This is a genomic window from Salmonella sp. NW884, assembly GCF_051700745.1.
Classification (GTDB): Bacteria; Pseudomonadota; Gammaproteobacteria; order Enterobacterales; family Enterobacteriaceae; genus Salmonella; species Salmonella enterica.
Genome location: NZ_JAMMDE010000007.1, coordinates 1 through 115,343, shown reverse-complemented (window position 1 = coordinate 115,343; position 115,343 = coordinate 1). Strand labels below are relative to the sequence as shown.

109 protein-coding genes and 3 pseudogenes (1 of these 112 running past the window's edge) are annotated in these 115,343 nt (G+C 53.1%); 76 read left to right on the top strand and 36 right to left on the bottom strand.

What is annotated here, in order from left to right; translation table 11 throughout:
• From NA197_RS16095 to NA197_RS16035, 13 genes are all read left to right on the top strand, one after another.
• Nucleotides 1-73, top strand: partial view of a hypothetical protein gene (locus NA197_RS16095; protein WP_052938602.1) — the final stretch only. It extends 224 nt beyond the left edge of the window; the window shows 73 of its 297 coding nt (coding positions 225-297); its start codon lies off the left edge, out of view; the stop codon is at nucleotides 71-73.
• Nucleotides 74-75: 2 nt separating this feature from the next.
• A complete protein-coding gene (locus tag NA197_RS16090; protein WP_052938603.1) occupies nucleotides 76-798 on the top strand; it encodes a peptidase in 723 nt (240 codons plus the stop codon).
• Between the two features lie 14 nt (nucleotides 799-812).
• Nucleotides 813-1,799: a major capsid protein gene (locus NA197_RS16085; RefSeq protein ID WP_052938604.1), complete on the top strand. Its 987-nt coding sequence runs from the start codon at nucleotides 813-815 to the stop codon at nucleotides 1,797-1,799.
• Nucleotides 1,800-1,850: 51 nt separating this feature from the next.
• Complete coding sequence (locus NA197_RS16080) at nucleotides 1,851-2,291, top strand: Bbp16 family capsid cement protein (RefSeq protein WP_052938605.1); 441 nt, start codon at nucleotides 1,851-1,853, stop codon at nucleotides 2,289-2,291.
• Nucleotides 2,292-2,301: 10 nt separating this feature from the next.
• A complete protein-coding gene (locus tag NA197_RS16075) occupies nucleotides 2,302-2,664 on the top strand; it encodes a hypothetical protein (RefSeq protein ID WP_052938606.1) in 363 nt (120 codons plus the stop codon).
• A 50-nt stretch (nucleotides 2,665-2,714) separates the two neighbouring features.
• A complete protein-coding gene (gene gp10 / locus NA197_RS16070; RefSeq protein ID WP_052938607.1) occupies nucleotides 2,715-3,038 on the top strand; it encodes a capsid staple protein in 324 nt (107 codons plus the stop codon).
• Nucleotides 3,038-3,643 (top strand): hypothetical protein, encoded by a 606-nt coding sequence (locus tag NA197_RS16065; RefSeq protein ID WP_052938608.1) that lies wholly within the window; start codon nucleotides 3,038-3,040, stop codon nucleotides 3,641-3,643. Before gp10 ends, NA197_RS16065 begins: the two co-directional genes overlap by 1 nt.
• The gene (locus NA197_RS16060; RefSeq protein WP_052938609.1) at nucleotides 3,643-6,120 is read left to right on the top strand and encodes a hypothetical protein; all 2,478 of its coding nucleotides are present in this window, start codon (nucleotides 3,643-3,645) and stop codon (nucleotides 6,118-6,120) included. The genes NA197_RS16065 and NA197_RS16060 overlap by 1 nt, the downstream gene beginning before the upstream one ends.
• On the top strand, nucleotides 6,120-6,584 hold the full coding sequence (locus NA197_RS16055) for a hypothetical protein (RefSeq protein WP_052904506.1): 465 nt from the start codon (nucleotides 6,120-6,122) through the stop codon (nucleotides 6,582-6,584). Before NA197_RS16060 ends, NA197_RS16055 begins: the two co-directional genes overlap by 1 nt.
• The gene (locus tag NA197_RS16050) at nucleotides 6,584-7,126 is read left to right on the top strand and encodes a virion core protein, T7 gp14 family (protein WP_052904504.1); all 543 of its coding nucleotides are present in this window, start codon (nucleotides 6,584-6,586) and stop codon (nucleotides 7,124-7,126) included. The genes NA197_RS16055 and NA197_RS16050 overlap by 1 nt, the downstream gene beginning before the upstream one ends.
• Nucleotides 7,127-7,225: 99 nt before the next feature.
• Entirely contained in the window at nucleotides 7,226-9,952 is a 2,727-nt protein-coding gene (locus NA197_RS16045; protein ID WP_413469771.1) for a hypothetical protein, read from the top strand.
• On the top strand, nucleotides 9,949-11,751 hold the full coding sequence (locus NA197_RS16040) for a hypothetical protein (RefSeq protein ID WP_052938611.1): 1,803 nt from the start codon (nucleotides 9,949-9,951) through the stop codon (nucleotides 11,749-11,751). Before NA197_RS16045 ends, NA197_RS16040 begins: the two co-directional genes overlap by 4 nt.
• A gap of 4 nt (nucleotides 11,752-11,755) precedes the next feature.
• On the top strand, nucleotides 11,756-14,230 hold the full coding sequence (locus tag NA197_RS16035; RefSeq protein WP_052938612.1) for a hypothetical protein: 2,475 nt from the start codon (nucleotides 11,756-11,758) through the stop codon (nucleotides 14,228-14,230).
• 200 nt (nucleotides 14,231-14,430) lie between these two features.
• Here the strand turns inward: NA197_RS16035 and NA197_RS16030 are convergent, their stop codons facing one another.
• Nucleotides 14,431-14,691 carry a hypothetical protein gene (locus tag NA197_RS16030; RefSeq protein WP_052938613.1) on the bottom strand — a complete coding sequence of 87 codons (261 nt, stop codon included), beginning with the start codon at nucleotides 14,689-14,691 and terminating at the stop codon, nucleotides 14,431-14,433.
• 197 nt (nucleotides 14,692-14,888) lie between these two features.
• Here NA197_RS16030 and NA197_RS16025 point away from each other — a divergent pair.
• Nucleotides 14,889-15,590: pseudogene (locus tag NA197_RS16025) on the top strand (right-handed parallel beta-helix repeat-containing protein); the annotation flags it as partial.
• A 2,552-nt stretch (nucleotides 15,591-18,142) separates the two neighbouring features.
• Here NA197_RS16025 and NA197_RS16020 read toward each other — a convergent pair.
• Both NA197_RS16020 and NA197_RS16015 read right to left on the bottom strand, forming a co-directional pair.
• Nucleotides 18,143-19,321, bottom strand: coding sequence for an O-antigen ligase family protein (locus NA197_RS16020; RefSeq protein WP_023231203.1), 1,179 nt, complete (start codon nucleotides 19,319-19,321; stop codon nucleotides 18,143-18,145).
• Between the two features lie 12 nt (nucleotides 19,322-19,333).
• Nucleotides 19,334-19,534 carry a hypothetical protein gene (locus tag NA197_RS16015; RefSeq protein ID WP_015971056.1) on the bottom strand — a complete coding sequence of 67 codons (201 nt, stop codon included), beginning with the start codon at nucleotides 19,532-19,534 and terminating at the stop codon, nucleotides 19,334-19,336.
• A 161-nt stretch (nucleotides 19,535-19,695) separates the two neighbouring features.
• Here NA197_RS16015 and NA197_RS16010 point away from each other — a divergent pair, with 161 nt between their 5' ends.
• The 4 genes from NA197_RS16010 to NA197_RS15995 are packed head-to-tail and all read left to right on the top strand — an operon-like array spanning nucleotide 19,696 to nucleotide 21,493.
• The gene (locus tag NA197_RS16010) at nucleotides 19,696-20,100 is read left to right on the top strand and encodes a putative holin (protein ID WP_001275998.1); all 405 of its coding nucleotides are present in this window, start codon (nucleotides 19,696-19,698) and stop codon (nucleotides 20,098-20,100) included.
• Complete coding sequence (locus tag NA197_RS16005; protein WP_015971058.1) at nucleotides 20,087-20,395, top strand: phage holin family protein; 309 nt, start codon at nucleotides 20,087-20,089, stop codon at nucleotides 20,393-20,395. The genes NA197_RS16010 and NA197_RS16005 overlap by 14 nt, the downstream gene beginning before the upstream one ends.
• On the top strand, nucleotides 20,385-21,014 hold the full coding sequence (locus NA197_RS16000) for a glycoside hydrolase family 19 protein (protein ID WP_015971059.1): 630 nt from the start codon (nucleotides 20,385-20,387) through the stop codon (nucleotides 21,012-21,014). The genes NA197_RS16005 and NA197_RS16000 overlap by 11 nt, the downstream gene beginning before the upstream one ends.
• Entirely contained in the window at nucleotides 21,011-21,493 is a 483-nt protein-coding gene (locus NA197_RS15995) for a DUF2514 domain-containing protein (RefSeq protein ID WP_015971060.1), read from the top strand. The genes NA197_RS16000 and NA197_RS15995 overlap by 4 nt, the downstream gene beginning before the upstream one ends.
• Nucleotides 21,494-21,966: 473 nt before the next feature.
• Here NA197_RS15995 and leuE read toward each other — a convergent pair whose 3' ends face one another.
• The gene (gene leuE, locus NA197_RS15990; protein WP_000457102.1) at nucleotides 21,967-22,611 is read right to left on the bottom strand and encodes a leucine efflux protein LeuE; all 645 of its coding nucleotides are present in this window, start codon (nucleotides 22,609-22,611) and stop codon (nucleotides 21,967-21,969) included.
• A gap of 417 nt (nucleotides 22,612-23,028) precedes the next feature.
• On the opposite strand from leuE, the pseudogene NA197_RS15985 reads away from it, so the two are divergent.
• Nucleotides 23,029-23,172 (top strand): annotated as a pseudogene (locus tag NA197_RS15985) (hypothetical protein); the annotation flags it as partial.
• Nucleotides 23,173-23,250: 78 nt separating this feature from the next.
• On the opposite strand, the gene NA197_RS15980 reads toward NA197_RS15985, so the two are convergent.
• The gene (locus NA197_RS15980) at nucleotides 23,251-23,442 is read right to left on the bottom strand and encodes a YfgG family protein (protein WP_000075924.1); all 192 of its coding nucleotides are present in this window, start codon (nucleotides 23,440-23,442) and stop codon (nucleotides 23,251-23,253) included.
• 178 nt (nucleotides 23,443-23,620) lie between these two features.
• On the opposite strand from NA197_RS15980, the gene NA197_RS15975 reads away from it, so the two are divergent.
• Together NA197_RS15975 and NA197_RS15970 are read left to right on the top strand one after the other, a co-directional pair.
• Nucleotides 23,621-23,758 (top strand): hypothetical protein, encoded by a 138-nt coding sequence (locus NA197_RS15975; protein ID WP_001581698.1) that lies wholly within the window; start codon nucleotides 23,621-23,623, stop codon nucleotides 23,756-23,758.
• Between the two features lie 96 nt (nucleotides 23,759-23,854).
• Nucleotides 23,855-26,068: a bifunctional diguanylate cyclase/phosphodiesterase gene (locus NA197_RS15970; protein ID WP_023233510.1), complete on the top strand. Its 2,214-nt coding sequence runs from the start codon at nucleotides 23,855-23,857 to the stop codon at nucleotides 26,066-26,068.
• Nucleotides 26,069-26,103: 35 nt separating this feature from the next.
• On the opposite strand, the gene ppx is transcribed toward NA197_RS15970, so the two are convergent.
• From ppx to purM, 4 genes are all read right to left on the bottom strand, one after another.
• Nucleotides 26,104-27,645, bottom strand: a complete 1,542-nt coding sequence (gene ppx / locus NA197_RS15965; RefSeq protein ID WP_001123330.1) for an exopolyphosphatase — start codon at nucleotides 27,643-27,645, stop codon at nucleotides 26,104-26,106.
• Nucleotides 27,646-27,649: 4 nt separating this feature from the next.
• Nucleotides 27,650-29,716 (bottom strand): polyphosphate kinase 1, encoded by a 2,067-nt coding sequence (gene ppk1, locus NA197_RS15960; protein ID WP_000529555.1) that lies wholly within the window; start codon nucleotides 29,714-29,716, stop codon nucleotides 27,650-27,652.
• Nucleotides 29,717-29,904: 188 nt separating this feature from the next.
• On the bottom strand, nucleotides 29,905-30,543 hold the full coding sequence (gene purN / locus NA197_RS15955) for a phosphoribosylglycinamide formyltransferase (RefSeq protein WP_001028589.1): 639 nt from the start codon (nucleotides 30,541-30,543) through the stop codon (nucleotides 29,905-29,907).
• Nucleotides 30,543-31,580 carry a phosphoribosylformylglycinamidine cyclo-ligase gene (gene purM, locus NA197_RS15950; protein ID WP_000130475.1) on the bottom strand — a complete coding sequence of 346 codons (1,038 nt, stop codon included), beginning with the start codon at nucleotides 31,578-31,580 and terminating at the stop codon, nucleotides 30,543-30,545. Before purM ends, purN begins: the two co-directional genes overlap by 1 nt.
• A gap of 413 nt (nucleotides 31,581-31,993) precedes the next feature.
• Between purM and upp the strand changes: the two genes are divergently transcribed.
• The 3 genes from upp to NA197_RS15935 all read left to right on the top strand — a co-directional run bounded on the left by upp (nucleotide 31,994) and on the right by NA197_RS15935 (nucleotide 34,793).
• Complete coding sequence (gene upp / locus NA197_RS15945) at nucleotides 31,994-32,620, top strand: uracil phosphoribosyltransferase (RefSeq protein WP_000706208.1); 627 nt, start codon at nucleotides 31,994-31,996, stop codon at nucleotides 32,618-32,620.
• An 87-nt stretch (nucleotides 32,621-32,707) separates the two neighbouring features.
• Nucleotides 32,708-33,997 carry a uracil permease gene (uraA, locus tag NA197_RS15940; RefSeq protein WP_000198339.1) on the top strand — a complete coding sequence of 430 codons (1,290 nt, stop codon included), beginning with the start codon at nucleotides 32,708-32,710 and terminating at the stop codon, nucleotides 33,995-33,997.
• Between the two features lie 94 nt (nucleotides 33,998-34,091).
• Nucleotides 34,092-34,793: a DnaA inactivator Hda gene (locus NA197_RS15935; RefSeq protein ID WP_061835882.1), complete on the top strand. Its 702-nt coding sequence runs from the start codon at nucleotides 34,092-34,094 to the stop codon at nucleotides 34,791-34,793.
• Nucleotides 34,794-34,819: 26 nt separating this feature from the next.
• Here NA197_RS15935 and arsC read toward each other — a convergent pair whose 3' ends face one another.
• Nucleotides 34,820-35,179 (bottom strand): arsenate reductase (glutaredoxin), encoded by a 360-nt coding sequence (gene arsC / locus NA197_RS15930; protein WP_000132650.1) that lies wholly within the window; start codon nucleotides 35,177-35,179, stop codon nucleotides 34,820-34,822.
• A gap of 39 nt (nucleotides 35,180-35,218) precedes the next feature.
• Nucleotides 35,219-36,682 (bottom strand): beta-barrel assembly-enhancing protease, encoded by a 1,464-nt coding sequence (bepA, locus tag NA197_RS15925; protein WP_000489630.1) that lies wholly within the window; start codon nucleotides 36,680-36,682, stop codon nucleotides 35,219-35,221.
• 207 nt (nucleotides 36,683-36,889) lie between these two features.
• On the opposite strand from bepA, the gene NA197_RS15920 reads away from it, so the two are divergent.
• The 4 genes from NA197_RS15920 to NA197_RS15905 all read left to right on the top strand — a co-directional run bounded on the left by NA197_RS15920 (nucleotide 36,890) and on the right by NA197_RS15905 (nucleotide 41,902).
• A complete protein-coding gene (locus NA197_RS15920; RefSeq protein ID WP_000892056.1) occupies nucleotides 36,890-37,957 on the top strand; it encodes an AI-2E family transporter in 1,068 nt (355 codons plus the stop codon).
• 276 nt (nucleotides 37,958-38,233) lie between these two features.
• Nucleotides 38,234-39,421 carry a sugar diacid recognition domain-containing protein gene (locus tag NA197_RS15915; RefSeq protein ID WP_001533732.1) on the top strand — a complete coding sequence of 396 codons (1,188 nt, stop codon included), beginning with the start codon at nucleotides 38,234-38,236 and terminating at the stop codon, nucleotides 39,419-39,421.
• 67 nt (nucleotides 39,422-39,488) lie between these two features.
• Nucleotides 39,489-40,757 carry a GntP family permease gene (locus NA197_RS15910; RefSeq protein WP_000200859.1) on the top strand — a complete coding sequence of 423 codons (1,269 nt, stop codon included), beginning with the start codon at nucleotides 39,489-39,491 and terminating at the stop codon, nucleotides 40,755-40,757.
• A 5-nt stretch (nucleotides 40,758-40,762) separates the two neighbouring features.
• On the top strand, nucleotides 40,763-41,902 hold the full coding sequence (locus NA197_RS15905) for a glycerate kinase (protein ID WP_000706377.1): 1,140 nt from the start codon (nucleotides 40,763-40,765) through the stop codon (nucleotides 41,900-41,902).
• Between the two features lie 46 nt (nucleotides 41,903-41,948).
• Here NA197_RS15905 and bcp read toward each other — a convergent pair whose 3' ends face one another.
• Nucleotides 41,949-42,419, bottom strand: a complete 471-nt coding sequence (gene bcp, locus NA197_RS15900) for a thioredoxin-dependent thiol peroxidase (protein ID WP_001068686.1) — start codon at nucleotides 42,417-42,419, stop codon at nucleotides 41,949-41,951.
• Nucleotides 42,419-42,991: a glycine cleavage system transcriptional repressor gene (locus NA197_RS15895; RefSeq protein WP_000189061.1), complete on the bottom strand. Its 573-nt coding sequence runs from the start codon at nucleotides 42,989-42,991 to the stop codon at nucleotides 42,419-42,421. Before NA197_RS15895 ends, bcp begins: the two co-directional genes overlap by 1 nt.
• Nucleotides 42,992-43,136: 145 nt before the next feature.
• Here NA197_RS15895 and dapA point away from each other — a divergent pair, with 145 nt between their 5' ends.
• The 5 genes from dapA to tmcA all read left to right on the top strand — a co-directional run bounded on the left by dapA (nucleotide 43,137) and on the right by tmcA (nucleotide 48,982).
• Nucleotides 43,137-44,015 (top strand): 4-hydroxy-tetrahydrodipicolinate synthase, encoded by an 879-nt coding sequence (gene dapA, locus NA197_RS15890; RefSeq protein ID WP_000494020.1) that lies wholly within the window; start codon nucleotides 43,137-43,139, stop codon nucleotides 44,013-44,015.
• A gap of 16 nt (nucleotides 44,016-44,031) precedes the next feature.
• Entirely contained in the window at nucleotides 44,032-45,066 is a 1,035-nt protein-coding gene (gene bamC, locus NA197_RS15885) for an outer membrane protein assembly factor BamC (protein ID WP_064042922.1), read from the top strand.
• A gap of 174 nt (nucleotides 45,067-45,240) precedes the next feature.
• Nucleotides 45,241-45,954, top strand: a complete 714-nt coding sequence (purC, locus tag NA197_RS15880) for a phosphoribosylaminoimidazolesuccinocarboxamide synthase (protein WP_001171630.1) — start codon at nucleotides 45,241-45,243, stop codon at nucleotides 45,952-45,954.
• A 130-nt stretch (nucleotides 45,955-46,084) separates the two neighbouring features.
• Nucleotides 46,085-46,948, top strand: coding sequence for a KPN_02809 family neutral zinc metallopeptidase (gene ypfJ, locus NA197_RS15875; protein WP_001267523.1), 864 nt, complete (start codon nucleotides 46,085-46,087; stop codon nucleotides 46,946-46,948).
• A gap of 15 nt (nucleotides 46,949-46,963) precedes the next feature.
• Nucleotides 46,964-48,982, top strand: coding sequence for a tRNA cytosine(34) acetyltransferase TmcA (gene tmcA / locus NA197_RS15870; RefSeq protein ID WP_064042923.1), 2,019 nt, complete (start codon nucleotides 46,964-46,966; stop codon nucleotides 48,980-48,982).
• A gap of 26 nt (nucleotides 48,983-49,008) precedes the next feature.
• Here the strand turns inward: tmcA and NA197_RS15865 are convergent, their stop codons facing one another.
• The 3 genes from NA197_RS15865 to NA197_RS15855 are packed head-to-tail and all read right to left on the bottom strand — an operon-like array spanning nucleotide 49,009 to nucleotide 50,724.
• Entirely contained in the window at nucleotides 49,009-49,209 is a 201-nt protein-coding gene (locus tag NA197_RS15865) for a YpfN family protein (protein ID WP_000383839.1), read from the bottom strand.
• A 27-nt stretch (nucleotides 49,210-49,236) separates the two neighbouring features.
• Nucleotides 49,237-50,364, bottom strand: coding sequence for a succinyl-diaminopimelate desuccinylase (gene dapE, locus NA197_RS15860; protein WP_001277825.1), 1,128 nt, complete (start codon nucleotides 50,362-50,364; stop codon nucleotides 49,237-49,239).
• A gap of 3 nt (nucleotides 50,365-50,367) precedes the next feature.
• A complete protein-coding gene (locus NA197_RS15855; protein ID WP_000631925.1) occupies nucleotides 50,368-50,724 on the bottom strand; it encodes an ArsC family reductase in 357 nt (118 codons plus the stop codon).
• Between the two features lie 412 nt (nucleotides 50,725-51,136).
• Here NA197_RS15855 and ypfM point away from each other — a divergent pair, with 412 nt between their 5' ends.
• On the top strand, nucleotides 51,137-51,196 hold the full coding sequence (gene ypfM, locus NA197_RS15850) for a protein YpfM (RefSeq protein ID WP_001386977.1): 60 nt from the start codon (nucleotides 51,137-51,139) through the stop codon (nucleotides 51,194-51,196).
• Nucleotides 51,197-51,297: 101 nt separating this feature from the next.
• On the opposite strand, the gene acrD is transcribed toward ypfM, so the two are convergent.
• Nucleotides 51,298-54,411, bottom strand: coding sequence for a multidrug efflux RND transporter permease AcrD (acrD, locus tag NA197_RS15845; protein WP_023194223.1), 3,114 nt, complete (start codon nucleotides 54,409-54,411; stop codon nucleotides 51,298-51,300).
• A gap of 184 nt (nucleotides 54,412-54,595) precedes the next feature.
• Nucleotides 54,596-56,296: a nitrate/nitrite two-component system sensor histidine kinase NarQ gene (gene narQ / locus NA197_RS15840; protein ID WP_064042924.1), complete on the bottom strand. Its 1,701-nt coding sequence runs from the start codon at nucleotides 56,294-56,296 to the stop codon at nucleotides 54,596-54,598.
• A 185-nt stretch (nucleotides 56,297-56,481) separates the two neighbouring features.
• On the opposite strand from narQ, the gene aegA reads away from it, so the two are divergent.
• Nucleotides 56,482-58,443, top strand: coding sequence for a formate-dependent uric acid utilization protein AegA (aegA, locus tag NA197_RS15835; RefSeq protein ID WP_064042925.1), 1,962 nt, complete (start codon nucleotides 56,482-56,484; stop codon nucleotides 58,441-58,443).
• A 448-nt stretch (nucleotides 58,444-58,891) separates the two neighbouring features.
• On the opposite strand, the gene pbp4b is transcribed toward aegA, so the two are convergent.
• Nucleotides 58,892-60,190, bottom strand: coding sequence for a penicillin binding protein PBP4B (pbp4b, locus tag NA197_RS15830; protein ID WP_001581635.1), 1,299 nt, complete (start codon nucleotides 60,188-60,190; stop codon nucleotides 58,892-58,894).
• A 203-nt stretch (nucleotides 60,191-60,393) separates the two neighbouring features.
• On the opposite strand from pbp4b, the gene nudK reads away from it, so the two are divergent.
• The 3 genes from nudK (at nucleotide 60,394) to NA197_RS15815 (ending at nucleotide 62,495) form a co-directional block, all read left to right on the top strand.
• Entirely contained in the window at nucleotides 60,394-60,969 is a 576-nt protein-coding gene (gene nudK / locus NA197_RS15825; RefSeq protein ID WP_000084037.1) for a GDP-mannose pyrophosphatase NudK, read from the top strand.
• Between the two features lie 124 nt (nucleotides 60,970-61,093).
• Nucleotides 61,094-62,137: a DUF1176 domain-containing protein gene (locus NA197_RS15820; RefSeq protein ID WP_001581632.1), complete on the top strand. Its 1,044-nt coding sequence runs from the start codon at nucleotides 61,094-61,096 to the stop codon at nucleotides 62,135-62,137.
• 127 nt (nucleotides 62,138-62,264) lie between these two features.
• A complete protein-coding gene (locus tag NA197_RS15815) occupies nucleotides 62,265-62,495 on the top strand; it encodes a hypothetical protein (protein ID WP_000700635.1) in 231 nt (76 codons plus the stop codon).
• Nucleotides 62,496-62,557: 62 nt separating this feature from the next.
• On the opposite strand, the gene tkt is transcribed toward NA197_RS15815, so the two are convergent.
• Both tkt and tal read right to left on the bottom strand, forming a co-directional pair.
• Nucleotides 62,558-64,558, bottom strand: a complete 2,001-nt coding sequence (gene tkt, locus NA197_RS15810; protein ID WP_023218196.1) for a transketolase — start codon at nucleotides 64,556-64,558, stop codon at nucleotides 62,558-62,560.
• Between the two features lie 19 nt (nucleotides 64,559-64,577).
• Nucleotides 64,578-65,528, bottom strand: coding sequence for a transaldolase (gene tal, locus NA197_RS15805; protein WP_001072449.1), 951 nt, complete (start codon nucleotides 65,526-65,528; stop codon nucleotides 64,578-64,580).
• A 271-nt stretch (nucleotides 65,529-65,799) separates the two neighbouring features.
• Here tal and maeB point away from each other — a divergent pair, with 271 nt between their 5' ends.
• From maeB to eutR, 18 genes are all read left to right on the top strand, one after another.
• On the top strand, nucleotides 65,800-68,079 hold the full coding sequence (maeB, locus tag NA197_RS15800) for an NADP-dependent oxaloacetate-decarboxylating malate dehydrogenase (RefSeq protein ID WP_000344299.1): 2,280 nt from the start codon (nucleotides 65,800-65,802) through the stop codon (nucleotides 68,077-68,079).
• A 416-nt stretch (nucleotides 68,080-68,495) separates the two neighbouring features.
• A complete protein-coding gene (gene eutS, locus NA197_RS15795) occupies nucleotides 68,496-68,831 on the top strand; it encodes an ethanolamine utilization microcompartment protein EutS (RefSeq protein ID WP_001031445.1) in 336 nt (111 codons plus the stop codon).
• Nucleotides 68,832-68,843: 12 nt separating this feature from the next.
• Nucleotides 68,844-69,323 carry an ethanolamine utilization acetate kinase EutP gene (gene eutP, locus NA197_RS15790; RefSeq protein ID WP_000820754.1) on the top strand — a complete coding sequence of 160 codons (480 nt, stop codon included), beginning with the start codon at nucleotides 68,844-68,846 and terminating at the stop codon, nucleotides 69,321-69,323.
• A complete protein-coding gene (gene eutQ, locus NA197_RS15785; RefSeq protein ID WP_000733861.1) occupies nucleotides 69,301-69,990 on the top strand; it encodes an ethanolamine utilization acetate kinase EutQ in 690 nt (229 codons plus the stop codon). The genes eutP and eutQ overlap by 23 nt, the downstream gene beginning before the upstream one ends.
• Nucleotides 69,987-70,790 (top strand): ethanolamine utilization cob(I)yrinic acid a,c-diamide adenosyltransferase EutT, encoded by an 804-nt coding sequence (gene eutT / locus NA197_RS15780; RefSeq protein ID WP_001581618.1) that lies wholly within the window; start codon nucleotides 69,987-69,989, stop codon nucleotides 70,788-70,790. The genes eutQ and eutT overlap by 4 nt, the downstream gene beginning before the upstream one ends.
• Nucleotides 70,787-71,803 (top strand): phosphate acetyltransferase, encoded by a 1,017-nt coding sequence (pta, locus tag NA197_RS15775; RefSeq protein WP_000582914.1) that lies wholly within the window; start codon nucleotides 70,787-70,789, stop codon nucleotides 71,801-71,803. Before eutT ends, pta begins: the two co-directional genes overlap by 4 nt.
• Before the next feature lie 40 nt (nucleotides 71,804-71,843).
• On the top strand, nucleotides 71,844-72,134 hold the full coding sequence (gene eutM / locus NA197_RS15770) for an ethanolamine utilization microcompartment protein EutM (RefSeq protein WP_000387716.1): 291 nt from the start codon (nucleotides 71,844-71,846) through the stop codon (nucleotides 72,132-72,134).
• Between the two features lie 112 nt (nucleotides 72,135-72,246).
• Nucleotides 72,247-72,534, top strand: coding sequence for an ethanolamine utilization microcompartment protein EutN (eutN, locus tag NA197_RS15765; protein ID WP_001522340.1), 288 nt, complete (start codon nucleotides 72,247-72,249; stop codon nucleotides 72,532-72,534).
• An 11-nt stretch (nucleotides 72,535-72,545) separates the two neighbouring features.
• Nucleotides 72,546-73,949: an aldehyde dehydrogenase family protein gene (locus NA197_RS15760; protein ID WP_064043389.1), complete on the top strand. Its 1,404-nt coding sequence runs from the start codon at nucleotides 72,546-72,548 to the stop codon at nucleotides 73,947-73,949.
• Nucleotides 73,950-73,959: 10 nt separating this feature from the next.
• A complete protein-coding gene (gene eutJ / locus NA197_RS15755; protein WP_064043388.1) occupies nucleotides 73,960-74,799 on the top strand; it encodes an ethanolamine utilization protein EutJ in 840 nt (279 codons plus the stop codon).
• Nucleotides 74,789-75,976, top strand: coding sequence for an ethanolamine utilization ethanol dehydrogenase EutG (gene eutG / locus NA197_RS15750; RefSeq protein ID WP_001147504.1), 1,188 nt, complete (start codon nucleotides 74,789-74,791; stop codon nucleotides 75,974-75,976). The genes eutJ and eutG overlap by 11 nt, the downstream gene beginning before the upstream one ends.
• Nucleotides 75,977-76,095: 119 nt before the next feature.
• Nucleotides 76,096-77,322: an ethanolamine utilization protein EutH gene (gene eutH, locus NA197_RS15745; RefSeq protein WP_000512359.1), complete on the top strand. Its 1,227-nt coding sequence runs from the start codon at nucleotides 76,096-76,098 to the stop codon at nucleotides 77,320-77,322.
• Nucleotides 77,319-78,722: an ethanolamine ammonia-lyase reactivating factor EutA gene (eutA, locus tag NA197_RS15740; protein ID WP_064043387.1), complete on the top strand. Its 1,404-nt coding sequence runs from the start codon at nucleotides 77,319-77,321 to the stop codon at nucleotides 78,720-78,722. The genes eutH and eutA overlap by 4 nt, the downstream gene beginning before the upstream one ends.
• 11 nt (nucleotides 78,723-78,733) lie before the next feature.
• On the top strand, nucleotides 78,734-80,095 hold the full coding sequence (gene eutB, locus NA197_RS15735; RefSeq protein WP_000769990.1) for an ethanolamine ammonia-lyase subunit alpha: 1,362 nt from the start codon (nucleotides 78,734-78,736) through the stop codon (nucleotides 80,093-80,095).
• Between the two features lie 18 nt (nucleotides 80,096-80,113).
• Nucleotides 80,114-81,010, top strand: a complete 897-nt coding sequence (gene eutC / locus NA197_RS15730) for an ethanolamine ammonia-lyase subunit EutC (protein ID WP_000372339.1) — start codon at nucleotides 80,114-80,116, stop codon at nucleotides 81,008-81,010.
• A 9-nt stretch (nucleotides 81,011-81,019) separates the two neighbouring features.
• Nucleotides 81,020-81,679 carry an ethanolamine utilization microcompartment protein EutL gene (gene eutL, locus NA197_RS15725; protein ID WP_001111056.1) on the top strand — a complete coding sequence of 220 codons (660 nt, stop codon included), beginning with the start codon at nucleotides 81,020-81,022 and terminating at the stop codon, nucleotides 81,677-81,679.
• A gap of 12 nt (nucleotides 81,680-81,691) precedes the next feature.
• Nucleotides 81,692-82,186 (top strand): ethanolamine utilization microcompartment protein EutK, encoded by a 495-nt coding sequence (gene eutK, locus NA197_RS15720; RefSeq protein ID WP_000606266.1) that lies wholly within the window; start codon nucleotides 81,692-81,694, stop codon nucleotides 82,184-82,186.
• Between the two features lie 47 nt (nucleotides 82,187-82,233).
• On the top strand, nucleotides 82,234-83,286 hold the full coding sequence (eutR, locus tag NA197_RS15715) for an HTH-type transcriptional regulator EutR (RefSeq protein WP_000753666.1): 1,053 nt from the start codon (nucleotides 82,234-82,236) through the stop codon (nucleotides 83,284-83,286).
• A 199-nt stretch (nucleotides 83,287-83,485) separates the two neighbouring features.
• Here eutR and NA197_RS15710 read toward each other — a convergent pair whose 3' ends face one another.
• From NA197_RS15710 to amiA, 4 genes are all read right to left on the bottom strand, one after another.
• A complete protein-coding gene (locus tag NA197_RS15710) occupies nucleotides 83,486-84,763 on the bottom strand; it encodes a DUF1963 domain-containing protein (RefSeq protein ID WP_064043386.1) in 1,278 nt (425 codons plus the stop codon).
• Between the two features lie 128 nt (nucleotides 84,764-84,891).
• Nucleotides 84,892-85,221, bottom strand: a complete 330-nt coding sequence (locus NA197_RS15705) for a hypothetical protein (RefSeq protein WP_064043385.1) — start codon at nucleotides 85,219-85,221, stop codon at nucleotides 84,892-84,894.
• A 20-nt stretch (nucleotides 85,222-85,241) separates the two neighbouring features.
• Nucleotides 85,242-86,141 carry an oxygen-dependent coproporphyrinogen oxidase gene (gene hemF, locus NA197_RS15700; protein WP_000801339.1) on the bottom strand — a complete coding sequence of 300 codons (900 nt, stop codon included), beginning with the start codon at nucleotides 86,139-86,141 and terminating at the stop codon, nucleotides 85,242-85,244.
• A gap of 2 nt (nucleotides 86,142-86,143) precedes the next feature.
• The gene (gene amiA, locus NA197_RS15695; protein WP_000102880.1) at nucleotides 86,144-87,013 is read right to left on the bottom strand and encodes an N-acetylmuramoyl-L-alanine amidase AmiA; all 870 of its coding nucleotides are present in this window, start codon (nucleotides 87,011-87,013) and stop codon (nucleotides 86,144-86,146) included.
• A 212-nt stretch (nucleotides 87,014-87,225) separates the two neighbouring features.
• Between amiA and NA197_RS15690 the strand changes: the two genes are divergently transcribed.
• From NA197_RS15690 to cysM, 10 genes and pseudogenes are all read left to right on the top strand, one after another.
• Nucleotides 87,226-87,651: a GNAT family acetyltransferase gene (locus tag NA197_RS15690; RefSeq protein WP_000406008.1), complete on the top strand. Its 426-nt coding sequence runs from the start codon at nucleotides 87,226-87,228 to the stop codon at nucleotides 87,649-87,651.
• Nucleotides 87,638-88,087 (top strand): annotated as a pseudogene (locus NA197_RS15685) (DUF2919 domain-containing protein). The gene NA197_RS15690 and the pseudogene NA197_RS15685 overlap by 14 nt, the downstream one beginning before the upstream one ends.
• A gap of 61 nt (nucleotides 88,088-88,148) precedes the next feature.
• On the top strand, nucleotides 88,149-88,724 hold the full coding sequence (locus NA197_RS15680) for an RpoE-regulated lipoprotein (protein WP_000838971.1): 576 nt from the start codon (nucleotides 88,149-88,151) through the stop codon (nucleotides 88,722-88,724).
• Between the two features lie 94 nt (nucleotides 88,725-88,818).
• Nucleotides 88,819-89,718, top strand: coding sequence for a porphyrinogen peroxidase (gene yfeX, locus NA197_RS15675; RefSeq protein ID WP_000084583.1), 900 nt, complete (start codon nucleotides 88,819-88,821; stop codon nucleotides 89,716-89,718).
• Between the two features lie 237 nt (nucleotides 89,719-89,955).
• Complete coding sequence (gene ucpA, locus NA197_RS15670; protein ID WP_000517460.1) at nucleotides 89,956-90,747, top strand: SDR family oxidoreductase UcpA; 792 nt, start codon at nucleotides 89,956-89,958, stop codon at nucleotides 90,745-90,747.
• A 157-nt stretch (nucleotides 90,748-90,904) separates the two neighbouring features.
• Nucleotides 90,905-91,921, top strand: coding sequence for a thiosulfate/sulfate ABC transporter substrate-binding protein CysP (cysP, locus tag NA197_RS15665; RefSeq protein WP_001581567.1), 1,017 nt, complete (start codon nucleotides 90,905-90,907; stop codon nucleotides 91,919-91,921).
• Entirely contained in the window at nucleotides 91,921-92,754 is an 834-nt protein-coding gene (gene cysT / locus NA197_RS15660) for a sulfate/thiosulfate ABC transporter permease CysT (protein WP_000881745.1), read from the top strand. The genes cysP and cysT overlap by 1 nt, the downstream gene beginning before the upstream one ends.
• Entirely contained in the window at nucleotides 92,754-93,629 is an 876-nt protein-coding gene (gene cysW, locus NA197_RS15655) for a sulfate/thiosulfate ABC transporter permease CysW (RefSeq protein WP_000852705.1), read from the top strand. Before cysT ends, cysW begins: the two co-directional genes overlap by 1 nt.
• Entirely contained in the window at nucleotides 93,619-94,713 is a 1,095-nt protein-coding gene (gene cysA, locus NA197_RS15650; RefSeq protein WP_000021072.1) for a sulfate/thiosulfate ABC transporter ATP-binding protein CysA, read from the top strand. Before cysW ends, cysA begins: the two co-directional genes overlap by 11 nt.
• 120 nt (nucleotides 94,714-94,833) lie before the next feature.
• Nucleotides 94,834-95,745, top strand: a complete 912-nt coding sequence (gene cysM / locus NA197_RS15645) for a cysteine synthase CysM (RefSeq protein ID WP_064043384.1) — start codon at nucleotides 94,834-94,836, stop codon at nucleotides 95,743-95,745.
• A gap of 130 nt (nucleotides 95,746-95,875) precedes the next feature.
• Here the strand turns inward: cysM and NA197_RS15640 are convergent, their stop codons facing one another.
• The 4 genes from NA197_RS15640 to ptsJ are packed head-to-tail and all read right to left on the bottom strand — an operon-like array spanning nucleotide 95,876 to nucleotide 98,893.
• On the bottom strand, nucleotides 95,876-96,415 hold the full coding sequence (locus NA197_RS15640; protein WP_064043383.1) for a transglycosylase domain-containing protein: 540 nt from the start codon (nucleotides 96,413-96,415) through the stop codon (nucleotides 95,876-95,878).
• A gap of 12 nt (nucleotides 96,416-96,427) precedes the next feature.
• The gene (locus tag NA197_RS15635) at nucleotides 96,428-96,808 is read right to left on the bottom strand and encodes a YfeK family protein (protein WP_072102717.1); all 381 of its coding nucleotides are present in this window, start codon (nucleotides 96,806-96,808) and stop codon (nucleotides 96,428-96,430) included.
• Nucleotides 96,809-96,866: 58 nt separating this feature from the next.
• Nucleotides 96,867-97,586: a type 1 glutamine amidotransferase gene (locus tag NA197_RS15630; RefSeq protein ID WP_001263752.1), complete on the bottom strand. Its 720-nt coding sequence runs from the start codon at nucleotides 97,584-97,586 to the stop codon at nucleotides 96,867-96,869.
• A 14-nt stretch (nucleotides 97,587-97,600) separates the two neighbouring features.
• Nucleotides 97,601-98,893, bottom strand: a complete 1,293-nt coding sequence (gene ptsJ / locus NA197_RS15625) for a transcriptional regulator PtsJ (RefSeq protein WP_017441401.1) — start codon at nucleotides 98,891-98,893, stop codon at nucleotides 97,601-97,603.
• 82 nt (nucleotides 98,894-98,975) lie between these two features.
• Here ptsJ and pdxK point away from each other — a divergent pair, with 82 nt between their 5' ends.
• Complete coding sequence (gene pdxK / locus NA197_RS15620; protein ID WP_064043382.1) at nucleotides 98,976-99,842, top strand: pyridoxine/pyridoxal/pyridoxamine kinase; 867 nt, start codon at nucleotides 98,976-98,978, stop codon at nucleotides 99,840-99,842.
• Nucleotides 99,839-100,078 (top strand): hypothetical protein, encoded by a 240-nt coding sequence (locus NA197_RS15615; RefSeq protein WP_000844541.1) that lies wholly within the window; start codon nucleotides 99,839-99,841, stop codon nucleotides 100,076-100,078. The genes pdxK and NA197_RS15615 overlap by 4 nt, the downstream gene beginning before the upstream one ends.
• A gap of 149 nt (nucleotides 100,079-100,227) precedes the next feature.
• On the opposite strand, the gene crr is transcribed toward NA197_RS15615, so the two are convergent.
• The 5 genes from crr to cysZ form a co-directional block, all read right to left on the bottom strand.
• Nucleotides 100,228-100,737 (bottom strand): PTS glucose transporter subunit IIA, encoded by a 510-nt coding sequence (gene crr / locus NA197_RS15610; RefSeq protein WP_000522253.1) that lies wholly within the window; start codon nucleotides 100,735-100,737, stop codon nucleotides 100,228-100,230.
• Between the two features lie 40 nt (nucleotides 100,738-100,777).
• The gene (gene ptsI, locus NA197_RS15605) at nucleotides 100,778-102,505 is read right to left on the bottom strand and encodes a phosphoenolpyruvate-protein phosphotransferase PtsI (RefSeq protein ID WP_064043381.1); all 1,728 of its coding nucleotides are present in this window, start codon (nucleotides 102,503-102,505) and stop codon (nucleotides 100,778-100,780) included.
• Nucleotides 102,506-102,553: 48 nt separating this feature from the next.
• Nucleotides 102,554-102,811 (bottom strand): phosphocarrier protein Hpr, encoded by a 258-nt coding sequence (ptsH, locus tag NA197_RS15600; RefSeq protein WP_000487600.1) that lies wholly within the window; start codon nucleotides 102,809-102,811, stop codon nucleotides 102,554-102,556.
• 383 nt (nucleotides 102,812-103,194) lie between these two features.
• Nucleotides 103,195-104,166 (bottom strand): cysteine synthase A, encoded by a 972-nt coding sequence (gene cysK / locus NA197_RS15595; RefSeq protein WP_000036904.1) that lies wholly within the window; start codon nucleotides 104,164-104,166, stop codon nucleotides 103,195-103,197.
• A 163-nt stretch (nucleotides 104,167-104,329) separates the two neighbouring features.
• A complete protein-coding gene (cysZ, locus tag NA197_RS15590) occupies nucleotides 104,330-105,091 on the bottom strand; it encodes a sulfate transporter CysZ (RefSeq protein WP_000255006.1) in 762 nt (253 codons plus the stop codon).
• A 231-nt stretch (nucleotides 105,092-105,322) separates the two neighbouring features.
• On the opposite strand from cysZ, the gene zipA reads away from it, so the two are divergent.
• The 3 genes from zipA to NA197_RS15575 all read left to right on the top strand — a co-directional run bounded on the left by zipA (nucleotide 105,323) and on the right by NA197_RS15575 (nucleotide 108,616).
• Nucleotides 105,323-106,309: a cell division protein ZipA gene (gene zipA, locus NA197_RS15585; protein ID WP_000983126.1), complete on the top strand. Its 987-nt coding sequence runs from the start codon at nucleotides 105,323-105,325 to the stop codon at nucleotides 106,307-106,309.
• A 71-nt stretch (nucleotides 106,310-106,380) separates the two neighbouring features.
• Nucleotides 106,381-108,396 carry an NAD-dependent DNA ligase LigA gene (gene ligA, locus NA197_RS15580; RefSeq protein WP_023233525.1) on the top strand — a complete coding sequence of 672 codons (2,016 nt, stop codon included), beginning with the start codon at nucleotides 106,381-106,383 and terminating at the stop codon, nucleotides 108,394-108,396.
• 1 nt (nucleotide 108,397) lies between these two features.
• A complete protein-coding gene (locus tag NA197_RS15575) occupies nucleotides 108,398-108,616 on the top strand; it encodes a DUF3820 family protein (protein WP_001519708.1) in 219 nt (72 codons plus the stop codon).
• Here NA197_RS15575 and NA197_RS15570 read toward each other — a convergent pair.
• Nucleotides 108,613-109,611, bottom strand: a complete 999-nt coding sequence (locus NA197_RS15570) for a bile acid:sodium symporter family protein (protein WP_064043380.1) — start codon at nucleotides 109,609-109,611, stop codon at nucleotides 108,613-108,615. The genes NA197_RS15575 and NA197_RS15570 overlap by 4 nt on opposite strands.
• 89 nt (nucleotides 109,612-109,700) lie before the next feature.
• Between NA197_RS15570 and NA197_RS15565 the strand changes: the two genes are divergently transcribed.
• Nucleotides 109,701-110,627, top strand: a complete 927-nt coding sequence (locus NA197_RS15565) for a LysR family transcriptional regulator (RefSeq protein WP_001109831.1) — start codon at nucleotides 109,701-109,703, stop codon at nucleotides 110,625-110,627.
• 61 nt (nucleotides 110,628-110,688) lie between these two features.
• Here NA197_RS15565 and NA197_RS15560 read toward each other — a convergent pair whose 3' ends face one another.
• Nucleotides 110,689-111,450, bottom strand: a complete 762-nt coding sequence (locus NA197_RS15560) for an outer membrane protein (protein WP_000722926.1) — start codon at nucleotides 111,448-111,450, stop codon at nucleotides 110,689-110,691.
• Between the two features lie 255 nt (nucleotides 111,451-111,705).
• On the opposite strand from NA197_RS15560, the gene xapA reads away from it, so the two are divergent.
• From xapA to NA197_RS15540, 4 genes are read left to right on the top strand one after another with little or no spacing between them, the layout of a single operon-like run.
• A complete protein-coding gene (xapA, locus tag NA197_RS15555; protein WP_064043379.1) occupies nucleotides 111,706-112,539 on the top strand; it encodes a xanthosine phosphorylase in 834 nt (277 codons plus the stop codon).
• 54 nt (nucleotides 112,540-112,593) lie between these two features.
• On the top strand, nucleotides 112,594-113,850 hold the full coding sequence (locus NA197_RS15550) for a nucleoside permease (RefSeq protein ID WP_001625528.1): 1,257 nt from the start codon (nucleotides 112,594-112,596) through the stop codon (nucleotides 113,848-113,850).
• Nucleotides 113,851-113,908: 58 nt separating this feature from the next.
• Nucleotides 113,909-114,067 carry a XapX domain-containing protein gene (locus tag NA197_RS15545; RefSeq protein ID WP_000658727.1) on the top strand — a complete coding sequence of 53 codons (159 nt, stop codon included), beginning with the start codon at nucleotides 113,909-113,911 and terminating at the stop codon, nucleotides 114,065-114,067.
• Between the two features lie 51 nt (nucleotides 114,068-114,118).
• Nucleotides 114,119-115,003 (top strand): LysR family transcriptional regulator, encoded by an 885-nt coding sequence (locus NA197_RS15540; RefSeq protein ID WP_000438882.1) that lies wholly within the window; start codon nucleotides 114,119-114,121, stop codon nucleotides 115,001-115,003.
• Nucleotides 115,004-115,343: the final 340 nt, after the last annotated feature.

Sequence of the window (115,343 nt, the reverse complement as noted above, 5' to 3'; positions counted from 1 at the left end):
GTTTCAGCGCGTCATGGCGCACTGCCCCGATCAGTATCTGAAGATGGCCGCAGAGGCCAGTGAACAGGAGTAACCATGAATTTATTTGAACGTTTGCTGCATCGCCGTCTTTGCAACGAGCAAACCACTGAAGGTGGTCAGGCAGATACAGCATCAACTGGTGCCACTGAAACAACTCAAGGCGCTGGCGAAACGCAGCAACAAACTCAGGAGCAAACCCAGACGCAGGATAACGCAACGGGTACTGATTCTAACAAAGGTTCAGAAACTCAGAAAACTGATGAAGAACTTGCTGCTGATAAAGACAAGGCCGAAAAAGCTGAAAAAGAGCAGAAGCAGGAAGGCGCGCCGGAGAAATACGAGTTCAAACCAGCCGAAGGACAGGAGCTTGATGCTGCTGCTCTTGAGCAGTTCGAGCCAATCGCCCGTGAACTGAACCTGACCAATGAGCAGGCACAGAAGATGGTAGACCTGTACGGCACCAAGATCATGCCAATGGTCCAGCAGCAGCAGGTTGAAGCATGGCAGAAAACCACTGAGCAGTGGGCTGCTGACGTTAAAGCAGACAAGGAGATCGGTGGCGATAAGCTCACCGGTAACCTGAGCGCTGCACAGCGAGCTCTTGCTCAGTTCGGTACGCCTGAACTGAAAGAATATCTGGAAGGCACTGGCCTGGGTAATCACCCTGAACTGGTCAAGGCGTTCGTGAAAATCGGTAAAGCCATGTCGGAAGACGGCATGGTAACCGGGAAAGAAAGCGGTCAGCGTAGTGCTGCCGAAGTGCTCTATGGCAAATAAGAGAGGAAATAACCATGGCTGTTAAAGGCTTAACTGCGCTGACGCTGGCAGACTGGGGTAAGCGCGTAGATCCTGATGGGAAAATCGATAAAATTACCGAGCTTCTCAGTCAAACGAATCCGATTCTGGAAGACATGCTGATTGTTGAAGGCAACCTTCCAACCGGACACCGCACCACCATTCGCACCGGCTTACCGGATGCCACCTGGCGACTGCTGAACTACGGCGTGCCAAACAGCAAGAGCACCACTGCACAGGTAACAGATTCCATTGGTATGCTGGAAACTTATGCCGAGATTGATAAATCGCTGGCAGACCTGAACGGGAATACTTCTGAATTCCGTCTTTCCGAAGACCGTGCGTTCCTTGAAGCCATGAACCAGAAAATGGCTCAGACGGTGTTCTATGGTGATACCAGTGTTAACCCTCAGCAGTTCATGGGTCTGGCTTCTCGTTATTCCAGCAAATCTGCCGGTAATGGGCAGAACATTATTGATGCTGGCGGTACCGGTACCGACAACACTTCTATCTGGCTGGTTGTGTGGGGAGAAAACACGGTTCACGGCATCTTCCCTAAAGGTCAGAAGGCAGGCCTGCATATGGAAGACAAAGGTCAGCAAACTCTGAAAGACGCCGCTGGTGGTCAGTATGAAGGCTATCGCACCCACTATAAGTGGGATAACGGCCTGACCCTTCGTGACTGGCGCTATGTTGTTCGCATCGCCAACATCGATGTGAGCGATCTGTCTGTTCCAGCTTCTGCTGCAAACATCGTAACTCAGATGGTTAAAGCTCTGCACCGAGTTCCTAACCTGAAGATGGGGCGCGCTGTTTTCTACATGAACCGCACCGTTGCTCAGGCTCTCGACCTGCAATCTCTGGATAAAGCTTCTCTGGCTCTGTCCGTCAAAGAGACTGAAGGCGAATGGTGGACTACTTTCCGTGGCATCCCAATCCGTGAAACTGACGCAATTCTGGAAACAGAAGCGCGCGTTGTTTAACGCCTGTCATTAACTAATGGGCCTTAACTGGCCCATGAATGGAGAAAGAAAATGATCCTCGACAAACTGTTGATGTTCTCCGAGAAGCAGGCGGTTACAGCTTCTGCTGCTTCTACGGATGTGATTGACCTTGGCCCTATCGACGGCACCCGCCGCGATATCGGCGTGGGTTATCCGCTGGAGTTCTGGGCAACCGTTGACACCACAGCAACCGCTGCCGGTGCCGCGACTCTGAACGTTCAGCTACAGACCAGCCCGGACAACTCCACATGGACAACTATCTACGACAGCGGTGCTTTGGCACTGGCTGCGCTGACTGCTGGCAAGCGCCTGTTCTCTGCGAAAGTTCCGGCAGGTGTTCAGCGTTATCTGCGCGTGAACTATTCAGTTGGTACCGGTCCGCTGACGGCTGGCGCGTTTACCTCGGGTATTAACCTGGATGTTGATAACAACAGCCCGTACTACCCGACTCGTTCAAAAGTGACTGGCTAAGGGGATAGCGATGTCAGGTGAAAAAGCAAAATACCGCGTCCTGCGTTTATCCCACATTCATAACAACCTATGGCCTGAAGGCTCTGAAGTTGAGTATGACGGTGAGCCAGGAACAGCGCTGGAGCCATTGAATAAGGCGGCAGAGATAGCCAAAGCTGCGGCGATGAAAAAGCGTGGTCTGGAGTTTGTTAAGCCAGAGTCAGATGCAGTGGAAGCTGATAACGGTAACGATAATTCGGACAGCGCTGATGATGGTCTGGATAAACTCCGCGAAGAGTATGAGTTCCTCTTCAACGAGAAACCGCATCACAACGCCAAAGCCGAAACGCTCCGCGAGAAGATCGCAGATAAGCGTGCCGAACTGGGCGTCTGAGCCTCGCTAATCAAACAGGGGCTTCGGCCCCTTTCTTGCAGGAGTCCGTTATGGATCTGGTAAACCTCAAAACCGGCACCGACACATATCAGGATGAGGATGGTAAAACCCAGACTCGTGATGATTATCCGTGGGGCCTTTGCATTGAGTTGAACAACGAGACGCTCGCCAAGCTCAAGGCAACTTCTCAATCCGCTGGCACTGAAGTAATGATCACCGCAAAGGCAACTATTCGCTCAACGTCTACCCGCGAAACGGAAGATGGAATGCAGCATAACGCCAGTCTGCAGATCACTGATATGGCACTCAGCCCAGTATCCGGTGAGCAACCGAAGTCAGCAGCGCAAACTCTCTACGGTGGGGAGGATGATTAATGGCATCCGTTATCGAGATTTGCAACCGCGCGCTGAGCAATATCGGCAACAGCCGCAGCATTAACAGTCTGAATGAAGCCAGTAAAGAGGCCGGACAGTGCTCACTGCATTTTGATGCTTGCCGCGATGCAGCACTGGCTGATTTCGACTGGAACTTTGCTACCAAGCGCGTGGCGCTGGCCGATACCAATAATCCGCCTCCTGACTGGCAATACGCTTACCAGTACCCATCTGATTGTGTTCGCATAACCGAGATCATGCCGACAGGCATACGCAATCCTACTGCTGCGCTGCGCATTGAATATGTTGTCGGTTCCAATGAGGATCTGACAGGTAAGCTCATTTACACCGATCAGCCGAAAGCGTGGTTGAAGTACGTGGCTCGGGTTACTGACGTAAATATGTATGACGCCATTTTCATGGAGGCGCTTTCATGGCGTCTGGCTGCTGCTATCAATATGGCGCTGACCGGTAGCGCAGATCTCGGTAACAACGCACTGACGATGTACAACCGCGTGATCCTGAGCGCTGGCTCACATAGCCAGAACGAATCGCAGGAGCCACAACCACCGGTAGATGAGTTCACAGCAGCGAGGTTGTCATAATGGCTTTTAGCTGGATTCAACCGAGCTTTGCCGGTGGTGAAATTGGTCCGTCACTGTACGGCCGCATTGATATGTCAAAGTATCAGGTGGCGCTTCGCAAGTGCGACAACTTCATTGTTCGTCAGTATGGCGGCGTAGAGAACCGACCTGGTACGCGCTTCGTTGGTCCGGCTAAATATCCTGATCGCAAGTGCCGGTTAATCCCGTTTCAGTTCTCGACTGTGCAGACCTATGCGCTGGAGTTCGGTGACGGCTACATGCGCGTTATCAAAGACGGTGCGTATGTGCTGAACAGCAGCAATGTGATCTACGAACTGGCGATGCCGTATGCTGAGGCTGACCTGTTCCGCATCAAATTCACGCAGAGCGCCGACGTGCTTACGCTTGTTCACCCAGCATACCCGCCAAAAGAGCTACGACGCTATGCACACGATAACTGGCAGATCGTCGATATAACCACAAAAAACGGACCGTTCGAAGATATCAACGTTGACGAGACAGTGAAGGTCTACGCAAGCGCCAGCACCGGAACCATTACTTTGACGGCAAGTACTGCCATCTTCGGTGCTGAGCAGGTCGGAAAACTGTTCTATCTCGAGCAGCCTGCTATTGATTCCGTACCGGTATGGGAAACCAGCAAGACCACAGCAATCAATGATGTTCGTCGTGCAGACAGCAACTACTATCGCGCCAATACTGCTGGTAAGACCGGAACACTTCGCCCTTCGCATACCGAGGGAATGTCGTGGGATGGATGGGGCGGTACCGGTTCAGATGATACCGGGATCCAGTGGGAGTACCTGCACAGCGGTTTCGGCATTGCCAGAATTTCAGCGGTGGCTGGCGACGGCCTGACCGCAACTGCCGATGTGGTTTCATTCATTCCGTCTCAGGTTGTTGGATCCTCTAACTCCAGCTATAAGTGGGCGAAATACGCGTGGAACAGCGTTAACGGATACCCAAGTACCGTTGTTTACTATCAGCAGCGCCTCTATTTCGCCGCGTCTACCGCGTACCCGCAAACCATCTGGGCGAGCCGGACCGGTGACTATAAAGACTTTGGCAAGAACAACCCTATTCAGGACGACGATCGGATTATCTACACTTACGCCGGGCGGCAGGTGAATGAGATCCGTCACCTGATTGACGTTGGTAATCTGGTTGCGCTGACTTCTGGCGGGGAATATACGATATCCGGGGACCAGAATAAGGTTCTCACGCCGTCAGCGTTCTCGTTCAGCTCTCAGGGAAATAACGGATCCAGTAACGTACCACCTATCGCAGTGGCTAACATTGCGTTGTTCATCCAGGAGAAAGGCAGCGTTGTGCGAGATCTGGCGTATTCCTTCGATGTTGACGGGTACCAGGGTACGGACCTGACGATACTGGCAAACCACCTTTTCCAGAAACACAGCATTGTTGACTGGTCCTTCTGCATCGTGCCGTACAGCAGCGCGTTCTGCATTCGTGATGACGGTAAATTGCTGGTGTTGACCTATCTGCGCGACCAGCAGGTTTTTGCATGGGCGCCACAATCAAGCGCCGGTAAGTACGAAAGCACCTGCTCTATCAGTGAAGGCAGCGAGGATGCTGTTTATTTCGTGGTTAACCGTACCATCAACGGGCAGACAAAACGTTACATCGAACGCCTTTCCAGTCGCCTGTTCACCAACGATGAAGATGCGTTCTTTGTCGACTGCGGCCTGAGCTACGACGGACGCAATACATCATCCCGCACAATGACCATCAGCGGTGGCACGGGTGACTGGAGCTATCAGGTCGATTATCCAGTTACGGTTACTGGTGGTGCATACTTCGTTAACACTGACGTCGGTGCTCAGATTCAGTTCCCTTATACCGAAACGGATCCAGACACCAATGAACCGGTGGCTAAAGAGCTGCGCGGCGATATCATCTCGGTAACAAGCAATACCGCAGTTACCGTCCGATTCAATCGCAACGTTCCGGCGATACTTCGCAACGTGCCAACAACTAACTGGCAGATGGCCAGACAGACGTTCGGCGGCCTGTCACACATTGAAGGCCAGACGGTTAACATCCTGTCAGATGCCAGTGTTGAACCTCAAAAGGTTGTCACTGGTGGCTCTGTCACACTGGAATCACCAGGTGCAGTAGTGCATATCGGACTGCCTATTTATGCAGAGTTCGAGACGCTGGACATCAATATCAACGGACAGGAAACGCTGCTCGATAAAAAGCAGGTTGTCCCTACCGTCACAATGATCGTAAACGCCAGTCGCGGAATCTGGGCAACCACGCCGGGTGGAACCTGGTATGAATATCCACAGCGTGAGGATGAGTTTTATGATGATCCGGTTAGTGATGCCACTGGAAAAATTGAAGTTAATTTAGATAGTAACTGGAATAAAAACGGTCGAGTTAAAGTTCGACAGACTGACCCACTTCCGCTTTCCGTTCTTGCCGTACTGCCTCGTCTTACCGTAGGGGGATTCTGATGATTAACGCTAAGATCGTACCCGCTACCGCAGAGCACATCGAAGCAATTCTGCCTAATGTCCGCCAGGCTGATATCGATGAGTTTATGGCAACTAATGGATGGAGTCCGCGCCGCGTGCTGGAAACTGGTCTGCGCACGTCAACATTCTGCTGTGCCGGATTGATTAACGGTGAAGTGGTGACTGTCTTTGGCGTAGCACCAGCATCGATGATCGGCGGCAGCGGTATTCCGTGGCTGGTGGGTACTGACGCGCTGGAGAAATACCAGCGCACCTTCCTTCGCCGCTGCGGAAAAGTGGTCAATGCAATGCTGACTGTTTACCCGTATCTTGAAAATTATGTTGATGCGCGTAACCACACTGCGCGCATCTGGCTTCACTGGCTGGGATTCACCATCGACGAACCTCAGCCATACGGCATTAACAACCTACCGTTTCACCGTTTCCACATGGAGAGAAAATAATGTGCAGCCCGGCTATCGCTCTCGCTGGCGCCAGTGTCGCTTTAAGTGGCGTTTCAGCATACAACCAGTACCAGCAAGGTAAGTATTCATCTGCTGTTGCCGAGCAAAATGCAGAAGTGGCTACGGCGCAGGCACAGGATTCTATCAACCGTGGCAACGCTCAGGCTGATGAGGTTCGCCGTCGCAATCGACAGGCCGCCGGCACCCAGGCGGCAACTATGGGTGCTACAGGTGCAGATCTTTCCACTGGTGGCGTGCTGGATATCTTCGGAGATACAGCACAGTTTGGCGCGCTTGATGCACTGACGACAGTCAACAACGCTCAGCGTGAAGCGTATGGCTATGAAGTCCAGGCTGCAAACTATAAGGCCCAGGCCAGCGCTTCGCGTAAGCAGGGGAATATGGGGGCATTTACTACACTGCTGACTGCTCCACTTCAGGCATACGGCGCTTACCAGATGGGCGGCGGAACGTGGTCACCATTCACTCAAAGCAAAGCGGCCCCTATATCTGCCGCAATAGGCACACCAACCGGTCGATAAGGAGATACCGAAATGCCAACAGTACCAACAGTCACTGGTCGTCAGGTTGAAAGTCGCGGGTTTCAGTCTCCAGGTCTACAAACATTTAATACTCCACAGATGGGCGATGTTTTAGGTGGGGTTGCGGATAAATATGTCGATGTTTTTGCACAGGCAAAGCAGCGCGCAGATGTTGCTCAGGCTCAGGATGCCTCATTGCAACTCAGCCAGATTTCCAGTGATCTGCTGACTAACCCGGATACCGGGCTGCTGAATCTCCAGGGTAAAAATGCGCTCGGCAAAGGTCAGGAGTACACCCAACAGTTCGATGCTCAGGCAGAGCAGATCGCGATGACACTGCCGGAAGGTGCCCGGGCTGGTTTTATGCAGCAGGCGCAGCAGCAGCGCATTCAGTTCACTACCCAGGCTGGACGACATGAGATAAGCCAACTTAATGCCTATGAAGAAGGGCAGTTCCAGGCGATTCTGGCGAACAACGGGAAACTGGCTGCTGCCGCCTACAGTGATAATGCTAACTATGTGCTCTACAACCAGCAGACTTTCCAGCAGATTGAAGATTACGGCGCTGCTCATGGCTGGAGCACTGAGCAGATTCAGGCCAAGAAGATCGAGTTCAAGGAGAAGGTCGCCGACGCGTCACTGTCACAGTGGTCGGCTAACAACTCTATCGAGTTTATCCAGAGCAATGGCGAGCTGAGCGATACAGTTGCTGGTTCAAAGCTGGCAACAGTTAATCCTTATGGTGGAGATCCAAAATCTACAAAAGGAATGGTGACACAGGGCAATATCAATCTGTTTAATCGACCATCTGTAAAAAACGAAGATGGAACGATTAGCACCGTAAGAACCATTTCCATAGGAACTGATGCCGGTGAAGTTCTAATTCCTACCGTCAGCGACGACGGTAAATTGCTTTCTGATGATGAAGCCATTGCGCTATATGAAAAAACTGGTAAACACCTTGGTATATTCGACAACCCTGAGGATGCGACATCCTATGCTGAGAAACTGCACGAACAGCAGGATCAGTATTATGCAAAAGGTGAGAAAGGCGACGCCCGTGGCATTCGCAACAACAACCCCGGCAACCTCGAGTACAGCAAAACCAATCCGTGGGTAGGCCAGACCGGCGATGATGGTCGCTTTGCCAAGTTCGAAACGCCAGAGCACGGCATTCGTGCGCTTGGTCGCAACCTGCTTTCATACCAGCGTCAGGGTATTGATACTGTCAACGACATCATTAACCGCTGGGCGCCGCCGTCTGACAATAACAACACCGACGCATACATTCAGGCAGTATGTGCGCAACTCGGCGTGACACCTGACCAGCCGCTTGATGCATCAAACCCTGAAACACTAAAGGCTTTGTGTGCATCCATTATCCAGCATGAGAACGGCAGCCAGCCGTACAGCGATCAGCAGCTTGCCACTGGTGTTAGCGCGGCTATAGGTCTTTCTCAGTTACCTACCAGCACCAAACGCTACACGGGGAATGCTGCTTTCGATGCTGCATCTCCGGAGGCCCAGGCGACATTCCTTCGCCAGGCTGACCAGATCCGTAAACAGCAGCAGGCTGAATACCGCACCAATATCGACAGCCGTGTACGCGATGCCAGCGCGGCATACATGCGCGGCGTGGATTTCCCTGATGCTCCTACGCAGACCGATTTTCTCGCAGCCTACGGAGTGCGTGAAGGAAACCTGCGTTACACCGAGTTCAGGAATACGCAGATCGCCGGGCAATACATTGGTTCATTCCGTAATATGCCGACCAATAGCATTCAGGCGGCAGTAGAAAACCTGAAGCCAGACACCGGTGAAACTGGTGAAGGATATGCAGCGCGCGCCCAAACCTATGATGCCGTTGTCTCTGCTGCCAGTACTGTTCTTGCGCAACGTAAAGCAGACCCAATTCAGTTTTCACTTTCTTCCGGGCAAACAAAGCCTATCGATATGACCAACCAGAACAACTTCAGCCAGACGATAGCCCTTCGGGCTTCTCAGGCTGTAGAACTGGCTAAATCATACGGCACACCGCTGACATTCTTTTCCAAAGATGAAGCTAATCAGATCGGGGCTTTCTTCCGCGATGCGCCAGTTTCTCAGCAATCTGCATATCTCGACACCATTAGGCAGAGCACCGGGGGCGGTCAGGTATATATGTCGGCGCTTCAGCAGATCAGCACCAATGCCCCATCGGCAGCTGTCGCCGGGATCCTTATGGATAAGCCTGGCGGTGTTGTGGCTGAGAAAAACTGGTTTAACCCTGATGTTTCTGTATCACCTGAATCGGCAGCACAAACCATCCTTTCTGGTGCTGCAGCTCGCAAAGGTACAGATGATGTGAAAGGCATACCAATGCCGAAAGATAACGATCTTCGTCTTGAGTTCTCTGACATGGTGAAGGATGCGTTTGCCGGTGACGCGCATGGCGCATCAATGGCCTACGAAATAGCGAAGGACTATTACGCTGGCGTGATGGCGAAGAAGGGCGTTGTATCAGGTGAGATTGACAGTGACACATGGAAGCAGGCTGTTAACGTAGCTACTGGCGGCGTACATGACTATAACGGCATGGGAAGCGTGCTGTTACCGTGGGGTATGTCTGCCGAGCAATTTGATAAACAAGTTGATCAGGCCTGGAAAACACAGGTGACTGATGCAGGAATAAAAGCCCCACCAGGGCAGTATGGGCTGCAAAGCTATGGAGATAGCCAGTATCTGGTGAAGCTCGGCACCGGGTATTTGCTGAAAGATGATGGAACTCCTGTCGTTATCGATCTCACACAACAGCGCCAGAGGTTCTCTGGGGGGATCCCGCAATGAGTTACTTTGGTCTTAACGCTGTTAACCAGAATCAGCAACTGGATGAAGCAGCGTCTAACCCAGCAGGATTTAATACCGATGTCGGCTTCTTCGATAACTCAGGTACCGCTGCGGTATCAGGTCTGTATTCTGGACTGGTTGCCAAACCTGACCAGCTTCTATGGGCTGGAATGGATAAGATCGTCTCGCCCATCGCGAAGTTCGTTAACGAAAATACTTCCATTAACGACACTTCTGCCGAGTACATTGCGGAACAGCGTAAGCTCGCAGAGCAACAGGTTAAACGCCTGACGCCTGACGCAGCAACAACAGGCACCGCTGGTCAGGTTCTTCATGGTCTGTTCGACATGGGCGGGCAGGCGGTCGTTGGTACACTGCTTTCTGGTCCTGCAGGCGGGGCTGCCGCCGTCACTGCGTTGCAGGGTTTCTCTGAGTTTGAACGCTTGACTGCTCAGGGAGTAGATTTTAGGACTGCTCAGGAAGCTGGTCTGGTGCAGGGTGTCACAGCTGGCGCTGGCACATTGATCCCTATGAGCCTCGGTCTACGCGCTGGTGGTGCGCTGGCAGAAAGTGTTGGCGCACAACTGGCGAGAACAGGTGAAAGTGCTGTGCGTAATGTTGCAGCTACTGCTGTTCGCGCAGCTCCAGACATCGCATACGCAGCCGGAACTAATATTGCCTTTGGGATGGCCCAGCGCGGTCTAACAGCAAAGACACTGCGTGATGGCGGTTATAACGAAATGGCGAATCAATATGATGTATTTGATCGCCAGTCTATCGCCATTGATGCTGTTCTTGGTGTGGCGTTTGGTGGTGTAGGTCGATTCATGAACTCCCGCGGTGAGAGCGCTGCAGCTCCTGAATTTTCCCCGGCTGAGGTGGATGCTGCGCTGGCGGCTAATGCCTCACATCACGCTGAGATTGATGTAGCCCCTGGCGTTCCTGTTAATGTCCTGTCACGTGATGCGCATATACAGGCGCTACAGAAGGCGATGAATGACGTAAGCCAGGGGCGTGCAGTTGATGTGGCCAGCATTGCCGAACCAGCATCATTTAGTGATGTACCCGGGCGCCGCAGTCTGATAGCGCAGTCTATTGATGAGGTTCTTTTCAATGCTGATGAGGGAGCGGCGGCGCGTGCAGTTGAGACCAGGGTGCTTGAAGAGCAGGCGGCACAAGTTTTACCGCGCGGTGATCGTCAGGTGTACCAGTCTGAAATCGCCAACAGTCAGCGCATTATTGATAACCTGACGGATCAACGTAACCAAATCCTTTCTGAAGAACCAAAGGGAAGCGGAAAGGAACTGGCACAGTCACGCGCTGAAAAGCAATCCAGATTGCGCGATATTGATCAGCGCATCATAGAGGCACAAGGCCGCCTCGAATTCTCGCGTAACGCGCTGTCACCTCATGAGCCTGGTGGGGAGTTCTTCGAGGCCAGGGCAGAGCTTTCACGACGTCAGCAGGCAGAAAGCGATCTGAACGCACAGGCCATGTCATTCTATAAAACTGCAGAAGTGCGGACTCCTGATGAGGCTGCACCTTTTGAACCTGGTGCTGTATTGCGACAGGCAGAGCAAAGGCCAACGGCGGAACAGGCAGGGGACATGGATCTTCGCATCGCTGAAGATTCACTGGTTGAGTCTCCGGACATGATGATCACCGTCCTGGATGACGAAGGAAACCCGCAGTCGCGAAGCGCTCGTGAAGTGCTGGATGAAGCAAGCAGAGAGAACGAACAGGCAATACAGGATTCCAGCCTCTTTGATGTGGCTGTCTCGTGTTTCTTGAGAGGGTAATTTGATGAGACAGGAATGTATTCAGGCAGTACAGCAGGCAGCTAAGCGAACACTGACAGCACGTGAGATACAGGATATTGAAGATCGCATCTACCGAAACATGCGTTCACTTGCCAGAGATGACCCAGCGTCGTGGCGTCAGCTTACTGATGCTGAGAGATTACGCCGCGCCGGGCAACTGGCATCCGATGAACTTCAGCGAGAGGCTGCTCTCAAAAAACGCCGTGTCGCTTTGACCATTTCCGCCAGACAGCGCTTGGACAACTTCATTAACAACTATCAAGGCGCAGATGGAAAATTGGGTGCGCTCAATCGAACTATCGCTTTCAGTGCTGATGGTAAATCGAATTTTTTGTCTGTTGAGTCGCGTACGAAAGCTACCCGTGATTACGCATTAAGCCAGTTACAGGAGGCTTTCGAAGCTGTTGACCCTCGTTTCTTTGGCCTGTTTGAAGATGAAGCAGGCGTGCGCGATCTGGTGTTCGAGATGCGTGGGCAGAATACCGGCAATGCGAAGGCCAGAAAAGGGGCGAAAGCGTGGGGAGAAGTTACTGAACTGCTGCGACGTCGGTTCAATGATGCTGGTGGTGATATCGGGTACCTGGAAAACTGGGGTATTCCACAACATCACTCGATGGAAAAGGTTGGCGCAGTAACAAAGGGCAAGTGGGTTAGCGATGTGATCGGTAAGCTTGACCGAAAATATTACACTCGTGCCGACGGTCAGTTGATGAGTGATTCTGAGCTTACAGTCTTCCTGGGCGAAGCGTATAACACCATCGCCACTGGTGGTCTGAACAAACTTACTGATACCGGTATGCGTATTTCTGGTGCCCGCGGCAACCGTGGCAACGCATCTCGCCAGATACACTTCAAAGACGCTGATTCCTATTTGCAATACCAGCAACTCTACGGCGACCGATCGCTCTGGGAAATAATGGTCGGACATCTGGAAGGGATAAGTAAAGATATTGCGCTGGTGGAGACATACGGGCCAAACCCGGATCACGTGTTCCGATCACTGCTGGATCAGACGAAGTCAGAGACAGCAATGGCTAACCCGCAGGATACCGGTCGCATAGAGCGCCAGGCAAACAATACTGAGAACCTGTATAACTTCATCTCGGGCAAAACTCAGCCTGTTGCCAACCAGCACATTGCACGCTGGTCGGATAACATCCGCAACTGGATGGTTGCCAGCCGTCTTGGCTCTGCGTTGCTGGCGTCTTTCTCCGATCTTGGCACCATGTACCTTTCGGCAAAGGTTACCAATCTCCCAATGAATCAGCTTTTCCGTAACCAACTTGAGGCTATGGACCCAACTAACCGTACTGAATTGGCCCGGGCGCGCAGGGCTGGTCTGGCTATGGAATCCCTGCTCGGTAGCGTGAACCGTTGGGCGATGGATAATATGGGCCCGTCTGTCTCCCGGTGGGCTGCAACGGCGGTGATGCGAGCCAGTGGATTAACAGCATGGTCCGACGCCCATAAGCGCGCCTATGGCGTGACAATGATGGGTAGTCTTGGTGACGTTGTTACCAGAACGCCAGATCTGAAAAGCCTTTCAAATGACGATTTTCGCATCCTGAAAAGTAAGGGTATCACCGACACTGACTGGAACGTGTGGAAACTGGCTCAGCAGGAGGACTGGGGTAAAGGCAATAATACGATGCTGACTCCGGAAAGTATCATGCGCATTCCTGATTCTGCTGTGCAGCACCTTGGTGCACCAGAGCGTGTAAAATTCGAGGCTATGCGTAAACTTCTCGGCGCTGTCACTGAAGAAGTTGATATGGCAGTTATTACTCCTGGTGCACGCGAACAGATGATTACCGGATCAGGCATCCAGCGCGGGACGTGGAAAGGGGAATTAACCCGCAGCGTATTCTTGTTCAAGTCATTCCCGATCTCTGTTGTGATGCGTCATTGGTCGCGCGCTATGGGTATGCCGTCTGCCGGTGGCCGTGCGGCATACATCGCGACGTTTATCGCCAGCACGACAATTCTTGGTGCACTTTCTCAGCAACTAAACGACATGGCATCAGGCCGGAATCCGCGAGATATGGCTGGTGAAGATGCTGCTAAATTCTGGCTTGGTGCGCTGCTGAAAGGTGGTGGTCTTGGGCTGTACGGTGATTTCCTGCTGTCGGACCACACCCGGTACGGTAGCGGTGCACTGGCTTCAATGCTCGGCCCGGTAGCTGGTCTGGTCGACGACGTTATCAAAATCGGGCAGGGAATCCCGCTGAATGCGGTTGAAGGAAAGAGCGAGCAGACTGGCGGTGATCTGGTTAAGCTTGGCAAAGGCCTGACACCTGGTGCTAATATCTGGTATCTGAAGGCAGCGCTTGACCATATGATTTTTAACCAGATGCAGGAGTATTTTTCCCCTGGCTATCTGCGTAAGATGGAACAGCGCTCGAAGAAAGAATTTAACCAGACATACTGGTGGCGACCTCAGGATGTTACTCCGCAATAAGGATGTGAAAATGATTTCTTTTATTCTTGTTGTGTTGGCACTCGTCGCACTTGGAATAATGAACCGTAAAGGCATCATTGAAGATGGGGAATTTGCCGTCGCAGTTGTTTTAATATTATCTGGTATAGCAGGGTACATAGGTTTGCCATACCATGACTGTGACATGTCACGAGGCCGCAACAGCGGCCTTTTATTTTTCATTAAGTGGTTTGCTTGCGTAACTGTTCGGCACAGTAATCGAGATGTGTTTGCAGATCCTGCATATTCATTTGAGAACTTGTGACGTAATTCACAAGCGCAACTAGTTCAGCTAACGGCCCATCAACGTTGAAGCCGTCTTTATCGAGTTCCCGCAGCAACTTCATAAGATGCGAGTCCTCCACCAGGGATCTAACGCCTATCGGCGTGTGTATTCTCTCTTCAAATCCTTCTTCCATCGGATGGTGATACTGCCGTTGCATCTCTTCTTCTCCATGCAATTACTGTATAAACATACAGTAGCAGAACATCTATGTTCTATCCAGCATGAAATGCAAATTACCTGTAAGGTAATAAAGCAACTGATTAATACCTAAACGATTCATATAAGGTTTATTGGGTAATAGAATGATCCAGAGTGCATGCGCGCCGGGCGCAAAAGCAATCTGGAGAAAATGACATGACGGTTTCAACCGAAGTTGACCACAACGATTACACAGGGAACGGGGTAACGACGTCTTTCCCTTATACCTTCCGAATTTTTCAGAAGTCTGATCTGGTTGTGCAGGTTGTTGACCTGGACGAGAACATCACAGAGCTGATTCTTGATACAGATTATACCGTTACAGGTGCGGGAGGGTATACAGGCGGAAACGTAATACTGTCAACACCACTGACAAGTGGATACCAAATATCAATATCACGCGTACTGCCAGTGACGCAGGAAACCGACCTACGTAATCAGGGAAAATTTTTCGCAGAAGTGCATGAGGACGCTTTCGATAAACTAACGATGTTGATTCAGCAGGCTATTAGTTGGCTGCGTCTCTCCCTGCGTAAGCCATCATTTGTAGCCAACTACTATGATGCGCTTGGCAACTACATCCGCAATCTTCGTGACCCGTCACGGCCTCAGGATGCAGCAACGAAAAATTATGTTGATAACCTTAGTGAAGGTAATAATTCCTATGCGGATAATCTTTTTAGTAGAACGCTTAGAGTTCCTGAGAAAATAAACACTCTACCATCATCGCTGGATCGGGCTAACAAAATCCCTGCTTTTGATAGTAATGGAAATGCAATTGTTATCATCCCGCAATCTGGCTCAGCATCAGATGTATTGATCGAACTTGCTAAACCATCTGGGTCTGGTTTAGTCGGATTCTCACACAGCAATAATTACAACCCAGGGATGGTTGGTGAAAAGCTTCAAAACGTTGTTTATCCAACTGACGCCCCATTTTATGCACCAACCGATGGGACTAGCGATGCAACGACTGCGCTTCAAAGCGCCATTACCCACTGCGAGGGAAAAAATGCAGTTTTATGCATCAATAAAAGTTTTTCGGTCTCTGACAGTCTTTCAATTTCATCACCGCTATGTGTATTTGCCATGAATGAGCAGTGCGGGATTGTATCATCCGCTCCAGCCGGGCATGCTGCTGTTATTTTTAATGGAGATAATATTTGCTGGAATGGTGGTTTTATTCGTGGTTTAAATCAACCAAGTAGTTCCACTATAAGACAAGATGGCGTCCTGCTTAATGGGAATGATTGTGTTTTAGATAATGTCTCTATCAATGGTTTCTTCGCTAAAGGGTTACATACCTCTAATGCAGATGGGAGCGGTGTTGGCATCCGGGACTATGGTACGCGAAATACCATCAGTAAGTGCCGGGTAGAGTATAATAAATTCGGCATATCTCTCGAAGGGAAAGACGGTTGGGTACTCGGAAACTATGTGAGTAACCATTACCGGATGTCTTCTGAAGCCAAGCCGTGGGACGATACCAGTAACTACTGGGATGGTATTGTTGGCGGCGGTGAATGGCTTGGCGTTGCAACCGGATATCTGATTGATGGTAATGAGTTTGAGGATAATGGTCAGAGCGGTATCTATGCTGGTGGCAACGGGGGTATTTTCGCCAAGAACAGGATTACTAATAACCACATACATGGAAACTGGAATCGCGGTATAGATTTTGGGGTTGTACAGCGTCTTGCTAATAGTGATGTTTATGAAAATATAATCACCGACAACATAGTGCATAACAACCGAGCAGCTAACATATGGTTAGCTGGCGTTCGGGATAGCATAATAAATAACAATAACTCCTGGTTTACTGATGATTATCGGTCTATGTTCGCTGGGAATTTTGATGCCTGCGTGTGCCTGACGTTAGCAGACGGCGGTGAAAAAGCAGCGCCAACCGGTAATCAGGTAAACGGTAACCGGTGTAAGACCTTGGAATCTGATGATCAGATCAGCGGTTTTACGTTAAATATTACAGACACCGCCAGAGGAAACCAGGTACGGGATAATGTGTTGTCCCCTATAGGGGAGGCATATATTCCAAATCCAGAACTATATGCTGTTAATAATATCGATATCCCTACTGAGTTCGCATTCACACCGCAACTCATAGGCGGGTCAGGTGTGACACTGGGTAACAGTTCTGGCAAGTTAACCGCTAACGGAAATGTGTTTAGCCTAAGTTTGTCTATCTCTGCCCAGTCTGTCTCATCCCCAAGCGGCAGCCTGACAATCGGGTATATACCGGGGCTTAGTGGTACTAGTGTTCGCCATCACAACGTACGAACGGAATTCTATAACAACCTGAATACTACAATGCAACGGGCGCAGCCGTACGTAAATATCGGTGATAGCGCGGACCAATTGCGTGTATACAGACTGGCTGATGGATTATCTAAAGATGATTTACTAGAGTATTTTATGTCTAATTCAGATCTACGTATGGTTGGCGATATTGAAATAGAGCCATATAACTTTAGCCGTTCAGTTACCGTGGTTGGGCATAGCTTCTGTACCAGTGATGTTATGAGCACAGAGTTGAACCGGCTGCTTGGTACCGATATATACAACTTCGCCAGGGGCGGGGCTAGTGATGTTGAAGTTGCCATGTCGCAAGAGGCAATAACACGACAATATGCGCCTGTAGGCGGGTCAATACCTGCGTCTGGTTCAGTAGCTCTTACGCCTACGGAAGTAGGTATATTCTGGAACGGCGCTACGGGGAAATGTATCTTTGGAGGTATCGACGGTACATTTTCAACAACGCTGGTAAACGCGGGAACTGGTGAGACTCAGCTTGTATTCACGCGTGATTCTGCTGGTAGTGCGGTAAGTGTGTCAACAACTGCAACATTTGCTATGCGGCCGTATACAAGATTTAATACAAATACTATCCCAGCAGGGCGAAAGCACTCTCTGCATAGGGATGATATCTATATCGTTTGGGGCGGTCGTAACTCAACTGACTATACTAGATATGTGTCAGAGTTGCATACCATGGTTGCTAATATGCATACTCAGCGCTTTGTTATTTGCCCTGAGTTTCCTTATGATACGGAGACAACGGGAACTACTGGAGCTACAAATTTAGCAGCTCTCAATAACAACCTGAAAGCCGATTTTCCAGATAACTATTGCCAAATTAGCGGCGTTGATTTATTGCAGAACTTTAAAAGCAAATATAACCCAGCCTATGCAGGAGATGTAACTGATATTGCAAACGGTATAACCCCTCGCTCTCTGCGAGAAGATAACCTGCACCCATCTGAAACACTACAGCCAAATGGCTTGTATATAGGTGCAAAAGTAAACGCTGATTTTATTGCTCAGTTTATTAAGTCGAAGGGGTGGGGTGGGTAATTCACATTGTATCTGGTGGGCTATTACACCCACCAGATTTTTTATCTTGACGTTCTGATTAATCTCGAGATCACAACAGATAAAGAAAGGAAACACCACATTTCTATGTCATACGCGGTATATAATGTGCAAGACATCACAAATGATGATGCAATAAATACAAAAGCTAGTTGTGGATTAAGGTTTTTAAGATATATGAAAAGAGAAATTATCATTGCTATATAAAATGCAGCGCCAATCGCACCTAAATCCAAATAAGTATTTAAATATAGATTATGGACATTTGGTTCACCATTATAATATGCGCTGTATTTTGGAAGAAAATCTCTCGCTGATAATAATCCATTACCAAACAGTCCTATAACATCAGTGTTTGAAATCACAGCGATCCAGTATAATATCCTTATTGACATACCATCAGAAAGTTGGCCTTGATTTATAGAAGACAATCTTAGGTAGTCAAATATATAAGGTGAAGCGATAGCCAAAGCAGTTATTACAAAAAACGCAGCAACCATTTTCATAGCAACGCCACGGCTTGATGTTATTTTATAAAGTGCAAGTATAGCTATAAGGAATGCCACCGGTGTCCGTGACATACTTAAGAAGCCAGTAATTAATACTATTAGCATCCATATCACTGCTCCTTTTTTATAAATTGTTTTATGTAGTATGTATTGCAATATACCGAATAAAGCGACTTTTGCGCCGAACATGTTTTTATCATTTCCGCCAAAAAGTGCGTAGTCGCTGTCAAATATAAAGCTAGCTGTATATGAGTTACTGGCAGTTAACCCATACCCTCCGGACTGTATGTGTAAAAAAACAACTTGTATAAAACAAAATAAAATAATAGCACTAATATATCTGTGTATTATTTTCAGCATGTCAATACTATTTGTTTTTTCATAGCTAAATATACTTGATATAATTAAGAATGAGATTCCTAATATTGATTTTATGATTGCCGTGACTGTGTCATCATCCTGAATTGTATACGTAGAGGTGAAAATAATTAACAATAGTATCAATGATGCAAAAAAAGAAAAAACATAAAATTTCAGTGATATCCTATACAACATCATAAGCAAAGAAATTGCGAATACCACTGGGTATATTTTTATTGGCAAAAAAATAGAAACCATAGAAAGACCGATTAAATGAGAAATTATCCTCGATCTTGATGTGATAAATTGGCTTTTAAAATTAATCTCTTGCATTTTTATTCCGAATTATTCGCAACGTTTCTGTAATTTTGCATTACTTTGCTTTTCTTCATGCTCTGATTTTATTTTTGAATATATAAATGCCATTATTGAAACTATCTCAATGGCAGCTATTAAATTTGATGTAACGTCATCTTTCCCTGCAACAAAATACACAATAACATGAGAAGAAATAAATAAAAATAAAATATTAATTACTATCTTCATTACGTAGTCCTGTGATGGTGTGCATTTTCATTTCTACAATTTTACCATATGGGTAATTTTCTCGCCATGTTTATAGATTGCATCATTCCATATGTGGTTTATTGTGTATGATGAACTCACCAACTAAGGGGGTTCGTTATGCACAGTAAACGGTGGTCACTATGTCAGCTCAGCTAACCAGTGAGTCTTTAAATCAGTGGCTTAGTATGGGTTCTCTGGCTGCGGTTATCGCAGGAGTCCCTCCAGAGGTGGCTCTTGGAGCTTTATCAGGCGCGGTAATATTTATTACCTCAGCCGTTGAGTATCCAATACGCCGCCGGGTTCTCCTGTCGATGCTCAGCTTTCTCTGTGGGCTTCTCTTCTACAAACCAACAGCATCAATCCTTATCGGCGTAGCCAGCCTGATCCCAACTATCACGCAGGATTCATTCGAGAAAGGGATCGTCTTCTCTGCTGGCGCGTTCGTGTCGGCAATCGTCGCAGTACGTATTGGTATCTGGCTCTATCACCGTTCCGACAATCCACGCGATTTAATCCCGGGGAGAAAAGACGATGACAACTCATGAGCTGCTTTTACTCATTGCCAATGCGGTTATCTGTTCTGCGATAGCAATCCGTGTTGGAACCTTCCGGCGTAATGGATCGCAACACCGCAGGTGGGGTGGGTGGATAGCCTACTTCCTTATCGTGGCATCAGCCAGCATCCCAGTACGTGCCGCATATGCAATCTGGTATCACACGCCAATGGCCGCTGATTTATCAGAGGTCATCATCAACGCTGTCATGCTTGCCGCTGTTCTGAAGACGCGCGGTAACGTCGTGCAGATGTTCAAAATATCGAGGTCTCAACATGGACATTAACCAGTTCCGGCGCGCAGCCGGTATCACTGAGCAACTGGCAGCACGCTGGTATCCACATATCACTGCAGCCATGAATGAATTTGGCATTACCAAGCCAGATGACCAGGCGATGTTTATCGCACAGGTCGGGCATGAGTCAGGAGGATTTACCCGGCTACAGGAAAACTTCAACTACAGCGTTAACGGGCTGTCCGGGTTTATCCGTGCCGGGCGAATCACTCCAGACCAGGCCAACGCACTCGGCAGGAAAACATATGAGAAGTCTCTTCCTCTGGAGCGTCAGCGTGCAATTGCCAATCTGGTGTACAGCAAGCGCATGGGAAATAACGGACCGGGCGACGGATGGAATTATCGCGGTCGTGGACTTATTCAGATCACCGGCCTGAATAACTACCGCGACTGTGGCAACGGCCTGAAGGTGGATCTGGTTCAGAATCCTGAACTGCTGGCGCAGGACGAATACGCGGCCCGCAGCGCGGCGTGGTTCTTCGCAACCAAAGGCTGCATGAAGTACACCGGCGACCTGGTGCGCGTCACGCAGATCATAAATGGCGGGCAGAACGGTATCGACGACCGGCGCGCGCGGTACATAACTGCCAGTAAGGTGCTGGCGGTATGATCTGGGCATTCGTCAAAGCGTACTGGAAACAGTTGCTTATCGTGTTGATGCTTGCTGCTCTGGTCATCGTCGGGGTGGTTGCCTGGAATGTTCACGGCGATCGACAGTATGACGCCGGATATGCGCAGGCAAAAGCAGACCGTAAAGCCGAAGATGATAAAGCTCGTCAGCACGACGAAAAGGAGAAAGCTACCAATGAACGTGAAGCGCAGCGTGCACTCGACCGGGCGCGCAATGATGCTCTTGATGCTGCCGCTCGTGCTGGCAGGTTGCAGCAACAGCTCGTTGCCATCCGTGAGCAGCTCAGGCAGTATAACGCCATTGTCGGCGCTGGGTCGTCAGCCGCAGACACCGGAGTTTTGCTTGCCGACGTGCTCAGCAAATCTCTCGAGCGAAACCGACAACTGGCAGAGTACGCTGATCGGGCAGCCGAAGCCGGAAGAGTCTGTGAAAAGCAGTACGATTCGTTGACCCGGTGACATGGCATTTTTCATGGTACTGATTTCCGGTGACGGTATATAAAACGGTATGGTGAAAATCTGTTTTCATAAAGTTGTTACAATTCAATAAGTTATGTGTATTGTAAATAATTGAGTGGGAATAAGTCGATAACCCTTCCTGTGTTTTCATGAACAGGTAAAAGTGAATTTAACCCTCTGTTTTTGCAGAGGGTTTTTATTTATGTGCATAGATGCATTTTCTGTGTAGCGCACAGCTCCTGACGGCAAATTTGACGTAATCCTCGGAAAAGTAAACAGTACGAGATCGATGGAGTAAGCAGCAGGAGTTCGAGCGAATGCGGCAACGTTTTGTGCTGTCTCAGCTCACTCATAGTTTTCCTCGAATTGCATGCAGGAAAGCCAGACTACAATGTCCGTTGTGAGCGAGGAGAGGTCGTCCCATCCAGCGTAAGAACGTAAAAAAACCGCCGTGAGGCGGTTTAGTTGTTCAGTTAGGAAGTGACGCTTGCGAGTCGTGCTGCAAATCCAATGAAGAACATACCTACCAGCGTGTTTCCAATGGTTGATAATCTACGGTTGCCTTTCAGACGGCTTAGCAGATAAGAGCCGCAGAAAACGAGGAAGCCGAAATAAACGAGAGTAATCGCGAACATTACCGCAGCAAGAATGATAAACGCCATCCAGGAGTGTTCAGCCTGAACATTGATGAACTGGGCGAAAAAAGAGATATAGAACAGTAGCGTCTTTGGATTCAGTAGAGTAACCAGCATTCCGCGTCCGATGATCCCCTTAGCATTAGCTGAAGATTTCTTTTCCTCACTCGTTTCGATAGCTGGCTTAAAGATAGTGCGTATCGTCTGGACACCGAGATAGAAAAGATAGGCAGCACCTGCGTATTTGATGGCGTTAAACAAGGCAGGGGTTGAGCTTATGACCGCAGCCAGCCCACACCATGCCAGCAGAACCAGAAGTACGTCACTCATGAGAATGGAAAATATTGCAGCAAAGCCTCGTTTGATGCCGCTTGTAATGCTTGTTTTAATCACGAACATGGTCTCAGGGCCAGGAGCAAGGACTATCAGTGTCGCACCAAGCAGATACGTCCAGAAATTCACGATACCAAAATCAGCAAACATTTTTACCCCAGCTCTATCGTTTTCAACGAGGTTATTCTAACGTAACAGGCCATAATGAAAACACATCATGGCTACTTTCAATTCAGCCAATGTTCGCTTCTGGCACCAGGCCGACTACGCCTAAAAAGTTTCAGAGCTTACTGGGCTCTTTACAAAACAAATCCTGACGTATGGGACTGGTCACCTTATTCTCCTCCCACGACGGTTATCTTCCTGATTTCGCATTGACACTGGCGGATAGGGCGGAACCGCAGGTGACCTTTGAGTATACGTTTATGGTAAAGCACTGCATCGACACAATAGCGGGTTCCTGAAACGCGTTGAGGTTGAGCGGCATCCGGCTATCGCAGAGATACTTACACAGTTTGAGAGTACCGTACGCCAGTGCCCGCTGGGATGCCAGATTTGCCCTGAACTTGTGCCAGCTACCGGGAGTTTAACCACGCTGAAGGCTATCGGGTTTTGTATTCGGTCAAGGGAATCTTAGTAACCGCGTATATGATCTTATCACCCAGGCAGGATATTCCGCAGTCGCTCTTTAAGCGTCTGATTATGGTCTGAACCCATTGAGTGGGATTGACTTTCTGTGTTAACGCGAAAGCTTCTTTTTCTTGCGCGGGCTTTTTAACGGATAACAGCTTAACGTTGTCCCGGCGTGGTGACAGAAAGCGATGACTGTTGCGCTTCTTTTTTATCCTGATGGTGCTGCCAGGCGCCGATAGAAGAGTAGACGAAACGTCCAAAGAAGAAGAGAAAACTGATAAGCAGTACGATACGGGTCATGCGAGTGTTAAATCGATGTCGTTTTCGCATACTGTTGGCCTGACTCACAAAGGGTTCCTTAACGTTGGCCCAGCGGTATGGGCGGGATCAGGCTGAGTTCTTCAAGGGTATTATCAGGGCGAAGAACGTAACAAGCCTGCGTTCACTCTACATTAAGGCATACTGCGAACCGATGGTCAATTCCTCTTAATGTAAAATTGCGTCAGTTGATTTATCTTATATTGTTATGGAAGATAATTTTAGTATTTACATTAATAATAAATTAATGATAACAAAGAATAAAAAGACGAATAAAGGCTGCAGGAGAAAGGTAATAATTGACTTAAATCAAATGTTACTTTTGTTTAATAATTACAATCGATGACTATCGTGTGATGTATATCGCATCATCAATTTAAAGTCAGGTGGGATGCCTGTCTGTTAACGCCCCTTTGGGATTGGGGGGTTCTGCTGAGCATCTATGAAGCTGAATAAAACTTATATAAATATCAGAGATAAATGGTGGGGACTACCGCTCATCCTTCCTTCGATTTTACTACCTGTTTTAAGTAGCGCAAATACTTATGCGCTTACCAGCACTGGAAATGTGGTTCTTTTTTACCTGCCGTTAGCTTTTATGCTTAGTCTGATGCTCTTTTTCGGCTGGGCAGCACTGCCGGGCATTGTGCTTGCTATCTTCTGGCGCAGATACCCGCAGACAGGGCTGTATGAAACCCTTTCTGTGACGATGCACTTTATCATTACTATCGTGCTAAGCTGGGGCGGCTATCGTGTCTTTTCCCCCCGGCGAAACAATGTTTCCCACGGCGACGCCCACCTGTTGTTTCAACGAATGTTCTGGCAGGTATTTTGTTCAGCGACATTATTTCTGGTCATTTACCAGTTTGCCGCTTTTGTTGGCATGTACGAAAGTAAAGCCAGCCTGATGGGGGTAATGCCCTTTAATATCAACACGCTGATTAATTACCAGGCGTTACTGGTCGGTAACCTTGTCGGCGTGCCATTGTGCTATTTTATTATTCGTACTCTCCGCAATCCGCTGCACCTGCGGGGGTATTATCAGCAATTAAAGCTACAGATTGATAGCAAGGCCACTAAAAAAGAGATCGTTATTTGGCTGGCTGTATTGACTATACTAATGTTTATACTGTGTATGCCATTGACGGATAATAGCTCAATATTTAGTACCAACTATACGCTTTCGTTATTATTGCCGGTCATGCTGTGGGGCGCGATGCGCTATGGCTATAAGTTTATTTCAATTATCTGGGCCGTCGTGCTAATTACGTCGATTCATTATTATCAGCGTTATATGCCCTGGTATTCAGGTTATGATACGCAATTAGCGATTACCTCTTCGAGCTATCTGGTTTTTTCTTTTATTGTTAATTATATGTCTGTACTGGCCACGCGTCAGCGCGTAGTGAGTGGTCGCGCACGGCGCCTGGCCTATCTTGACCCGGTTGTACATCTTCCCAATTTACGTGCGTTAAATCGCGCGCTTAAAAATGCACCCTGGTCTACGATCTGTTTTTTACACGTGCCGGGTCTGGAGCTATTGGGTAAAAATTATGGCGTCATGTTACGTATCCAGTATAAGCAAAAGCTCTCTCACTGGATTACGCCGATGTTGGCCTCAAATGAGTGCGTCTACCAGATGTCAGGGCACGACCTGGTGCTGCGTCTTAATACAGAGGCGCATCAGCAGCGTATTGAAGCGCTGGATAAACATATTAAGCAGTTTCGTTTTATCTGGGACGGACTGCCGCTACAGCCGCCTGTCGGCGTGAGCTACTGCTGCGTACGTTCTCCGGTTAGCCACCTTTATCTTCTGCTAGGCGAATTAAGCACCAGTTCCGATCTTTCGTTGACGACTAACGCGCCGGAGGATTTACAGCGGCGCGGCGCAATGCACCTGCAGCGCGATTTGAAGGGCAGAATTGCGATGATGAATCGCCTGCAACAGGCGTTGGAGCACGATCATTTTTTCCTGATGGCGCAGCCTATTTTTGGTGTTCGTGGGGACGTTTACCATGAAATCTTACTGCGACTCAGGGATGACAACGGCGACGTTATCAACCCGGACAATTTTTTACCCGTGGCGCATGAGTTTGGTTTGTCTTCCGCTATCGATCTCTGGGTGATTGAAAACACGCTGCGGTTTATGGCGGCCAGCCGGGAATATATGCCCGCGCATCGTTTTGCCATTAATCTGTCGCCAACATCGGTATGCCGCGCCCGTTTTCCTGCAGAAGTTAAGCAGCTGCTTACGCAATATCAGGTTGAACCCTGGCAACTGGTTTTTGAGGTAACGGAAAGCAACTCTCTCACCAATGCTGAGCAGGCGCAGTTGACGCTGGGACAGCTACAGCAGTTTGGCTGTCAGATAGCGATTGATGATTTCGGTACTGGCTACGCCAGCTATGCGCGGCTGAAAAACGTTGACGCCGATATTCTTAAAATTGACGGCAGTTTTATTCGCAATATAGTGTCAAACAGTCTCGATTATCAGATTGTGGCTTCTATTTGTCATTTAGCGCGAATGAAAAATATGCAGGTCGTCGCGGAGTATGTCGAGAGCGAAGAAATACGAAGCGTAGTGCTGTCGTTGGGGATCGACTATCTTCAGGGATATTTAATTGGCGAGCCGCAGCTATTATCTGAGATTCAGTAAAGGCAGACGCCGCAGCGCGGCGTCTGATCCACAATTTACGCGGCGATCTCCGGCGAGCTTTCTTCCTCAATATTGAGACGCCAGCCAGTTACCGCTTCCCAGTACTGCTGTTCTTTTTCCAGATCAAGCAGTACCAGCGCATTCTGGCTGAACCAGTCATGCGGAAAACATAACGTCCAGTGGCTGTCATCGGTCGTTAGCCGCAGCGTCGGCGGTGTGGTGGTCGCCTGCCGCTGGTTGTTCAGTAATACGCCCAGCCGAAGTAGCTGAATTAACGGCAGATACTGTTTTTTCTTAAACAGCGTAAAGCGGGGCATATCATCCAGTTTTATGGCTTTACGATGATAACGCACCAGCGTCGCCATCATCATTTGCTGCTCCTGATTAAAGCCGGGCAAATCGCTGTGTTGCAGAATATAAGCCGAATGGCGATGTAAACCGCTGTGATTAATATTCAGTCCAACCTCATGCAGCATTGCCGCCCAGCGGAGCAACGCTTCAAGCTGCGGATGCGCCAGTTTTGGCTGCTGGGCCTGCCACTGCTCGTACATCTGCATGGTGGTTTCCAGCACACGTCTGGCCTGTTCTCTGTCAATGTTGTATTGATTGGCCAGACTTTTTGCGGTACGGCTGCGAACATCCTGATGGCGGAAGCGGCCTTCCATTTCATACAGTACGCCTTCGCGCAACGCGCCGTCGGAAAGGCGAAGCTCGCGGATAGCCAGAGCATCAAAAACGCCGCACAGAATCGCCAGGCCCGGCACAAAGACCGCTTTTCGTTCTTCAGACAGACCCGGCAGGCTGAGCGCATTAAAGGAGCGGTGCTTCAACACTTCTGACTTCAGTTTATCGAGGCGCTCCGGCGTAATGAAGCCATCTTTCTCACCCAGCGCCAGGAGAACTTCATGAGCGGCCTTAATCGTACCGGAAGCGCCCATCGCCACGTTCCAACCCTGAATACGATACTGCCAGGTTAAGGTTTCCAGTTTTTGCGCCGCCGCCATTCGGGCGCGCTGGAAGTTTTCTTTATTGATAACGCCGCCGGGAAAGTAGAGCTGCGCGAAGCTCACACAGCCCATACGACGGCTTTCAACCAGCCTGGGTTCGAAGTTTTCGCCAATGACCAGCTCTGTTGACCCGCCGCCGATATCGATCACCAGCTTGCGGCCTTTTTCCGGCTGCGTATGTTCTACGCCCATAAAAATCAGGCGCGCTTCTTCGTTACCGGAAATAATCTCTATCGGGTAGGGAATAACCTTTTCCGCGCGTTTGAGAAAATCAGCGGCATTTTGCGCCTGACGTAACGTATGGGTGCCTACGATACAAACGCTGGAAGGGGAGAAACCTTGTAAGCGTTCAGCAAACAGCGACAGACAGCTAAGCCCCCGTTCCATGGCTTCTTCGCTGAGTTTGTTATCTGCGCCCAGCCCGTCCGCCAGATGGACGCGCTGTTTTAAACGGCCGATAATCTGCATTGCGCCGTCAACCACGCGGGCAATGACCATATGAAAGCTGTTTGAGCCGAGATCGACCGCAGCGAACTCCTGCGGGCGAGGGGATTTATCGTAAATTGGCATAGCGTTAGTCTGGTTGCTCGAGTGATTTGATGTAGTCATAAATTGCCAGCTGCGCCTGAACTTTACGGCGATTGCCGCGCGGTACGTAGCGGTTGCTGAGTTCTTTATCGATAAAACGCGCTTTTACCGTGTCGCTAAACAGAATGTCAATGATATCCAGGACGCGTTGTTTAAGCCGCGGGTCGAGGATAGGCGTAGCGACTTCGATACGGTAGTCAATATTACGCGTCATCCAGTCAGCTGAAGAGAGCCAAACTTGCTTATCACCGCCGTTTTCGAAAATATAAACCCGATCGTGTTCAAGATAGCGATCCACGATGCTAATCGCGCGAATATTATCGCTAATTCCTTCCAGTTGCGGAATAAGAGAGCACATACCGCGCACCAGCAGATTGACCTGGACGCCTGAACCCGACGCGGCGTATAGCCTGTCGACCAACCCTTTATCGACCAGGTTGTTAAGCTTTAAGGTAATCCCTGACGGTAAGCCTTGCTGGGCATTGGCGATTTCACGATCGATCATCTCATACAGCAGACGCCGTGAGTTTTGTGGAGAAACCATCAAATAATCGAAAGTGACCGGGCGATAGGGGTTTTCAATAAAATTAAAGACCCGGCGCACTTCATTGGTAATGCGCGCATCGGCGGTCAGCAGCGAATAATCGGTATACAGCCGCGCCGTTTTCTCGTTGAAGTTACCGGTGCCGATATGCGCATAACGCACCACGTCATCGCCCTCTTTTCGTGAGATGAGAAAGAGTTTGGCGTGAATTTTCAGCCCGGGCGCAGAGAAAATAACGTGGACGCCCGCTTCGGTTAACCGCTTGGCCCAGTGAATATTCGCCTCTTCATCGAAGCGCGCCTGCAACTCCACCACCACGGTGACTTTTTTGCCGTTATGGGCGGCATGGATCATCGAGTCAATAATGCGCGAGTCTTTCGCTACGCGATAAATATTGATTTTGATCGCCAGCACGCTTGGGTCAAACGACGCCTGGCGTAGCAGTTCCAGCACATGTTCAAAGGTGTGATAAGGATAATAGAGCAGCACATCACGTTCACGAATCGCGTCGAAACCGTTACGAAACTTCTCTTTATCAAACCAAAGATGGCGTAACCGCGGTAACGGCTTATTGACCAGGTTGGCTTTACCGACATTCGGAAAATTAATAAAGTCTTTAAAATTGTGGTAGCGCCCGCCGGGTACGATTGAGTCATACCGGGAGATCGTCAGTTTTTCCCGCAGCACGTCGACCAGCGCGGCGGGCATATCGCGTTGATAGACAAAGCGCACAGGTTCAGCGGTCAGGCGCTGCTTCAGGCTGGAGGACATCAGCTCCATCAGACTGGATTCCATCTCATGCACCAGATCATATTCGGCATCGCGGGTCATTTTCATCGAATAGGCATTAAGCGCGTCATAGTCGAAGAACCCTTTAAAAATGTCATCCAGGCAGTAGCGCAGAATATTATCCAGCAGGATCATCGGCTTGCGTCTGCGCGGTGTCTCCGGCGGCAGATTAACGAAGCGTGGGACTTTGTCGGACGGTATCTCCAGCAGCGCATAGTTGATGGTGTCGCCGCGGATAATCTCCACCGCCAGATAGGTGTAATCATCTTTTAAAAACTGAACAAGATCCGTCTCCCGGTTAATGAGAATCGGGGTAATATGCTGGCGCAAATAGTGCTTAAAATAGTGGCGCAACCAGCTTTGTTGGTTCACCGAGAGCTGACGCTCGTTGATCAGAAAGATTTGATTACGCGCCATTTCCAGCAGTAATTCGTTGTACAGGCCGTCGAACTCCTGGTCTGCTTTCAACACGCGGGACTGAATTTTGCCTAACAAATGGCGTGAATGAGAATTTGAACCCTGTTCTTCGCTGATAATAATGCGTCGTTTCAGTTCAGCGAAACGCACTTTGTAGAACTCGTCGAGGTTATTAGAATAGATTCCCAGGAACCGCATCCGCTCAATCAACGGGTTGGATTTGTCCGCCGCTTCCTGTAACACGCGTTCGTTAAATGCTAACCAGCTCAGTTCTTTCTCGATATATAGCTTTTCCTGACCCATTACTACCTATACTCCGTTTTATTCACGGGACACTGCCTGATGATTATGGCGAGCATTACGCGTTAATGTCCAACTGCGCCAGAAAAATATGACAATAAACTGATAGCATAAAGGAAGGGAAAAGAGTAGGCCGGATAGGCATTTATGCCGCCATCCGGCAAGCAGACGCAGTCCTGTTCGATGACGTATTATTCGTCAGACGCATAACCTTGCGGCGGCAGACGACGCCCGTCCAGCCAGGCGGCGTTATCGCGCATCTTTAGACGCCCCTGCGCAAACCAGCTAATCACCAGCGGATAAATCGCATGTTCCTGAGTTTGTACGCGTGCGGTGATATCATCTTCGCTGTCGTCGGCAAAAACCGGCACCTTCGCCTGGAGAATGACCGGGCCGCCGTCGAGTTCGTCTGTCACGAAATGTACCGAGGTACCGTGCTCCTCATCGCCGTTTTCCAGCGCCTGGCGATGGGTATGCAACCCCGGATATTTTGGCAGCAGGGAAGGGTGAATGTTCAGCAGACGCCCGTAGTAATGCGCGACAAACATCGGACTCAGAATACGCATAAAACCGGCCAGCACGACCACATCGGGCGCATACGCGTCTATCTTGCGAATCAACTCGCGATCGAAGGCGTCGCGGCTGTCAAACCGATCGGCAGTCAGCGCTTGCGCCGGAATGCCGGCTTCTCTGGCGCGTTCAAGGCCGAACGCGTCGGCCTTATTGCTGAATACTGCCCTGAGGGTACCTTTAATTTTCTTCGCTTCGCAGGCATCGATAATCGCCTGTAAATTGCTTCCATTGCCGGAAATCAGCACCACAATATTCATTATTCAATAACCACACGCTGTTCGGAATCAGAGGCTTTGATGATACCGATTTTCCATGCGTTTTCACCTTTCTCGTTTAGCAGAGCAAGCGCTTTGTCCGCTTCCGGAGCGGAGAGCGCAATCACCATGCCGACGCCGCAGTTAAAGGTACGGTACATTTCATGTCGGCTGACATTACCGGCGGTTTGCAGCCAGGTAAAGATGGCGGGCCACTGCCATGACGACTCATTAATTACCGCCTGGGTATTCTCCGGCAGAACGCGCGGAATATTTTCCCAAAAGCCGCCGCCGGTGAGATGGGCGATAGCGTGTACATCGATGTTTTCAATCAGTTCCAGAACCGATTTTACGTAGATACGGGTCGGTTCAAGCAGATGATCGGCCAGCGGCTTCCCTTCCAGCAAAGTGGTTTGTGGGTCGCAGCCGCTAACGTCAATAATTTTCCGCACCAGCGAATATCCATTCGAGTGCGGGCCGCTGGAGCCGAGCGCAATCAGCACGTCGCCTTCGGCAACCCGGGAGCCGTCGATGATTTCTGATTTTTCGACTACGCCGACGCAGAAACCCGCCACATCGTAATCTTCGCCGTGATACATGCCCGGCATTTCCGCCGTCTCGCCGCCGACCAGCGCGCAGCCGGATTGCAGGCAGCCTTCGGCAATACCGTTGATCACGCTGGCGGCGGTATCGACATCCAGTTTACCCGTGGCATAGTAATCGAGGAAAAACAGCGGTTCCGCGCCCTGAACGACCAGATCGTTTACGCACATCGCCACCAGATCAATACCGATAGCGTCGTGACGCTTTAAGTCCATCGCCAGGCGAAGTTTGGTGCCTACGCCGTCAGTGCCGGAAACCAGTACCGGTTCACGATATTTTTGCGGCAACGCGCACAGCGCACCGAAACCGCCCAGACCGCCCATAACCTCCGGGCGGCGAGTTTTCTTCACTACGCCTTTGATTCGATCAACCAGAGCGTTACCCGCATCAATATCGACGCCGGCATCTTTATAGCTAAGAGAGGTCTTATCGGTCACTGCCTGGTTCCCCACGTTTTTTCTTGCGGTAAAAGTTAAATTCGGCGCAATTCTAACAGGGAAAGCAAACGTTTGCGAGCGTGGTCTGCGCCCTGGATATCCGGACGATTTTTTTGGCATGGTTTCGGTCGCTGCTTGAAAATTTCCCTGTTGGTAAAAAAGAAAAGGATATCCAGCACTTGGTTTACGACAGGCGGTCGGGACAGGCCATTCATCCTTAAAATTGCTAAGATTCAAACGGTTGTTAGCCTTTATCGCCTGTTTCAACGTGAGTGATTTATACTCACTTTTCCACTATCAGCGCTTTTGGTTGATCCAGGTCAAGCATACATTGTGTTGCGTCAGAGAGGAAAAGCGGTATAATCCGGCGATTTTTTTTGTGGTTGCCAGTCATCTGAGGATAGGAGAAGAGTATGAAGATCGTGGAAGTCAAACACCCACTCGTCAAACACAAGCTGGGTCTGATGCGTGAAAACGACATTAGCACTAAACGCTTTCGTGAACTCGCCTCAGAAGTAGGCAGCCTGCTGACGTATGAAGCGACAGCCGACCTGGAAACGGAAAAAGTCACCATCGAAGGCTGGAATGGCCCGGTGGAAATCGACCAGATCAAAGGTAAAAAAATTACCGTTGTGCCGATTCTGCGCGCGGGTCTGGGCATGATGGAAGGCGTTCTGGAAAATGTACCGAGCGCGCGTATCAGCGTAGTCGGGATGTACCGTAACGAAGAGACGCTTGAGCCAGTACCTTATTTCCAGAAACTGGTATCGAACATTGATGAGCGCATGGCGCTGATCGTCGACCCGATGCTGGCGACCGGCGGTTCTGTCATCGCGACCATCGACCTGCTGAAAAAAGCCGGCTGTAGCAGCATTAAGGTGCTGGTGCTGGTCGCCGCGCCGGAAGGCATTGCGGCGCTGGAAAAAGCGCACCCGGACGTTGAACTGTACACCGCCTCTATCGATCAGGGGCTTAACGAGCACGGATACATTATTCCGGGGCTTGGCGATGCCGGCGATAAGATTTTTGGTACCAAATAAGTGAATAAATAATTAAAAGCCGACTTTAAGAGTCGGCTTTTTTTTGAATAAAACAACTCATAACAAACACACTTAGAGGAAAACACTATGACGCGCCGTGCTATCGGGGTGAGTGAAAGACCGCCGCTTTTACAGACAATCCCGCTTAGTTTACAGCACCTTTTCGCCATGTTTGGCGCGACTGTGCTGGTGCCAGTTCTGTTTCATATCAATCCCGCGACGGTGCTGCTGTTTAACGGTATCGGAACGTTGCTGTATCTCTTTATCTGCAAAGGTAAAATTCCTGCCTACCTCGGATCGAGCTTTGCCTTTATTTCCCCGGTATTACTGTTGTTGCCGCTGGGTTATGAAGTGGCGCTGGGCGGTTTTATTATGTGCGGCGTGTTGTTCTGTCTGGTCTCTTTCATCGTTAAAAAAGCGGGCACCGGCTGGCTGGATGTGATGTTCCCGCCTGCGGCAATGGGCGCAATCGTTGCCGTCATCGGTCTGGAGCTGGCTGGCGTCGCGGCGGGGATGGCCGGATTACTGCCTGCGCAAGGGCAGTCGCCGGACACGAAAACAATTATTATCTCCATGGTCACGCTGGCGGTGACGGTGTTCGGCTCCGTACTGTTTCGCGGTTTCCTGGCGATCATTCCGATTTTGATCGGCGTGCTGGCGGGCTATGCGCTGTCATTCGCGCTGGGGGTGGTCGATACCACGCCGATTGCCCAGGCACACTGGTTTGCGCTGCCGACCTTCTATACGCCGCGTTTTGAATGGTTCGCGATCCTGACGATTCTGCCCGCGGCGTTGGTCGTGATTGCCGAGCATGTCGGTCATCTGGTGGTGACGGCGAATATCGTCAAAAAAGATTTAGTGCGCGATCCCGGTTTGCACCGCTCGATGTTCGCTAACGGACTGTCGACGATCATTTCCGGTTTCTTCGGCTCCACGCCGAATACCACTTATGGGGAAAATATTGGCGTCATGGCGATCACCCGCGTTTACAGTACCTGGGTTATCGGCGGCGCGGCGATTTTCGCCATTCTGCTTTCCTGCGTCGGCAAACTGGCGGCGGCGATTCAGATTATCCCGTTACCCGTGATGGGCGGCGTCTCGCTGCTGTTGTACGGCGTCATCGGCGCGTCGGGGATTCGCGTCTTGATCGAATCGAAAGTCGATTACAACAAAGCGCAAAACCTGATCCTCACCTCGGTGATTTTGATCATCGGCGTGAGCGGCGCGAAAGTGCATATCGGCGCGGCAGAATTGAAAGGGATGGCGCTGGCGACCATCGTCGGGATTGGCCTGAGCCTGATTTTTAAACTGATTAGCCTGTTGCGTCCGGAAGAAGTGGTTCTGGAGGCAAATGATGCGGAGCCTCCGCATCAGTAACGGGTTGCCGGGCAGCGATGCTGCCCGGTTCTATCTCACGGGAATTATGTGGTAAACTCAGCGCGATTTTATGTCATCCTGGGTTGAGGTATCTCTGAACACACCGGCACAGCTCTCTTTGCCACTTTATCTTCCTGACGACGAAACTTTCGCAAGTTTCTGGCCGGGGGATAACGCCTCTCTACTGGCCGCGTTACAAAACGTGTTGCGCCAGGAACATAGTGGATATATCTACCTTTGGGCGCGTGAAGGCGCGGGCCGCAGCCATTTACTGCACGCCGCCTGCGCTGAACTGTCGCAGCGTGGAGATGCGGTAGGCTACGTCCCGCTCGATAAACGTACCTGGTTCGTGCCGGAAGTGCTCGACGGTATGGAACACCTCTCGCTGGTGTGTATTGATAACATTGAGTGCGTCGCTGGCGATGAACTGTGGGAGATGGCGATCTTTGATCTCTATAACCGCATTCTGGAGTCCGGTAAGACGCGGTTATTGATCACCGGCGATCGTCCGCCAAGACAGTTAAATCTGGGCTTGCCCGATCTCGCTTCCCGTCTGGACTGGGGGCAAATCTATAAACTCCAGCCTCTTTCCGATGAAGACAAACTTCAGGCGCTACAGTTGCGCGCCCGGTTACGGGGGTTTGAACTGCCGGAAGATGTCGGGCGGTTTTTACTCAAACGTCTTGATCGCGAAATGCGCACGCTGTTTATGACGCTGGATCAGCTCGATCATGCGTCGATCACTGCCCAGCGAAAACTGACGATCCCGTTTGTCAAAGAGATCCTGAAACTGTAATACGCCGCGACGGCGGCGTTCAACGGTTAACCGAGGATGTCCAGCACCTGCTCAGGCGGTCGGCCAATGCGCGCCTGACCATTTGCCACCACAATGGGGCGCTCCATCAGTTTAGGGTGTTCAACCAGCGCCTGGATTAACGCCTCTTCACTTAGCTGGCTATCCGCCAGGTGAAGCGTTTTATAGAGATCTTCTTTCTGGCGCATCAGTTCGCGCGCGCTGGACATGCCCAACATACGCAGCAGTTCCCGCACGGTGGCGGCGTCGGCGGGCGTATCCAGATAAAGCACCACTTCCGGTTCCACGCCGTTAGATTTCAGCAGGTTCAGCGTGTCGCGGCTCTTCGAGCAGCGCGGGTTATGGTAGATTTTAATCGTGTCGGTCATGAGTTCTCCTTGTGACGCCATCCGGCTAATAAACGGCGATTACATTTTCGTGTATGGCTTGAAGCGTTCCTGTAACTGGCGCAACTGGTCGATACGCGCATCGTAACGCGCCTGTTGCTGACTACCCAGTTTTGCCTGGGCGCTGGCGCTACTGAGCAGTGAAATTGCCTGATCCAGTCGTCCCGCCAGCGCATAACTTTCAGCGCGCGCCGCCAGCTCCTGATCGCGGTTGTTCAGCGCGGCTTCGGCCTGAGCAAGCAGATCCCAGCCGTTACCGTCATCTTTATGGCTAAAGGTGTAGCGATTCAGAATGGTTTCCGCCGCTTTTGGCTGGCCTCCCTGGAGGTACGCATTGGCGAGGTTTAACTGCAGCACAGGATTAACGCGCAGATCGCGGGCATTTTTCAGGCGATTAATCGCGTCGTTGGCTCTTTTCTGCCCCAGGTCAATATCGGTGGCGAGGTCAAGATACCAGGCATTATTCGGTTCCGCGCTTAATAGCGGCTGCAACGTTTTGCGCGCTTCATCGTACTTGCTCGCTTCCATCGCCTGCAACGCCCGGCCATATTGCGCCGCATGTTGCTGACGCACGTTGCCTTTAGACCATTGATCCAGCAGGTCGCTGGTGAGCTGGTTACGTCCGGAATTGTACATTCCCAGGGCGCGCGCTTTGGCGAAATAAAAGTCGGCGGAAGATTGCACCACGACCGGGCGCATCTGGTTGGCACGGTTGCGGGCATCCGCAAGGCGGCTTTCCGGTAAGGGGTGAGTGAGCAAAATTTCAGGCGGGCGCGTGGAGTAACGCGCCTGGTCGAGCAGTTTTTCGAGGAAAGAGGGCATCGCCTGTGGGTCAAATCCGGCGCGTTGCAGTACCTGAATACCAATACGGTCGGCTTCTTGCTCATTTTGCTGGGTGAAACTTATCATTCCCTGGCGCGTTCCCGCCAGAGTACCGGTTAGCGCCGCCATACCGGCCTGTGGGCTGGCCATGGCCAGCAAAATGGAACCCAGCGCGCCCACCCAGGTAAGCGGCGCGCTGCGCTTTTGATCTTCCATCGCGCGCGCCAGATGGCGCTGCGTAACGTGGGAAATTTCATGCGCCATGACTGAAGCTAGCTGGCTTTCGTTATCCGCGTAGCGAAAAAGCGCCGAGTGCAGCACCACATTGCCGCCAAAGAACGCGAACGCGTTGATTTCGTCATTATTGATCAAGAAAAAATGGAAGGGCGTTTTGACGGAGTCGGCGTGCGAGACCAGACGCATCCCCAGCGCGTTAATGTATTGCACCAGCAGCGGATCGTTGATTAACGGCGCGCTGCCGCGTAGCTGGCGCACATAAAAGTCGCCCATTTGCATCTCTTGTCCAATAGAAAGCGTGCTTCCTGCCGAGGTTCCCATATCGGGCAGCGTGTCGGCAGGGTCGGCAAATGCGGGCGCGACCTGACCGAGAGCCAATGCTGCAATGAGGGTTGCCACCAGGTTTTTTTTCAACTGCCTGAACATAACCTCTATCCTGTTGTTTTGAGATAGCCCTTTGACCAACGTCGTGAAATATCGTTCCACGCTCCGACACTTCATAAGTGTAACTGTGATGAGCACAGACTCACTATTTTAGTTTCCTGAATCAACGATAAAAAGCGAAGTCTTTTTTGTGACATTTCGATACAATTCGGCATCACAATCCCGCAGTTGAGTTCTGGGAAGGGTTTTATGCTCGAAATGTTAATGCAATGGTATCGCCGTCGCTTCAGCGACCCGGAGGCGATTGCCTTGCTGGTCATTCTGGTGGCTGGTTTTAGCATCCTCTTTTTCTTTAGCGGCCTGTTAGCGCCGCTGCTGGTCGCAATCGTACTGGCCTACCTGCTGGAGTGGCCGACGGCGCGCCTGCAGGCGATTGGCTGTTCTCGGCGCTGGGCAGCCTCCATTGTCCTTATCCTCTTTGTCGGCATTCTGTTATTAATGGCGTTTGTGGTGATGCCGATTGCCTGGCAGCAGGGTATTTACCTGATTCGTGATATGCCCGGTATGCTGAATAAACTGTCCGATTTCGCCGCGACCTTGCCGCGACGCTATCCGGCGCTGATGGATGCGGGCATTATTGATGCGATGGCGGAAAACATGCGTACCCGGATGCTTAACATGGGCGATTCGGTGGTGAAGTATTCGCTGGCTTCGTTAGTCGGGCTACTGACGCTGGCGGTATATCTGGTGCTGGTGCCGCTGATGGTCTTTTTCCTGGTAAAAGATAAAGAGCAGATGCTGAATGCCGTGCGCCGCGTGCTGCCGCGTAATCGCGGGCTGGCGGGGCAGGTGTGGAATGAGATGAATCAGCAGATCACCAACTATATCCGCGGAAAAGTGCTGGAGATGGTGGTGGTGGGCGTAGCGACCTGGCTGGGCTTTTTGCTGTTTGGCCTCAACTATTCGCTACTGTTGGCGGTACTGGTGGGCTTTTCGGTCCTGATCCCCTATATCGGCGCCTTTGTGGTGACAATTCCGGTGGTGGGCGTCGCGCTGTTTCAGTTTGGCCTGGGGACGGAATTCTGGAGCTGTTTTGCCGTTTATCTGATTATTCAGGCGTTGGATGGCAATCTGCTGGTACCGGTACTTTTCTCCGAAGCGGTGAATTTGCATCCGCTGGTGATTATTCTCTCAGTGGTGATTTTCGGCGGTCTGTGGGGTTTCTGGGGAGTGTTTTTCGCCATTCCATTGGCGACGCTGATTAAAGCCGTTGTCCATGCCTGGCCGGATGGTCAGGTGACGGATGCCTCATCCTGAGCGGTCTGTACAAAAGTTGTAAAGCGTGAACGACATCATAGTGCCCTGCCGCCATTTTGCGCACGCCTGATGAGGGACAAGCGCTTAGAAAGCCGCTCTTTTTTTTAATGCCGCACCGTGTTGCGGCATTTTTATTGTTGGAACCTACAAAATTCTCGCTGTAAAGCCGCCAAAATTTGGTGACTTAGCCTAAGCATTCTTCTGAGAAATTCGTTAATAAGTGACATCATTGATGCGAGATTGTTTTTTTAATGTGAAGCGATAACGAAACAGGGAATGAGTGTGTTGAGAAAACATTACTTGAAAGGGTATACCGCGCGGCAAATTGTACAGCGAGCCATGAAAATTATTCCTTACTCGGTAAACGTCATGGATGAGCATGGCGTCATTATCGCGTCTGGCGAACCTTCGCGGCTTCGCCAGCGTCACGAAGGGGCCATTCTGGCGCTGAAGGAAAACCGTATTGTAGAAATTGATTCCGCTACTGCCAATCAGCTAAAAGGCGTGCGATCCGGCATTAATCTTCCCATCTCTTTTCATGAACAGCTTATCGGCGTGGTCGGCATTACCGGCGAACCGGAGGAGGTTCGCGCGTATGCCGAGCTGGTTAAAATGGCGGCGGAGCTGGTGATCGAGCATATGGTGCTGATCGAACAGCGACAGTGGGATAAACGCTATCGCGAAGAGCTGATCAACCAATTGATTTTGCGAGAAAATTCAACAGAGTCGTTGCGCTCCATGGCGGCCTATCTGGGTATTGATCTGGCGGTTCCCAGAGTGGTGCTGATTATTGAACTTTCCCAGCCGGATCGCGAAGCGTTGCGCAATGTAATGGATTATTTCGAGAATCACGCGCGCAACCATTTGGTGACGTTTACCGAATTTAATGAATTAATCATTATTAAGCCTATCACGTTAAAAGAGGGAAAGTGGAATACCCGCCAGGAAATGGGCGAATTGCAGATTTTTAAATCATGGGCTGCATCATCGGGCTTTAGCCGTATTTTGGTTGGGGGTTATTTTGCCGGCGAGACGGGATTGCACCGATCTTTGCTCACTGCGAGAGCCACGCAGGCGATGGCGAAAAGACAAAAGCTGCGCAGCCAGTACATTTTTTATCATGACCACGCGCTTCCCGCGCTGCTAAGCGGGCTGTCTGAAAGTTGGCAAGTGCAGGAGTTATCGCGTCTGTGGCTGCAACTGGCGCAACATGACGCGAAAGGCGTATTGCAACAGACGCTGCGGACCTGGTTTGAACATAATTGTGACCTGACGCAAACAGCCAAAGCATTGCATATTCATGTGAATACATTGCGCTATCGCTTACAGCGCTGTGAGGATATTACGCACATAAAAATCAACGAGTTAAAAAGTACGCTTTGGCTTTATATCGGTATGGAGCTCCAGGCCGAATCTGTACCGTCCGACAAGTTACCGCTGCCAGGTCGAATCGAAATTTGTTGAAAGCTCCAGCGGATTTTTAGGCGGGTTTTTCCATACTGCGCGCTCCATGTTAAAGGAGGCGCAGTATATGACGTCGATATCCACCCTGGGAGCCATTGCCGCATTGGTTGTGGCCATCGTATTAATTTTAAGAAAAGTGTCGCCAGCCTACGGCATGATGGCGGGCGCGCTGGTCGGCGGTTTGATTGGCGGCGCCGATCTTCTGCAAACCGTGTCGCTGATGGTGTCAGGCGCGCAGGGCATCGTTAATGCTGTATTGCGTATTCTGGCCGCAGGCGTACTGGCGGGCGTATTAATTGAGTCCGGGGCGGCGAATACGATTGCTGAGACGATTGTCCGCAAAGTGGGGGAAACCCGGGCGTTATTGGCATTAGCCATTGCCACACTATGTCTGACCGCCGTCGGCGTATTTATTGATGTGGCGGTGATTACCGTCGCGCCGATTGCGCTGTCGATTGCGCGTAATGCAGGCCTGTCAAAAAGCGCTATTCTGCTGGCGATGGTCGGCGGCGGCAAAGCGGGTAACGTGATGTCACCCAACCCGAACGCTATTGCCGCCTCCGATGCGTTTCATGTTCCTCTTACCTCTATTATGCTGGCGGGCGTGGTTCCGGGCATCGTTGGGCTTATTATCGCCTATCTGTTAGCGAAACGGCTGAATAATAAAGGCGCGGGCGTCGCCGATCATGAAGTGACTCACCATGATGACTCCGTCGCCAGACCCGGTTTTCTGGTGGCGATTAGCGCGCCGCTGGTCGCTATTTTCCTGCTTTCTCTCCGTCCGTTTGCCGGCATTTCCATTGACCCGTTAATTGCCCTGCCCGTAGGGGGATTGGTCGGTCTGCTGTTGATGGGACGCGCGCGCCACTGTAACCAGTACATGGTCGCCGGTCTGATGCGTATGGCGCCTGTCGCTATTATGTTGCTGGGAACCGGTACACTGGCCGGCATTATCGCTAATTCCGAACTTAAAGATGTCCTGATTCATGGCCTCACCGCTTCGGGATTGCCGTCCTGGCTGCTGGCGCCCGTGTCTGGCGCCATGATGTCAATGGCGACGGCCTCAACCACGGCGGGAACGGCGGTGGCGTCCGGCGTTTTCTCTCCCACGTTACTTGAACTTGGCGTTTCCGCCCTGGCGGGAGCCGCTATGATCCATGCGGGCGCCACGGTGCTGGACCATCTGCCGCACGGCAGCTTTTTCCACGCGACGGGCGGCAGCGTCAATATGCAAATTCATGAACGTTTAAAGCTAATGCCGTATGAAACGCTGGTGGGGTTAGCCATTACCTTTATTTCTACTCTGATGTTCGGTTTCTTTGGTTTTGCAGGATAATCCCTATGAAAATTGTTATTGCTCCTGATTCATTTAAAGAAAGTTTGTCCGCAATGGCGGTCGCTGAGGCGATAGAAAAGGGGTTCCGCGAAATTTATCCTGACGCCGACTACGTTAAAGTGCCCATGGCGGATGGCGGGGAAGGAACCGTACAATCAATGGTGGAGGCCAGCGGCGGGCGTTATGTTGACCAGTGGGTACAAGGCCCGCTTGGGCAACCGGTGGCCGCGCGCTGGGGAATGCTGGGCGATAGCGATACCGCCGTGATTGAAATGGCGGCGGCATCCGGACTGCATCACGTTTCGCCTGAATTGCGCAACCCGCTTAATACCACCAGCTACGGCACCGGCGAGTTAATCGTCGCGGCGCTGGAGCGTGGCGTAAAGCGTATTATTCTGGGAATTGGCGGCAGTGCGACGAATGACGGCGGTGCGGGGATGATGCAGGCGCTTGGCGTTATATTGCGCGATAAACAGGGGCGCTCGCTTTCTCCGGGCGGCGAGGCGCTGGCGGCGCTGGCGTCTATCGATTTGTCCGGTTGTCACCCATTGCTGCGTAAGGTATCGATAACCGTGGCGTGTGATGTCAACAATCCGTTGTGTGGTCCCCAGGGCGCATCGGCCATCTTTGGCCCACAAAAAGGGGCGACAGCGGAAATGGTGAACACCCTGGACGCGGCGCTGGAAAACTGGGGCCGACATATTTATCAGGCTACGGGGCGTGAGGTGATTAATGCTCCCGGCGCGGGCGCGGCAGGTGGAATGGGCGCCGCGCTTTTAGGATTGCTCAATGCGGAATTACGCGCCGGCGTAGAGATTGTCGTGGAAACGCTACAGCTTGAGCAGGCGGTTAAAGATGCCGATCTGGTGATTACCGGAGAAGGGCGGCTGGACAGCCAAAGTATTTGCGGCAAGACGCCGATTGGCGTCGCCAGAGTGGCGAAGCGGTATCATAAACCGGTTATCGCGCTCGCCGGTGGGCTGCAGCACGATCATCACGTTGTGTATCAGCAGGGTATCGATGCGGCGCTGTCGATTTTGTCGCATATCGTTACGCTGCCGGAAGCCTTACACGAGGCGGAATATAACCTGAGCCTGTCGGCGCGCAATGTGGCGGCGATATGGCGTCTGGCGCGGCAAGCCTGACGGCGCATTCCCTTTCCAGGCCGCACATCAGCGCGGCCTGAGGCTTTTACGCGTTTTCTTTCAGCCAGTTCAGCACCACATCATGGTGATTGCTGGTTTTAAAATCATTAAAGACGTGTTCAATCTTACCATCAGCGTCAATCAAAAAGCTGATGCGGTGAATGCCGTCATACGTTTTGCCCATAAACGACTTTTCGCCCCAGACGCCGAACTGTTCACACACCTGATGGTTTTCATCGGACAAAAGGGTAAAGTTCAGCAGCTCTTTTTCAGCGAAACGGGAGAGTTTTTCAGGTTTATCGGTGCTGATGCCCAGCACGTCCACGCCTGCTTTTTTGAGCTCGTCCATGTTATCGCGTAAGCCGCAGGCCTGCACGGTACAGCCGGGTGTCATGGCTTTTGGGTAGAAATAAACCAGAACGCGCTGTCCCTGGAAGTCGGTCAAATTTACTTGTTCCCCGTCTTGATCCGGCAAGCTAAATTTCGGTGCGATATCACCGGCTTTCAGTGGATTCATTACTTAACTCCATCCTGTTCATCATGTTGTGAGTAATTGACGACGTTTATACTGCCTTGCGCATTGAGTTCTGTACATAGTGCTTTAAAGGCTTGCTCAATATTTGCGGAATTTTGCGACGCCGGGCTATGTGCGGTGATTTGAATAAATAATTGCGCAGCTTTATCACCTTCAGCCGGCTGCGTGCGGGAGACCAGCTCCGCAATATTCATTTCATGACTATTAAACAGCGCGGTGAATCGCTCAATTAAATGCGGGGAGTCGGCGACCTCAACCTGAACCCATACCGTCGCGGGCATTGCCGGGCGGGGGCGGTCGGACGTCCGTTTCATCACAATCAGCAGATCCAGCTCCGCGCCTTTTAACGGCAATGTCGATTCAATCAAGGTAATCGCGTTCCACGTGCCGGACAACAGCATAATAAACGTGAATTCATCGCCCAGCATCGCCAGTCGGCTGTCTTCGATATTACAGCCGCAACTGCTGACATGGCGAGTAATGGTATTCACAATACCGGGCCTGTCGGCGCCCAGCGCAGTGATAACCAAATAGTGTTGTGATGACGGTGTCAAACCAGTTATTCCTTTGAGCGGTGAGGTAATCTTAAGGAAACCATAAAAAAAACCTGCATACAACAATCAGAACGGCTTTGGTCGCTTGCTTTTATTGCCATACCAAACGTACCATTGAGGGACTTGTTTGCACAGAGGATGGCCCATGTTCACGGGAAGTATTGTCGCGCTTGTTACGCCGATGGATGAGAAAGGTAACGTCAGTAGGTCTTGCCTGAAAAAACTCATTGATTATCATGTCGCCAACGGTACCTCGGCGATTGTTTCGGTTGGCACCACCGGCGAGTCTGCCACGCTAAGCCATGATGAACATGGCGATGTCGTGATGATGACGCTGGAACTGGCTGACGGACGTATTCCGGTTATCGCTGGCACGGGCGCAAACGCGACCGCGGAAGCGATTAGCCTGACGCAGCGTTTTAACGATAGCGGCATTGTTGGCTGCCTGACGGTAACGCCGTACTACAATCGCCCCACGCAGGAAGGTTTGTTCCAGCATTTCAAAGCCATCGCGGAACACACTGACTTGCCGCAAATTCTGTATAATGTGCCGTCCCGTACCGGTTGCGACATGTTGCCGGAAACCGTGGGTCGTCTGGCGGAAATAAAAAATATTATCGCTATCAAAGAGGCGACAGGGAACTTAACCCGCGTTCACCAGATCAAAGAGCTGGTTTCAGACGATTTTATTCTGCTTAGCGGCGATGACGCGTCCGCGCTGGACTTTATGCAACTGGGTGGTCATGGCGTGATTTCCGTTACGGCTAACGTAGCGGCGCGCGAGATGGCTGACATGTGCAAACTGGCGGCGGAAGGGCAATTTGCCGAGGCGCGCGCTATCAACCAGCGTCTGATGCCGTTACACAACAAACTATTTGTCGAACCCAATCCTATCCCGGTGAAATGGGCATGTAAGGCATTGGGTCTTGTGGCGACCGACACGCTGCGCCTGCCAATGACGCCTATCACGGACCATGGTCGTGACATCGTCAAAGCAGCGCTTCAGCATGCTGGCCTGCTGTAAAGTTTAGGGAGATTTGATGGCTTACTCAGTACAAAAGTCGCGCCTGGCGAAGGTTGCGGGTGTTTCGCTTGTTTTGCTGCTCGCTGCCTGTAGTTCCGATTCGCGCTACAAGCGCCAGGTAAGCGGCGATGAATCCTATCTGGATGCCGCGCCGCTTGCTGAACTTCACGCCCCGGCAGGAATGATCCTGCCGATAACGACCGGCGACTACGTTATTCCGGTCACGAAGGGGAGCGGCGCGGTTGGTAAGGCGTTGGATATCCGTCCGCCGGCGCAGCCGTTAGCGTTAGTGAGCGGCGCGCGTACCCAGTTCTCTGGCGATACCGCTACGCTATTGGTGGAAAATGGCCGTAGCAGCACGCTGTGGCCGCAAGTCGTCAGCGTGATTCAGGCGAAAAATTATCCGATTGAAAAACGTGACGATGCCAGCCAGACCCTGACGACCGATTGGGTGAACTGGAACCGCCTGGATGAAGACGAACAGTATCGTGGACGTTATCAAATCTCGGTGAAGCCGCAGGGCTATCAGCAGGCGGTAACGGTAAAACTGGTTAATCTGGAACAGGCTGGCAAGCCGGTCGCTGACGCGGCGTCGCTGCAGCGCTATAGCACGGAAATGATGAACGTCATTTCCGCCGGTCTGGATAAGACCGCTACGGATGCGGCAAATGCCGCGCAGAACCGTTCCGCCGCAACGATGGATGTGCAGAGCGCCGCTGATGATACCGGTTTACCTATGCTGGTCGTTCGCGGTCCGTTCAACCTCGTGTGGCAACGCCTCCCGGCCGCGCTGGAAAAAGTGGGCATGAAAGTCACCGACAGCACTCGCTCTCAGGGCAGCATAGCGGTAACGTACAAACCGTTGTCTGACAGCGACTGGCGGGATCTGGGCGCTAGCGACCCGGGCCTGGCATCCGGAGACTATAAATTGCAGGTCGGCGATTTAGATAACCGCAGCAGCTTGCAGTTTATCGATCCTAAGGGGCATACTCTGACGCAAAGCCAGAACGACGCGCTGGTTGCCGTCTTCCAGGCAGCGTTCAACAAGTAATTTAACAGGGCTGGAGTAATCCGGCCCTTTTTTCTGATAAGATACGCAAACGTGTGCGTCGGTACAAAAACGCGATTTAACCGCTATTTCGCACCACAATTACAGGCCGACGTCTCCGGCAGGCGTAGCAGGAAATGAATACTTATCGTTAATTCACACCCAGGAGTGTTAAAGATGCAAAAGCAAGCTGAGTTGTATCGTGGTAAAGCGAAAACCGTATACAGCACGGAAAACCCGGACCTGTTGGTGCTCGAATTCCGCAATGATACGTCAGCAGGGGATGGCGCGCGCATTGAACAGTTTGATCGCAAGGGCATGGTAAATAACAAATTCAACCATTTCATTATGACCAAACTGGCCGAGGCGGGCATCCCGACCCAGATGGAACGTTTGCTGTCTGATACCGAGTGTCTGGTGAAGAAGCTGGAGATGGTGCCGGTTGAATGTGTGGTGCGCAACCGTGCGGCTGGGTCGTTGGTCAAGCGTCTGGGCGTGGAAGAAGGCATGGAGCTTAACCCGCCGATATTCGATCTGTTCCTGAAAAACGACGCGCTGCACGACCCGATGGTGAATAGTTCCTACTGTGAAACGTTCGGTTGGGTAAGTCAGGAAAATCTGGCGCGTATGAAAGAGCTAACCTACAAAGCCAACGACGTACTGAAAAAACTGTTTGATGACGCGGGTCTTATCCTGGTGGATTTCAAGCTGGAGTTTGGCCTGTATAAAGGCGAAGTGGTGCTGGGCGATGAGTTTTCGCCGGACGGTAGCCGCCTGTGGGATAAAGAGACGCTGGACAAAATGGACAAAGACCGCTTCCGCCAGAGCCTGGGCGGTCTGATTGAAGCCTATGAAGCCGTCGCGCATCGACTGGGCGTGAAATTAGATTAATTCCGCTTCTGACCGGAGGGCAACCGCTCTCCGGTATCATCCTTTCCTCATTCTGATAGCGTTTACCTGTGGTAATCCTGCGCCTGACCGCCTACGATCATCTGTATAACAAAGAGAGAATGAGGTGATTATGCGCTGGCAAGGGCGTCGTGAAAGTAACAATGTAGAGGACAGACGTAATCGGCCAGGCGGCCCCTCGCTGGGTGGCCCAGGCTTTCGTCTTCCGCGCGGAAAAGGCGGCATCATTCTGTTGGTGGTGGTGTTGGTCGCAGGGTACTATGGGGTGGATTTAACCGGTCTGTTGACCGGTCAGCCGGTTTCGCAGCAGCAGTCGACGCGTTCGATAAGCCCCAATGATGATGAAGCGGCAAAATTTACCTCGGTGATTCTGGCGACGACCGAAGATACCTGGGGGCAACTCTTTCAAAAAATGGGGCGCGGCTATCAGCAGCCAAAACTGGTGATGTACCGTGGTATGACGCGCACCGGCTGTGGTGCGGGTCAGTCCGTGATGGGGCCGTTTTACTGCCCGGCGGACGGCACCGTCTATATCGATCTCTCATTTTACGATGATATGAAAAATAAGCTGGGCGCGGACGGTGATTTTGCTCAGGGTTATGTCATCGCCCACGAAGTCGGCCACCACGTACAAAAACTGTTAGGTATTGAGCCTAAAGTACGCCAGTTACAGCAAAACGCGTCGCAAACGGAGGTGAATCGCCTTTCGGTGCGCATGGAGCTACAGGCGGATTGCTTTGCCGGCGTGTGGGGACACAGTATGCAGCAGCAAGGTGTACTGGAGGCGGGCGATCTGGAAGAGGCGCTCAATGCCGCACAGGCTATCGGCGACGATCGCTTACAGCAACAGGGGCAGGGGCGCGTCGTGCCGGATAGTTTTACCCACGGCACCTCAGAACAGCGCTACAGCTGGTTTAAGCGTGGATTTGACAGCGGTGACCCGGCGCAATGTAATACGTTTGGCAAAAACTTTTGATAAACCGGGGCAGGGATGTCTGATATCGATGCGCTACAGGCGTTAACGTCGCAAATGACACAGGAAGGCATTCGCCGTTTACTGGTCATCAGCGGCGATGCGGCGTGGTGCCGGGAGCGGGCCGAGGCGATACGCGCTGTATTGCCCGGTGACTGGCTGTGGGTCGCGCCTGACGCGCCCGCCCAGCCGCGCTGTACGCCACAGGCGTTACAAACGCTGCTGGGCCGTGAATTCCGTCATGCGATATTTGATGCCTGGCAGGGCTTTGACGCCGCAGCGTTTGCCGCTCTGAGCGGGACCTTGCAGGCCGGAAGCTGGCTGCTTCTGCTGATGCCGCCGTACGAGACGTGGGAAAGCAGACCTGATACCGATTCACTGCGCTGGAGCGACTGCGCGCAGCCTATCCCCACACCGCAGTTTGCACAGCATCTTAAACGGACTTTCTCCCGCGATCCGCAAACGCTGCTTTGGCGACAGCGCCAGCCGTTTTGCTGGCCATCTTATCCTTCCCGTGAATGCTGGCGACCCGCCACCGGCGAGCCGCAGCCGGAGCAGGCGGCTATCTTATCGCGTTTACGTGAAATGCCGCCCGGCGTGGCGACGGTGATTGCCCCCCGTGGGCGCGGCAAATCGGCGCTGGCCGGGCAATTCATCTCCCGGATGGCGGGCACGGCTATCGTGACCGCACCGGCGAAAACGGCAACGGATATCCTGGCAGCGTTTGCCGGTGAGCGGTTCTGCTTTATGGCGCCGGATGCGCTGCTGGCGAGCGGGGCAAGAGCCGACTGGCTGGTGGTTGACGAGGCGGCGGCAATCCCCGCGCCGCTGCTGCTGCAACTGGTTTCGCGCTTTCCCCGCATACTACTCACCACCACCGTTCAGGGCTACGAAGGCACCGGACGCGGTTTTTTACTTAAGTTTTGCGCCCGTTTTCCGCAGCTTCACCGCTTTACGCTTCGTCAGCCTGTCCGCTGGGCGCCAGAATGCCCGCTGGAAAATATCGTCAGCGAGGCGCTGATATTCGACGATGAAGCGTTTGCGCAGGCGCCGCATGGCGGGATAGCAATCTCGGCATTTTACCAGCAGGCCTGGGGAAAGACGCCCGCGTTGCCGAGGGCTGTGTATCAGTTACTGTCGGGGGCGCACTATCGTACTTCGCCGTTGGATCTGCGCCGAATGATGGATGCGCCAGGACAGCATTTCTTGCAGGCTACGGCGAATAACCGTGTGGCGGGCGCCCTCTGGCTGGTCGAAGAGGGCGGGTTATCCGCAGAGCTCAGTCAGGCTGTATGGTGCGGTTTCCGGCGTCCGCGTGGAAATCTGGTGGCGCAGTCGCTGGCGGCGCACGGTAGCGACCCTTTAGCCGCGACGCTGGTCGGGCGTCGCGTAAGCCGTATCGCGGTGCACCCCGCCCGTCAGCGCGAAGGCATCGGTCAGCAGTTGATTGCCTGCGCGTGCGAGCAGGCGGCGCAGTGTGATTATCTTTCCGTCAGCTTCGGCTATACGCCGGAGCTGTGGCGCTTCTGGCAACGCTGCGGCTTTGTGCTGGTACGGATGGGCAGCCATCGGGAGGCGAGCAGCGGTTGCTATACGGCGATGGCGTTATTGCCGCTGAGCGACGCGGGAAAACGGCTGGCGCAACAGGAACATCGGCGTTTGCGCCGCGATGCGGATATCCTGACACAGTGGAACGGCGAGGCGATACCGCTGGCGGCGTTAGACGAACAGGCGCTTAATGATGAAGACTGGCGTGAGCTGGTCGGCTTTGCTTTCGCGCACCGCCCGCTACTGACATCGTTAGGTTGCCTGCATCGTTTACTGCAATACAGCGCATTGCCATTACCGGCGCTGAGAGGGCGGCTGGAGGAAAAAGCCAGCGATGCCGAACTGTGCGCCCGGCTACGCATTTCAGGCCGTAAAGCTCTGCTGGCGTTGCAGCGTGCGCAGGCGGCGCAGGCGCTAATTGCGCTGGATGCCGGACGAACGCAGCGTTTGCGCGACGTAATGCCCGGCGGTGGGGACCATACCGGATAGCGATGCCTGTCCGGCATGTTATCCGGTTACTTTTTCGGCTGATCTTTCTTCGGCCAGTCGTCTTCATCGTCCCACTTATCGTTAAAATCGCGATGCGGGGGCAGCTCAGGTTTGTTGGCAAGGAATTTCTTATGGTCGATGCGTTTGAGATCTTTGATCACATTCAGCAGTACGCCTACCAGAAACACCAATACCAGAATCCACCAATATTTTGCCAGCCAGTCCATGCTTATTTCCTCTTACCGGAACGCTCATCAGGCGACGAGCTGTTCCATAATACGTTGATACATACGGGCCAGTAGCTGGAGATCGGCGGCATTCACACATTCATTAATTTTATGAATGGTGGCGTTCACCGGCCCCAGTTCTACCACCTGCGCTCCCATACGGGCGATAAAACGTCCGTCGGACGTACCGCCCGTCGTCAGTAATTGCGGTTTAATTTCATTATAGTGCTCAATGGCGTTTACCACCGCGTCCACCAGCTTGCCGCGCGCGGTCAGGAACGGCTGACCGGAAAGCCACCAGTCTACGGTATAGCGTAGCTGATGCTTCTCAAGCAGCGCATGTACCCGTTCTTTGATCATCTCATCGGTCAGTTCCGTGCTAAAACGGAAGTTAAACTGCACGAACAGTTCGCCGGGAATGACATTATTGCTGCCGGTGCCTGCCTGGATATTGGCTACCTGCATACTGGTGGCCGGGAAAAAGTCATTGCCCCGATCCCACTCGATAGCGACCAGTTCATTAAGAAAAGGCGCAGCGCGATGAACAGGGTTATCCGCCAGATGCGGATAGGCGACGTGCCCCTGAACGCCATGAATAGTGAGGTTACAGGTGAGGGAACCGCGACGTCCGTTTTTGACGACATCGCCCACAATTTCGGTACTGGAGGGTTCGCCGACCAGACAGTAATCCAGCCGCTCGTTACGGGCCATCAGCGCTTCAACCACCTTTACGGTGCCATTTTTTGCGCTGGCTTCCTCATCAGAGGTAATCAAAAATGCGAGACGGCCCCGGTGATGAGGATGCTGCGCAACAAAACGTTCAGCAGCCACTACCATGGCCGCCAGTGAACCTTTCATATCCGCCGCGCCGCGACCGAACAACATTCCGTCGCGAATCGTAGGTTCAAACGGCGGATTGATCCAGCGATCGACATCGCCAGCCGGTACGACGTCAGTATGCCCGGCGAACGCCAGCGTTTCGCCACGCCCACGCCATGCCCAAAAATTTTGCGTGTCGCCAAAATCCATATGCTCAATGGTAAAACCGATTTTACGCAGGCGTTCAATCATTAATGCCTGACAGCCTGCGTCATCCGGACTCAGGGAGGGGCGACGAATAAGTTGCTGTGTCAGCTCAATAACCGGGCACGACATAGACTACACCTCATCAAAAAACTGCTGATAACGGGATTCACTGAAACCAAGCAGCATAGGCTTCCCGGGCGCGCAGAGCAATGGGCGTTTGATGATTGCCGGCTGTTCAACCATGAGAGCAGCGGCGGAGTCGGCATCGGTAATCCCGCTGCGGTGGCCTTCATCCAGTTTGCGCCATGTTGTGCCGCGCGTATTCAGTAGAGGCTGCCAGCCGAGTTCGGCAATAAAGGTATTAAGAAGAGGGAGGTCTATGCCATCCACACGGTAATCGTGAAAACGATAATCAATGCCATGCTCCTCCAGCCAACGGCGCGCTTTTTTGATCGTGTCGCAATTCTTAATGCCATAGAGGGTAATCATATTGAATCCTTTAACGCGAAATTCGAATAAATAATCAATAGTATCGTCTGCGGGATAATAAGTGTGGCCGTTTATGGTTATTTATCCAGCACTGATCGGCAATCAATATAACATTGTTGAGTGAATGTGAATAATGATTCCAAAACGTTCCAGATGTGGCTTGTTTATACTTCGTGGAATAAATCCTATTTTGTGCATATGCAATTGTTTGTTTTTTAACCCAATTTGATAAAGTAGTAGAAAAGGTATTAATGTTGCTAAATATTGCAGTAAGTCACATAAAATTTACGGCTACAGCGCCATAGTAATATCATAGACAGCATAACCAGAGGATATCGCAACAATCGGTTAAATGAACTTCTCTCTATACCGCTAACTACGTAGAATACCCATAATAATAAGAGAGGCTATTATGATTGAACGTGAACTGGGGAACTGGAAAGATTTTATCGAAGTCATGCTTCGTAAATAAATGCCTGGAAGGCACCGCGCTCCCATAGAGGATAAGAAAAGGCGACTCAACGAAAGTCGCCTTTTTTGTGCCCGATGACCCGTATCAGGCTGGCCGGGAGCTTATTCCGGGCGCGGCTTCAGCGGGAAGCGGCGACGTATCAGCACGAAAAACAGGGGTACAAAGAAGATAGCCAGAATGGTTGCTGAGATCATTCCCCCCATCACGCCGGTTCCGACAGCATGTTGGCTACCCGAGCCTGCCCCGGTGCTGGTGGCCATCGGCAATACGCCAAAGATAAATGCCAGCGAAGTCATCAGTATCGGTCGCAGGCGCTGGCGGCTGGCGTACAGCGTGGCGTCTAACAGCTCGTGTCCCTTCTGATTCATTTCGTTGGCGAATTCCACAATCAGAATCGCGTTTTTCGCCGAGAGGCCGATAACGGTCAACAGCCCCACCTGGAAGTAAACATCGTTTTCCAGCCCGCGCATCCAGGTGGCGAGTAACGCGCCGATGACCCCGAGCGGCACAACCAGCATCACCGAGAAGGGCACCGACCAGCTTTCATACAATGCCGCCAGACACAGGAAGACGACTAATAGCGAAATAGCGTACAGCGCAGGCGCCTGCGCGCCGGAGAGCCGTTCCTGGTAAGACATGGCTGTCCATTCCAGGCCAAAACCGCCCGGTAGCTGATGCACCAACGACTCCATGACATCCATCGCCGTCCCGGTACTGACCCCCGGCGCGGCCTCTCCGACAATTTCTACCGCCGAATAGCCGTTATAGCGTTCCAGACGCGGCGATCCGGTTTCCCAGCGCGAGGTGGCGAAGGCGGAGAAGGGGACCATGCCGCCCTCTTTGTTACGGACATACCAAAGATTAATATCATCCGGCAACATACGATATTTCGCTGCGGCCTGAACATAGACCTTCTTCACGCGGCCCCGGTCCATAAAGTCGTTGACGTAGCTCGACCCCCAGGCTGTTTGCAGGGTGTCGTTGATATCGTCAATCGATACGCCCAGCGCCTGCGCTTTCCGTTGGTCAATATCAATTTGCAGTTGCGGGCTGTCGTCCAGGCCGTTGTGACGCACGCGGGTCAAGGAACTGTTTTTCCCGGCCAGCTCAATGAGTTGATCTCGTGCGGCCATCAGCGCGTCATGGCCTGCTCCGGCGTGATCCTGTAATTCCATATCAAAACCGGCGGAGCTGCCCAGACCGCTAATTGCCGGCGGGCTGCTGGCGAAGACGCGAGCTTCTTTAATCTGGTTAAACGCTTTTGTCGCCCGCTCAATAATGGCGAACGAGGAGCCGGTGGTGGGATCGCGCGCGTCCCAGTCTTTCAAGCGAACAAACATGCGTGCGACGTTTTGCCCATTCCCTCCAGGGCCGGAACCTACCGTCGAGAAGACCGACATAATGTTGTCTTTCTCATGGGTGAAGTAATAGTTTTCAACCTTTTCAACGACTTTCAGGGTCTGCTGTTGCGTAGAACCGCTCGGTAGCTGGATAGACGTAGTGAACATGCCCCGATCTTCTTGCGGCAGAAAGGAGGTGGGGAGACGCAAAAACAGGAACACCATGCCGCCAAGCAACAGAACATAAATCAGAATCCAGCGCAGGCTGCGATGCAAAATTTTCGCTACGCCTTTCTCATAACGTTCGGCATTACGATTGAAGGTACGGTTAAACCAGCCGAAAAATCCGCGTTGCCCGTGTTGTTCGCCTTTGTGCAGCGGTTTTAATAACGTTGCGCACAGCGCCGGCGTCAGGATCATGGCGACCAGCACCGACAGCACCATTGCCGAGACAATGGTGATAGAAAACTGACGATAAATCGCCCCGGTGGTACCGCCAAAGAACGCCATCGGCACGAATACCGCAGACAGCACCATCGCGATACCGACCAGCGCCCCCTGGATTTGTCCCATGGATTTGCGCGTCGCTTCACGCGGCGTGAGCCCCTCTTCGCTCATGATACGTTCGACGTTTTCCACCACCACGATGGCATCGTCGACCAGGAGCCCGATCGCCAGCACCATCGCGAACATGGTTAATGTGTTAATACTGTAGCCAAACGCGTAAAGCACGGAGAAGGTGCCCATTAATACTACCGGCACGGCGATCGTCGGAATGAGCGTGGCGCGAAAGTTTTGCAGGAACAGATACATCACCAGGAAAACCAGCGCGATAGCTTCCAGCAACGTTTTGACCACATCGATAATCGAGGCTTTGACAAAGGAGGTGGTTTCATACGCGATCTTGTATTCCAGGCCGTGAGGGAAGTACTGCGCCAGCTCGTTGAGGCGATCCAGTACCAGCTTTGCGGTCGCCATTTCGTTCGCGCCGGAGGCCAGCTTAACGCCAAGGCCGGAAGCCGGATTGCCGTTAAAACGGCTGAGGTAGTCATATTTTTCCGCCCCCAGCTCCACGGTGGCGACATCGCCCAGTTTGACCTCGGAACCGTCCTGATTAACGCGCAGGGTGATATCGCGAAATTGTTGCGGCGTTTGCAGCAGCGACTGCGCATTAATGGTGGCGTTCAGCGCCTGCTTGTCGACCGAAGGCGTACCGCCAAGCTGCCCGACGGCGATTTGCGCATTCTGCGACTCAATCGCATCGGTCACGTCTTTCGTGGTCATCTGAAAACTATTCAATTTGGCCGGATCGAGCCAGATACGCATAGAGTACTGTGAACCATAAGCGTCAATATCGCCCACGCCGTTGACGCGGCTGAGCGGGTCCTGAATATTACTGGCGACGTAGTCGGCGATATCCTGCTTGTCCATAGAACCGTCGGTAGAGACGAAAGCGATGGTCAAAATATTGGTATCGCCCGTTTTGCGTACCGTGACGCCTTGATCCTGTACCGCCTGCGGCAGTTTACGCATCGCGGACTGTAACTGATTTTGCACCTGCTGAACCGCCTCATCAGGATCGGTTCCCGCAATAAAGCTCAGCGTGATGGTCGCCTGTCCGGTTCCGCTGCTTTGTGATGACATGTACATCAGATTATCGAGGCCCGTCATATTCTGCTCAATAACCTGGGTTACGGTATTTTCCAGCGTTTGCGCCGACGCTCCCGGATAATTCGCGGTAATACGTACGTTGGGCGGCGCCAGATCGGGATATTGTTCAACAGGTAAAGAGAAAATGGCTAACGCCCCTGTCAGACACAACAGGATAGCCAGCACCCAGGCAAAAATGGGGCGATCGATAAAAAAATTCGCCATTAAAGGGAAACCTCGTGTTTCTACATATCGTTATAGATTTGAACTGCTTCACTGTAGCGGCAAGCTACGAGCCAAACGTGGAGAAATAAAGGAGATAATGTAAATTATCATGCGCTTTTACAGCATACTTTTTGTGCCAACGCCGGAAAGCCTGACATCTGGCCTTCCGGCGATTTGCCGTTCTTTACGTTAACTGACTCTCTTCCTTGTTGGAGGAGCGAAAACTGATACTGACCAGTGTGCCGCCGCCGGAGGGTTGCGAAAAATTCAGCGTGCCGCCAAGCCGTTCCGCGCGCTCACGCATTATATTCAGACCATAGTGTCCGGCAGGCTCATGCGGTTCGCCGATACCAATGCCATTATCGCGAATATAAACGGTATGATCGCCGTCAGGCGCGGTGACGCAGCTCACGGCGATTTCGCTCGCGTTGGCGTGTTTAATGGCGTTCAGGACCGCTTCACGCACAATTTGCAATAAATGCACCTGCATTTGCGCATCCAGCGCCAGCGTGGGTAAACGGCAATCCAACGTGAGTTTAGCCGGAGTCTGACTCTGTAAATCTTCCAGCATCTCATGCAATGCGGAGGGTAAATCGGCCTGCTGTAACGTCAGACGGAACGTGGTGAGTAGCTCGCGAAGCTGACGGTAGGCGTCGTTCAGCGCTCTGGAAAAATCCGCCATGATGCTTTGCGCGCCGGCGTTATCTTCTGGAATGGCGCGCTTCAAAAGCGTTAACTGAATACGTAAATAAGAAAGTACCTGCGCCAGCGAATCGTGTAACTCACGGGCAATCGTCGCGCGCTCTTCCATTAACAAAAGTTGCTGGAAGTGTTTTTGCGCCTGATTAAAGTACAAACCACGCCCCAGCATCGTGGAGACGCTGTTCAGCAACGGCGTAGAGGCATTAACGTTGGGGCTTTGCCAGTGGAGTTCGCCATAGACCGTGTCCTGCATCGTCACTGGCAGCATTTGCATCGGCAGGTCGGGGCTTTGCGTGCCTTCGCTAATCCGCCAGTTATCGCCCACGGTTAACTCCAGATACCAGGCGGCGTCATGTTCACGGACAATTTGCAAAATATGGCGAAAACAGTGGACATCGATTTGGCTGGTATTCAGCGCCTGGGAGCACTGGTATAACACCTCCAGGCGGCGGTGCGCTTCGTGCAGATCGTGCGTTTTTTCTTCCACCGAGGCTTCCAGCGAACGATAAAGTTTATGCAGCTCGCTCGACATCTGACTAAACGTTTTCGCCAACAATCCCAGCTCATTGGGTAAGCTGGTATCCAGCGGCAGCGGGGCGAACTGACCATGTTCAATTCGCTGACTGGCGGTGACCAGTTGATTCAGCGGGCGAACGACCTGCTGGCGAATACGCCGTAGGGTAAAAAAGACCAGCGTAAATATGCCGATACCGCCCGCCAGCGATATGGCGACGACCAGCATGACTTTACGCTCGGCGTAATGCTGTAACGCCAGAACGAAGAGATCAATTTGATCGACGTAATTGTTGATATTGGACTGATACCAGAGAATGTCGCCATCCTGTAGGCGGCTATTCATCTCCAGCCAGTTGGCGTGCAGGCGCGCGTAGCGAGTTTTCACCGCCTGCGGCACATACCAGGCGTTGAGATTTTGCAGTACCGGCGAGTTGAGCGCGTGCTGGAAAAGTTGACGATGCGCATTAATCTGCGGGCTACGGCTTTGCAGATCGTAACCCAGCCGATAGCTCTGCATTCGTAGCGAACCGGCGATATTGATCGCTTCGGCATCCCGTAAACTGCTGGTCAGCGTCAGTAATGCGCTGCCGGTGGACAGAATAGACAACAGCACAATATAGAAAAAAGCCTTAGCCAGACTGGCCGAGACCGGGCGTTTAACCGTCACACTGGTACTCCCCGCATTTAGCTGAACCGCAATTTCATTTGCTTTGAAATAAATTGATCTGCCACAGGTTCTGGACAGATAGTTGTGCTTCCTGGGCAGATGAACATTGCCGACCCCGCCTTCGTCAGTTAATAACAATGCTCATATAAAGAATAAGGTTTTTGCAACCAAAACAGAAGGACGCCATGAATCGTTTTATTATGGCCAATAGCCAGCAGTGTCTGGGATGCCATGCCTGCGAGGTCGCCTGCGTAATGGCTCACAATGATGAGCGACATGTTCTGACGCCACAGCGCTATCAGCCCCGAATTACTGTCATCAAACATCAGCGCCAGCGCAGCGCGGTTACATGTCACCATTGCGAAGATGCGCCCTGCGCCCGTAGCTGTCCGAACGGCGCGATCGCGCATATTAACGACAGCGTGCAGGTCAATGCGCAGAAGTGCATCGGCTGTAAATCCTGCGTCGTCGCCTGCCCATTCGGCACCATGCAGATGGTATTGACGCCCGTCGCGCCAAACCAGTTCAAAGCCAGCGCGCATAAATGCGATCTGTGTCAGGGACGTGAACAGGGTCCGGCTTGTGTGGAAAATTGCCCGGCGGATGCGCTGCAACTGGTCACCGAAGACTCGTTGACCCGTCTGGCTAAAACGCGACGGCTGCGTACCGCCCGGCAGGAGATTCGCCCCTGGCGTACCGTTGATACACAACACCGTGGGACAGCAAGCAGCAAAGTCGAGCGTATGCAGGCGACGCCGCCGCGCGGCGAACCGGATAAACTGGCGATTGAAGCGCGTAAAACCACCTTTGAGGAAATTTATCTGCCGTTTCGCGCCGCGCAGGCGGAGCGTGAAGCGGCCCGCTGCCTCACATGCGGGGAACACAGTATCTGCGAATGGACCTGTCCGCTGCATAACCATATTCCCCAGTGGATCGAACTGGTGAAAGCCGGCGATATTGATGCGGCGGTAGAGCTTTCCCACCAGACCAACTGTCTGCCGGAAATTACCGGGCGCGTCTGTCCGCAGGATCGGCTATGCGAAGGCGCGTGTACACTCCGCGATGAGTATGGCGCGGTTACCATCGGCAACATTGAGCGCTATATCTCCGATCGCGCTCTGAGCAAAGGCTGGCGTCCCGACCTGTCGGACGTACAGAAGAGCGATAAGCGCGTGGCGATTATCGGCGCGGGGCCGGCAGGTCTTGCCTGCGCTGACGTGCTGGCGCGCCATGGCGTAAGCGCCACCGTCTACGATCGCCACCCTGAAATCGGCGGTTTGCTCACCTTTGGTATTCCGGCTTTCAAACTGGATAAATCTCTGCTGGCGCGCCGTCGGGAAATCTTCAGCGCGATGGGGATTCGTTTCGAGCTTAACTGCGAAGTAGGGAAAGATATTTCTCTGGAGACGCTGCTGGAGAGTTATGACGCCGTCTTTGTCGGGGTAGGAACCTATCGTTCCATGAAGGCTGATTTACCGAATGAAGACGCGCCGGGGGTATATGATGCGTTGCCATTCCTCATCGCCAATACCAAACAGGTGATGGGGCTTCCGGCGTTGCCTGACGAGCCGTTTATTGATACTGCGGGCCTTAACGTGGTTGTGCTGGGCGGCGGTGACACCGCAATGGACTGCGTACGTACGGCGCTGCGTCATGGCGCTGCCAACGTCACCTGCGCCTATCGCCGCGATGAGGCCAATATGCCAGGGTCGAAAAAAGAGGTGAAAAACGCGCGGGAAGAGGGCGCGAACTTTGAATTTAACGTTCAGCCGGTTGAGTTGGTGCTAGATACGCACGGGCGCGCCAGCGGTATTCGCTTTTTGCGTACGCGGCTTGGCGAACCGGATGGTCAGGGGCGACGCCGCCCGGTACCTGTACCGGACAGCGAGTTCGTGATGCCGGCGGATGCGGTCATTATGGCGTTTGGTTTTCATCCGCATGGTATGTCGTGGCTGGAATCGCATGGCGTGAAGGTGGATAACTGGGGACGTATTGCCGCCAGCGTCGAGAGCGAGTTTCGTTACCAGACGTCCAACCCGAAAATCTTCGCCGGCGGCGATGCGGTGCGTGGCGCCGATCTGGTGGTGACAGCGATGGCAGAAGGCCGACATGCCGCACAGGGGATACTCGACTGGTTAGCTAAATAAGCGTATTTGTAGGCCGGTTAAGGCCTGGTACGGTTAAATGATTGAGTGATAAAAAATCTTAAACTTATTGGCTAACCTTACTCCGTTTGCAGAAATGTTGACGCTCGCAGGGCTGAACGCCCTGCGATAAACATTTTCCCGTCGGGTCGACGTTTAACAGGCCTGATGAGGCCAATCTTAGTATTGAAAATAGAGTGTAAATTGAAGGAAGGGACGCTATCAGAATCCCTTCTTAGAGCCTATCCCATTAGGGCTATTTTACTTGCCATTTTGGACCTGGGCAGTGCTCGCCAAAACGCGTTAGCGTTTTGAACGCCGCTTGCGGCGGCCCGAAGGGCGAGCGTAGCGAGTCAAACCTCACGTACTACGTGTACGCTCCGGTTTTTGCGCGCTGTCCGTGTCCAAACTGGCTGCGCCAATAACGCCTGGTAGGACAGGCTCTTAATTTTTATTTTAAGGAACCATATATCTGGTCAACAATCCAGCCATACGTCGCCGCAGGTAATAATCCACTGACAAAAACATTCGGATTCACTTTAGGATTTGCTACCGGCGAGTGCGGCCTGTTACCTAAAATCACAATCGCCATATGATTAACCGGATCGATAGACGTCAGCGTTCCGGTCCATCCGGTATGTCCATACGTTTGCGGACTGGCTAATACCCCGAACGTGGGGGTCATTGAGGCGTTGCCGTTAACGCGCCATCCCAGACCAAAGGTAGCGTCTTCTGGCGAGCGGCGAGTAAACTGCGCAACCGTTTTGTCGTCGAATAGCTTCACGTTACCGTAGCCGCCCCCATTGAGCATGACTTGCATTAACACAGCCATATCATGGGTATCAGAAAACAGTCCGGCGTGTCCTGAAACGCCGCCCATTGAGTACCAGGCTTTTTCATCATGCACCTGGCCCCATAGTGTATTGGTGCGAATATTGGGGAAATGAATCACGCCGTCACGCGTATTGCCGTGTAGTTCCGTTGCGGCGATTTGCGGCGGCGTGAAGCCTTTCATCAGCGGGTTAAAGACGGTATGTTTTAATCCGAGCGGGTTATAAATGGTGGTTTCGACGTAGCGATCTAATGGCATTGCCGTTATCGATTCAATGATAAAACCAAGAATCATATAATCCACGTCGCTGTAGATATGCTTCGACCCAGGTTGATATTCCAGCGGTGTCTTTTTAATCATCTCCAGAGTAGTGCTTTTACTCTGTGAAAATAATTTACCGGCGACGTTTTTATTGGGATATTGTGGGTCGGCAGGAAAGCCCGCGACGTGATGAAGAATATCAATAATGCGGAGTTTATCTTTGCCTTTTATTTTATCCCCAGGCATATCCTTAAAGCCGGGGATGTATTTTGATACCAAATCATTGACATCTATTTTTCCTTCATACACCAGTTTTTGCAATGCAAAGTTAGTGGCATACATTTTTGTGTTTGAAGCCAGGTCATACATCGTGTTAGTGGTCGCCCGAATGGGATGGGCTAACAGCGTGGAACCGTCATATTTTTTGGCATAGCCCCAGGCTTTTTGTAGAACAATATGATTATCTTTTATCACCAGAAGATTGATGCTGGGATATCCGGCATCAATTTGATTTTGAATCCAGCCATCAAGTCGGTGAAGTTTTTGGCTATCAAACCCCACCTGATCAGGGCTCGCGGTGGTCAATACCGGATACTCAACGGCAAAAGCTGAAAGGGAAAACGTCAGTAGAACCGTCGCAACGAGAGTAAATTTCATGATGATTCCCTCAGTCTCACTCCGGCCGTCAAATCATATCGCGAGCATGGACTCTGCGGCCCGGAGAAGCAGAATATGGTCATGGCAGTGACAGAAAAATATGGCTGTACGTCCGTTCAGTCGGCATTAAGGATTAACCCTTCAGCAGACAAAACCGACCTCACGGCGTAATATTAATGCTCTTTTTACACCCTGGAGCCAGCATGTCGCAAACCATTACGCTTATTAAGGATAAAATTCTTTCTGATAATTATTTTACTCTGCGCAACATTACCTATGACCTGACCCGTCGTAATGGCGAGGTTATCCGTCACAAGCGTGAGGTTTACGATCGCGGGAATGGCGCAACTATTCTGCTTTACAACTCAACTAAAAAAACCGTGGTTCTGGTTCGCCAGTTTCGCGTGGCGACATGGGTCAACGGTAATCAAGACGGTATGTTAATTGAAACCTGCGCTGGCCTGCTTGATAACGACGAGCCGGAGGTCTGTATCCGTAAAGAGGCCATTGAAGAGACAGGGTATGACGTTGGCGAGGTACGCAAGATATTTGAGCTGTATATGTCGCCAGGCGGCGTCACGGAGCTGATTCATTTCTTCATTGCCGAATATCATGATAGCGAGCGCGCCAGCATCGGCGGCGGCGTGGAGGACGAAGAGATTGAGGTGCTTGAACTACCGTTTTCCCGGGCGCTGGAAATGGTGCGCTCAGGCGAGATTCGGGACGGTAAGACCGTGTTATTGCTTAACTATTTACAGACGTCTCATCTAATGGACTGAAAAAAAAGAAATATATTTCTTTACACAAAAAAGACCAATCCGATAAATCTGATTGAGAACCCTGAGGCGCGCAAGGAAGATACCGCCTGAGCTGTGTTGTTCTGAATCTGGGGTTGTTCCGTTCATGCGCTACCGCGTTATTCTTTTTTGTCTGTTTGGCCTGTTGCCGGTCCAGCTACTGTGGGCTGCGCCAGCGCAACGGACTTTTTCCGACTGGCAGGTCACCTGCAATAACCAAAATTTTTGCGTAGCGCGCAATACTGGCGAACATCATGGGCTGGTGATGACATTAAGCCGCAGCGCCGGGGCGCGTACCGATGCGGTACTGCGCATCGATCGCGGCGGTTTGGCGCCGCCCGACGCTAAAGAAGCCGCAATTGCGCCTCGCTTATTGCTGGATGGCAAACCGCTTTCGTTCAACAGTCCACACTGGCGCGTGTCGCCCTGGCATCTCATGACCGGCGATCCTGCCACCATCACCACATTTTTACAGACGATTCAGGATGCGCAGGCCATCACCTTAAAAAACGGCGTTCAGACGCTTTCGCTGGCGGGATTAAAAGCGGCATTACTGTTTATCGACGCGCAACAAAAACGTGTGGGCAGCGAAACCGCCTGGATTGAAAAAGGAAACGAACCGCCGCTCAGCGTGCCCCCGGCACCGGCATTAAAGGGGATCGCCGTTATTAATCCAACGCCCGTACCGCTGAGTGAGGAAGAACGCGACGATCTGCTGGACTACGCAGCATGGCGGGTAAACGGCATTCGTTGTTCGCTTGACCCGCTGCGTCGCGAGACGCAGGTCAGCGCGTTGACGGATGATAAAGCGTTATTGATTGTTAACTGCGAAGCTGGCGCCTATAACACTATTGATCTCGCCTGGGTAGTTTCACGCAAAAAAACGCTCGTCTCGCGCGCCGTGCGTTTGCGGCTGCCGTTTAATCGCGGCGTCGAAAGTAATGACATGGAGTTGATGAACGCCTTCTTTGACGAGAAAACGCGCGAGCTGGTGACGTTGGCGAAAGGGCGGGGGTTAACCGACTGTGGTATCCAGACGCGCTGGCGTTATGATGGCGATCGTTTTCATCTGGTGCGTTATGCCGAAGAACCGAGCTGCGATAACTGGCACGGGCCGGATGCCTGGCCTACGCTGTGGATCACGCGTTGAATCCTGGTTGTTATCCCCTTTTCAGAATAGGGATACACCTATTGAGGTTTCATTTATGGTATAGAGATTGCTACGTTACGGTAGGATTGTTACTTTACCCGATAGCCTCACCACAGCAGGAAATAGTATGAAAATAAATAATGGCCCCGTATTATGCCCCCATTGTGGCTGCCTGAGCGCTTATTATGAAATAGATCGGCTGGCGGCGATAAGAGAAAAAGTGAATAAAGAAGGCGGATCAGCGGCGTGGGATTCAACATTGCAGGCGCATAAAAAAAAGGCCTTTTGCCTGATGTGCCATAAATCCATTGATGAGGTCGTCATCGGGCAGTCAGATGCGCCTGAGTCTACGAAGTAATTTTGCACAGCCTACAGAACAGGTCTGCAGACTGCGCAAAGTCTGTGTTGCTAACGCTCGCCTTAGCCTTTGATGTTCAGCACCCGGCGGGCTTTTTCTACAATATTTTCCACGGTAAAGCCAAAATACGGGAACAGTTTGTCAGCCGGGGCGGATTCACCGTATCCCGTCATGCCGATAATTGCGCCTTTTAGGCCAACATATTTATACCAGTAGTCGGCTATACCGGCTTCCACCGCGACGCGGGCGGTCACGTGCGCCGGTAGCACTGATTCGCGATATGCCTCGTCCTGCGCATCGAAAATATCCGTTGAAGGCAACGACACCACGCGAACGTTATGCCCCTCGCCAGTCAATTTTTCCGCCGCCTGGAGGGTAATTTCCATTTCCGATCCGGTAGCGATCAGAATGATATCCGGCTTGCCGCCGCTATCTTTGAGAATATAACCGCCGCGGGCAATTGCTTTCACCTGTTCCGGCGTGCGTTCCACCTGCGCCAGATTTTGCCGCGAGAGAATCAACGCCGTCGGCCCGTGCTGACGTTCAATGGCCAGCTTCCAGCCGACCGCCGCCTCAACCTGATCGCAGGGACGCCAGGTGCTGAAGTTTGGCGTTAAGCGCAGGCTCGCCAGTTGTTCCACGGCCTGGTGCGTCGGGCCATCTTCGCCCAAACCGATGGAGTCGTGGGTATAGACCATAATCTGCCGGGCTTTCATTAAGGCCGCCATACGCGCCGCGTTACGCGCATATTCGACAAACATCAGAAACGTGGCGGTATACGGTACAAAGCCGCCGTGATGGGCGATGCCGTTGGCAATGGCGGTCATGCCGAATTCGCGCACGCCATAGTGAATATAATTACCTGCCGGATCCTCTTTCAACGAGGTCGAACCTTTCCAGATAGTCAGGTTGCTCGGCGCCAGATCCGCCGATCCGCCCAACAGTTCCGGCAACAGGGGACCGTAGGCATTGAGCGTATTTTGCGATGCTTTACGGGTGGCGATTTTGGCCGGATTAGCCTGCAAGTCGTTAATAAATTTTTGCGTGGCGGATTCCCATGCCTCCGGCAGTCCGCCGCTCATCCGGCGGGTAAACTCCGCGGCCAGCTCAGGATAAGCCTTCTCATAAGCTGCAAACTTTTCCTGCCACTGCTGCTGCGCTTTCTCGCCTTTTTCACGGCCATCCCACGCGCGGTAAATCTCTTTTGGGATCTCGAATGCCGGATGGTGCCATCCCAGCTTCTGGCGGGTCAGCGCCACCTCTTCTTCGCCCAGCGCCGCGCCGTGCGACTCCTCCTTCCCGGCTTTATTCGGCGAGCCAAAACCTATCACCGTCCGACAGATAATTAGCGAGGGTTTATCTTTTACGCTCTGGGCTTCCAGAATGGCTTTTTTCACCGCCTCCGGATCGTGTCCGTCAATGTCATGCACGACATGCCAGTGGTAGGCTTCAAAACGTTTGGCGGTATCGTCGGTAAACCAGCCTTCGGTTTCGCCATCAATGGAGATGCCGTTGTGATCGTAAAAGCCGATCAGTTTGCCCAGTCCCAGCGTACCAGCCAGCGAACACACCTCATGCGAGATCCCCTCCATCAGACAGCCGTCGCCCATAAAGACATAGGTGTAGTGGTCGACAATCTCATGGTTCGGCCGGTTGAACTGTGCGCCTAACGTACGCTCGGCAATCGCCAGCCCGACGGCATTCGCCAGCCCCTGGCCCAGCGGCCCGGTGGTGGTTTCAACGCCGGGCGTATAGCCAATCTCCGGGTGACCTGGCGTTTTAGAGTGCAGTTGACGGAAGTTTTTTAGCTCCTCCAGCGGCAGGTCATACCCGGTTAAATGCAGCAGACTATAGAGCAGCATGGAGGCGTGACCGTTGGAAAGGATAAAACGGTCACGGTCATACCAGGTCGGATCGGTGGGGTTATGTTTAAGAAAATCGTTCCATAGCACTTCAGCGATATCCGCCATCCCCATCGGCGCGCCGGGGTGCCCGGAATTGGCTTTTTGAACGGCATCCATGCTCAGCGCACGAATCGCATTGGCAAGGTCTTTACGGGACATAAATCACTCCATGCAAGGTTTATAGTTTGGCGGCAAGCAGGTCTTCCAGTTTGCGCTGGTCAACGGCAAAAAGACGGATACCTTCCGACAGCTTCTCTACGGCCATCGCGTCCTGATTATGTTCCCAGCGGAACTCCGCTTCCGTCATTGGCGTAGGACGGTGGAACATCTGTGAGGAAGGCACCAGTTTACGGATTACCGGTTCTTCTTTTTCTTTCAGCTCCTTAAGCAGGTTAGGGGAGATAGTCAGTCGATCGCAGCCGGTTAGCGCGAGGATTTGCTCAGTACGGCGGAAACTTGCCCCCATCACGATGGTTTCATAGCGATGCTGTTTAAAGTAATCGTAGATATTGCGTACCGATTTCACGCCGGGATCTTCCTCCACGACATACGGTTCCAGCGGACTACGCGCCTGATACCAGTCGTAAATTCGGCCCACGAACGGAGAGATTAAATAGACGCCCGCTTCGGCGCAGGCGCGCGCCTGGGCAAAAGAGAACAACAACGTCAGGTTGCAATTAATGCCTTCTTTTTCGAGCTGTTCGGCGGCGCGAATACCTTCCCAGGTCGCGGCGAGCTTGATCAGAATGCGTGATTTATCAACATCCTGCTGCTGGTAGAGACCCACCAGATGGCGCGCTTTCTCGATACTTTTTTCTTTATCGAATGATAACCGCGCGTCGACTTCAGTGGAGACGCGACCGGGAATACTTTTCAGTATTTCCGCGCCAAAATTGACCGCCAGTTTATCGCTGGCTGCCGCAACCTGCTGTTCCTGCGTACCGCCGTGTTTTTTCCCCCAGGCAATCGCATCCTCAATCAAATGACCATACTGCTCAAGCCCGGCGGCTTTCAACAGTAAAGAGGGATTTGTCGTGGCATCCTGCGGCTGGTAATGGCGGATGGACTCGATGTCGCCGCTGTCGGCGACGACGGTAGTGAATTGTTTGATGCCGTCTAGCTGGTTCATAGGAAATACTCCTTGAAAAGTAAAGTGTTAGATGAGTGTGTTGATTCACACTTCTGAAAGATTGATACACTACATAACCAAAAAGCATAGCAGACAGGCATGGTATTGCTGGTATAAGCAGGTAACATGGCCGTTATAAGTTGATAACAAACTCTTGCGCTGCGTCGTGATAGTTTGCAGACCTTCAAAGTTTGTGTTGCGCAGTACGGTGATAATGTGCGGCGCACCAGGCCGCGTCACTTTTTGAACGATACGTGAAAGGAACAACAAGATGGATGAGCAGTTAAAACAAAGCGCCCTTGATTTCCACGAATTTCCGGTACCCGGTAAAATTCAGGTTTCTCCGACTAAGCCCCTTGCCACCCAACGCGATCTGGCGTTGGCTTACTCGCCAGGCGTGGCGGCGCCCTGCCTGGAAATCGAAAAAGATCCGCTGGCAGCCTACAAATACACCGCGCGCGGCAACCTTGTCGCGGTCATTTCCAACGGTACAGCGGTGCTGGGGTTAGGCAACATTGGCGCGCTGGCCGGCAAGCCGGTCATGGAAGGCAAAGGCGTTCTGTTTAAAAAATTCGCCGGCATTGATGTGTTTGACATTGAAGTCGATGAGCTTGATCCGGACAAATTTATCAATGTGGTCGCAGCGCTGGAGCCGACCTTTGGCGGCATTAACCTCGAAGACATTAAAGCGCCGGAATGTTTCTACATTGAACAGAAACTGCGCGAGCGCATGAACATCCCGGTTTTCCATGACGATCAGCACGGAACGGCGATCATCAGTACGGCCGCCATTCTTAATGGCCTGCGAGTCGTAGAGAAAAATATTTCCGACGTACGGATGGTCGTCTCCGGCGCAGGGGCGGCGGCAATCGCTTGTATGAACCTGCTGGTCGCGTTGGGGATGCAAAAGCACAATATCGTGGTGTGCGACTCCAAAGGCGTTATTTACAAAGGCCGTGAGCCAAATATGGCGGAGACCAAAGCGGCCTATGCGGTAGACGACAGCGGCAAGCGCACGCTGGATGAGGTCATTGACGGCGCGGATATTTTCCTCGGCTGTTCAGGCCCGAAAGTGCTGACTCAGGAGATGGTGAAGAAAATGGCCCGCGCGCCAATGATTCTGGCGCTGGCTAACCCGGAACCGGAAATTCTGCCGCCGCTGGCGAAAGAAGTGCGTCCGGACGCCATCATCTGTACCGGTCGTTCCGACTATCCGAACCAGGTGAACAACGTATTGTGCTTCCCGTTTATCTTCCGCGGCGCACTGGACGTCGGCGCGACGGCGATCAACGAAGAGATGAAACTGGCGGCGGTCCGTGCGATTGCCGAGCTGGCGCACGCCGAACAGAGCGAAGTGGTGGCCTCGGCCTATGGCGATCAGGACCTGAGCTTTGGGCCGGAATACATTATTCCGAAACCGTTTGACCCGCGTCTGATTGTCAAAATCGCTCCGGCGGTCGCGAAAGCGGCAATGGATTCCGGCGTGGCGACGCGCCCGATTGCTGACTTTGATGCCTATATCGATAAACTGACCGAGTTTGTCTACAAAACCAACCTGTTCATGAAGCCGATCTTCTCGCAGGCACGCAAAGATCCGAAGCGTGTAGTGCTGCCGGAAGGGGAAGAGGCGCGCGTGCTGCACGCAACCCAGGAGTTGATAACCCTGGGGCTGGCGAAGCCCATCCTGATCGGACGTCCGAGCGTGATCGAAATGCGTATCCAGAAACTGGGGCTACAGATCAAAGCGGGCGTTGATTTCGAGATCGTGAATAATGAATCCGATCCGCGCTTCAAAGAGTACTGGAGCGAGTATTACCAGATCATGAAGCGTCGCGGGGTAACTCAGGAACAGGCGCAGCGTGCGATGATCGGCAACCATACGGCCATTGGCGCGATCATGGTGCAGCGTGGGGAAGCGGATGCGATGATCTGCGGCACCATCGGCGACTACCATGAGCATTTCAGCGTCGTGAAAGCGGTCTTTGGCTACCGTGACGGCGTGCATACGGCAGGGGCGATGAACGCCTTACTGCTGCCAAGCGGCAACACTTTTATCGCCGATACTTATGTTAACGAAGATCCCACGCCGGAACAGTTGGCGGAGATCGCCGTAATGGCGGCGGAAACCGTTCGCCGCTTTGGTATTGAGCCGAAAGTCGCGCTGTTGTCGCACTCTAACTTTGGTTCCTCAAATTCGCTGTCCGCCAGCAAAATGCGCGAAACCCTTGAGCGGGTACGCGAACGAGCGCCCGATCTGATGATTGACGGTGAGATGCACGGTGATGCGGCGTTGGTGGAAAGTATTCGTAATGACCGGATGCCGGATAGCCCGCTGAAGGGAGCCGCCAATATTCTGGTGATGCCGAATATGGAAGCCGCCCGCATTAGTTACAACTTACTCCGCGTCTCCAGTTCCGAAGGCGTCACGGTCGGCCCGGTCCTGATGGGCGTGTCTAAACCGGTACATGTATTAACGCCGATCGCCTCTGTACGCCGTATCGTGAATATGGTGGCGTTAGCGGTAGTTGAAGCGCAAACCACGCCGCTTTAATAACGCATTACTCTCTCTTCTGGCGCAGGTTCTCCTGCGCTTTTTTTATGCGCCGCTGGGCTTCGCCATGGCATGAAAGGCTCGGGTGGGGATATTCTGGAACCTATTGCGTTACCCCTACTTATTTCACTGAATCTGTACTATGCACAAATCGAGTGATACGCATTATTTTTATCAATAATAGTAATACAAAGAATAGCCGGTGGGTATTTATTGAGGAACAAGCTTAAATTCAGAATGACGCCTGAAAATGTGATGCACCACGATATTTATCGTTAACACCTTCGACAGAAGTCCCTTTTATTTTCTTTCTCTTAGTGATCTACCTCACCTTTTACATCACCTTGCCGAATTTTGTTATTTACTCCGACAAAAAATTGCCACGATGACGGCAGTTTCAGTGGAGACGGTGAGCAATGAATAAAGAACGCATTATTCAGGAATTTGTGCCGGGCAAACAGGTCACGCTGGCGCATCTCATTGCGCACCCTGGTGAAGAACTGGCGAAAAAGATCGGCGTTCCCGATGCTGGCGCGATTGGCATTATGACCTTAACGCCGGGAGAAACGGCCATGATCGCTGGCGATTTAGCGATGAAGGCTGCGGATGTACACATCGGTTTTCTCGACAGATTTAGCGGTGCGCTGGTGATTTATGGCACCGTCGGCGCAGTAGAAGAAGCGCTATTACAGACGGTCAGCGGGCTGGGGCGATTATTAAACTTTACCCTGTGTGAGTTAACAAAAAGTTAATTGGTGGCGGTAATGAAACGTATTGCTTTTGTCGGCGCGGTCGGTGCCGGAAAGACAACGCTTTTTAACGCGTTACGGGGAAATTATTCCCTCGCCAGAAAAACGCAGGCCGTGGAATTTAATGATCATGGCGATATCGATACGCCGGGTGAATATTTTAGCCATCCCCGTTGGTATCACGCCTTAATTACCACGTTGCAGGATGTGGACACGCTGATTTATGTCCACGCGGCAAACGATAAAGAAAGTCGCTTACCTGCCGGGTTATTGGATGTTGGAACCCGTAAACGACATATCGCCGTTATCAGCAAAACGGACATGCCGGATGCCGACGTCGCTGCTACGCGGCAGTTGCTTTGCGAGACTGGATTCCGGGAGCCGATTTTCGAGCTCAACGGCCACGACCCGCAAAGCGTGCGGCAGTTGGTGGATTATCTGGCGGCTCTCAGTGAACAGGAGGAAGAGGCAGGTGAAAAAACTTATCACAGCTAACGATATTCGTGCGGCCCACGCCCGCGGCGAACAGGCGATGTCGGTAGTGCTGCGCGCCAGCATTATTACCCCGGAGGCTCGCGAAGTGGCGGAACTACTGGGCTTCACGATTACCGAATGCGACGAGCCCGTCCCGGCATCCACATCGGCGCAGGCGTGTAAAAGCGAAAGCCAGCGCATTCGGGAAGCCATCATCGCGCAGCTCCCGGAAGGGCAGTTTACTGAAAGCCTGGTGGCGCAGTTGATGGAAAAAGTGCTGAAGGAAAAGCAGTCGCTGGAACTGGGGACGATGCAGCCGAGCTTTACCTCCGTCACGGGTAAAGGCGGCGTGAAAGTCATTGACGGCAGCAGCGTGAAATTTGGCCGCTTCGACGGCGCCGAACCGCACTGCGTCGGCTTAACCGATCTGGTTACAGAGCAGGATGGCAGCAGCATGGCCGCCGGGTTTATGCAGTGGGACAACGCCTTTTTCCCGTGGACGCTGAACTACGACGAAATCGACATGGTGCTGGAGGGCGAATTGCACGTACGCCATGAAGGCGAAACCATGATTGCCAAAGCCGGAGATGTCATGTTCATCCCTAAAGGCTCCAGCATTGAATTTGGCACGCCAACGTCCGTGCGCTTTCTGTACGTCGCCTGGCCTGCAAACTGGCAATCCGTATGAACGATTTCATCACCGAAACGTGGCTCAGAGCGAATCACACGCTCAGCGAAGGATCGGAAATCCATCTGCCCGCTGATGCACGACTGACGCCCTCGGCCCGGGAACTGCTGGAAAGTCGTCGCCTGCGCATTAAGTTTCTGGATCAGCAAGGCCGGCTGTTTGTCGATGATGACGAACAGCAGCCGCAGCCGGTACATGGCTTAACCAGTAGCGATACGCACCCACAGGCCTGCTGTGAACTGTGCCGCCAGCCGGTGGTGAAAAAGCCCGATACGCTGACCCATCTGACGGCGGACAAAATGGTCGCCAAAAGCGACCCGCGCCTCGGCTTTCGCGCCGCGCTCGACAGCGCCATCGCGCTAACCGTGTGGCTACAAATCGAACTGGCGGAACCCTGGCAGCCGTGGCTTTTCGATATCCGCTCGCGGCTGGGCAACATTATGCGCGCCGACGCTATAGATGAACCGCTGGCGGCGCAGTCTATCGTCGGGCTCAACGAGGATGAGCTGCATCGGCTTTCCCACCAGCCGCTGCGCTATCTCGACCACGATCACCTGGTGCCGGAGGCCAGCCACGGTCGCGATGCGGCGCTGCTTAATCTCCTGCGAACCAAAGTCCGTGAAACGGAAACCCTCGCCGCACAAGTGTTTATTACCCGTAGTTTTGAGGTCTTGCGCCCGGACATTTTACAGGCGCTGAACCGTCTCTCCAGCACGGTTTACGTGATGATGATTTTGAGCGTGGCGAAACATCCGCTGGCGGTCGCCCAAATTCAACAACGGTTGGGAGAGAAGCCATGATCATTGAACGCGCCCGCGAACTGGCGGTACGCGCCCCCGCCAGAGTCGTCTTTCCCGATGCGCTGGACGAACGCGTGCTGAAAGCGGCGCATTACCTGCAACAGTGCGGTCTGGCTCGCCCCGTTCTGGTCGCCAGTCCGTTTGCGCTGCGTCAGTTTGCCCTGAGTCATCGTATGGCGATGGATGGCATTCAGGTCATCGACCCACACAGCAACCTGAGTATGCGCCAGCGTTTTGCGCAACGCTGGCTTGCCCGTGCCGGAGAAAAAACGCCGCCGGACGCAGTGGAAAAGCTTAGCGACCCGCTAATGTTCGCTGCCGCCATGGTGAGCGCCGGTGAGGCTGATGTGTGTATCGCAGGCAACCTGTCGTCAACGGCGAATGTGCTGCGCGCAGGGCTGCGGGTGATTGGCCTGCAACCCGGGTGCAAAACATTGTCGTCTATTTTCCTGATGCTGCCGCAGTATGCCGGCCCGGCATTAGGGTTCGCCGATTGCAGCGTAGTGCCGCAGCCGACGGCGGCGCAGCTGGCGGATATCGCTATCGCCAGCGCCGACACCTGGCGGGCCATTACCGGCGAAGAGCCGCGCGTGGCGATGCTGTCATTTTCAAGCAACGGCAGCGCCCGTCACCCCAATGTTGCCAACGTGCAGCAGGCGACAGAGCTCGTTCGCGAACGTGCGCCGCAACTGCTTGTGGACGGTGAATTGCAGTTTGACGCCGCTTTTGTACCGGAGGTCGCCGCGCAAAAAGCGCCTGACAGCCCGCTGCAAGGCCGCGCCAACGTGATGATTTTCCCGTCGCTGGAGGCGGGCAATATTGGCTACAAAATCGCTCAGCGTCTGGGAGGCTATCGCGCTGTTGGGCCACTAATTCAGGGGCTTGCCGCGCCGCTTCACGACCTCTCCCGAGGCTGTAGCGTGCAGGAAATTATCGAACTGGCGTTGGTGGCAGCCGTGCCGCGCCAGGCTGACGTGAGCCGCGAACGCAGCTTACACACACTGGTTGAATGAACGGTCCCGTTCTGGACCCCTTTAATGAGAGGAAAACACGATGGAAGCATTAGGAATGATTGAAACCCGGGGCCTGGTTGCGCTGATTGAGGCCTCAGATGCGATGGTAAAAGCCGCACGCGTGAAGCTGGTCGGCGTGAAGCAGATTGGCGGTGGCCTGTGTACGGCCATGGTGCGTGGCGACGTGGCGGCGTGCAAAGCCGCAACCGATGCTGGCGCCGCTGCGGCGCAGCGCATTGGCGAGCTGGTCTCTGTACACGTGATTCCACGCCCGCACGGCGATCTGGAAGAAGTGTTCCCGATCAGCTTCAAAGGCGACAGCAACATTTGATGGTAGGCCGGATAAGACGCGCAGCGTCGCCATCCGGCATGAATGCGCGCCATTGCCTGATGGTGCGCAGATTCAAGGCCTACGACCCAACGGGCAATCCATGGAGGCGGATATGAAACTGGCAGTCGTCACAGGACAAATCGTATGTACCGTCCGCCATCAGGGACTGGCGCATGACAAATTGCTGATGGTGGAAATGATCGATGCCCAGGGCAACCCCGACGGGCAGTGTGCCGTCGCTATCGACAGTATCGGGGCGGGAACCGGAGAGTGGGTACTGCTGGTCAGCGGCAGTTCCGCACGCCAGGCGCATCGCAGCGAATTATCACCGGTCGATCTGTGCGTCATTGGCATCGTCGATGAAGTGGTGGCTGGCGGGAAAGTGGTTTTCCATAAATAGGACTGAACATCATGAATCAACAGGATATTGAACAGGTGGTGAAAGCGGTACTGCTGAAAATGAAAGACAGCAGCCAGCCGGCCAGCACTGTTCATGAGATGGGCGTTTTTGCCTCCCTGGATGACGCAGTGGCGGCAGCAAAACGGGCCCAGCAGGGGCTGAAGAGCGTGGCGATGCGCCAGCTTGCCATTCATGCCATTCGCGAAGCGGGCGAAAAACACGCCCGAGAATTAGCGGAACTTGCCGTCAGCGAAACCGGCATGGGACGCGTTGACGATAAATTTGCTAAAAACGTGGCGCAGGCGCGCGGCACGCCGGGCGTCGAGTGTTTATCTCCGCAGGTGCTGACCGGCGATAACGGCCTGACATTGATTGAAAATGCGCCGTGGGGCGTGGTGGCCTCGGTCACGCCGTCCACCAATCCGGCGGCGACGGTGATTAATAACGCCATCAGCCTGATTGCCGCAGGCAACAGCGTCGTGTTTGCCCCGCATCCGGCGGCGAAAAAGGTCTCTCAGCGGGCAATCACCCTCCTCAATCAGGCGGTGGTCGCCGCCGGCGGCCCGGAAAATCTGCTGGTCACCGTGGCGAACCCGGATATCGAAACCGCCCAGCGGCTGTTCAAGTACCCCGGTATTGGCCTGCTGGTGGTGACCGGCGGCGAAGCGGTGGTGGACGCGGCGCGCAAACATACTAATAAACGCCTGATTGCCGCCGGTGCAGGCAATCCCCCGGTGGTGGTGGATGAGACCGCCGACCTGCCGCGCGCCGCACAATCCATCGTCAAAGGCGCGTCGTTTGATAACAACATCATCTGTGCCGACGAAAAAGTGCTGATTGTGGTGGATAGCGTCGCCGACGAGCTGATGCGCCTGATGGAAGGTCAGCACGCGGTGAAACTGACCGCCGCTCAGGCCGAACTGCTCCAGCCGGTGCTGCTGAAGAATATCGATGAACGCGGCAAAGGCACCGTCAGCCGTGACTGGGTCGGTCGTGACGCGGGCAAGATCGCCGCAGCCATCGGCCTGAACGTCCCGGATCAAACGCGCCTGCTGTTTGTGGAAACGCCAGCTAACCATCCGTTTGCCGTCACTGAAATGATGATGCCGGTACTGCCGGTGGTGCGGGTCGCCAACGTCGAAGAAGCCATCGCCCTGGCGGTACAACTTGAAGGCGGTTGCCACCATACGGCGGCGATGCACTCGCGCAATATCGACAACATGAACCAGATGGCGAACGCCATTGATACCAGTATTTTCGTCAAAAACGGTCCGTGCATTGCTGGTCTCGGACTGGGCGGTGAAGGCTGGACCACCATGACTATCACCACGCCAACCGGCGAAGGCGTGACCAGCGCGCGTACCTTTGTGCGGCTGCGTCGATGCGTGCTGGTGGATGCGTTTCGCATTGTATAAGGGATGACTCATGGCGCACGACGAACAACTCTGGCTCACCCCAAGACTGCAAAAAGCGGCGGCCCTGTGTAACCAGACGCCCGCCGCCAGCGATACACCGCTGTGGCTGGGCGTCGATTTGGGCACCTGCGACGTGGTGTCGATGGTGGTCGACGGCAACGCCCAGCCGGTGGCGGTATGCCTTGACTGGGCCGACGTTGTGCGTGACGGCATCGTCTGGGATTTCTTCGGCGCCGTCACCCTCGTGCGCCGCCATCTCGACACCCTTGAACAGCAGCTCGGCTGCCGCTTTACCCACGCGGCGACCTCGTTCCCGCCGGGCACCGACCCGCGTATTTCGAACAACGTGCTGGAGTCTGCCGGGTTAGAAGTCAGCCACGTACTGGATGAGCCGACGGCGGTGGCGGATCTGCTGGCGCTTGATAATGCAGGCGTGGTGGATATTGGCGGCGGCACTACCGGCATTGCCATCGTCAAACAGGGCAAGGTGACTTACTCCGCCGATGAAGCCACTGGCGGGCACCATATCTCCCTGACGCTGGCGGGCAACCGCCGTATTCCCCTGGAAGAGGCGGAACAGTACAAGCGCAGCAATGCGCAGGAGATTTGGCCGGTAGTGAAGCCGGTGTACGAAAAGATGGCGGAAATCGTCGCTTGCCATATTGCTGGGCAGGGAGTGACAGATTTATGGCTGGCGGGCGGTTCCTGTATGCAGCCGGGCGTGGAGGCGTTATTTCGTCAGCGTTTCCCGGAGTTACAGGTGCATTTGCCGCAGCACAGCCTGTTTATGACCCCGCTGGCGATAGCTAACAGCGGGAGAGCGAAAGCGGAGGGACTCTATGCAAGCTGAACTACAGACGGCGCTGTTTCAGGCATTCGACACCCTGAATCTGCAACGGGTGAAAACGTTCAGCGTACCGCCGGTCACGCTGTGCGGACTTGGGGCGCTCGGCGCCTGCGGCCAGGAAGCGCAAGCGCGAGGCGTAAGCCATTTGTTTGTGATGGTCGACAGCTTTCTGCATCAGGCGGGAATGACCGCGCCGCTGGCACGCAGCCTGGCGATGAAAGGCGTGGCGATGACGGTCTGGCCGTGTCCGCCAGGCGAGCCGTGCATCACCGATGTCTGCGCGGCGGTGGCGCAACTGCGTGAGGCGGCGTGCGACGGCGTAGTGGCCTTTGGCGGCGGTTCGGTGCTGGACGCGGCGAAAGCGGTCGCCCTGCTGGTGACTAACCCTGACCAGACGCTGAGCGCCATGACCGAGCGCAGTACATTACGCCCGCGTCTGCCGCTGATTGCGGTGCCGACCACCGCCGGAACCGGTTCTGAAACCACCAACGTAACGGTGATTATCGACGCGGTCAGCGGACGCAAGCAGGTACTAGCGCACGCGTCACTAATGCCGGACGTGGCGATTCTTGATGCTGCCGTGACCGAAGGCGTTCCGCCAAACGTGACGGCAATGACCGGTATCGATGCGTTGACGCATGCGATTGAGGCCTACAGCGCGCTCAACGCCACGCCGTTTACCGACAGCCTGGCGATTGGCGCGATAGCGATGATTGGCAAATCGCTGCCGAAAGCCGTGGGTTACGGCCACGATCTGGCGGCGCGTGAAAATATGTTACTGGCCTCCTGTATGGCGGGAATGGCCTTTTCCAGCGCTGGTCTGGGGCTGTGTCATGCGATGGCGCACCAGCCAGGGGCGGCGCTGCATATTCCGCACGGCCAGGCCAACGCCATGCTGCTGCCAACGGTCATGGGCTTTAACCGGATGGTATGCCGCGAACGCTTCAGTCAAATCGGTCGGGCGTTAACCAATAAGAAATCGGACGATCGCGATGCGATTGCGGCGGTGTGCGAGCTGATTGCCGAAGTGGGACAGAGCAAACGGCTGGCTGACGCTGGCGCCAAACCCGAACACTACAGCGCGTGGGCGCAAGCCGCGCTGGAGGATATTTGTCTGCGCAGTAACCCACGCACCGCCACACAGGCACAGATTATCGACCTGTACGCGGCTGCCGGGTAATGCCTGTAGGCCGGATAAGGTGCTCGCACCGCCATCCGGCAATAACACGGCGTTAATGCCGGAGGCGACGTAAACGTCTTATCCGGCCTACAAATCATAAATGGCAGGGAGTAAGGGCTATGGGAATTAACGAAATCATCATGTACATCATGATGTTCTTTATGCTGATTGCCGCCGTGGACAGAATCCTGTCGCAGTTCGGCGGGTCGGCGCGCTTCCTCGGTAAATTCGGCAAGAGTATTGAGGGGTCTGGCGGCCAGTTTGAAGAGGGCTTTATGGCGATGGGCGCGCTGGGACTGGCGATGGTCGGTATGACCGCGCTGGCGCCGGTGCTGGCGCATGTACTGGGGCCGGTTATTATCCCGGTATACGAAATGCTGGGCGCAAACCCATCCATGTTCGCGGGTACGCTACTGGCCTGTGATATGGGCGGATTCTTCCTCGCCAAAGAGCTGGCCGGCGGTGATGTCGCGGCGTGGCTATACTCAGGGTTAATACTTGGGTCGATGATGGGGCCGACCATTGTGTTCTCCATTCCGGTGGCGCTCGGCATTATCGAACCGTCTGACCGCCGCTACCTGGCGCTTGGCGTACTGGCGGGTATCGTCACCATTCCCATTGGCTGCATTGCGGGGGGATTGATCGCCATGTACTCAGGCGTGCAGATCAATGGTCAGCCAGTGGAGTTTACCTTCGCGCTGATCCTGATGAACATGATCCCGGTATTGATCGTCGCGGTGCTGGTAGCGCTGGGGCTGAAGTTCATCCCGGAAAAAATGATCAACGGTTTCCAGATTTTCGCCAAATTTCTGGTGGCGCTGATCACCATCGGTCTGGCGGCTGCGGTGGTTAAATTCCTGTTGGGTTGGGAGTTGATTCCGGGACTCGACCCGATCTTTATGGCGCCAGGCGACAAACCCGGCGAAGTGATGCGCGCCATTGAAGTGATCGGCTCTATCTCCTGCGTGCTGCTTGGCGCGTATCCGATGGTGCTGTTACTGACCCGCTGGTTTGAAAAACCGTTGATGAATGTCGGTAAACTGCTGAACGTAAATAATATTGCGGCGGCAGGCATGGTGGCGACCCTGGCGAACAATATCCCCATGTTCGGCATGATGAAGCAGATGGATACCCGCGGCAAAGTGATTAACTGTGCATTTGCCGTCTCTGCGGCGTTCGCGCTGGGCGACCATTTAGGCTTCGCCGCTGCCAACATGAACGCCATGATCTTCCCGATGATCGTCGGCAAGCTGATCGGCGGCGTGACGGCGATTGGCGTGGCGATGATGCTGGTGCCGAAAGATGACGCCGCCCAGGTGAAAACCGAAGCGGAGGCGCAATCGTGAACACTCGCCAGCTACTGAGCGTCGGTATCGATATCGGCACCACCACCACGCAGGTGATCTTCTCGCGCCTGGAGTTGGTTAACCGTGCGGCGGTGTCGCAGGTGCCGCGCTACGAATTCATCAAACGCGACATTAGCTGGCAAAGCCCGGTCTTCTTTACGCCCGTGGATAAGCAGGGCGGTCTGAAAGAGGCCGAACTTAAAGCGCTGATTCTGGCCCAGTATCAGGCCGCAGACATCGCGCCTGAATCGGTGGACTCAGGGGCTATCATTATCACCGGCGAAAGCGCCAAAACCCGCAACGCCCGTCCGGCGGTCATGGCGCTCTCGCAGTCGCTGGGCGACTTTGTGGTCGCCAGCGCCGGGCCGCATCTGGAATCGGTCATTGCCGGTTACGGCGCCGGAGCGCAAAGCTTGTCTGAGCAGCGGATGTGCCGGGTGCTGAATATTGATATCGGCGGCGGCACGTCTAACTACGCGCTGTTTGACGCGGGAAAAGTCAGCGGCACCGCTTGCCTTAACGTCGGTGGTCGCCTGCTGGAAACCGACGCTCAGGGGCGCGTGGTTTATGCCCATCAGCCGGGGCAGATGATTATCGATGAGGTGTTCGGTTCGGGTACTGATGCTCGCGCCTTAGCTGCCGCACAGTTGGGACAGGTGGCGCGGCGGATGGCGGATCTCATCGTCGAGGTTATCACCGGCGCGCTCTCGCCGCTGGCGCAATCGCTGATGCAAACCGGGCTACTGCCCGCCGATATTACGCCAGAGGTGATCACCCTTTCCGGTGGGGTAGGTGAATGCTACCGCAACCAACCTGCCGATCCGTTCTGCTTTTCTGATATCGGGCCGCTGCTGGCGACCGCGCTGCATGAGCACCCGCGTCTGCGCGAGATGAACGTGCAGTTTCCGGCGCAAACCGTACGCGCCACGGTCATCGGCACGGGGGCCCATACGCTGTCGCTTTCCGGCAGTACTATCTGGCTGGAAGACGTCCAACTGCCGCTGCGCAACCTGCCGGTGGCGATCCCGCAGGATGACGCCGATCTGGTGAACGCCTGGCGGCAGGCGCTTCTCCAGCTTGATCTCGACCCGCAAACCGACGCTTACGTGCTGGCGCTTCCCGCCACGCTTCCGGTGCGTTACGCCGCATTACTCACGGTCATCAACGCGCTGACGGCTTTTGTCGCGCGTTATCCCAATCCACATCCCCTGCTGGTGGTGGCCGAGCAGGATTTTGGTAAAGCGCTGGGCATGTTATTGCGCCCACAGTTACCGCAACTTCCGCTGGCGGTCATCGATGAGGTGGTCGTGCGGGCGGGAGACTATATCGACATTGGTACGCCTCTTTTTGGCGGATCGGTTGTGCCGGTGACGGTGAAATCACTCGCATTTCCTTCCTGAGGGAACGACTTATGAAACTAAAGACCACATTGTTCGGCAATGTTTATCAGTTTAAGGATGTAAAAGAGGTACTGGCTAAAGCCAACGAACTGCGTTCGGGGGATGTGCTGGCCGGGGTTGCCGCGGCAAGTTCGCAGGAGCGCGTAGCGGCAAAACAGGTACTGTCGGAAATGACGGTGGCGGATATCCGCAACAATCCGGTGATTGCCTATGAAGAGGACTGCGTGACGCGCCTGATTCAGGATGACGTCAACGAAACGGCCTATAACCGGATTAAAAACTGGAGCATCAGCGAACTGCGCGAATACGTGCTGAGCGATGAAACCTCCGTGGACGACATCGCGTTTACCCGCAAAGGGCTGACCTCCGAAGTAGTGGCGGCAGTAGCGAAAATCTGCTCCAACGCCGATCTGATCTACGGCGGCAAGAAAATGCCGGTGATCAAAAAAGCCAATACCACCATCGGTATTCCGGGCACCTTTAGCTGCCGTTTGCAGCCGAACGATACCCGTGACGATGTACAGAGTATCGCCGCGCAAATCTACGAAGGGCTTTCTTTCGGCGCAGGCGATGCGGTGATCGGCGTTAACCCGGTGACCGATGACGTGGAGAACCTGACCCGCGTGCTCGACACCGTTTACGGCGTTATCGATAAATTCAATATTCCGACCCAGGGCTGCGTGCTGGCGCACGTCACCACCCAGATTGAAGCGATTCGTCGCGGCGCGCCAGGCGGACTGATTTTCCAGAGCATTTGCGGCAGCGAGAAGGGCTTAAAAGAGTTCGGTGTCGAGCTGGCCATGCTCGACGAAGCGCGGGCAGTGGGGGCGGAGTTCAACCGCATCGCCGGGGAAAACTGCCTGTACTTTGAAACCGGACAGGGCTCGGCGCTGTCGGCTGGCGCGAACTTTGGTGCCGACCAGGTGACGATGGAAGCGCGTAACTACGGGCTGGCTCGCCACTACGATCCGTTCCTGGTGAACACCGTGGTGGGCTTTATCGGGCCGGAGTATCTCTACAACGACAGGCAGATTATCCGCGCCGGTCTCGAAGATCACTTTATGGGCAAGCTGAGCGGCATCTCGATGGGCTGCGACTGCTGCTATACCAACCATGCCGATGCCGACCAGAACCTTAACGAAAACCTGATGATTCTGCTCGCCACTGCTGGCTGTAACTACATCATGGGGATGCCGCTCGGCGACGACATCATGCTCAACTACCAGACTACCGCTTTCCACGATACCGCCACCGTCCGTCAGTTGCTGAATTTACGGCCGTCGCCGGAGTTTGAACGCTGGCTGGAAACGATGGGCATTATGGCAAACGGTCGTCTGACCAAACGGGCGGGCGATCCGTCACTGTTCTTCTGATGACGCGGGGATAACACCATGGATCAAAAACAGATTGAAGAAATTGTACGTAGCGTGATGGCGTCAATGGGACAGGACGTACCGCAGCCCGTCGCGGCGTCAACGCAGGAAGGCGCAAAGCCGCAGTGCGCCGCGCCGACGGTGACCGAAAGCTGCGCGCTGGATTTAGGTTCCGCAGAGGCAAAAGCCTGGATTGGCGTCGAGAACCCACATCGTGCGGACGTGTTGACCGAACTGCGTCGCAGTACTGCGGCACGCGTCTGCACGGGTCGTGCCGGGCCGCGTCCGCGCACCCAGGCGCTGTTGCGCTTCCTGGCGGATCACTCCCGTTCGAAAGACACCGTGCTCAAAGAAGTGCCGGAAGAGTGGGTAAAAGCGCAAGGGCTGCTGGAAGTGCGTTCGGAGATCAGCGACAAAAACCTGTACCTGACGCGCCCGGATATGGGGCGTCGCCTGAGCCCGGAAGCCATTGACGCGCTGAAGTCGCAGTGCGTGATGAACCCGGATGTGCAGGTAGTAGTCTCCGATGGCCTCTCTACGGATGCGATCACCGCCAACTATGAAGAGATCCTGCCGCCGCTGCTTGCCGGTCTGAAGCAGGCTGGGCTGAACGTCGGTACGCCGTTCTTTGTGCGCTATGGCCGCGTGAAGATTGAAGATCAGATTGGCGAAATTCTCGGCGCGAAGGTCGTCATCCTGCTGGTGGGCGAACGTCCGGGGCTGGGGCAGTCGGAAAGCCTCTCCTGCTACGCCGTCTATTCCCCGCGCGTGGCGACCACCGTCGAGGCCGACAGAACCTGTATTTCAAACATTCATCAGGGGGGGACGCCGCCGGTAGAAGCCGCCGCCGTGATTGTGGATTTGGCCAAACGGATGCTGGAGCAGAAAGCGTCCGGCATCAACATGACCCGTTAAGGAGACATCATGCCTGCATTAGATTTGATTCGACCTTCAGTGACTGCCATGCGCGTGATTGCCTCCGTGAATGACGGCTTTGCGCGGGAACTTAAATTACCGCCACATATACGTAGCCTCGGACTCATCACGGCAGATTCTGATGATGTGACCTATATTGCCGCTGACGAAGCGACAAAACAGGCGATGGTGGAAGTGGTCTATGGCCGCTCCCTCTATGCCGGGGCGGCTCACGGGCCATCGCCGACCGCCGGTGAGGTGTTGATTATGCTTGGCGGACCGAACCCGGCGGAAGTGCGCGCCGGTCTGGATGCGATGGTTGCCAGTATTGAAAACGGCGCGGCGTTCCAGTGGGCGAACGATGCGGAAAATACCGCGTTCCTGGCGCATGTGGTTTCGCGTACCGGCTCGTACCTCTCGTCTACCGCAGGTATCGCGCTGGGCGATCCGATGGCCTATCTGGTGGCGCCGCCGCTGGAAGCGACATTCGGCATTGACGCGGCGATGAAATCCGCTGACGTTCAACTGGTGACTTACGTGCCGCCGCCGTCGGAAACCAACTATTCGGCCGCGTTCTTAACGGGAAGCCAGGCCGCGTGTAAAGCCGCCTGCAACGCCTTTACCGACGCCGTGCTGGATATCGCTCGTAACCCTGTCCAGCGTGCGTAACGGAGGCTGCCAATGATCAATGCCCTGGGATTACTGGAAGTGGACGGAATGGTCGCCGCCGTCGATGCGGCGGATGCCATGCTGAAAGCGGCCAACGTGCGTTTGCTCAGTCATCAAGTGCTCGACCCTGGCAGGCTCACGCTGGTGGTGGAGGGCGATCTGGCGGCGTGTCGTGCGGCGTTGGATGCCGGAAGCGCCGCCGCGCAGCGCACAGGCCGTGTGATTAGCCGCAAAGAAATTGGTCGCCCGGAAGAGGACACCCAGTGGCTGATTGGCGGGTTTGCGCGTGCGACAACGCCGACTGAGAAAGCGCCCCAGGTACCCGCAACGCCTGAGTTCGCCGAAGCGTTACTGGCGCTGCTGGCATCAGTACGCCAGGGAATGACGGCGGGAGAGGTGGCCGCGCATTTTGGCTGGCCGCTGGAGCAGGCCAGAAACGTGCTGGAACAACTCTTTTCTGACGGAGCGTTGCGTAAACGCAGTAGTCGCTATCGCATCAAAAATTAATCTGTCGGAGGGCCGGGCGTCCTGGCGGGCGTCCGGCATAGAAGATCATGAAAAAGACCCGTACAGCGAATTTGCACCATCTTTATCATGAAGCGTTACCCGAAGACGTTAAACTTACGCCCAGAGTCGAGGTGGACAATGTTCATCAGCGACGGACGACGGATGTCTATGAACATGCTCTGACTATCACCGCCTGGCAGCAGATCTACGATCAGTTACACCCGGGTAAATTTCATGGCGAGTTCACGGAAATCCTGCTTGATGAGATTCAGGTGTTCCGTGAATACACCGGCCTGGCGCTGCGTCAGTCGTGTCTGGTTTGGCCAAACTCTTTCTGGTTTGGTATTCCGGCGACGCGCGGCGAACAGGGATTTATCGGCGCGCAGGGGCTCGGCAGCGCCGAGATTGCCACCCGACCGGGAGGCACCGAGTTTGAACTGAGCACGCCGGATGATTACACCATTCTGGGCGTCGTTATCTCGGAAGATGTTATTTCCCGTCAGGCCACGTTTTTGCATAACCCGGAAAGGGTGCTGCATATGCTACGTAACCAGTTAGCGCTGGAGGTAAAAGAGCAGCATAAAGCGGCGCTGTGGGGCTTTGTGCAGCAGGCGCTGGCCACCTTCAGCGAGAGTCCTGAAACCCTGCATCAACCTGCGGTGCGTAAGGTCTTGAGTGATAATTTGTTGCTGGCGATGGGCACGATGCTGGAAGAGGCGAAGCCGATTCATAGCGCCGAGAGCATCAGCCATCAGGGATATCGTAGGCTACTGTCGCGGGCGCGGGAATATGTGCTGGAAAATATGTCGGAGCCGCTGACGGTGCTCGACTTATGTAACCAGCTACACGTAAGCCGTCGCACGCTGCAAAATGCGTTTCACGCCATTTTGGGCATTGGCCCCAATGCGTGGCTGAAACGTATTCGCTTAAACGCGGTACGCCGGGAACTGATTAGCCCGTGGTCGCAGAGCACCACGGTCAAAGATGCCGCGATGCAGTGGGGATTCTGGCATCTGGGGCAATTTGCCACCGATTATCAGCAATTATTTGCCGAAAAACCGTCGTTGACGCTGCATCAACGGATGCGGCAATGGGCTTGATATTGATGGATAGGCTCTCCGGTTGCTGATAACGTGCGCGTGTCGGGAATTGCCCGGTGGCGGCTGGCACCTTACCGGGCCTACGGATTCGCTGCTGTCTGTGGTTGGTAGCCCGGACAAGGCGCGCCAGCGCCGCGTCCGGGGAAGCGCGCGCACAACGTGCAAAACAGTTTTGTCATCAGGTCATGAGGATGAACGTTTATGTTTGCTGATAAGACGTTGCCGTTGTTTGGCAGGAGGGGCAGATAAACCCGTAAAGCATTCCTTCCGCATATTCCTCTTCCTCAATATCTTCATAGCTTAGCTGCGCAAGAAACATCATCGTTTGCGCGCACGTTGGGCACGTGGGGTAGTCTGCATCCTGAACCCATGCGGGATGGCCGCCGAGCTGTGAGAAGGTGGTGGGTAAAAATATTTCAGCAGCGAATAGCGGCAAACGGGATTCCCCGGGGTGCAGAATATCAAGCGGTAGCGTTATCCAGTCAGAGGAATTCTCCACCGCCAGCGTCGAGAGCGCATTTTTTTCGTACCATCGCGGCTGGCCTTGCGGATCGACGGTGGCGAAAACGGTGTTATATGCCGTACAACACTGACAGGTCAGAATACGAATTTGACCGGGCCAACCCTGCGTGCTGAGGCCGACGGCGCTCGGCGCAACCTCAAACAGATTGATTAGCGGCAGGGAACAGTGTGGGCAGTTTTCACCATATTCTGCGACGGCGCGAAAAACGGCAGGCTGTTCAGGTGCCTGTTTTACCAGATGGGTACATTGCGTAAAGTAAAGATCGCGCCTGCGGCCATTTTCAGTGAGCTCCCATCCCGCCTGGTGAGCATAGCGATGAGGGAGGATATGAAGTGAAGCACTCCACGCAGGTGGTTCCTGGCGCCAGCGGTTAAAATGCTCAACGACAACCTCATCGCCAATCCAGGCCAGGGCGCAAAGAATGCCGTCACGGTTTTCGTCATCGGTTTCCACCTTCTGCAAAAGCGCGTCGCGTACGTCAGGCGGCGCACGGTGAAAAGGTAGGGGTGAAGAGAGCTCCAGTTCTTCTTCATTTATTACCTGGCGCAGGAAATTATCCAGATTGGCCCGGGTAAATGCCGCCAGGCACAGCGCAATTTCCTGAGCTTCCTCCTGCCATCCGGAATCAAATAATTCTTCTGCATAATCGACCATGTCGCGGCTTTCATCATCGGAGAGCTTTTTGTAAAGCTCATCGGTCGGAATGGGGCAGGGAATCCACTCGATTAACGGATCGTGTTCCCGGGGTTCATGAACGAGTTTAAGCATTTCAACAGGGTTGGTAATGCCACTGAACGCGTCGATCGTTTTTCTGTTTTTCCGGATATATTCTTCCTGCTCTTGCCGATAGCGCGCCTGGACGCAGGGCATGCAATAGCCCTCCGTGCGGGCAGCCGTTGCTGGCAGGATGAAATGTGAGCATTGCGGGTTTTTACAAGGAATACGCTCGTCCATGCGGTAGTGCTCCACTGCAAATTCTACGAGTGTTTACTGTACTGTTTTACTAATGATAACGGCAGCGGGCGGTTATCCGAATTCTTTATCTACAATGAACTCGTTTATTTCTACGAGCCTGCTTTTATTCAACGGCCAACCGGATAGGCGATAAACAAACCGGCTATCGTCAAAATACATGCCAGTATGCATAGCAAGATACAGTTAACGCTTTTACGCGGAATATGAATAATAAAGCAGAGTAATGCTATCAGGGCCATGACCACAGGGATGGTCACCATATTGATAACCAGAAGCACGATCAGACCGAAGCTCACCCCTCCGCTATGAGGGGTGAATATTCTTTCTTCAAAATATATTTCTAGCGTAATGGCAAGCAGGCAGCCAATAAAACTTATACCCAGATGGGGATGCCATTTGGTGTCACTGGTTACTACTTTCCGTGTATTTGTTTGCATTGTCTTACTTTATAAATAAGTTAAATCCAGTCGCGTACCTGAATAAACTCGCTCAGCGCCGCTTCCGGGCTACCCGCTTCTGGCTGCCAGTCGTACTCCCAGCGCACCAGCGGCGGCATCGACATCAGGATAGATTCAGTGCGCCCGCCGGTTTGCAGACCAAACAGGGTGCCTCTGTCCCATACCAGATTGAACTCCACGTAGCGACCGCGGCGATAAAGTTGAAAATTACGCTCCCGCTCTCCCCAGACCATCGCTTTGCGTCGTTCGACAATCGGTAAATACGCCTCGGTGTAGCCGTTACCGACCGCCTGCATAAAAGCAAAACAGTGGTCGAAATCCGGCGTATTCAAATCGTCAAAAAACAGGCCGCCGATACCGCGCTGCTCGTTACGATGCTTGAGGAAAAAGTAGTCATCGCACCACTTTTTATAGCGCGGATACACATCGTCGCCAAACGGCTGACACAGGTCGCGGGCGGTGCGGTGCCAGTGAACGGCATCCTCTTCAAAGCCGTAGTAGGGCGTTAAATCGAACCCGCCGCCAAACCACCACACCGGATCGGCGCCCGGTTTTTCGGCAATAAAAAAGCGCACGTTAGCATGGCTGGTGGGAATATACGGATTGTGCGGATGCACCACCAGCGATACGCCCATCGCTTCAAAGCTACGCCCGGCGAGTTCTGGCCGATGCGCGGTGGCGGACGCGGGCATTGCATCGCCGTGAACGTGAGAGAAATTAACGCCCGCCTGTTCGAAAATCCCGCCGTTGCGTAATACCCGGCTGCGTCCGCCGCCGCCCGCTTCGCGTCGCCAGCTATCTTCGACAAAGTTTGCGCCATCCACAGCGGATAACGTTTGGCAAATATCATCCTGCAGGCGTAGCAGAAACTGTTTTACGTGATGTGCATCGGGTTTCATGATTACCGTTTCTTCGTGTGCGCTTTCTGGTTATCAAACCAGTGAAAATAACTGATGATGCCGTTGGCGATCGCCGTAGCGATTTTCTGGCGAAACGCCGTTGTGCCCAGCAGGCGTTCTTCTTCCGGATTGGTAATAAACGAGGTTTCGACCAGCACCGACGGAATTGACGGTGATTTTAGCACCACGAAAGCCGCTTGTTCGGTAGTGCGGCTGTGTAATTTATGTATAGGTTTGATTTTCTTGAGAATATGCGAACCCAACGTCAGACTGTTTTTAATCGTATCGGTTTGCACCAGATCAAACAAAACTTGTTGTAATAGATGATCCCGGTCAGTGGCTTTTTTACCCGCCACTTCGTCCGCGCGGTTTTCACGCTCGGAGAGATACTTCGCCATGGCGCTACTGGCCCCGCGGTTGGAAAGCGCAAAAACGGAAGCGCCCGCTGCTTTCGGGTTAGTAAAACCATCGGCATGAATAGACATAAACAGATCCGCGCCGTGCTTATGGGCGATTTCCACCCGATCGTACAGCGGAATAAAGGTATCCCCTGTCCGGGTTAAACGCGCATCGATTCCGTGATTTCGCAAAATAGCGCGTACGTTTTTGGCAATTGCCAGTACGACGTGTTTTTCCTGAGAACCGTTGCGGCCAATCGCGCCGGTATCGATGCCGCCGTGTCCGGGGTCGAGCATCACCAACCGTTTACTGCCGGTTTTTTTGGTTTTGGGTTTGCTGTGACCATTACTGGTTTTTAGCGTTTCTTCTTTGGCTATTGCGTGCGACATACCTGACAGCGTCAGGGCCGCCAGACCTGTTTTGAGTACCTGGCGGCGCGAAGTGAGAGTTTTTAGGAGTTTAAAAGTGCTCATACGGCCTGAGTTGTGAAAATTAAGTTCAAGATGTTATATCGTATCGCGTAATCCGTTACGACGGTTGGTGATGAGAATTGTTTTACTTTTCATTTCAATACGTGACACATCGCCATTATGCCATTTTTTCCGCTACATCGCGTCAGATATTGGCTGAATCAGATGTTTGCGCCATAATCTTGGTTTTTCCACCCGAAAAGGCAACGAATACCATGGAAATACGCGTTTTTCGCCAGGAAGATTTCGAAGAGGTGATTACCCTCTGGGAGCGTTGCGACCTGCTGCGTCCATGGAACGATCCTGAAATGGATATTGAACGCAAGGTGAATCACGATGTCAGCTTGTTCCTCGTTGCGGAAGTTAGCGGCGAAGTCGTCGGTACGGTAATGGGCGGTTATGACGGGCATCGCGGCTCGGCGTATTACCTGGGCGTTCACCCGGAGTTCCGCGGGCGCGGCATTGCGAATGCGCTGCTTAACCGGCTGGAAAAAAAACTCATCGCCCGCGGGTGTCCGAAAATCCAAATTATGGTGCGTGATGATAACGACGTTGTGCTGGGCATGTATGAACGTCTGGGGTATGAGCATTCTGACGCCCTAAGTTTGGGTAAACGCCTGATTGAAGATGAAGAGTACTGAGTTTCATCCAGCCGATTATGATGTACACGGACGTTTACGCCTGCCGTTTCTGTTCTGGTGCGTACTGCTACTTCAGGCGCGCGCCTGGGTACTCTTTGTCATTGCCGGTTCATCCCGTGGACAGGGTAATACTTTGTTAAACTTTTTTTATCCCGACCATGACAATTTTTGGCTGGGGCTGTTGCCCGGCGTTCCGGCGGTAGTGGCGTTTTTGCTCAGCGGGCGGCGTGAAGCGTTTCCTGGTGTGTGGCGCTGACTGCGCGGACTCCTGATTCTTGCTCAACTGGTGTCGTTGTGCTGGCTGCCGGTGATGTGGCTGGGTGGCGACCCGGTCAGCGGCGTCGGGCTGGCGCTGCTGCTGGCGGACATCGTCGCGCTGATCTGGCTGTTAACCAATCAACGTTTGCGTGCCTGTTTTTCCCTTGAGAAAGAATAACGGCACTTTTTGGCGAACCCGTACTCCAACCAACGTTAATTAATAAAAGAAAGGAAGTGAGATGAAATCGCTGCGTTTGACTTTACTCGCACTGCCGCTGGCGCTGACTGGTTGTTCGACGCTCTCCTCGGTCAACTGGTCTGCCGCAAATCCATGGAACTGGTTTGGTTCCTCGACAGAAGTCACTGAGCAAGGCGTGGGAGCGCTGACCGCCGCCACGCCGCTGGAAGAGCCGGCTATTGCAGAGGCATTAGATGGCGATTATCGCCTGCGTAGCGGTATGAAAACCGATAACGGCAACGTGGTGCGCTTTTTCGAAGCGATGAAGGGCGACAGCGTCGCGATGGTGATCAACGGCGAGCAGGGAACCGTGAGCCGTATTGATGTGCTGGATAGCGATATCCCAACCGCCGCGGGGGGCAAAATCGGTACGCCGTTTAGCGACCTTTACAGCAAAGCTTTTGGTCACTGCGAGCCGGTTTCCAGCGATAGCCATACCAGCGTCGAATGTAAAGCCGAGGGAAGTCAGCATATTAGCTATGTTTTCTCCGGCGAGTGGAGCGGACCGGAAGGCTTAATGCCTCCTGATGACGTCTTAAAAAACTGGGACGTGCGCAAAATTATCTGGCGTCGTTAATTTGCGCCTGAACAAACCGCTTCGCTTAAAAACAAGGTAAAATAACCTCCATTAATGCCACGACTGCGTGGCATTCTCATTTTCAGGAGGAATCATGTCTCAGGTTCAAAGTGGCATTTTGCCGGAACATTGCCGTGCGGCAATTTGGATTGAAGCCAATGTGAAAGGCGACCTGGACGCCCTGCGCGCGGCCAGCAGAACATTTGCCGATAAACTGGCGACCTTCGAAGTCAAATTTCCGGACGCCCATCTTGGGGCCGTTGTGGCGTTTGGCAACAATACCTGGCGTGCCCTGAGTGGCGGCGTCGGGGCGGAAGAACTGAAAGATTTTATTCCTTATGGTAAAGGGCTGGCGCCGGCCACGCAGTATGACGTGCTGATCCATATCCTTTCCCTGCGCCACGATGTGAATTTTTCTGTTGCCCAGGCGGCGATGGAAGCCTTCGGCGACTGTATCGACGTGAAAGAAGAAGTTCACGGCTTCCGTTGGGTGGAAGAACGCGATCTGAGCGGCTTTGTCGACGGGACAGAGAACCCGGCAGGCGAAGAGACGCGTCGTGAAGTGGCGGTGATCAAAGATGGCGTGGATGCCGGCGGCAGTTATGTGTTCGTGCAGCGTTGGGAACACAATCTCAAGCAACTTAACCGGATGAGTATTCACGATCAGGAGATGATGATCGGGCGTACCAAAGAAGCCAATGAAGAGATTGACGGCGATGCGCGTCCGGCAACGTCTCACCTGAGTCGCGTCGATCTGAAAGAAGATGGCAAAGGGCTGAAGATTGTGCGCCAGAGCCTGCCATACGGCACCGCCAGCGGTACTCATGGCCTCTATTTCTGCGCTTACTGCGCACGTCTGCACAATATCGAACAGCAGCTTCTGAGTATGTTCGGCGATACCGACGGTAAACGCGACGCGATGCTGCGCTTCACCAAGCCGGTAACTGGCGGCTACTATTTTGCGCCGTCGCTGGATCGCCTGTTAGCGCTATAAGGTAAAACCCTATCGGATGGCAGCGCAAACGCTTTATTCGACCTACGATTGGTAGGCCTGATAAGCGCAGCGCCATCAGGCAGAACAGCATAAAAATGCCCATCCCCGCCTCCGCGGGGATTTTTTTACCTAATATTTACCTGAATTAGTGAGCTATTCCTCAGCACTTATTTGTTATTACTGTATTTTCAGTGTTAATGGAGTGTAAGACTCCATATTCAAAAGGAGACATTGAAAATGGGTAAACTCACGGGCAAGACAGCATTGATTACGGGCGCATCGCAGGGCATTGGCGAAGGGATCGCTCGCGTATTCGCACGCCACGGCGCGAACTTAATCTTGCTGGATATCTCCGATGAGATTGAAAAACTGGCGGATGAGCTGGGCGGACGCGGGCATCGCTGTACTGCCGTTAAGGCTGACGTCAGAGATTTTGCTTCGGTGCAGGCGGCGGTTGCGCGCGCCAAAGAGACTGAAGGTCGAATTGATATTTTGGTGAATAACGCTGGCGTGTGCCGTCTGGGCAACTTCCTCGATATGAGTGAAGAAGATCGCGATTTCCACATTGATATTAATATTAAAGGTGTCTGGAACGTCACCAAAGCCGTCCTGCCGGAGATGATCAAACGTAAAGATGGCCGCATTGTGATGATGTCTTCCGTTACGGGAGATATGGTGGCGGACCCGGGTGAAACGGCCTATGCGCTGTCAAAAGCCGCCATTGTCGGTTTAACCAAATCGCTGGCGGTAGAGTATGCGCAGTCCGGTATTCGCGTGAATGCCATTTGCCCCGGTTATGTAAGAACGCCGATGGCGGAAAGCATTGCCCGTCAGTCTAATCCTGACGATCCGGAGTCGGTATTAACGGAAATGGCAAAAGCCATTCCGCTACGCCGTCTTGCCGATCCGCTGGAAGTAGGGGAACTGGCGGCATTTCTGGCTTCCGATGAGTCCAGCTATCTTACCGGAACGCAAAACGTCATTGATGGCGGCAGTACCCTGCCTGAAAGCGTAAGCGTAGGCGTCTGATTGATGCCGGTCTCCTCCTCACGCCGCGTGGGGAGGGATTCTCTTATTCCCTTTTCAACTTTCAAATCATCAAACGGTATATAAAACCGTTACTCCTTTAGCGCTGGTTATAAATATGATGACCATAAGAAAGTCATTAAATTTATAAGGGTGCGCAATGGCCGTTAACTTACTGAAAAAGAGACTCCTGACGCTGGCAGCAATGCTGTTACTGGCAGGGCAGGCGCAGGCAACGGAGCTGCTGAACAGCTCATACGATGTCTCCCGCGAGCTGTTTGCCGCCCTTAACCCGCCGTTTGAGCAACAATGGGCGAAGGATAACGGCGGCGATAAGCTGACGATTAAGCAGTCTCATGCCGGGTCATCAAAACAGGCGCTGGCGATTTTGCAGGGACTGAAGGCAGACGTCGTGACCTACAATCAGGTGACCGACGTACAGATTCTTCATGATAAAGGCAAACTGATCCCTGCCGACTGGCAAAGCCGTCTGCCGAACAACAGTTCGCCATTCTATTCCACGATGGGCTTCCTGGTGCGCAAGGGGAACCCGAAAAATATTCACGACTGGAGCGATCTTGTACGTTCCGACGTGAAGCTGATTTTCCCTAACCCGAAAACCTCCGGCAACGCCCGTTACACGTATCTGGCGGCATGGGGCGCGGCGGATAACGCGGACGGCGGCGATAAAGCCAAAACCGAACAGTTTATGACCCAGTTCCTGAAAAACGTCGAAGTGTTTGATACCGGCGGTCGCGGCGCTACGACTACCTTTGCCGAGCGTGGTCTGGGTGATGTGCTGATTAGTTTTGAATCGGAAGTGAACAACATCCGCAAACAATATGAAGCCCAGGGATTTGAAGTGGTGATCCCGAAAACGAACATTCTTGCTGAATTCCCGGTCGCCTGGGTGGATAAAAACGTGCAGGCCAACGGCACAGAAAAAGCCGCCAAAGCTTACCTGAACTGGCTGTATAGCCCGCAGGCGCAGACCATCATTACCCATTACTACTACCGCGTGAATAACCCGGAAATCATGGGCAAGCAAGCAGATAAATTCCCGCAGACCGAACTGTTCCGCGTGGAAGACAAGTTTGGTTCCTGGCCGGAAGTGATGAAAACGCACTTTGCCAGCGGCGGCGAGCTGGACAAACTGTTGGCGGCGGGGCGTAAGTAATGCTTGCCGTTTCTTCCCGACGCGTGCTGCCCGGCTTTACGTTAAGCCTCGGCACCAGTTTGCTGTTTGTCTGCCTGATCCTACTGTTGCCGTTGAGCGCGCTGGTGATGCAGCTCTCACAGATGAGCTGGGCGCAATACTGGGATGTCGTGACCAACCCTCAGGTGGTGGCTGCCTATAAAGTGACGCTACTGGCGGCATTTGTAGCGTCGATTTTTAACGGCGTGTTTGGCCTGTTGATGGCGTGGATTTTAACCCGCTACCGTTTTCCAGGGCGCACGTTGCTGGATGCGCTGATGGATCTGCCGTTTGCGCTGCCGACAGCGGTGGCGGGGTTAACGCTGGCCTCGCTGTTCTCAGTGAACGGTTTCTACGGTCAGTTTCTAGCGCAGTTTGATATCAAAGTGACCTATACCTGGCTCGGTATTGCGGTGGCGATGGCCTTTACCAGCATTCCATTTGTGGTACGCACCGTCCAGCCGGTACTGGAAGAGCTGGGGCCGGAATATGAAGAAGCGGCACAAACGCTGGGGGCCACCCGCCTGCAAAGTTTTCGCAAAGTCGTGCTGCCTGAGCTGTCGCCTGCGCTGATTGCCGGCGTGGCGCTCTCTTTTACCCGTAGTCTGGGCGAGTTTGGCGCGGTGATTTTTATCGCCGGAAATATCGCCTGGAAAACAGAAGTGACCTCGCTGATGATTTTTGTGCGTTTGCAGGAGTTTGATTACCCCGCCGCCAGCGCCATTGCCTCGGTGATCCTTGCGGCATCCTTGCTGCTGCTGTTCTCAATTAACACTCTGCAAAGTCGCTTTGGTCGACGTGTGGTAGGTCATTAATGGCGGAAGTGACTCAATTGAAGCGATACGACGTCCCCCGCATTAACTGGGGAAAATGGTTTTTGATTGGCGTCGGGATGCTGGTTTCGGCGTTTATCCTGCTGGTGCCGATGATTTACATCTTCGTGCAGGCGTTCAGCAAAGGGTTAATGCCGGTACTGCAAAATCTGGCCGATCCGGACATGCTGCACGCCATCTGGCTGACGGTGTTGATTGCCTTGATCGCAGTGCCGGTGAATCTGGTGTTCGGCATTCTGCTGGCGTGGCTGGTGACGCGCTTTAACTTTCCCGGACGTCAGCTACTGCTGACCCTGCTGGATATTCCCTTTGCCGTCTCGCCGGTGGTGGCCGGTCTGGTCTATCTGTTGTTTTATGGCTCCAACGGCCCGTTGGGCGGCTGGCTGGATGAACATAATTTGCAAATGATGTTCTCCTGGCCGGGGATGGTACTGGTTACTATTTTTGTCACCTGTCCGTTTGTGGTGCGCGAACTGGTGCCGGTGATGCTCAGCCAGGGCAGTCAGGAAGATGAGGCGGCGATTTTACTGGGCGCATCCGGCTGGCAAATGTTTCGCCGCGTGACGTTGCCGAATATTCGCTGGGCGCTACTCTACGGCGTGGTATTAACCAACGCCCGCGCGATTGGCGAGTTTGGCGCGGTGTCGGTGGTGTCCGGCTCGATTCGCGGCGAAACGTTATCGCTACCGTTACAGATTGAATTACTGGAGCAGGACTACAACACCGTCGGCTCCTTTACCGCCGCCGCATTGTTGACGCTAATGGCGATTATTACCCTGTTTTTGAAGAGCATGTTGCAATGGCGTCTGGAGAATCAGGAAAAACGCGCGCAACAGGAGGAAAATCATGAGCATTGAGATCGCCAGAATTAAGAAATCCTTTGGTCGCACTCAGGTACTGAATGATATCTCGCTGGATATTCCTTCCGGCCAGATGGTTGCCTTGTTGGGGCCGTCAGGTTCCGGCAAAACGACGCTGCTGCGCATTATTGCCGGGCTGGAGCATCAGTCCAGCGGTCATATTCGTTTCCACGGTACGGACGTTAGCCGCCTGCACGCGCGTGAGCGTAAAGTCGGTTTTGTGTTTCAGCACTATGCGCTGTTTCGCCATATGACGGTGTTTGACAACATCGCTTTTGGCCTGACGGTGCTGCCGCGACGCGACCGCCCAACTGCGGCGGCGATTAAAACGAAAGTGACGCAATTGCTGGAGATGGTGCAACTGGCGCACCTCGCGGATCGCTTCCCCGCCCAGCTTTCCGGCGGACAAAAACAGCGCGTGGCGCTGGCGCGCGCGCTTGCCGTGGAACCGCAAATTCTACTGCTGGATGAACCCTTTGGCGCGCTGGATGCCCAGGTACGTAAAGAGTTACGTCGCTGGTTGCGCCAGTTACATGAAGAACTGAAATTCACCAGCGTCTTTGTCACCCACGATCAGGAAGAGGCGACGGAAGTGGCGGATCGGGTGGTGGTGATGAGTCAGGGCAATATCGAACAGGCTGATGCGCCGGATCGAGTGTGGCGTGAACCGGCAACCCGCTTCGTACTGGAGTTTATGGGCGAGGTGAACCGCCTGACAGGCACCGTCCGCGGCGGGCAGTTTCACGTTGGCGCGCATCGCTGGCCGCTGGGTTATACGCCCGCGTACCAGGGGCCGGTCGATCTGTTCCTGCGTCCGTGGGAGGTGGATATTAGCCGCCGCACCAGCCTGGATTCTCCGCTACCAGTACAGGTCATTGAGGCCAGCCCAAAAGGTCACTATACACAGTTAGTGGTACAGCCGCTGGGGTGGTATCACGATCCGCTGACGGTGGTGATGGCGGGTGACGACGTCCCGCAGCGCGGCGAGCGTTTGTTTGTCGGCTTACAGAACGCACGTCTCTATCATGGCGACCAGCGTATTGAGCCCCATGAGGCGCTTGCTCTTGCGGAGTCTGCCTGATAGGTTAATTTGCAGGTTTATCGCCCGGTGGCGCTTCGCTTACCGGGCCTACAGCGTATATCGTGATTTTGTAGGCCGGGTAAGCACAGCGCCACCCGGCATTTTTATTGAGCTGAAAACGTGAATACATTAGAACAAACCATCGGCAATACGCCGCTGGTCAAATTACAACGTCTGGCGCCGGATAACGGCAGTGAAATCTGGGTTAAGCTGGAAGGCAATAATCCGGCAGGATCGGTGAAAGATCGCGCGGCGCTATCGATGATTGTCGAGGCGGAAAAGCGCGGGGAAATTAAACCGGGCGATGTCCTGATTGAAGCGACCAGCGGCAACACTGGCATTGCGCTGGCGATGATCGCCGCGCTGAAAGGTTATCGCATGAAGCTGTTGATGCCAGACAACATGAGTCAGGAGCGTCGGGCGGCAATGCGGGCCTATGGCGCAGAACTGATTCTGGTCACTAAAGAGCAGGGAATGGAAGGGGCGCGCGATTTAGCGCTCGCTATGTCTGAACGAGGCGAGGGCAAACTGCTCGATCAGTTTAATAATCCTGATAATCCCTACGCCCACTACACGACCACCGGCCCGGAAATCTGGCGGCAAACGTCAGGTCGCATCACCCATTTTGTCTCCAGCATGGGCACGACCGGCACCATTACCGGCGTGTCGCGTTTTCTGCGCGAGCAGGAAAAACCGGTCACTATCGTTGGCCTACAGCCGGAAGAGGGCAGCAGTATTCCGGGCATTCGCCGCTGGCCAGCGGAATATATGCCGGGCATTTTCAACGCCAGCCTGGTGGATCAGGTGCTGGATATTCATCAGAATGATGCCGAAAACACCATGCGTGAACTGGCAGTTCGTGAAGGGATTTTCTGCGGCGTCAGCTCTGGCGGCGCGGTAGCGGGCGCGTTACGCGTCGCACGAGCCACGCCCGGCGCGGTAGTGGTGGCGATTATCTGCGATCGCGGCGATCGTTACTTGTCTACCGGCGTGTTTGGTGAAGAGCATTTCAGCCAGGGGGCAGGGATTTAAGCTAACAGGTTTAGCTGGTTGGGATATACACAGGCAACGGCGCCTTTGACAAGCGGGAATATCTTGCCGATTTTCTATGTGCGCCAGCGCATTACCGTCGTCTTTTATAATAAAAGCTCGTCTGTTGTTCTTATTCTTGTATTTGTTCCTGGCAAAGCGTCATGTAATGCTTGCTGCTTTCTACCAGCCTGGCTGAACCAGGCCGGTAAAGTGACGGCGCTTTAAACATATAAATCAGTTGTACTTGTTGCTGGCAGGTCATCTCTGTCACTGGTACGTGAAATAACGTTAACGCCGCATTTTTCGTACCGTAAACCGCGTTACCCTGCGAATCCCGGCCATAATACGCTTGCGCCAGCATCATGGCATACAGCTCGTCGTCGCGGTACAGGCTGTCCAACCAGAACACCCAGATCGCGGTCCTGAAATGCCAATCCACGCCGGCTTGGGTATAGAGCAATCTGGCAGTATAAGATTTGGGATGTATTTTGGTCGCAGCGCGGCGCAAAAAACGCGTCTGCGGCGATTCGGACAACCAGAAAGAGGCGCTCTGTAATGCGGTCTGGGCTATGGGACGAATTTCCAGATAATAGTAAACGGTTAACCCTACAGCAAACGCTAACAGAAGCGCGATAACGCCTTTAAAAAACCACAGTAGCACGCCTGGCATTATGATTTTTTCTTACTCAACATTCTTATCCGTTTCCGCAATAAGCGCATGTAAATAAGGCTGTGCATTTTCATCCGCTTTACCAGGAATTTTAACGATATAGGGTTTTCCGGTGATGGACGACGACGACGCGACTTTATCGATAAACTGTTCGGCGGTGTCGATACGATTGCGCGTGTTACCCAGTTTTAAGCGCAGGTGCGATACGGCTTCCTCGCAGTTATGCGCATCACCGTTACGAACGAATGTCAGATCCTTTTTCTGCGCCAGCGCATTAAGCATGGCGTTAATGCGCGCTTCTTCGTGGGCGTTTAGCTTCGCCCAGGCGGGTAGAGTCAGCAGGAGCGCAACGACGGAGCAGACAATTTTCTTCATGGTAAAATCCTTTTTCATGCGATAATCACTGCACCTCAGACCGTTAGCCGGGTAATAAGTTGCACTCCTGGTGTGGTTATTTCTGTGAGTGCGCCAGCGTGAGTTCATCCAGAAAACGCCACAGCTTTTCATTCATCTGCTGGTAATCCCATGCGCGCATCTCGGCGACCGAGCGGATAAAACGCTTCCCTTGCGCGTCGGCCAGCTCCTGCTGCGAATGTTGGATTAATCCTTCAACCGCCTCGACGGTAAATTCCATATGACACTGGAAGCCGTAGACAAAATTACCGTACTGCACTATCTGACGTGGACAGCCTTCGCTTTCGGCCAGCACGGTCGCCTGATCGGTGAGTCCTGGCATATCGTTGTGCCAGTGGCCGACGGTTAACGGTGAGCCAAAGTGGGCGATAAGCGGATGCCGCAGACCGGCTTCAGTGAGCGTAATAGGGTAGTGGCCAATCTCTTTTTCCGGACTTTGGCACACCGCGGCGCCCAGCGCCTCGCCAATGAGCTGCGAACCAAGACAAATGCCGATAACCATTCGCCGGGCCGTAATCGCCTGATTAATTAAGTGCTGTTCGGCGCGAGAGTCAAAGTACGGGCACTCTTCGCGGGTGGTGCGCGGCGACTGCGGACCGCCAAATACCACGAGCATATCGAACTCATCGGCATTGGGCGGTAGCGCTTCTCCGGCATAGACGCGCGACCATGAAATGGTATAACCGCGATCTTCAGCCCATTTCAGATAAGCGCCAGCGGATTCAAACGACTCATGGACAACAAAATGAACTCGCACGTTATTTTCTCCTGTTAGCGATTTAGCGCCTGATGGATATCAGCCGCCAGCGTGTTGATCTCGCTGTCATTTAATGTCGACAGCGTGATACGTAGACCGTGAGACGGCGCGCTTACGCCAAAGGCTTCTCCCTCACGTACCAGCCAGCCGGATTTTGCCAGCGTAAACGCGGTAACCTGGCTATGGGTGTCCAGCGGGAGCCAGGCATTCACGCCGTCGCCGGGAGAAATGGCGATGCCATATTGCTGTAGGGCGCGGGCCAGTTTTTGTTGCCGGGCGGCGTAAAACAGCCGCGTTTGCGCCAGCCTGTGCTGATACTCAGGGTCGGTCAGGCAGGCGTAGACCAGATCCTGTAACAGATGGCTGACCCACTGACTACCGGCATTTAGCCGCAGCCGAAGTTTTGCCGAGGTCGCGCTGTCGCTGGCGACAATAGCAAGACGTAAATCGGGGCCGAGGGTTTTGGAAACGGAGCGTATCACCGCCCAGTGTTGCGTTGTCTGCGCAATAACCGGCTGCCAGGGCGACGAAGAAAGCAGGGCGAAGTGATCGTCGATAATGACCACTACCTGAGGGTAACGCGCCAGTATATTTTGCAGCGCAGCGGCACGGCGAGCGCTCAGGCTACAGCCGGTAGGGTTGTGCGCGCGCGGCGTTAAGATCACTGCCCGCGCGCCCTGGTTTAGCGCCTGTTCCAGCTTTTCAGGCTGCATTCCTTCGCTATCCACACTGACCGGGCTGGCGCTAAAACCGGCATAGCGCAGCATATTGATACTGCTTAAAAAACAGGGATCTTCCACCGCGACGCTGTCGCCCGGCAGCAGATGCGCGCAAAGCAGTCTTTCAATGGCGTCGATAGCTCCGCTGGTGATATCAATTTCGCCTGCGACGGGGGTGGCATCCCGTAGCCAGCGCGCCGCCCAGGCGTGTAGTTCAGGGGAAACGGGCGCATCGCCGTAGAGATGCGGCGTGCGGCTGAGACGGGCAAAATAACGGCTAAGGTCAGGCAGACGCTGCGGATCGGGATTGCCGCCGGAAAGGTCGTGCAGAGGCGTATGCGGATCGCCGCCTTCCAGCGCTACGGGAGACGGACTGCCTTTAATCACCGTCCCATTGCGGCCTAAACTTTGCGCCAGTCCCGCCGTTATCAGCCGTTTATACGCCGCTGCGACGGTATTGCGGTTCACCTTTAATTCGCTTGCCAGCTCCCGTACCGGCGGGAGCGAATCCTCCGCCCGTAACGTGCCGGCGATAATGTGTTGACGGATACTGTCAAAAATTTCGTTAGCGGTTTTTCCGTCGATCATTATTGACCTATGACAAAATGAATTTTAGCATATGACAATGATAATGAGGCGGTAGCCTGCTGTCCAGCGAGAGGAAAATTTTATGGGACAAGAGAGTGATATTCAGTCAGTGCTCTTCGACGACAACCATCGGGCGTTACAGACCGATATCGTCGCCGTCCAGTCACAGGTCGTGTACGGCAGCGTAGGCAACAGTATCGCTGTTCCGGCCATTAAAGCGCAGGGACTACGCGTGACGGCGGTTCCGACGGTGCTGTTCAGCAATACACCGCACTATAAAACGTTTTATGGCGGCATTATTCCCGCCGAGTGGTTTGCAGGCTACCTTACGGCGTTGAATGAGCGCGATGCGTTACGTGAATTAAAAGCGATTACCACCGGTTACATGGGCAGCGCAGACCAAATTGTCTTGCTGTCGAAGTGGCTAATGGCGATCCGGGCTTCGCATCCGGAGGTGTGTATTCTTGTCGATCCGGTCATTGGCGATACCGACAGTGGAATGTATGTGCAGGCGGAAATTCCGCAGGCTTATCGCACACATTTGTTGCCGCAGGCGCAGGGGCTAACGCCGAACGTATTTGAGCTGGAGATGCTGAGTGGTAAACCGTGCCGCACGCTGGAAGAGGCGGTGGCGGCGGCGCAATCGCTGCTTTCCGATACGCTGAAATGGGTGGTTATCACCAGCGCGCCGGGCGAATCTTTGGAGACCATAACGGTTGCGGTCGTTACTGCGCAGGTCGTGGAGGTCTTTGCCCATCCGCGGGTGGCGACGGAATTAAAAGGGACGGGAGATCTCTTCTGCGCCGAGCTGGTCAGCGGTATTGTGCAGGGGAAAAAACTGACGACCGCGGCAAAAGATGCGGCGCAGCGCGTGCAGGAGGTGATGACCTGGACACAGCAGTGTGGCTGTGATGAGTTAATTCTGCCGCCGGCAGGGGAGGCGCGATGAAGAGTTATCGGCTGGTGGTTCGCCAGCAGGGACGTATCGTGGGGCATTTTGAAACGAGCGGGCTGGACGCGCTGGAAGATATTTGCGTAGCGCGGGCGATGTTTGGCATCACTGGCGGCTATCAGTGCGAGTTGCAAGTGTCCGATTCCGAACGCAGGATGCTGGAAAGTGGCCCGGATGGGATGAAGATCCTGATGCGCGAGAAGTGCTTTCGCCCGGTGACCTCGCAGTTGTAACCCGTGGATTGGCGCTGAAATGTTCGCAACCTTGTAGGCCTGATAAGCGTAGCGCCATCAGGCAGTGCGCCGCACCATCGCCGGATGGCGGCGCAAGTACAGGCAAAAAAAATGGCGCCCAAAGGCGCCATTCTTCACTGCGGCAAGAATTACTTCTTAATGCGGATAACCGGAGTTTCACCCACGGTCACGCTACCTGACAGTTTGATCAGTTCTTTGATTTCATCCATGTTGGAGATAACAACCGGAGTCAGGGTAGACTTGGCTTTTTCTTCCAGCAACGGCAGATCGAACTCGATGACCGGATCGCCAACTTTCACGCGCTGACCTTCTTCAGCAATACGCTTGAAGCCTTCGCCTTTCAGCTCAACGGTGTCGATACCGAAGTGAACGAACAGCTCAATGCCGCTATCGGATTCGATAGAGAACGCATGGTTGGTTTCAAAGATTTTGCCGATGGTACCGTCAACAGGGGCGACCATTTTGTTACCGGTTGGTTTGATAGCGATGCCATCACCAACGATTTTTTCAGCAAAAACTACATCCGGCACGTCTTCGATGTTGACGATCTCGCCAGAGAGCGGGGCAACAATCTCAATAGTTCCGGTGTCTTTCTTATCATCAGAAACCAGAGATTTTAGTTTATCGAACAAACCCATGATCTTCTCCTAAGCAGTAAATTGGGCCGCATCTCGTGGATTAGCAGATTGTTTTTTCTTCAATGAACTTGTTAACCAGCGTCATTAACTCGTCCGTTGTCGGTTGAGCAAGAGCCTGCTCTGCTAACACCTTCGCATCTTCGAAGTTCGTGTTACGGATAATCTTCTTAATGCGCGGGATAGAAATGGCGCTCATAGAGAATTCGTCCAGACCCATCCCCAGCAACAGAAGTGTAGCACGTTCGTCGCCTGCAAGCTCACCACACATGCCAGTCCATTTACCTTCTGCATGAGAAGCATCAATAACTTGCTTGATCAAGTTCAGTACGGACGGTGACATTGGCTGGTAAAGGTGTGAAATCATATCATTACCACGGTCAACTGCCAGGGTGTACTGCGTTAAATCATTGGTGCCGATACTAAAGAAATCAACTTCTTTGGCTAAATGACGCGCAATTGTCGCCGCAGCCGGTGTTTCCACCATCACGCCAATCTCAATGCTTTCGTCAAATTCTTTACCTTCGTCACGCAGTTCCTGTTTGTAGATTTCAATCTCTTTGCGCAGCGCGCGAACTTCTTCAACAGAGATGATCATCGGGAACATAATGCGCAATTTACCGAAAGCGGAGGCACGCAGAATCGCGCGAACCTGGTCACGCAGGATCTCTTTGCGATCCATGGCGATACGCACGGCGCGCCAGCCCAGGAACGGGTTCTCTTCTTTCGGGAAGTTCATGTACGGCAGCTCTTTGTCGCCGCCAATGTCCATGGTACGGACGATAACCGCCTGCGAGCCGCACGCTTCAGCGACCGCTTTATAGGCGGCAAACTGCTCTTCTTCCGTCGGCAGCGCGTCGCGATCCATGAACAGGAATTCAGTACGATACAGACCAACGCCTTCCGCGCCGTTACGCTCAGCGCCTTCAACGTCACGAACGGTACCGATGTTGGCGCAAACTTCAACCTGATGTCCATCCAGCGTGATTGCCGGCAGATCTTTCAGTTTTGCGAGTTCCGCTTTCTCGGTCGCAACCTGCTCCTGGACGGCGCGCAGTTGCTCAATAACATCGTTGGTCGGGTTGACGTAAACCTGGTTGTTTACGGCATCCAGAATCAGATAGTCGCCGTTTTTCACCTGAGCGGTGACGCTACCGGTACCTACGATCGCTGGCAGTTCCAGAGAACGCGCCATGATGGAGGTATGAGACGTGCGTCCGCCCGCGTCGGTGATGAAGCCCAGCACTTTCTGCAGGTTCAGCTGTGCGGTTTCTGACGGCGTCAGGTCAGCGGCAACCAGGATAACTTCTTCCTGAATCGCGCTCAGATCGATAATGGCCAGACCCAGGATGTTGCGCAGCAGGCGCTTACCGATATCACGTACGTCAGCCGCACGCTCTTTCAGGTATTCGTCATCCAGTTCTTCCAGGGCAGTGGCCTGACCTTCGATAACTTCATGTGCGGCTGCGTCAGCCGTCATGTGCTTATCTTTAATCAGGGCTATGATTTCCTGCTCCAGCTCCTCATCTTCGAGCAGCATAATATGCCCTTCAAAGATGGCTTCTTTTTCTTCACCGAACGTTTCACCAGCTTTTGTCTTGATCGCTTCCAGTTGCGCAGATGCCTTGGCACGACCGCTCAGAAAACGTTCAACTTCCTGATCAACCTTGTCGGCAGAAATTTTTTTCCGGTCAATGACGATTTCGTCTTCTTTCAGCAGCAGTGCTTTGCCGAAAGCGATACCCGGGGATGCTAAAATGCCTGAAATCATAACCCTACCTTACTTGTGACTGATTTTTAAAAGAACCCGGAAAAAAACTTACTCGAGTTCCGCCATCAGTTTGACCAGATGTTCAACCGCTTTCTGCTCATCTTCACCTTCTGCGGAGATGGTGACGACGGTGCCTTGAGTCAGGCCCAGAGTCTGCAGTTTAAACAGGCTTTTCGCGCTGGCGCTTTTGCCGTTGGAAGTCACAGTAATCTCAGAAGTGAAGCCTTTTGCTTCTTTAACAAACTGAGCAGCAGGGCGGGTGTGCAGACCGTTCGGAGCGGTAATGGTAACTTCTTGCTGGAACATTGTATTTCCCCAACTTATAGGTTTAGTGTTGTGGAACTAAAGTCTAGCCTGGCGGCTCAACTTTAGCCTGTATTGTTAGCGCCGGCGTAAACGGGACGCGACACAAAAGGTGTTCTACGCAATCCGTTGCTGGCAACTTATGGCCGCTGACGTTTCGCTCGTCATTAAACATTATGCCGCGAAAGGAAGATTTGAACCAAATCATAAAATCGATTCAGCTAACGCTTTTCCTGTAACGATTAATTTCGCGCATCAAAATAATTAGTCTGGTTAAATACCAGTTCCGGCAGGGTGAATCAATGCCAGGTGAGGTGAAAGTTTGAAGCAGGCCACAAAAAAGCACCCAAAAAGGTGCTTTTTTACGCGTTTTTAACATGCTGGCATCACTGTTGCAGTTCTTTCTCAGTAAAGAGATCGGCGAACAACGCGGTGCTCAGATAACGCTCACCTGATGAGGGTAGGATAACCACAATATTCTTATTGGTAAAGCTTTCATCTTCCTGCAGCTTAAGCGCTGCAGCAACCGCGGCGCCGGAAGAAATTCCCGCCAGAATACCTTCCTCTTCCATCAGACGGCGCGCGGTAGAAATGGCTTCTTCATTGGTGATGCCAACCACTTTATCAATCAGTTTCAGATCCAGGTTGCCCGGGATGAAGCCTGCGCCGATGCCCTGAATTTTATGCGGGCCTGGTTTGATCTCTTCACCAGCCAGCGCCTGGGCAATAACCGGGGAGTCAGTGGGTTCTACCGCAACGGTGATAAGATCGGTTTTACCCTTCGTCCCTTTGATATAACGCGTGACGCCGGTTAACGTACCGCCAGTGCCGACGCCGGAGATAAACACATCCACCTGACCATCGGTGTCTTCCCAGATTTCCGGGCCGGTGGTTTTTTCATGGATTTCCGGGTTGGCAGGGTTGCTGAACTGCTGGAGCAGGAGATATTTTTGCGGATCGCTGGCGACAATTTCTTCGGCTTTCTGAATAGCGCCTTTCATCCCTTTCGCCCCTTCGGTCAGCACCAGATTCGCGCCTAATGCTTTGAGTAGCTTGCGGCGTTCAATGCTCATGGTTTCCGGCATGGTCAGGGTGAGTTTGTAACCGCGCGCGGCGGCGACATACGCCAGCGCAATACCGGTATTGCCGCTGGTCGGCTCCACCAGTTCCACGCCAGGTTTCAGTACGCCACGCTTTTCGGCATCCCAAATCATATTGGCGCCGATACGGCACTTGACGCTGAAGCTCGGGTTGCGCGACTCCACCTTCGCCAGAATGCGTCCATTACCGATACGGTTCAGTCGAACCAGCGGCGTATGACCGATAGTCAGCGAGTTATCTTCATAAATCTTACTCATGGCCTGTCCTTAACTGTATGAAATTGGGATACCTTCCCAGCATACCTTCCAGCCAGATATGGGGAAGTAAGGATTTCGCATATCTATATGCTGATGGGAAATAATGGTTATCAGTATGGAATAAGAGACAGCATAAGCCATCTCTTATTTATACATTTTTACGTTATTTCCATAACGCGTGCTTAGCACGCCAGCAATCAACCCACATTGCCGTCGCGCCACAGACGGCGACAGGCATAATGAAAAGGTTAAGCACCGGAATCATCGTAAAGAGGCTGGTGAGCGCGCCAAATTGCATATTCGCCACCTTCTGCGTGCGCAACGCGGCGCGCATCGTTTTAAACGGCACTTTGTGGTTATCGAACGGGTAGTCGCAATACTGGATCGCCAGCATCCAGGCGCTGAACAAAAACCACAGCACCGGCGCGATGGTTTGGCCAATGCCAGGAATAAAATAGAGAATCAGCAGCACAATAGCACGCGGCAGATACCACGCCAGCTTTTGCCATTCACGTTTCATAATGCGCGGTACATCTTTCATGATGCCGAGTATGCCGGTATCTGGCGGCGTGGCGCCGGTTAACCGCGCCTCAAGCTGTTCGGCTAAAAGGCCGTTAAACGGCGCGGCGATCCAGTTGGCGAGGGTCGAGAAAAAATAGCCAAAGACCAGCAGAACAGAGATAACCGCAATCGGCCACAGCAGATAGCTCAGCCATTGCAGCCAGTCCGGCACATGACTCATCAACGAAGGTATCCAGGCGTCAAGCTGGGTAAACAGCCACCAAAATGCGCCGCCCATCAGCACAATGTTGACCAGCAAAGGTAAAATAACAAAGCGGCGGATTCCCGGTAGGGTGACTAACTTCCATCCTTGCGAGAAATAATAGACGCCGCTACGTGGTACGGTTGTGGATGATGAAACCATATTCAGGACATACTCCTTTTTCTTAAAGCCCTGGGTAAACGTGGGATATCTTACCCGGTTATCAGGCGGTGGATAGTTCGGAAATGTTCGAAAAAACAGCAAAAAGCACATTTTCCTTCATCTTTATGCTGCGAAAGCCAACAGTACACTTGCACTTGACGTAATCGGCAAATACTCTTAGTGAGTAAATGTTTGCCGTGGTGGCAAGGTGTTAGAACAACAGAGAATATAATGATGCAGGATTTGCGTCTGATATTAATCATTGTTGGCGCGATCGCCATAATCGCTTTACTGGTACATGGTTTCTGGACCAGCCGTAAAGAACGATCTTCTATGTTCCGCGATCGTCCACTAAAACGCATGAAATCGAAACGCGACGACGACTCGTATGACGACGATGTCGAAGAAGACGAAGGCGTGGGTGAAGTTCGTGTTCACCGCGTAAATCATGCCCCCGGCCAGTCGCAGGAGCATGATGCCCCTCGTCAGTCGCCGCAACACCAGTACCAGCCGCCTTATGCGTCTGCGCAACCGCGTCCAGCGGCGCCGCCGCAGCCGCAAGCGCCGATGCAACAGCCGGTTCAGCAACCGGTCCAACCTGCGCCGCAGCCTCAGCAGGTTCAGCCATCTGCGCCGCCGGTACAGCCGCCGCAACAACAGCCTGCACCGCCGTCGCAAGCGCCGCAGCCTGTTGCGCAGCCCGCGCCGCCGCCATCAGCGCAAACCTTCCAGCCTGCGGAACCTGTGGTTGAGGCGGAACCGGTAGTGGAAGAAGCGCCGGTTGTGGAAAAACCGCAGCGTAAAGAGGCGGTCATCATTATGAACGTCGCGGCCCATCATGGCAGCGAGCTTAATGGTGAAGTGTTACTGAACAGTATTCAGCAGTCAGGCTTTAAATTTGGCGATATGAATATTTTCCATCGTCATTTGAGTCCGGACGGCAGCGGCCCGGCCTTGTTCAGTCTCGCGAATATGGTCAATCCGGGAACGTTCGATCCTGAAATGACGGACTTCACTACGCCTGGCGTCACTATCTTTATGCAGGTACCGTCTTACGGCGATGCGCTGCAGAACTTCAAGCTGATGCTGCAATCCGCGCAGCATATCGCTGATGAGGTCGGCGGCGTCGTGCTGGATGACCAGCGTCGGATGATGACGCCGCAGAAACTGCGCGAATATCAGGACCGCATCCGCGAGGTGATGGACGCTAACGCCTGAGGTTAACGCAGGTGTGACATTTTTAACGTAACCCCCGCCTGTCGGGGGTTTTTTATCATTGATGGTGTGATATGGAACCAATCGAACAACAACTGACAGAACTGCGAACCACGCTTCGCCATCATGAATATCTGTATCATGTGATGGATGCGCCAGAGATTCCCGACGCCGAATATGACCGCCTGATGCGGGAACTGCGAGAGCTGGAGGCGCAACGTCCGGACCTTATCACGCCGGATTCGCCCACGCAGCGCGTTGGCGCGGCGCCGCTGACGGCATTCAACCAGATTCGCCATGAAGTACCGATGCTGTCGCTCGATAACGTATTTGATGAAGAAAGCTTCCTGGCGTTTAACAAGCGAGTGCAGGATCGTCTAAAAAGCACGGAAAATGTCATCTGGTGCTGCGAGCTAAAACTGGATGGCCTGGCGGTCAGCATTCTGTATGAAAACGGCGTGCTGGTGAGCGCTGCGACGCGTGGCGACGGCACCACCGGTGAAGATATCACTTCAAACGTGCGCACGATTCGCGCCATTCCGTTAAAGCTGCACGGCGATAACATTCCGGCGCGTCTTGAAGTTCGCGGAGAGGTATTTTTACCGCAGGCCGGGTTCGAAAAGATCAATGAAGACGCGCGCCGAACTGGCGGCAAAGTGTTTGCTAACCCGCGTAACGCGGCGGCGGGCTCGCTGCGTCAGCTCGATCCGCGTATTACGGCGAAGCGACCGCTAACATTTTTCTGCTACGGCGTCGGTATTCTGGAAGGCGGCGAGTTGCCGGATACGCATCTGGGACGTTTGCTGCAATTTAAAGCGTGGGGGTTACCGGTCAGCGATCGCGTGACGCTGTGCGATTCTCCCCAGGCGGTACTGGATTTTTATCACAACGTCGAAAAAGATCGCCCCACGCTCGGTTTTGATATCGACGGCGTGGTGATTAAGGTCAACTCGCTGGCTTTGCAGGAACAGCTGGGCTTTGTGGCCCGCGCGCCGCGCTGGGCGGTGGCGTTTAAATTTCCTGCTCAGGAGCAGATGACTTTTGTGCGCGACGTTGAGTTTCAGGTCGGGCGCACCGGGGCGATTACGCCGGTGGCGCGTCTGGAACCGGTTCAGGTGGCTGGTGTGCTGGTCAGCAATGCCACGTTGCATAATGCCGATGAAATTGAGCGACTTGGCTTGCGCATTGGCGATAAGGTGGTTATCCGTCGGGCAGGCGATGTGATCCCTCAGGTGGTCAATGTGGTTCTGTCCGAACGCCCTGAAGAGACGCGTCCGATTGTGTTTCCAACGCACTGTCCGGTGTGCGGATCGGACGTAGAGCGCGTCGAAGGCGAAGCCGTTACCCGTTGTACCGGCGGGCTGATTTGCGGCGCGCAGCGTAAAGAGTCGCTGAAACATTTTGTGTCGCGCCGGGCGATGGATGTAGACGGGATGGGCGATAAGATCATCGACCAACTGGTGGAAAGGGAGTATGTCCATACGCCAGCGGATCTGTTCCGTCTGACGGCGGGTAAACTGACCGGCCTGGACCGAATGGGGCCAAAGTCCGCGCAAAATGTTGTAAACGCGCTGGAAAAAGCCAAAGCGACGACCTTTGCGCGTTTTCTCTATGCGCTGGGCATCCGTGAAGTGGGTGAAGCGACGGCGGCGGGGCTGGCGGCTTATTTCGGCACGCTGGAGGCGCTGCAGACCGCTACCATTGACGAGTTGCAGAAAGTACCCGACGTGGGGATTGTGGTCGCTACGCACGTCTTTAACTTTTTTGCCGAAGAGAGTAATCGTGACGTGATTGGGCAGCTACTGGCGGAAGGGGTTCACTGGCCCGCGCCGGTAGTCATTAATGTGCAAGAGATTGATAGCCCGTTTGCCGGTAAAACCGTGGTACTAACCGGTAGCCTGAGCCAGATGTCTCGCGATGACGCTAAAGCGCGTTTAGTGGCGCTGGGCGCGAAAGTGGCAGGCAGCGTATCGAAGAAAACCGATCTGGTGATTGCCGGTGAAGCGGCGGGTTCCAAACTTGCCAAAGCGCAGGAACTGGGTATTACCGTGATTGATGAAGCGGAAATGATCCGCTTACTGGGTGCCTGAGATGGAAAAAGAGCAGCTGGTTGAAATCGCCAACACCGTGATGCCGTTCGGCAAATATCAGGGACGTCGATTGATCGACCTTCCGGAAGAGTATTTGCTGTGGTTTGCCCGTAAAGATCAGTTTCCGGCGGGTAAACTGGGGGAGTTGATGCAAATCACGCTGCTGATTAAAACCGAGGGGCTGACGCAACTGGTGCAGCCCCTGAAACGCCCGCTTTAAGCTTTCGCGGCGCGGCTTTCCTGCTGCGCCTGTAACTTCTCGGTCTGGCGTTTGTAGCGCCGCGCCAGCCCTGCGCAGACCATCAGTTGGATCTGGTGGAAGATCATCAGCGGTAATACCATCATACCCAGCACTGACGTCGGAAACAGAATATTGGCCATCGGGATCCCGTTGGCCAGGCTTTTTTTCGAACCGCAGAAGACAATAGTGATTTCGTCGGCTTTATTGAAGCCGCATTTACGGGCGACAAAGACGTTAATGGTGATGACGATCGCCAGCAGTACTAGGCTGACCACAACGATAAACAGCAGCGACCCCCAGCCGACTTTGTGCCAGATGCCGTTGACCACCGCTTCGCTGAACGCCGAGTAGACCACCAGCAGAATAGAGGTCTGATCCGTTTTCGCGATCCACTTTTTGTTGCGCGCGACCCAGTTGCCGATCCACGGGCGAGACAGGTGTCCCAGCACAAAAGGCAGCAGCAGTTGCAGCATAATTTTGCCCACCTCTTCCAGACTGCCCTGCGCGCCATGAATATTCATTACCAGACCGACCAGCAGTGGCGACAGGAAAATGCCCAGCAGACTGGACGCAGACGCTGAGCACACCGCGGCCGCGACGTTACCGCCCGCGAGTGAAGTAAATGCAATCGCCGACTGCACGGTGGCGGGCAAAATACACAGATACAGAAAGCCGCTGTAGAGCATAGGGTCGACATTGACAGGCGCCCACCAGGCAAACAGTACGCCGAGGACAGGGAAGAGCACAAAAGTGCTGCACATGACCCACAGATGCAACCGCCAGTGGCTGCCGCCAGCGATGATCGCTTCACGCGAAAGCTTCGCGCCATGCATAAAAAACAGCAGAGCGATGGCCGCTGTCGTAATGCCTTCAACGACAGGCACAAAGCTGCCTTCCGCCGGGAAAAAAGAGGCCAGTAGTACCACGGTGATAAGTGTCAGCGTGAAAGGGTCAAGGATACGAAAAAGTTTCATAAAAACTCCTGAAAGTCGGTGCAGCTATTTTGCGTTTTTCGCTTTGAGAAATAAAATTGATTTATTGCATCTATATATGAATCTAGTCGATGAACTATTCACTGCGTCAACTGCGGATTTTTATTACCGTCGCCCAGGCCAAAAGTTTTAGTCGGGCAGGGGACAGGATTGGACTGAGCCAGTCTGCGGTCAGTCATAGCGTAAAAGAGCTGGAGCGGCAAACCGGCGTCAGACTGTTGGATCGCACTACGCGTGAGGTGGTGCTGACCGAGGCGGGGCAACAGCTGGCGACGCGTCTGGAGCGGGTGCTTGATGAACTGAACAGCATACTGCGCGATGCAGGCAGAGTAGGGACACAATTAACCGGCACCGTGCGCGTTGCCGCGAGCCAAACCATTTCTGCGCATCTTATTCCGCAATGCATTGCCCAAAGTAATTCACTTTATCCCGCTATTGATTTTGTATTGCACGATCGTCCGCAGCAGTGGGTGCTGGAGAGCATCCGCCAGGGTGAAGTGGATTTTGGCATCGTTATCGATCCCGGCGCAGCGGTGGATTTACAGTGTGAAGCCATCTTATCAGAGCCTTTTTTACTGTTGTGTCGCCAGGATCATCCGCTGGCGCATCAGGAATGGGTAAGCTGGCAGGATCTTAAACAGGCCTCGCTGGTCTTACAGGATTATGCTTCCGGCAGTCGACCGCTGATTGATGCGGCGCTGGCCCATTTTGCTATTGAGGCGGATATCGTGCAGGAGATTGGTCACCCGGCCACGCTGTTTCCAATGGTGGAAGCGGGAATCGGCATCAGCGTGCTGCCCGCGCTGGCGTTACCGCTCCCGCAGGGCAGCCACTTACAGGTTAAACGGCTGACGCCCGTAGTTGAAAGGCAGCTCATGCTGGCGCGGCGAAAAAACCGATCGCTCTCCACGGCGGCGCAGGCGTTGTGGGACGTGGTGCGTACTCAGGCCAGCGAATTAACCGCCGCGAGGGCGAAAGATCCGCTGTATCAGCTATAAATATCTATCTGTCCGTGTGTGAGGTGCGGTCTTGCCCTGCCATTTTTGACAGGGCAGTGTGTTAAAACAGGTATTTGATGGAATAAATAATGCCATCCTGCAGGAAGGATTCTCCTAACTTATTATCAGCGTAACGATATTGTACTCCTGCGGTCAGGTGAGGAGTCGCATTCCACCACAGCGCTACTGCGCCATTAATGCCATCTTTCCCGCCATTGCCCGCAGCGTAGGACGCATCGCGGTCAAACTCATACTCATTCCAGTTCGTTACGCTGAATTTCTCACTACCCAACGAGAAGCTATAGCCGGCCACCCAACCTAATACATAACCATTATCGCCTGTGTAGTAGGTCTGATCGGTATAACGTTTGGCAAAGAAGGGTTTAAACCAGTAACCGTTACCTGTGAAGTTATAGCCTAAACCATAGAGAAACATGTCATCATGGAAATTAGCGCGATGAGGTGAACCGTACGTCCCGTAGGCATGGAGATAGAGGTTTAATCCTGTATCGCCCAGATAAATACGGTTGGTATTTTTAAAGGTGTAACGCTGTTCGCTGCCTGGTTTAGCGTGGCGGCCATTGTAAAAATTTTCCCAGTCGAAGAACCCGTACATTTCTCCCCAGCTAAAATTCGCTCCGCCTTCCAGTTCCAGGTACCCAAAATCATCTTTATGGGATTTTTTACTGGTTTTTTCCGTGGTGTCTGATGTCCAGTCGAGGTAATGGAGGCCGATATCGGCGAACCCGCCTTTAAATTCCGCATGGGTGAGTGCGGGAATAATGAGTAAAGAAGAAAGCGTCAGAGTAAGAATTTTTTTCATAGCATATTTCCCTATGCCGATAATTATTAATGGGTTAATTAAAAAGAGGCAATTTATAAATATGAAAGCGGCATATTGTTAATATGAAGTGCAAGCAAAAACCAATACTGTTTTCCCTCTGTATTAATACAGAAGCGATCTAAATCTATCGATATTAAATGGCTATTGATGACACGTGAAAAGTGTATTGGTCAGCAAGGGGCGATGGTCGTTATAAAAAGGAGTCAAATTAAATCCGATAGAACAAGGAAACTTATGCCTCACGCTCTTTTTTCTCATAATCCTGAGTATTGTATTGATATTATTCATGCACATAAACCGGCATTTACCCCGCGAGTCGCGTTTATTTTAGGCTCCGGGTTGGGTGCTCTGGCGGATCAAATCGAAGATGCGGTAGCCATTTCTTACGAGAAATTGCCGGGATTTCCCGTCAGCACCGTACACGGCCATGCTGGTGAACTGGTGCTCGGCCATCTGGCGGGTGTTCCGGTGGCCTGTATGAAAGGCCGCGGACATTTTTATGAAGGGCGTGGAATGGCGGTGATGACCGATGCCATTCGCACGTTGAAATTACTGGGCTGTGAAGTGTTGTTCTGCACCAATGCGGCAGGATCTCTGCGTCCGGAAGTGGGGCCGGGTAGCCTGGTTGCGCTTAGCGATCACATTAATACGATGCCCGGTACGCCGATGGTGGGGCCAAACGATGATCGTTATGGCGATCGCTTCTTCTCGCTGGCTAATGCTTATGACGTAGATTATCGCGCCATGCTTCAGTCCGTTGCGGCAGAGGAGGGATTCCCCCTCACTGAAGGCGTATTTGTTTCTTATCCGGGTCCGAACTTCGAAACGGCGGCAGAAATCCGCATGATGCAGATTATTGGCGGCGATGTGGTCGGAATGTCCGTTGTCCCTGAGGTGATTAGCGCACGTCATTGTGGCCTCAAAGTTGTTGCCGTCTCAGCGATCACCAATCTGGCGGAAGGGCTGGGCGATGTAAAACTCTCCCATGCGCAAACGCTGGCGGCGGCTGAACTTTCCCGGCAGAACTTTATCAATCTGATTTGCGGCTTTTTACGTAAGCTGGCCTAAACACAATGACTACGGCCCCGTATTGGGGCTTTATCTCACGGCAAGGAATAAAAAATGGGTATTACGTCCCGCTTAAAAGTCATGTCGTTCTTGCAATATTTTATCTGGGGGAGCTGGCTGGTTACCCTGGGCTCTTACATGATCAACACTCTGGATTTTACCGGCGCGAATGTCGGTATGGTCTACAGCTCAAAAGGACTGGCAGCGATTATCATGCCGGGCATTATGGGGATCATTGCTGATAAATGGCTGCGCGCTGAGCGAGCCTATATGCTTTGCCATCTGGTTTGCGCGGGGGCGTTATTATACGCCACCACCGTTACCGATCCCCAGACGATGTTCTGGGTGATGTTGGTTAATGCGATGGCGTATATGCCAACGATTGCATTATCCAATAGCGTTTCGTACTCCTGTCTGGCGAAAGCAGGTCAGGATCCGGTAACGTCATTTCCGCCTGTGCGCGTTTTCGGCACAATAGGTTTTATTGTTGCGATGTGGACGGTGAGCCTGATGGGGCTGGAACTGAGCAGTGCGCAATTATACATCGCTTCTGGCGCATCGTTATTGCTGGCCCTGTATGCGCTGACGTTACCGAAAATTCCGGTAGCCGAGAAGAAGGCGAACACCACGCTTGCCAGTAAGCTCGGACTGGATGCTTTTGTTCTGTTTAAAAATCCACGCATGGCAATCTTCTTTTTGTTTGCGATGATGTTGGGGGCGGTGCTGCAAATTACCAATGTCTTCGGTAATCCGTTCCTGCATGATTTTGCCCGTAATCCTGAGTTTGCCGACAGCTTTGTGGTGAAGTATCCCTCTATCTTGCTTTCAGTTTCGCAGATGGCGGAAGTGGGCTTTATCCTCACCATTCCGTTCTTCCTTAAACGCTTTGGTATTAAAACGGTAATGCTGATGAGTATGCTGGCGTGGACGCTGCGTTTCGGCTTCTTTGCCTTTGGCGATCCATCCCCGTTTGGCTTTGTGCTACTGCTGCTGTCGATGATTGTTTATGGCTGCGCATTTGATTTCTTCAACATCTCAGGGTCAGTATTTGTAGAGCAGGAGGTGGACTCAAGTATTCGCGCCAGCGCGCAGGGGTTGTTTATGACCATGGTTAACGGCGTGGGGGCCTGGATTGGGTCTCTTTTAAGCGGTATGGCCGTGGATTATTTTTCTATTGATGGCGTAAAAGATTGGCAAACCATCTGGCTGGTCTTTGCCGCCTACGCTCTGGCATTGGCCGTTATTTTTGCATTGTTCTTTAAATATCAGCACCATCCAGAAAAACTGTCGACCAAATCATTATCACATTAATTTTATTTGACTGGCGAGAGGATGTTCGCCAGTCCATTTTTATGAACAAGGACACAGCATGAAAGAAATTATTCTCTCCTCCGGTATTGGATTTGGTATTGGCGCATTTTTTACTTTATGCCGTATACCTATTCCTGCACCAAATGTTTTACCCGGGGTTTTATCTATTGTATTTATGTATATTGGGTATCTTGTCGTTAAATCTATTTTTTACTAGGTAATATGGTAAATTCCAGACGTTATCCCTTATTCCTGGAGTGCGATAGTGATGGAACGAGCCCATCGTATTGATCTAAAGCTATTACGTTATTTCCTCGCTGTTGCAGAAGAATTGCATTTTGGCCGGGCTGCTGCCCGGTTAAATATGTCACAACCTCCCTTGAGTATCCATATCAAAGAACTTGAACAGCAACTGGGTACATTGCTGTTTATTCGTCATTCCCGCAGCGTTGCATTAACCCATGCCGGGAAAGTTTTAATGGAGGAGTCACGTCGCTTGTTAGCCAATGCAAATCAGGCGCTGGCGCGAGTGGAGCAGATTGGTCGCGGTGAAGCGGGGCGCATTGAACTGGGTGTGGTTGGTACGGCGCTGTGGGGAAGAATGCGTCCTGCGATGCGTCACTTTTTGAAAGCAAATCCCAATGTTGAAGTACTTTTTCGCGAAAAGTCTCCAGGTATGCAAATGGCGTTGTTAGAGCGTCGGGAACTTGATGCAGGGATCTGGCGTATGGCTATCGAACCGGCAGTCGGTTTTACCAGCATACGTTTGCATGAATCTGCATTCATGGTTGCAGTTCCGGAAGATCACGATCTGGCATCCAGAGATTCTGTGCCGCTGGCGGCGTTGCGCAATGAATATTTTGTTACATTGCCTTCCGTACATTCTGATTGGGAATTTTTACAACGTGTATGCCAACAGGCGGGTTTCTCGCCAATGATTATTCGGGAAGTGGTTGAGCCGCAAACGGTGTTGGCGATGATCAGTATGGGGATCGGGATTACGTTGATGGCTGATGGCTATGCGCAAATGAGCTGGCCGGGTGTGGTGTTCCGTCCGTTAGAGGAACGTATTCCGGCGGATTTGTATATTGTGTATGACCAGCAGCAGGCAACGCCAGCACTGGAGAAACTGGTGGCGGCGTTGACGGTATGATGTCTGTGCCGGATGGCGACTAACGTCTTATCCGGCCTACGTGTGCGGTGCTGTCTGTGCCGGATGGCGACTAACGTCTTATCCGGCCTACGCGTGCGGTGTCGTCTGCGCCGGATGGCGACTAACGTCTTATCCGGCCTACGTGTGCGGTGTCGTCTGTAGGCCTGATAAGCGCAGCGCATCAGGCAAGACCCGAACCTGCGGCAGGTTCGAATCTTATAAATCGCAGATAGCAAAAAAGCGCCTTTAGGGCGCTTTTTTACATTGGTGGGTCGTGCAGGATTCGAACCTGCGACCAATTGATTAAAAGTCAACTGCTCTACCAACTGAGCTAACGACC

Coding starts and splice junctions, on each gene's coding strand:
- NA197_RS16090 (WP_052938603.1), top strand. CDS start 76: ATGAATTTATTTGAACGTTTGCTGCATCGCCGTCTTTGCAACGAGCAA.
- NA197_RS16085 (WP_052938604.1), top strand. CDS start 813: ATGGCTGTTAAAGGCTTAACTGCGCTGACGCTGGCAGACTGGGGTAAG.
- NA197_RS16080 (WP_052938605.1), top strand. CDS start 1,851: ATGATCCTCGACAAACTGTTGATGTTCTCCGAGAAGCAGGCGGTTACA.
- NA197_RS16075 (WP_052938606.1), top strand. CDS start 2,302: ATGTCAGGTGAAAAAGCAAAATACCGCGTCCTGCGTTTATCCCACATT.
- gp10 (WP_052938607.1), top strand. CDS start 2,715: ATGGATCTGGTAAACCTCAAAACCGGCACCGACACATATCAGGATGAG.
- NA197_RS16065 (WP_052938608.1), top strand. CDS start 3,038: ATGGCATCCGTTATCGAGATTTGCAACCGCGCGCTGAGCAATATCGGC.
- NA197_RS16060 (WP_052938609.1), top strand. CDS start 3,643: ATGGCTTTTAGCTGGATTCAACCGAGCTTTGCCGGTGGTGAAATTGGT.
- NA197_RS16055 (WP_052904506.1), top strand. CDS start 6,120: ATGATTAACGCTAAGATCGTACCCGCTACCGCAGAGCACATCGAAGCA.
- NA197_RS16050 (WP_052904504.1), top strand. CDS start 6,584: ATGTGCAGCCCGGCTATCGCTCTCGCTGGCGCCAGTGTCGCTTTAAGT.
- NA197_RS16045 (WP_413469771.1), top strand. CDS start 7,226: ATGGGCGATGTTTTAGGTGGGGTTGCGGATAAATATGTCGATGTTTTT.
- NA197_RS16040 (WP_052938611.1), top strand. CDS start 9,949: ATGAGTTACTTTGGTCTTAACGCTGTTAACCAGAATCAGCAACTGGAT.
- NA197_RS16035 (WP_052938612.1), top strand. CDS start 11,756: ATGAGACAGGAATGTATTCAGGCAGTACAGCAGGCAGCTAAGCGAACA.
- NA197_RS16030 (WP_052938613.1), bottom strand. CDS start 14,691: ATGCAACGGCAGTATCACCATCCGATGGAAGAAGGATTTGAAGAGAGA.
- NA197_RS16020 (WP_023231203.1), bottom strand. CDS start 19,321: ATGCAAGAGATTAATTTTAAAAGCCAATTTATCACATCAAGATCGAGG.
- NA197_RS16015 (WP_015971056.1), bottom strand. CDS start 19,534: ATGAAGATAGTAATTAATATTTTATTTTTATTTATTTCTTCTCATGTT.
- NA197_RS16010 (WP_001275998.1), top strand. CDS start 19,696: ATGTCAGCTCAGCTAACCAGTGAGTCTTTAAATCAGTGGCTTAGTATG.
- NA197_RS16005 (WP_015971058.1), top strand. CDS start 20,087: ATGACAACTCATGAGCTGCTTTTACTCATTGCCAATGCGGTTATCTGT.
- NA197_RS16000 (WP_015971059.1), top strand. CDS start 20,385: ATGGACATTAACCAGTTCCGGCGCGCAGCCGGTATCACTGAGCAACTG.
- NA197_RS15995 (WP_015971060.1), top strand. CDS start 21,011: ATGATCTGGGCATTCGTCAAAGCGTACTGGAAACAGTTGCTTATCGTG.
- leuE (WP_000457102.1), bottom strand. CDS start 22,611: ATGTTTGCTGATTTTGGTATCGTGAATTTCTGGACGTATCTGCTTGGT.
- NA197_RS15975 (WP_001581698.1), top strand. CDS start 23,621: ATGGAAGATAATTTTAGTATTTACATTAATAATAAATTAATGATAACA.
- NA197_RS15970 (WP_023233510.1), top strand. CDS start 23,855: ATGAAGCTGAATAAAACTTATATAAATATCAGAGATAAATGGTGGGGA.
- ppx (WP_001123330.1), bottom strand. CDS start 27,645: ATGCCAATTTACGATAAATCCCCTCGCCCGCAGGAGTTCGCTGCGGTC.
- ppk1 (WP_000529555.1), bottom strand. CDS start 29,716: ATGGGTCAGGAAAAGCTATATATCGAGAAAGAACTGAGCTGGTTAGCA.
- purN (WP_001028589.1), bottom strand. CDS start 30,543: ATGAATATTGTGGTGCTGATTTCCGGCAATGGAAGCAATTTACAGGCG.
- upp (WP_000706208.1), top strand. CDS start 31,994: ATGAAGATCGTGGAAGTCAAACACCCACTCGTCAAACACAAGCTGGGT.
- uraA (WP_000198339.1), top strand. CDS start 32,708: ATGACGCGCCGTGCTATCGGGGTGAGTGAAAGACCGCCGCTTTTACAG.
- arsC (WP_000132650.1), bottom strand. CDS start 35,179: ATGACCGACACGATTAAAATCTACCATAACCCGCGCTGCTCGAAGAGC.
- bepA (WP_000489630.1), bottom strand. CDS start 36,682: ATGTTCAGGCAGTTGAAAAAAAACCTGGTGGCAACCCTCATTGCAGCA.
- NA197_RS15920 (WP_000892056.1), top strand. CDS start 36,890: ATGCTCGAAATGTTAATGCAATGGTATCGCCGTCGCTTCAGCGACCCG.
- NA197_RS15915 (WP_001533732.1), top strand. CDS start 38,234: ATGAGTGTGTTGAGAAAACATTACTTGAAAGGGTATACCGCGCGGCAA.
- NA197_RS15910 (WP_000200859.1), top strand. CDS start 39,489: ATGACGTCGATATCCACCCTGGGAGCCATTGCCGCATTGGTTGTGGCC.
- NA197_RS15905 (WP_000706377.1), top strand. CDS start 40,763: ATGAAAATTGTTATTGCTCCTGATTCATTTAAAGAAAGTTTGTCCGCA.
- bcp (WP_001068686.1), bottom strand. CDS start 42,419: ATGAATCCACTGAAAGCCGGTGATATCGCACCGAAATTTAGCTTGCCG.
- dapA (WP_000494020.1), top strand. CDS start 43,137: ATGTTCACGGGAAGTATTGTCGCGCTTGTTACGCCGATGGATGAGAAA.
- bamC (WP_064042922.1), top strand. CDS start 44,032: ATGGCTTACTCAGTACAAAAGTCGCGCCTGGCGAAGGTTGCGGGTGTT.
- purC (WP_001171630.1), top strand. CDS start 45,241: ATGCAAAAGCAAGCTGAGTTGTATCGTGGTAAAGCGAAAACCGTATAC.
- ypfJ (WP_001267523.1), top strand. CDS start 46,085: ATGCGCTGGCAAGGGCGTCGTGAAAGTAACAATGTAGAGGACAGACGT.
- tmcA (WP_064042923.1), top strand. CDS start 46,964: ATGTCTGATATCGATGCGCTACAGGCGTTAACGTCGCAAATGACACAG.
- NA197_RS15865 (WP_000383839.1), bottom strand. CDS start 49,209: ATGGACTGGCTGGCAAAATATTGGTGGATTCTGGTATTGGTGTTTCTG.
- dapE (WP_001277825.1), bottom strand. CDS start 50,364: ATGTCGTGCCCGGTTATTGAGCTGACACAGCAACTTATTCGTCGCCCC.
- NA197_RS15855 (WP_000631925.1), bottom strand. CDS start 50,724: ATGATTACCCTCTATGGCATTAAGAATTGCGACACGATCAAAAAAGCG.
- acrD (WP_023194223.1), bottom strand. CDS start 54,411: ATGGCGAATTTTTTTATCGATCGCCCCATTTTTGCCTGGGTGCTGGCT.
- aegA (WP_064042925.1), top strand. CDS start 56,482: ATGAATCGTTTTATTATGGCCAATAGCCAGCAGTGTCTGGGATGCCAT.
- pbp4b (WP_001581635.1), bottom strand. CDS start 60,190: ATGAAATTTACTCTCGTTGCGACGGTTCTACTGACGTTTTCCCTTTCA.
- nudK (WP_000084037.1), top strand. CDS start 60,394: ATGTCGCAAACCATTACGCTTATTAAGGATAAAATTCTTTCTGATAAT.
- NA197_RS15820 (WP_001581632.1), top strand. CDS start 61,094: ATGCGCTACCGCGTTATTCTTTTTTGTCTGTTTGGCCTGTTGCCGGTC.
- NA197_RS15815 (WP_000700635.1), top strand. CDS start 62,265: ATGAAAATAAATAATGGCCCCGTATTATGCCCCCATTGTGGCTGCCTG.
- tkt (WP_023218196.1), bottom strand. CDS start 64,558: ATGTCCCGTAAAGACCTTGCCAATGCGATTCGTGCGCTGAGCATGGAT.
- tal (WP_001072449.1), bottom strand. CDS start 65,528: ATGAACCAGCTAGACGGCATCAAACAATTCACTACCGTCGTCGCCGAC.
- maeB (WP_000344299.1), top strand. CDS start 65,800: ATGGATGAGCAGTTAAAACAAAGCGCCCTTGATTTCCACGAATTTCCG.
- eutS (WP_001031445.1), top strand. CDS start 68,496: ATGAATAAAGAACGCATTATTCAGGAATTTGTGCCGGGCAAACAGGTC.
- eutP (WP_000820754.1), top strand. CDS start 68,844: ATGAAACGTATTGCTTTTGTCGGCGCGGTCGGTGCCGGAAAGACAACG.
- eutT (WP_001581618.1), top strand. CDS start 69,987: ATGAACGATTTCATCACCGAAACGTGGCTCAGAGCGAATCACACGCTC.
- pta (WP_000582914.1), top strand. CDS start 70,787: ATGATCATTGAACGCGCCCGCGAACTGGCGGTACGCGCCCCCGCCAGA.
- eutM (WP_000387716.1), top strand. CDS start 71,844: ATGGAAGCATTAGGAATGATTGAAACCCGGGGCCTGGTTGCGCTGATT.
- eutN (WP_001522340.1), top strand. CDS start 72,247: ATGAAACTGGCAGTCGTCACAGGACAAATCGTATGTACCGTCCGCCAT.
- NA197_RS15760 (WP_064043389.1), top strand. CDS start 72,546: ATGAATCAACAGGATATTGAACAGGTGGTGAAAGCGGTACTGCTGAAA.
- eutJ (WP_064043388.1), top strand. CDS start 73,960: ATGGCGCACGACGAACAACTCTGGCTCACCCCAAGACTGCAAAAAGCG.
- eutG (WP_001147504.1), top strand. CDS start 74,789: ATGCAAGCTGAACTACAGACGGCGCTGTTTCAGGCATTCGACACCCTG.
- eutH (WP_000512359.1), top strand. CDS start 76,096: ATGGGAATTAACGAAATCATCATGTACATCATGATGTTCTTTATGCTG.
- eutB (WP_000769990.1), top strand. CDS start 78,734: ATGAAACTAAAGACCACATTGTTCGGCAATGTTTATCAGTTTAAGGAT.
- eutC (WP_000372339.1), top strand. CDS start 80,114: ATGGATCAAAAACAGATTGAAGAAATTGTACGTAGCGTGATGGCGTCA.
- eutL (WP_001111056.1), top strand. CDS start 81,020: ATGCCTGCATTAGATTTGATTCGACCTTCAGTGACTGCCATGCGCGTG.
- eutK (WP_000606266.1), top strand. CDS start 81,692: ATGATCAATGCCCTGGGATTACTGGAAGTGGACGGAATGGTCGCCGCC.
- eutR (WP_000753666.1), top strand. CDS start 82,234: ATGAAAAAGACCCGTACAGCGAATTTGCACCATCTTTATCATGAAGCG.
- NA197_RS15710 (WP_064043386.1), bottom strand. CDS start 84,763: ATGGACGAGCGTATTCCTTGTAAAAACCCGCAATGCTCACATTTCATC.
- NA197_RS15705 (WP_064043385.1), bottom strand. CDS start 85,221: ATGCAAACAAATACACGGAAAGTAGTAACCAGTGACACCAAATGGCAT.
- hemF (WP_000801339.1), bottom strand. CDS start 86,141: ATGAAACCCGATGCACATCACGTAAAACAGTTTCTGCTACGCCTGCAG.
- amiA (WP_000102880.1), bottom strand. CDS start 87,013: ATGAGCACTTTTAAACTCCTAAAAACTCTCACTTCGCGCCGCCAGGTA.
- NA197_RS15690 (WP_000406008.1), top strand. CDS start 87,226: ATGGAAATACGCGTTTTTCGCCAGGAAGATTTCGAAGAGGTGATTACC.
- NA197_RS15680 (WP_000838971.1), top strand. CDS start 88,149: ATGAAATCGCTGCGTTTGACTTTACTCGCACTGCCGCTGGCGCTGACT.
- yfeX (WP_000084583.1), top strand. CDS start 88,819: ATGTCTCAGGTTCAAAGTGGCATTTTGCCGGAACATTGCCGTGCGGCA.
- ucpA (WP_000517460.1), top strand. CDS start 89,956: ATGGGTAAACTCACGGGCAAGACAGCATTGATTACGGGCGCATCGCAG.
- cysP (WP_001581567.1), top strand. CDS start 90,905: ATGGCCGTTAACTTACTGAAAAAGAGACTCCTGACGCTGGCAGCAATG.
- cysT (WP_000881745.1), top strand. CDS start 91,921: ATGCTTGCCGTTTCTTCCCGACGCGTGCTGCCCGGCTTTACGTTAAGC.
- cysW (WP_000852705.1), top strand. CDS start 92,754: ATGGCGGAAGTGACTCAATTGAAGCGATACGACGTCCCCCGCATTAAC.
- cysA (WP_000021072.1), top strand. CDS start 93,619: ATGAGCATTGAGATCGCCAGAATTAAGAAATCCTTTGGTCGCACTCAG.
- NA197_RS15640 (WP_064043383.1), bottom strand. CDS start 96,415: ATGCCAGGCGTGCTACTGTGGTTTTTTAAAGGCGTTATCGCGCTTCTG.
- NA197_RS15635 (WP_072102717.1), bottom strand. CDS start 96,808: ATGAAAAAGGATTTTACCATGAAGAAAATTGTCTGCTCCGTCGTTGCG.
- ptsJ (WP_017441401.1), bottom strand. CDS start 98,893: ATGATCGACGGAAAAACCGCTAACGAAATTTTTGACAGTATCCGTCAA.
- pdxK (WP_064043382.1), top strand. CDS start 98,976: ATGGGACAAGAGAGTGATATTCAGTCAGTGCTCTTCGACGACAACCAT.
- NA197_RS15615 (WP_000844541.1), top strand. CDS start 99,839: ATGAAGAGTTATCGGCTGGTGGTTCGCCAGCAGGGACGTATCGTGGGG.
- crr (WP_000522253.1), bottom strand. CDS start 100,737: ATGGGTTTGTTCGATAAACTAAAATCTCTGGTTTCTGATGATAAGAAA.
- ptsI (WP_064043381.1), bottom strand. CDS start 102,505: ATGATTTCAGGCATTTTAGCATCCCCGGGTATCGCTTTCGGCAAAGCA.
- ptsH (WP_000487600.1), bottom strand. CDS start 102,811: ATGTTCCAGCAAGAAGTTACCATTACCGCTCCGAACGGTCTGCACACC.
- cysK (WP_000036904.1), bottom strand. CDS start 104,166: ATGAGTAAGATTTATGAAGATAACTCGCTGACTATCGGTCATACGCCG.
- cysZ (WP_000255006.1), bottom strand. CDS start 105,091: ATGGTTTCATCATCCACAACCGTACCACGTAGCGGCGTCTATTATTTC.
- zipA (WP_000983126.1), top strand. CDS start 105,323: ATGATGCAGGATTTGCGTCTGATATTAATCATTGTTGGCGCGATCGCC.
- ligA (WP_023233525.1), top strand. CDS start 106,381: ATGGAACCAATCGAACAACAACTGACAGAACTGCGAACCACGCTTCGC.
- NA197_RS15575 (WP_001519708.1), top strand. CDS start 108,398: ATGGAAAAAGAGCAGCTGGTTGAAATCGCCAACACCGTGATGCCGTTC.
- NA197_RS15570 (WP_064043380.1), bottom strand. CDS start 109,611: ATGAAACTTTTTCGTATCCTTGACCCTTTCACGCTGACACTTATCACC.
- NA197_RS15565 (WP_001109831.1), top strand. CDS start 109,701: ATGAACTATTCACTGCGTCAACTGCGGATTTTTATTACCGTCGCCCAG.
- NA197_RS15560 (WP_000722926.1), bottom strand. CDS start 111,450: ATGAAAAAAATTCTTACTCTGACGCTTTCTTCTTTACTCATTATTCCC.
- xapA (WP_064043379.1), top strand. CDS start 111,706: ATGCCTCACGCTCTTTTTTCTCATAATCCTGAGTATTGTATTGATATT.
- NA197_RS15550 (WP_001625528.1), top strand. CDS start 112,594: ATGGGTATTACGTCCCGCTTAAAAGTCATGTCGTTCTTGCAATATTTT.
- NA197_RS15545 (WP_000658727.1), top strand. CDS start 113,909: ATGAAAGAAATTATTCTCTCCTCCGGTATTGGATTTGGTATTGGCGCA.
- NA197_RS15540 (WP_000438882.1), top strand. CDS start 114,119: ATGGAACGAGCCCATCGTATTGATCTAAAGCTATTACGTTATTTCCTC.